Origin of the sequence: Candidatus Nebulibacter yamunensis, from assembly GCF_024208055.1 — a bacterium.
GTDB classification, from domain to species: Bacteria; Pseudomonadota; Gammaproteobacteria; order Francisellales; family Francisellaceae; genus Caedibacter; species Caedibacter lacustris.
On record NZ_JAMBMW010000007.1, the window covers coordinates 1 to 101323 of the forward strand.

General features: G+C 35.4%; 79 protein-coding genes and 4 pseudogenes. 20 read left to right on the forward strand and 63 right to left on the reverse strand.

What is annotated here, in order from left to right; translation table 11 throughout:
* Nucleotides 1–107: pseudogene (locus M1V25_RS04400) on the forward strand (IS5/IS1182 family transposase); the annotation flags it as partial.
* Nucleotides 108–224: 117 nt separating this feature from the next.
* The gene (locus tag M1V25_RS04405) at nt 225–614 is read left to right on the forward strand and encodes a ComF family protein (protein WP_498842541.1); all 390 of its coding nucleotides are present in this window, start codon (nt 225–227) and stop codon (nt 612–614) included.
* A 32-nt stretch (nt 615–646) separates the two neighbouring features.
* Here the strand turns inward: M1V25_RS04405 and udk are convergent, their stop codons facing one another.
* The 4 genes from udk to M1V25_RS04425 form a co-directional block, all read right to left on the reverse strand.
* Nucleotides 647–1300 (reverse strand): uridine kinase, encoded by a 654-nt coding sequence (gene udk, locus M1V25_RS04410; RefSeq protein ID WP_116963463.1) that lies wholly within the window; start codon nt 1298–1300, stop codon nt 647–649.
* 111 nt (nt 1301–1411) lie between these two features.
* Nucleotides 1412–2761 carry a S41 family peptidase gene (locus M1V25_RS04415; RefSeq protein ID WP_116963462.1) on the reverse strand — a complete coding sequence of 450 codons (1350 nt, stop codon included), beginning with the start codon at nt 2759–2761 and terminating at the stop codon, nt 1412–1414.
* Nucleotides 2762–2886: 125 nt separating this feature from the next.
* Nucleotides 2887–4164 carry a replication-associated recombination protein A gene (locus M1V25_RS04420; protein WP_498842542.1) on the reverse strand — a complete coding sequence of 426 codons (1278 nt, stop codon included), beginning with the start codon at nt 4162–4164 and terminating at the stop codon, nt 2887–2889.
* Nucleotides 4165–5094, reverse strand: coding sequence for a Ppx/GppA family phosphatase (locus tag M1V25_RS04425; RefSeq protein ID WP_116963460.1), 930 nt, complete (start codon nt 5092–5094; stop codon nt 4165–4167).
* Between the two features lie 247 nt (nt 5095–5341).
* Here M1V25_RS04425 and M1V25_RS04430 point away from each other — a divergent pair, with 247 nt between their 5' ends.
* Together M1V25_RS04430 and M1V25_RS04435 are read left to right on the forward strand one after the other, a co-directional pair.
* A complete protein-coding gene (locus M1V25_RS04430) occupies nt 5342–5776 on the forward strand; it encodes an Hsp20 family protein (protein ID WP_116963459.1) in 435 nt (144 codons plus the stop codon).
* 432 nt (nt 5777–6208) lie between these two features.
* Complete coding sequence (locus M1V25_RS04435; RefSeq protein WP_116963458.1) at nt 6209–6499, forward strand: hypothetical protein; 291 nt, start codon at nt 6209–6211, stop codon at nt 6497–6499.
* Nucleotides 6500–6580: 81 nt separating this feature from the next.
* Here M1V25_RS04435 and pyrB read toward each other — a convergent pair whose 3' ends face one another.
* A complete protein-coding gene (pyrB, locus tag M1V25_RS04440) occupies nt 6581–7543 on the reverse strand; it encodes an aspartate carbamoyltransferase (protein WP_498842543.1) in 963 nt (320 codons plus the stop codon).
* A gap of 86 nt (nt 7544–7629) precedes the next feature.
* Between pyrB and coaE the strand changes: the two genes are divergently transcribed.
* Entirely contained in the window at nt 7630–8229 is a 600-nt protein-coding gene (coaE, locus tag M1V25_RS04445; protein WP_498842544.1) for a dephospho-CoA kinase, read from the forward strand.
* Here the strand turns inward: coaE and M1V25_RS04450 are convergent.
* Nucleotides 8226–8912, reverse strand: coding sequence for a 5'-methylthioadenosine/adenosylhomocysteine nucleosidase (locus tag M1V25_RS04450; RefSeq protein ID WP_116963456.1), 687 nt, complete (start codon nt 8910–8912; stop codon nt 8226–8228). The two genes, coaE and M1V25_RS04450, sit on opposite strands and share 4 nt — an antisense overlap.
* A gap of 235 nt (nt 8913–9147) precedes the next feature.
* Here M1V25_RS04450 and M1V25_RS04455 point away from each other — a divergent pair, with 235 nt between their 5' ends.
* The 4 genes from M1V25_RS04455 to trxB all read left to right on the forward strand — a co-directional run bounded on the left by M1V25_RS04455 (nt 9148) and on the right by trxB (nt 12802).
* Nucleotides 9148–9390: a hypothetical protein gene (locus M1V25_RS04455; RefSeq protein WP_498842545.1), complete on the forward strand. Its 243-nt coding sequence runs from the start codon at nt 9148–9150 to the stop codon at nt 9388–9390.
* 136 nt (nt 9391–9526) lie between these two features.
* The gene (locus M1V25_RS04460; RefSeq protein WP_498842546.1) at nt 9527–10714 is read left to right on the forward strand and encodes an ATP-grasp domain-containing protein; all 1188 of its coding nucleotides are present in this window, start codon (nt 9527–9529) and stop codon (nt 10712–10714) included.
* Nucleotide 10715: 1 nt separating this feature from the next.
* Nucleotides 10716–11594 (forward strand): hypothetical protein, encoded by an 879-nt coding sequence (locus M1V25_RS04465; RefSeq protein WP_116963454.1) that lies wholly within the window; start codon nt 10716–10718, stop codon nt 11592–11594.
* Between the two features lie 254 nt (nt 11595–11848).
* A complete protein-coding gene (gene trxB, locus M1V25_RS04470) occupies nt 11849–12802 on the forward strand; it encodes a thioredoxin-disulfide reductase (protein WP_498842547.1) in 954 nt (317 codons plus the stop codon).
* Nucleotides 12803–12804: 2 nt separating this feature from the next.
* On the opposite strand, the gene M1V25_RS04475 is transcribed toward trxB, so the two are convergent.
* Entirely contained in the window at nt 12805–14253 is a 1449-nt protein-coding gene (locus M1V25_RS04475; protein WP_498842548.1) for an APC family permease, read from the reverse strand.
* Between the two features lie 284 nt (nt 14254–14537).
* Here M1V25_RS04475 and deoD point away from each other — a divergent pair, with 284 nt between their 5' ends.
* Entirely contained in the window at nt 14538–15284 is a 747-nt protein-coding gene (deoD, locus tag M1V25_RS04480) for a purine-nucleoside phosphorylase (RefSeq protein ID WP_498842549.1), read from the forward strand.
* Between the two features lie 18 nt (nt 15285–15302).
* On the opposite strand, the gene clpB is transcribed toward deoD, so the two are convergent.
* Nucleotides 15303–17903, reverse strand: coding sequence for an ATP-dependent chaperone ClpB (clpB, locus tag M1V25_RS04485; RefSeq protein ID WP_498842550.1), 2601 nt, complete (start codon nt 17901–17903; stop codon nt 15303–15305).
* A gap of 433 nt (nt 17904–18336) precedes the next feature.
* Here clpB and M1V25_RS04490 point away from each other — a divergent pair, with 433 nt between their 5' ends.
* Nucleotides 18337–19062, forward strand: coding sequence for a LuxR C-terminal-related transcriptional regulator (locus M1V25_RS04490; RefSeq protein WP_498842551.1), 726 nt, complete (start codon nt 18337–18339; stop codon nt 19060–19062).
* Between the two features lie 136 nt (nt 19063–19198).
* Here M1V25_RS04490 and M1V25_RS04495 read toward each other — a convergent pair whose 3' ends face one another.
* The 41 genes and pseudogenes from M1V25_RS04495 to M1V25_RS04695 all read right to left on the reverse strand — a co-directional run bounded on the left by M1V25_RS04495 (nt 19199) and on the right by M1V25_RS04695 (nt 68897).
* The gene (locus M1V25_RS04495) at nt 19199–20368 is read right to left on the reverse strand and encodes a D-alanyl-D-alanine carboxypeptidase family protein (RefSeq protein WP_498842552.1); all 1170 of its coding nucleotides are present in this window, start codon (nt 20366–20368) and stop codon (nt 19199–19201) included.
* Nucleotides 20369–20484: 116 nt separating this feature from the next.
* Nucleotides 20485–22014, reverse strand: a complete 1530-nt coding sequence (locus M1V25_RS04500) for a hypothetical protein (RefSeq protein WP_498842553.1) — start codon at nt 22012–22014, stop codon at nt 20485–20487.
* Nucleotides 21965–23428 carry a hypothetical protein gene (locus M1V25_RS04505; protein ID WP_498842554.1) on the reverse strand — a complete coding sequence of 488 codons (1464 nt, stop codon included), beginning with the start codon at nt 23426–23428 and terminating at the stop codon, nt 21965–21967. Before M1V25_RS04505 ends, M1V25_RS04500 begins: the two co-directional genes overlap by 50 nt.
* Before the next feature lie 6 nt (nt 23429–23434).
* Complete coding sequence (locus tag M1V25_RS04510; RefSeq protein ID WP_116963532.1) at nt 23435–24007, reverse strand: type II secretion system protein; 573 nt, start codon at nt 24005–24007, stop codon at nt 23435–23437.
* A 31-nt stretch (nt 24008–24038) separates the two neighbouring features.
* Nucleotides 24039–25181 (reverse strand): type II secretion system F family protein, encoded by a 1143-nt coding sequence (locus M1V25_RS04515; protein ID WP_157966562.1) that lies wholly within the window; start codon nt 25179–25181, stop codon nt 24039–24041.
* On the reverse strand, nt 25171–26181 hold the full coding sequence (locus M1V25_RS04520; RefSeq protein ID WP_498842555.1) for an ATPase, T2SS/T4P/T4SS family: 1011 nt from the start codon (nt 26179–26181) through the stop codon (nt 25171–25173). The genes M1V25_RS04515 and M1V25_RS04520 overlap by 11 nt, the downstream gene beginning before the upstream one ends.
* Nucleotides 26178–26843: a hypothetical protein gene (locus M1V25_RS04525; RefSeq protein WP_498842556.1), complete on the reverse strand. Its 666-nt coding sequence runs from the start codon at nt 26841–26843 to the stop codon at nt 26178–26180. The genes M1V25_RS04520 and M1V25_RS04525 overlap by 4 nt, the downstream gene beginning before the upstream one ends.
* Nucleotides 26840–27313, reverse strand: a complete 474-nt coding sequence (pilP, locus tag M1V25_RS04530; protein ID WP_116963443.1) for a type IV pilus biogenesis protein PilP — start codon at nt 27311–27313, stop codon at nt 26840–26842. The genes M1V25_RS04525 and pilP overlap by 4 nt, the downstream gene beginning before the upstream one ends.
* A complete protein-coding gene (locus M1V25_RS04535; protein ID WP_116963442.1) occupies nt 27306–28661 on the reverse strand; it encodes a hypothetical protein in 1356 nt (451 codons plus the stop codon). Before M1V25_RS04535 ends, pilP begins: the two co-directional genes overlap by 8 nt.
* Before the next feature lies 1 nt (nt 28662).
* Nucleotides 28663–30285 (reverse strand): secretin GspD/PilQ domain-containing protein, encoded by a 1623-nt coding sequence (locus tag M1V25_RS04540; protein WP_116963441.1) that lies wholly within the window; start codon nt 30283–30285, stop codon nt 28663–28665.
* 12 nt (nt 30286–30297) lie between these two features.
* A complete protein-coding gene (locus M1V25_RS04545; protein WP_157966561.1) occupies nt 30298–30801 on the reverse strand; it encodes a TcpQ domain-containing protein in 504 nt (167 codons plus the stop codon).
* The gene (locus M1V25_RS04550; RefSeq protein ID WP_498842557.1) at nt 30794–31531 is read right to left on the reverse strand and encodes a hypothetical protein; all 738 of its coding nucleotides are present in this window, start codon (nt 31529–31531) and stop codon (nt 30794–30796) included. The genes M1V25_RS04545 and M1V25_RS04550 overlap by 8 nt, the downstream gene beginning before the upstream one ends.
* A 729-nt stretch (nt 31532–32260) precedes the next feature.
* Nucleotides 32261–35407 carry a M66 family metalloprotease gene (locus M1V25_RS04555; protein ID WP_498842558.1) on the reverse strand — a complete coding sequence of 1049 codons (3147 nt, stop codon included), beginning with the start codon at nt 35405–35407 and terminating at the stop codon, nt 32261–32263.
* Between the two features lie 32 nt (nt 35408–35439).
* Complete coding sequence (locus tag M1V25_RS04560) at nt 35440–36129, reverse strand: NHL repeat-containing protein (protein ID WP_498842559.1); 690 nt, start codon at nt 36127–36129, stop codon at nt 35440–35442.
* Nucleotides 36054–37649, reverse strand: a complete 1596-nt coding sequence (locus M1V25_RS04565) for a hypothetical protein (protein WP_498842560.1) — start codon at nt 37647–37649, stop codon at nt 36054–36056. The genes M1V25_RS04560 and M1V25_RS04565 overlap by 76 nt, the downstream gene beginning before the upstream one ends.
* A gap of 390 nt (nt 37650–38039) precedes the next feature.
* Entirely contained in the window at nt 38040–38780 is a 741-nt protein-coding gene (locus M1V25_RS04570) for an RES family NAD+ phosphorylase (protein WP_498842561.1), read from the reverse strand.
* Nucleotides 38777–39136, reverse strand: coding sequence for an antitoxin Xre-like helix-turn-helix domain-containing protein (locus M1V25_RS04575; RefSeq protein WP_498842562.1), 360 nt, complete (start codon nt 39134–39136; stop codon nt 38777–38779). The genes M1V25_RS04570 and M1V25_RS04575 overlap by 4 nt, the downstream gene beginning before the upstream one ends.
* Nucleotides 39137–39235: 99 nt before the next feature.
* Nucleotides 39236–39352: pseudogene (locus tag M1V25_RS04580) on the reverse strand (DUF4160 domain-containing protein); the annotation flags it as partial.
* Between the two features lie 63 nt (nt 39353–39415).
* Nucleotides 39416–40024 carry a hypothetical protein gene (locus tag M1V25_RS04585; RefSeq protein ID WP_498842563.1) on the reverse strand — a complete coding sequence of 203 codons (609 nt, stop codon included), beginning with the start codon at nt 40022–40024 and terminating at the stop codon, nt 39416–39418.
* 191 nt (nt 40025–40215) lie between these two features.
* The gene (locus tag M1V25_RS04590) at nt 40216–41172 is read right to left on the reverse strand and encodes a hypothetical protein (protein WP_498842564.1); all 957 of its coding nucleotides are present in this window, start codon (nt 41170–41172) and stop codon (nt 40216–40218) included.
* A 273-nt stretch (nt 41173–41445) separates the two neighbouring features.
* A complete protein-coding gene (locus M1V25_RS04595) occupies nt 41446–44214 on the reverse strand; it encodes a valine--tRNA ligase (RefSeq protein ID WP_498842565.1) in 2769 nt (922 codons plus the stop codon).
* Between the two features lie 200 nt (nt 44215–44414).
* A complete protein-coding gene (locus M1V25_RS04600; protein WP_498842566.1) occupies nt 44415–44840 on the reverse strand; it encodes an MIP/aquaporin family protein in 426 nt (141 codons plus the stop codon).
* Nucleotides 44841–44848: 8 nt separating this feature from the next.
* Nucleotides 44849–45016, reverse strand: a complete 168-nt coding sequence (locus tag M1V25_RS04605; protein WP_498842567.1) for a hypothetical protein — start codon at nt 45014–45016, stop codon at nt 44849–44851.
* A 14-nt stretch (nt 45017–45030) separates the two neighbouring features.
* The gene (locus M1V25_RS04610; protein WP_498842568.1) at nt 45031–45948 is read right to left on the reverse strand and encodes an ABC transporter substrate-binding protein; all 918 of its coding nucleotides are present in this window, start codon (nt 45946–45948) and stop codon (nt 45031–45033) included.
* 32 nt (nt 45949–45980) lie between these two features.
* Entirely contained in the window at nt 45981–47633 is a 1653-nt protein-coding gene (gene cydC, locus M1V25_RS04615; RefSeq protein ID WP_498842569.1) for a thiol reductant ABC exporter subunit CydC, read from the reverse strand.
* Nucleotides 47621–49426: a thiol reductant ABC exporter subunit CydD gene (cydD, locus tag M1V25_RS04620; RefSeq protein WP_498842570.1), complete on the reverse strand. Its 1806-nt coding sequence runs from the start codon at nt 49424–49426 to the stop codon at nt 47621–47623. Before cydD ends, cydC begins: the two co-directional genes overlap by 13 nt.
* A gap of 160 nt (nt 49427–49586) precedes the next feature.
* A complete protein-coding gene (locus M1V25_RS04625; protein WP_116963430.1) occupies nt 49587–50081 on the reverse strand; it encodes a hypothetical protein in 495 nt (164 codons plus the stop codon).
* 3 nt (nt 50082–50084) lie between these two features.
* Nucleotides 50085–50777 carry a TSCPD domain-containing protein gene (locus M1V25_RS04630; RefSeq protein ID WP_116963429.1) on the reverse strand — a complete coding sequence of 231 codons (693 nt, stop codon included), beginning with the start codon at nt 50775–50777 and terminating at the stop codon, nt 50085–50087.
* 100 nt (nt 50778–50877) lie between these two features.
* Nucleotides 50878–52686, reverse strand: coding sequence for an AAA family ATPase (locus M1V25_RS04635; protein WP_498842571.1), 1809 nt, complete (start codon nt 52684–52686; stop codon nt 50878–50880).
* A 67-nt stretch (nt 52687–52753) separates the two neighbouring features.
* A complete protein-coding gene (locus M1V25_RS04640; protein ID WP_498842572.1) occupies nt 52754–54889 on the reverse strand; it encodes an adenosylcobalamin-dependent ribonucleoside-diphosphate reductase in 2136 nt (711 codons plus the stop codon).
* Nucleotides 54890–55192: 303 nt separating this feature from the next.
* Nucleotides 55193–56146, reverse strand: a complete 954-nt coding sequence (gene miaA, locus M1V25_RS04645; RefSeq protein ID WP_498842573.1) for a tRNA (adenosine(37)-N6)-dimethylallyltransferase MiaA — start codon at nt 56144–56146, stop codon at nt 55193–55195.
* 2 nt (nt 56147–56148) lie between these two features.
* Nucleotides 56149–57882 carry a SurA N-terminal domain-containing protein gene (locus tag M1V25_RS04650; RefSeq protein WP_498842574.1) on the reverse strand — a complete coding sequence of 578 codons (1734 nt, stop codon included), beginning with the start codon at nt 57880–57882 and terminating at the stop codon, nt 56149–56151.
* A gap of 173 nt (nt 57883–58055) precedes the next feature.
* Nucleotides 58056–58337, reverse strand: a pseudogene (locus tag M1V25_RS04655) (HU family DNA-binding protein); the annotation flags it as partial.
* Nucleotides 58338–58454: 117 nt separating this feature from the next.
* The gene (lon, locus tag M1V25_RS04660; protein WP_498842591.1) at nt 58455–60782 is read right to left on the reverse strand and encodes an endopeptidase La; all 2328 of its coding nucleotides are present in this window, start codon (nt 60780–60782) and stop codon (nt 58455–58457) included.
* A 38-nt stretch (nt 60783–60820) separates the two neighbouring features.
* Nucleotides 60821–62125 (reverse strand): ATP-dependent Clp protease ATP-binding subunit ClpX, encoded by a 1305-nt coding sequence (clpX, locus tag M1V25_RS04665; protein WP_498842575.1) that lies wholly within the window; start codon nt 62123–62125, stop codon nt 60821–60823.
* Between the two features lie 72 nt (nt 62126–62197).
* Entirely contained in the window at nt 62198–62809 is a 612-nt protein-coding gene (clpP, locus tag M1V25_RS04670) for an ATP-dependent Clp endopeptidase proteolytic subunit ClpP (protein WP_116963421.1), read from the reverse strand.
* A gap of 175 nt (nt 62810–62984) precedes the next feature.
* Nucleotides 62985–64301, reverse strand: coding sequence for a trigger factor (gene tig, locus M1V25_RS04675; RefSeq protein ID WP_498842576.1), 1317 nt, complete (start codon nt 64299–64301; stop codon nt 62985–62987).
* Between the two features lie 87 nt (nt 64302–64388).
* Nucleotides 64389–65801 (reverse strand): D-alanyl-D-alanine carboxypeptidase/D-alanyl-D-alanine endopeptidase, encoded by a 1413-nt coding sequence (gene dacB / locus M1V25_RS04680; protein WP_498842577.1) that lies wholly within the window; start codon nt 65799–65801, stop codon nt 64389–64391.
* A gap of 30 nt (nt 65802–65831) precedes the next feature.
* The gene (waaC, locus tag M1V25_RS04685) at nt 65832–66848 is read right to left on the reverse strand and encodes a lipopolysaccharide heptosyltransferase I (protein WP_116963418.1); all 1017 of its coding nucleotides are present in this window, start codon (nt 66846–66848) and stop codon (nt 65832–65834) included.
* Between the two features lie 74 nt (nt 66849–66922).
* A complete protein-coding gene (locus M1V25_RS04690) occupies nt 66923–68158 on the reverse strand; it encodes an MFS transporter (protein ID WP_192877926.1) in 1236 nt (411 codons plus the stop codon).
* Nucleotides 68159–68240: 82 nt separating this feature from the next.
* Entirely contained in the window at nt 68241–68897 is a 657-nt protein-coding gene (locus M1V25_RS04695; RefSeq protein WP_239986725.1) for a thymidine kinase, read from the reverse strand.
* A gap of 73 nt (nt 68898–68970) precedes the next feature.
* On the opposite strand from M1V25_RS04695, the gene M1V25_RS04700 reads away from it, so the two are divergent.
* The 4 genes from M1V25_RS04700 (at nt 68971) to M1V25_RS04715 (ending at nt 71648) form a co-directional block, all read left to right on the forward strand.
* The gene (locus M1V25_RS04700; protein WP_116963417.1) at nt 68971–69570 is read left to right on the forward strand and encodes a transglycosylase SLT domain-containing protein; all 600 of its coding nucleotides are present in this window, start codon (nt 68971–68973) and stop codon (nt 69568–69570) included.
* 56 nt (nt 69571–69626) lie between these two features.
* On the forward strand, nt 69627–70976 hold the full coding sequence (gene mnmE / locus M1V25_RS04705; protein WP_498842578.1) for a tRNA uridine-5-carboxymethylaminomethyl(34) synthesis GTPase MnmE: 1350 nt from the start codon (nt 69627–69629) through the stop codon (nt 70974–70976).
* A gap of 1 nt (nt 70977) precedes the next feature.
* Nucleotides 70978–71214, forward strand: a complete 237-nt coding sequence (locus tag M1V25_RS04710) for a hypothetical protein (RefSeq protein WP_116963415.1) — start codon at nt 70978–70980, stop codon at nt 71212–71214.
* A 167-nt stretch (nt 71215–71381) separates the two neighbouring features.
* Nucleotides 71382–71648 carry an oxidative damage protection protein gene (locus M1V25_RS04715; RefSeq protein WP_498842579.1) on the forward strand — a complete coding sequence of 89 codons (267 nt, stop codon included), beginning with the start codon at nt 71382–71384 and terminating at the stop codon, nt 71646–71648.
* A gap of 179 nt (nt 71649–71827) precedes the next feature.
* Here M1V25_RS04715 and M1V25_RS04720 read toward each other — a convergent pair whose 3' ends face one another.
* Entirely contained in the window at nt 71828–72709 is an 882-nt protein-coding gene (locus M1V25_RS04720; protein WP_498842580.1) for an FUSC family protein, read from the reverse strand.
* On the reverse strand, nt 72696–73763 hold the full coding sequence (locus M1V25_RS04725) for a hypothetical protein (protein ID WP_498842581.1): 1068 nt from the start codon (nt 73761–73763) through the stop codon (nt 72696–72698). The genes M1V25_RS04720 and M1V25_RS04725 overlap by 14 nt, the downstream gene beginning before the upstream one ends.
* A 166-nt stretch (nt 73764–73929) precedes the next feature.
* Here M1V25_RS04725 and M1V25_RS04730 point away from each other — a divergent pair, with 166 nt between their 5' ends.
* Nucleotides 73930–74799: a MurR/RpiR family transcriptional regulator gene (locus M1V25_RS04730; protein ID WP_116964519.1), complete on the forward strand. Its 870-nt coding sequence runs from the start codon at nt 73930–73932 to the stop codon at nt 74797–74799.
* A 1-nt stretch (nt 74800) separates the two neighbouring features.
* On the opposite strand, the gene uvrC is transcribed toward M1V25_RS04730, so the two are convergent.
* Entirely contained in the window at nt 74801–76624 is a 1824-nt protein-coding gene (uvrC, locus tag M1V25_RS04735) for an excinuclease ABC subunit UvrC (protein ID WP_498842582.1), read from the reverse strand.
* Between the two features lie 40 nt (nt 76625–76664).
* Entirely contained in the window at nt 76665–77315 is a 651-nt protein-coding gene (uvrY, locus tag M1V25_RS04740; protein ID WP_116964521.1) for a UvrY/SirA/GacA family response regulator transcription factor, read from the reverse strand.
* A 239-nt stretch (nt 77316–77554) separates the two neighbouring features.
* Between uvrY and M1V25_RS04745 the strand changes: the two genes are divergently transcribed.
* Nucleotides 77555–78685 (forward strand): ribonuclease D, encoded by a 1131-nt coding sequence (locus tag M1V25_RS04745; protein WP_498842583.1) that lies wholly within the window; start codon nt 77555–77557, stop codon nt 78683–78685.
* 128 nt (nt 78686–78813) lie between these two features.
* On the opposite strand, the gene M1V25_RS04750 is transcribed toward M1V25_RS04745, so the two are convergent.
* Both M1V25_RS04750 and cgtA read right to left on the reverse strand, forming a co-directional pair.
* Nucleotides 78814–80091: a LysM peptidoglycan-binding domain-containing protein gene (locus M1V25_RS04750; RefSeq protein ID WP_498842584.1), complete on the reverse strand. Its 1278-nt coding sequence runs from the start codon at nt 80089–80091 to the stop codon at nt 78814–78816.
* 28 nt (nt 80092–80119) lie between these two features.
* Nucleotides 80120–81136, reverse strand: a complete 1017-nt coding sequence (gene cgtA, locus M1V25_RS04755) for an Obg family GTPase CgtA (RefSeq protein WP_116964524.1) — start codon at nt 81134–81136, stop codon at nt 80120–80122.
* A gap of 162 nt (nt 81137–81298) precedes the next feature.
* Between cgtA and dnaX the strand changes: the two genes are divergently transcribed.
* Complete coding sequence (gene dnaX / locus M1V25_RS04760; protein ID WP_498842585.1) at nt 81299–83194, forward strand: DNA polymerase III subunit gamma/tau; 1896 nt, start codon at nt 81299–81301, stop codon at nt 83192–83194.
* 85 nt (nt 83195–83279) lie between these two features.
* Here dnaX and pheA read toward each other — a convergent pair whose 3' ends face one another.
* The 3 genes from pheA to M1V25_RS04775 are packed head-to-tail and all read right to left on the reverse strand — an operon-like array spanning nt 83280 to nt 85307.
* Nucleotides 83280–84125: a prephenate dehydratase gene (gene pheA / locus M1V25_RS04765; RefSeq protein ID WP_498842586.1), complete on the reverse strand. Its 846-nt coding sequence runs from the start codon at nt 84123–84125 to the stop codon at nt 83280–83282.
* Between the two features lie 32 nt (nt 84126–84157).
* A complete protein-coding gene (locus tag M1V25_RS04770) occupies nt 84158–84868 on the reverse strand; it encodes a glutathione S-transferase family protein (RefSeq protein ID WP_192877951.1) in 711 nt (236 codons plus the stop codon).
* Nucleotides 84861–85307: a DUF3301 domain-containing protein gene (locus M1V25_RS04775; RefSeq protein WP_498842587.1), complete on the reverse strand. Its 447-nt coding sequence runs from the start codon at nt 85305–85307 to the stop codon at nt 84861–84863. Before M1V25_RS04775 ends, M1V25_RS04770 begins: the two co-directional genes overlap by 8 nt.
* Nucleotides 85308–85385: 78 nt before the next feature.
* Here M1V25_RS04775 and M1V25_RS04780 point away from each other — a divergent pair, with 78 nt between their 5' ends.
* A complete protein-coding gene (locus M1V25_RS04780; protein ID WP_116964530.1) occupies nt 85386–85952 on the forward strand; it encodes a UbiX family flavin prenyltransferase in 567 nt (188 codons plus the stop codon).
* A 5-nt stretch (nt 85953–85957) separates the two neighbouring features.
* Nucleotides 85958–86983 carry a DUF475 domain-containing protein gene (locus M1V25_RS04785; protein ID WP_239986778.1) on the forward strand — a complete coding sequence of 342 codons (1026 nt, stop codon included), beginning with the start codon at nt 85958–85960 and terminating at the stop codon, nt 86981–86983.
* 72 nt (nt 86984–87055) lie between these two features.
* On the opposite strand, the gene M1V25_RS04790 is transcribed toward M1V25_RS04785, so the two are convergent.
* From M1V25_RS04790 to M1V25_RS04810, 5 genes and pseudogenes are all read right to left on the reverse strand, one after another.
* On the reverse strand, nt 87056–92788 hold the full coding sequence (locus M1V25_RS04790) for an RHS repeat-associated core domain-containing protein (RefSeq protein WP_498842588.1): 5733 nt from the start codon (nt 92786–92788) through the stop codon (nt 87056–87058).
* Between the two features lie 30 nt (nt 92789–92818).
* Nucleotides 92819–94807, reverse strand: a complete 1989-nt coding sequence (locus tag M1V25_RS04795) for a hypothetical protein (RefSeq protein ID WP_116964533.1) — start codon at nt 94805–94807, stop codon at nt 92819–92821.
* Between the two features lie 19 nt (nt 94808–94826).
* Nucleotides 94827–95459 carry a hypothetical protein gene (locus M1V25_RS04800; protein WP_498842589.1) on the reverse strand — a complete coding sequence of 211 codons (633 nt, stop codon included), beginning with the start codon at nt 95457–95459 and terminating at the stop codon, nt 94827–94829.
* 10 nt (nt 95460–95469) lie between these two features.
* The gene (locus M1V25_RS04805; RefSeq protein WP_498842590.1) at nt 95470–100704 is read right to left on the reverse strand and encodes an RHS repeat domain-containing protein; all 5235 of its coding nucleotides are present in this window, start codon (nt 100702–100704) and stop codon (nt 95470–95472) included.
* 380 nt (nt 100705–101084) lie between these two features.
* A pseudogene (locus tag M1V25_RS04810) lies at nt 101085–101189 on the reverse strand (IS481 family transposase); the annotation flags it as partial.
* Nucleotides 101190–101323 lie beyond the last annotated feature (134 nt).

Consider the following 101323-nt stretch of genomic DNA (forward strand, 5'->3'; position numbering starts at 1 on the left):
TAAAACGTTTTAAAATTATTGCCGACAAATATCGGAATAGACGAAAAAGGTTTGGACTTCGATTTAATTTAATAACGGGAATTTACAACTTTGAATTGACTAATTGAGGTTTGGAAAGAACTCTATTATATGCTTTTAATCATTTTGAGGGTTTAACACGTAAGCTTTTATTTCTATTCAAATATCAAAAAAATCACATTGCAGGAGTTTTTCTTGGTCAGTACATGAAAAAAGCATTTCAGCGTCAGCCTTTCTTAAATGATGTTGATTATATTTTACCAGTTCCCAGTCATCGTTTGCGCTTTTTAGTGCGTGGATTTAATCAAGCAGAAATTTTGGCTAAACATATTATAAAACAAAACCAAATATTGGATATACGTTCAATCAAACGCAGGAAATACACCAAACCTCAAGCAAAATCAAACTATCAACAAAGGCAAATACAAATGCATAATGTATTTATACAAACTAAATCTATATCAGCACAACACCTATTAATTGTGGATGACGTTTATACAACTGGGGCAACAATTACATCACTAGTCAACACATTACAAAATGAACCTACCAATCAAATCACAAAAATAAGTATACTCACTCTTTGTTTAGCTTAGAGTCTTCATTTTTCAAACTCTAAGGGCATGCCTCAAATTGTTCTGCTGAAACGTAATAACTCACGTACTTTTGAGCGAATGAGATCAATCGCAATCTTATTCTTACCTCCATGTGGAACAATAATGTCAGCATATCGCTTTGCAGGTTCAATAAATTGTAAAAACATCGGACGCACAGTTTCTAAATATTGCGTTACTACACTATCTACACTACGTCCACGTTCTTTTTGATCTCGAACCAAACGACGAATGAAAGAGACATCCATTGGAGTATCCATAAAAATCTTAATGTCCATTAAATTACGAAGCCCTGCATCAGTAAAAAGCATAATTCCTTCTAAAATTAAAATACTGGTTTGTCCACTAATTGGTAGCGTTTTGTTTTTAACACGACTATGGGTTGCATAATCATATATTGGCACATCAATATTTTGTCCTGCAATCAAGGTTTCTAGATGCGTTTTTAACAAAGTATGCTCAAACGCATCTGGGTGATCATAATTCAATTTGTCAAGTTGTTCTCTTAATAAATGACTATTGTCACGATAATAATGATCTTCTGATAACACAGTAACTCGCGCAGATTCAAGGTCTTCTAACTCTTCAACTATCGTATTAGATAACAGGCTTTTTCCCGAGCCTGATCCACCTACTACGCCAATGATTACAATATTTTTATCCAGCATCTGCAAAGGTCGAATAAATGATTTTGAGACATTCTAGCGATTTTTTTTAAAAAAGCAGTATAATTTTCTCTTGGTTTCTAGTTTTCTCATAATTTTAAGAAACCATTCTATTTATGACTCCATAATACTTAAAGCTTTTAAAATACTGATTGCTTCAGCTAATTGATTATCCTTAGTTTCTAAGGTTTGCGTTATCTTATAATCTTTTTTATAATCCTCTAATGCCTGCTTGGTTTGTTTATCTTTTATTTTATCATTATTCGATAAGATAGCATGATGAAAACTACTTTCATCAAATGTCAATGATTCAGTTTGATTATCCTTATTTTTACCATCACCCATAGTGGTAACCAACAAAGTTCCCTCGCCTTCAACGATCACATCAGGAATCACACCTTGTGATTGAATCGCTATACCATTTGGTGTGTAATAGCGAGCAGTTGTAAGTTTAACCGCATTGGTTTCAGAAATTGGAATAACAGTTTGTACAGAACCTTTACCAAAGGTTTTCACTCCAACAATAATTGCACGCTTATTATCTTGTAATGCCCCAGCAACAATCTCAGAAGCTGAAGCAGATCCCATATTTACTAATACCACCATCGGTAAACCATTAATATAATCATTGCTTACGGCATAGCTAGTACTTGACTCTAAGGGGTTACGTGATTTGATATAAACAATTTTTTTAGGATTAGCTGGATTAGCCTGTAAAAAAGTATCACTAATGGCAACGGCAGAATCCAATAAACCACCAGGATTATTGCGTAAATCCAAAACATAGCCTTTTATCTTTGGATTATCCTTTATAAGTTTATCAATATTTGATTTAAGCTCTTCTGCGGTACCACCTTGAAATTGGCTAATCCGAATATAGCCATAATCATCTGCAATTATTTCTGACTTCACGGATTGAAGTTTAATATTTTCGCGTATCAACGATAATATAATTGGTTTGGGTGTTTTATCTCTTACTAACGTGATATTGACTTGTGTACCAGGCTCTCCTCGCATTTTTTTAACTGCCTCATCAAGTGCCATACCAGTAACATTTATATCATCAATTTTAATGATATAATCACCAGCTTTCACACCCGCACGATGCGCTGGAGTATCATCTATAGGAGAAATCACTTTAATCTGCTCATCAACCGAAGTAACATGCATGCCAAGACCTGCAAACTCTCCATGAATCGATAGTTGTAAATCAGCAAAATCGTCATCGTCTAAAAAACGAGAATGTGGATCAAGAGATTTCAACATGCCATCAATCGCACTTTCTAAAATCTCTTCATCACTTAACTCATCTACATATGCTTGTTTAACAAGCTCTATACTGCGTGACAATTTATCTATATGCTCCTGTGTATTATTTTGACTTGGTTCTGCTGAAGCTGCAATTAAACTTACAGTAAGAATGTTTAACGCTATTGTTGTTAGGGTAAATACTTTTGGCTTCATGATGGTCTATACTCCACACTCATTTTTTGCACTACTTTAGCCATTTCCTCAGCTATCTCTGATGTAGCAGTTATATTCATCCAATCTGTAATTTAAGTGTAGGAAGGATTTAATGAATTTCAAACCTACTTTGATTTTAAGTAAGATAGTTTTTGGCTAATTTTCTGCTCAAGTCCTCTATCTGTTGGGTAATAATATTGACGATTCACATTATCTGGCAAATAACGCTGTTTAACATAACCTTCAGGAAAATTATGTGGATATTGATATTCTGCACTTATCTTTTCACCTATTGGTTTAATGTTTCTCAAGTGGATTGGAACACTAACCTCTGAATAATTTTTTAGATCATCAAATACACTTTTATATGCCATATAAGCAGCGTTACTCTTAGGTGCACATGCCAAATATACTGCTGCTTGAATAAGTGGTAAACGCCCTTCTGGTAAACCAAGCCTTTCATAAGCTTGCCAAGCATCTAAAGCTAAGCCAAGAGCTTTTGGATCAGCATTACCAATGTCTTCTGAAGCAATACATAACATTCGCCTCGCAATGACCAATGGATCTGCACCACTTTCAATCATATTAGCAAGCCAAAAAACAGCTGCATCAGGATCGGAGCCTCGAACCGATTTATGAAAAGCAGATAACTGATCATAAAAATAATCACCACCTTTATCCATCTTATGCGCATGCTCAGATAATGTAATTGCCAGTAACTCATCTCCTAGTTCAATCTCTTTTTTTATATTGATATCTGCTGTATTTGCCACTAAAAACATAGCTTCCAGAAGGTTCAAGGCGCACCGACAATCACCAGTTGAAGCATAAAAAATCTTCTCTATTGTACTGTCTTTTAAGGTCAATGGATAACTGGATAATATTTTATCACAACTCAAGGCATGCCTTAATAATGCATTCATATCTTGCAAAGTTAATGGCTTGAGTTTCAATACAGTCAAACGAGACAGCAAGGCATTGTTTATTGAGAAAAACGGATTTTCCGTTGTTGCTCCAATTAAAATCAAATCCCCATTTTCAACATGCGGTAGCAGTGTATCTTGTTGCGCCTTATTAAAGCGATGAATTTCATCCAAAAACAAAATGGTCTGTTGATGACTCTCTTCATAACGTGTTTGTGCACTTAATACAGCTGATTTAATGTCTTTTATACCAGCACTTACAGCAGAAAGTTCAATAAAGTAGTCGTTAAGTTCATTTGCTAACACCTTGGCTAAGGTGGTTTTACCAACACCTGGTTCACCGTATAAAATCATTGATACGATCTGCTTTTTAACCAACATTCGTGCCAAAATCTTTTCTTTTGCTAGTAAGTGCTGTTGACCAAAATAGTCTTGCAACGACTGTGGACGCATTCTAAAAGCTAACGGTATTTGTTTCATCTATTCCTTCTGCTTATAACTATTAACGATTTCATACAGCATCCCCTCGCGCAAGGCCCCCTCGGATTTCAGCATTTTTTTAATGCCTAGGCGATTAAACAAAGCATAAAGCACACAAAACCCACCTGCTAGTATATTCTCACGATCAGAACGTAAACCATTAAAATGAACATTTGCTACCACTCTTTTTTGTAAAAGCTCTGCTGCCAATATCTCCATAACATCCCATGTAATACTGCCATCTGACCAATTATGGGCAAGTGCTAAATCAGAAATGGAACGAATTGTGCCAGAAGAGCCTAAAGCAACATCCCAACCTTGTTGAATATATTCAGCTACAATAGGATCAAGCAAATTATAAGCATAATTAATTGCTTGTGAAAAATTAGCTAGCGTTAATAATCCATCGTTAAAAAACTGATTTTGGACACTCACACACCCCATTTCCAAACTCACTAATGATTTTAGATTTTGCCCTTTTCCGATTACAAGTTCAGTTGACCCACCTCCAATGTCAACGATAAGCGCCTTTTTCTTTTGTGCTTCGACCACAGCAGAGGCGCCAACATAAACAAGGCGAGCCTCTTCTTCTCCTGAAATTACTTCAACCTTAGCTTTTAAAATACGTTGTGCCTCATCTAAAAAGTCGTAGATATTTTCTTTTGCTTTACGCAAAGTATAGGTCCCAACAACCTTCACTTCATCAACTTGGTAATGCTGAATTGATAGTGCAAAATTTTGTAAACACTCTAAGGCACGTGCTTTTACTTCGTCTGTTAATCGCATATCTTCAGTTAAACCAGCTCGTAATTGCACCTTGCTTTTTCCACGATACAGCTCTTGAATCTGCCCTTCTATTGTGACCTCTGAAATCAACATGTGGAAACTATTTGAGCCTAAATCAATCGTAGCAACTTTTTTACTCGACATATATTCCTTATTTTCCTAATTATCAAATCTACGGCATCATATCACATGTCACTACAATGCCAAAGTCATTCATTTTAAGCTTTATTAAAGATAAAACATAAAAAATATTTTTACTTGAATTTGATTTGAACATCCTTATTTATTGCATCGGATATGCCATATGGGTATCTAAAAATCAGCTGGCTTGATGATAGTCAACTTGCTGCTTTTTTATGAATTACACTTGCTAAATATTAGGAGTAAAAATATGAATACATTAGACTCACTTGTTAGAAATGCTATCGGCTTTGATCGTTTATTTGCTTTAGCTGAAGCAGGTAAACCGATAAGCTATCCACCATACAATATTGAAGTACTTGGAAAACAAGATTATTTAATCAGCATGGCAATTGCTGGATTTAATGAATCTGAAATCGACATTACTGTTCACCAAGGGAAGCTTACGGTAACTGGCAGTAAAATAGATGATAATAAAGAGCGTAAATTTATCCATCGTGGAATTGCTGAGCGTTCATTTACTCACACTTTTGAGCTTGCTGATCATATTGAAGTTAAAGGAGCACAATTTGAAAATGGGATTTTAAATATCTCACTGATCAAAGAAGTTCCTGAAGCAATGCAACCTAAAAAAATAAAAATTAATAATCAACCCCACGCACAAACTATTGAACAAGTAAAATAATATTTATATATACTGTAACTACTCTCTAAGACTCATTGCGAACCATTTTGCAATATCTATAGACATTCTTAAGCGTTATGATTGACTTTGCATTTAGAGGCAGGGAATCCGGAATATAGGTTATTTTAAATTTTTACTACTTTTCACTAGTCATATGCTTAGCTTTGCGATAAAGTATTATCTCCAGATAAGAAGCTTAGAATAATAACCTTTGGTACTAGTTTAAAAGCATTTCATTGGCTTGCAAACTAACTTAAGCAAAAGGCTACCAAACGCTTAAACCATGTGTTCAAAGGAAAAATAAGCTGTCTACTGAATACGGACTTATATGATAACGAGTTATAAGGAAAAGCTATTTCGCCAAGCTGGCTTTTAAATCAAATCAAGCCAAAAAAAATATAAAGTAAGGATTTAAGAATAGGGAGTAAATTAATGAAAAAAATTACGGTTGAGACAAAAATCGCACTACATTACAATTGCTCAATTTTGGAATTTTTTCAACGCTGTATTGAGCAAAAGATGCAACCTCATCAAATTGCTAAAGTATTAGATTGCAGCGTTAGTAATTTAAGACGTATTGCTCGTAAATATAACTTTAACTTTTACCATACAGACCCCACACCTATGCTTGCACAAAGCAAAAGCTTTTTAAAGAAAAGCCTTACAATAGATAATTTTTTATCGCGCAGCTGGCAGGTGAGTCGTTTTGCATCCTATAGCTAGTAACGATATCAAAATTAGGTTGAATTACGCCTTATCCTACCTCTTGCAGAGGTCGAAGGAAAATAAGTTTTGTATTCATTACTAACAAGCTTTATGGTTTGCAATAAATGAATTAAAAAACAAATTGTATAAGATCGCTTGGCGCATATATACACCATTTTTGGCCTGCTGAAAATACCAGGCATATTTGGTTGCATCAACAGAAGTACAAACCTCGTGAATGCGTGGTAAAGGGTGCATGACGATCATCTCATTGCGTGCTTGTTTTTTTAGCATTTGAGTTGTTATCACGTACTCCAGCTTATGCTGTTCGTTTCCAGTAAAACGCTCTTTTTGTAGTCGAGTCATATATAATACATCTATCAAACCCAATACTTGTTCCAACTTCTCTATACAAGTAACAGTAACATTCTTTTGTTTAAGTTTTATCAAAATTTCATCTGGAATCTGTAAAGCCTTTGGCGCAACGTAGTAAATTGTAACATCTAGGTAATTCATTAACGCATAACTTAGTGAGTGTACAGTTCGACCATAGCGTAAATCCCCTACCATCGCTATTTTAATACCATCTATCTTGTTGAACTTCTGTTCAATTGTAAATAAATCGAGTAACGTTTGAGAAGGATGCTCATTTGCTCCATCTCCCGCATTAACAACAGGAATGGCAGAAACAGCTGCTGCACGTTCAGCACTTCCTACTTCAAAATGGCGCATGATAATTGCATCAGCATAACCATTTAACATATGAATCGTATCAGTTAATGACTCTCCTTTTTGTGCAAATGATGTGCTCTGCGCGTCAGAAAAACCTATGACACTTGCGCCTAAACGGTGAATTGCTGCTTCAAATGATAAGCGCGTGCGAGTCGAGGCTTCAAAAAAACAACTGGCAATAATCTTATCCTTTAAACTCCCTTGAAGCTTTCCATGATAGGCTTCTTTGGCTAAACACATTAAATGATCAAGTGCCTGTCGATCTAAATTTTTAATACTGATTAAATGCTTAGCTGAAGCGAGATTAGAACAAGGTAACATGTTTTGCATAGCAACTCCATTAACTGTTTAACTACAAATATTTGGCAAACGTCGTTATCCTATCAAGAAACAAACCCAAGGTACACCAAAAAAACATGTATCCTGTCGCATTTACCGGTGGAATTGGTAGTGGAAAAACTACTGTCGCTTCACTTTTTGCTCAACGTTACCATATTGAGGTAATTTGTGCTGACCAATATGCCAAGAAAACAATTGAACTACCTCATGTTATCGAAGCAATTTATCAGCATTTTGGCAAAAACGTCGTCCAAAATAACATGAAGGTAAATCGTTTAGCGTTAAGAAAAATCATAAGTCTTAATGCTAAAGATCGTTTATGGCTAAACAACCTCATGCACCCAATTATTCGAAAGCAAATTGAAGATGCGCTTAAACTAAGTCAATCAGCTTATACAATTGTTGACATCCCTTTATTAACTCAATCGACTTTAAGCAATTATTCTTACCTTAAAAAGGTCATTTGTGTTTGTGCTCCCTTTGAAATAAAGGTTCAAAGGATAATGGCAAGAGACAAGCAAACAAAGAAAAATACAATTTTAATGATTAATAGTCAAATAAGCGATGATGAACGGCGTAAGTTTAGTGATTTTATCATCGAAAACGATAATGAGATTAGCTTGCTTCTTCCTCAAATTGATAAAATCCATAACAGTATTATGGTAAATTTAAACTAAATGGACTCCACTAAAGACAAGATTAACTTCGCTGAACGCTCCGCAGCCATTGCAACGAATTTAGGAAAATCATCAACTGCCTGCCCATCTGCTGTATCCGAAATAGCACGCAAAATTAAACATGGTGTGCTAAGCTCACGACACACCAAATTTACACTCGCCCCCTCCATTTCAATCGCATGCGCACCAAAGTGCTTGGCGATATCGATCTTGTGCTGAGCATTATGGATAAATTGATCTCCTGTTACAATAATGCCTTGTTTTAGTTCAATACTTAGCATTTGCGCGACTTGTTCTAGCTTTGTTTTTAAATTATCACAAGTGGAAATAAAAACCTCATTTCCAGGAATCTCGCCTCTTTTTCTCCCAAAGGCAGAAATATCAATATCATGCTGTGCAGTTTGAGTGGCAACGACTAAATCTCCAACTTGAATATCTGTTGCAGCTCCACCTGCTACACCTGAAAACAATAGCATCTGAGCACCAAAGCGCTCAATCATAATAGTTGCACTTAATGCTGAAAACACTTTACCAATCTTACTATAAGCTAGAATAAGCTCATGTCCGGCATATTGACTAAAGTAATATTTATTATTGGCATATTCTGTTACTTCATACTTATCTACCGCTGTTAAAATAGGTGTGATTTCGGCTTCCATTGCACCTAAAATGGCTATTTTCATCGTTTAAAACTTATTGATTAAAGCTCATAATGACGCTCACTATACTGAAGGTTATTAACTTTGCAAACACTTTAAAACTTTGCATCACAGTAATGCAATGCTTTAATACCTTTATATATTTCTAATGAAATAAGCTTTGTTCTCCTTATGGAGTCAACTTAACTTCTTTTAGAGAGATTATTATAATCCATCCAAAATACACAAAAGGATACAATTTATTAATATCTAAATAAAATTGGTTGCAATAATCATCAAGCATATGTATGCTCCTGCTCCTGCTCCTGCTCCTGCTCCTGCTCCTGCTCCTGCTCCTGCTCCTGCTCCTATGGTCAGTATGCAGAATATAATGAATAAAAAAACAAAAAGGAGTTATCATTTTATGCAGCAAACAATACCTGCACAAACGGATCAACGATTTAATCTAGACAAACACCGTAGTGAGTTTTTCTATGATTACTCGCCATTTATTAGGGCGTAGCACCCAAGAGTTCTCATGTAACACTTGAAACAAAATTGTGATCGACTGAAATTTGACTTTTTGCTGTATCAAGAAATATCGGCACAAGGTGCACAAAAAGTTATCATAATTAAATGGATATATAGGATATAAAAATATGAAAACATTACTGATCATCGACCCTATTCATTCCGCAGGTTATTTATCCACAGCTTTAAAGGAACAAGGGATTTACTCCATCGCTTTATTTTCGGACATGAGTAATATAGCTGCATTCAATCGACCTGCTGCACATTTATTCGACCGTCAGATTCATTTGCATGGGGAACAGAATGTGGATACTGCAATAGAGGCACTTCAGAACTTTCGCATTGATTTCGTACTAAATGGATGTGACCAGCATTTACCTTTTGCCGAGGAATTAGCACGAAGGCTAACACCGAACACAGCCAATAAACTGGAATCTTTGCATTTACGGGAAAGCAAATTTTTACAGCAACAAGCAATGGCAGCATCAGGCATGCCAGCCATTCAACAAATGTTATTTGATTGCACCATACCCGAATATGAAGCGGTTATACCCTTTAATTATCCTGTATTTGCCAAACCTGCTAACGGTGGAGGATCTATTGGTATATTCATGGCAAAGACTTATGAAGAATTGATAGAAAAACTAAAATCAAGTCCTAAAATGGTCAACTTTGACCCTATCCACCATTATCTGATTCAAGAATATATAGAAGGAAAGGAGGTGGTTATAGACTCTTTCTCAGTGAAAGGAAGGCACTACATCAGTAATATATTCACCTACCGCAAGAACTACTATCTAGGCAGCCCTGTATATCGAACCATAGAGCCAATATATGATCATGGGCTTCGAAATCAAGTGATAAGTTTTGTGGAAAATGTCCTAAATGCTTGTGATTATCAAAATGGCTTTGCTCATACCGAACTATTTCATCTTGAAAACGGTGAGTTCAGATTAATTGAATTAAATCCAAGAATCAGTGGTGCTTCTGGCTTCTTAAATAAGATGACAAAAGCCCAGGGGCTAAATACACAAGATATGATGCTTGTGCATTACTTAAGAGGAGATGAACCCAAGACCAGTGACTTGAATCTGTCTTGTCATTATGTACGCACGCTATGCTTATATACTCACAAAACAATAGATTTTTCACAGTTTGCGAGTTACCACAGTCATGTAACGTTCACGCAAGAGCCTCTCGATCTCTCCAAGACTCCTGATTTAACCGACATTCGTTCACTGGTACTTCTGGCACATTCTTCTTTTGATGTGCTAGAACATGAAACTTCAATCTTACTGGATATGGATATCTTATAAAATGAAATATTTTTTTACCATCGCCTTTATTATCATAAACGGCGCCTCAGTAAGCCTGATACACAACGTAGGAAACGAAATTCCAGTGGGCTTAATGATCACTCTAAGCAGTCTATATGCACTTGTCTTTTTTCATTTAGTATCTTATAAAACGCTTGTTTCACTTTACAAAAAACTATGGCAACATAAAAATCTCTACCTGCAAGTAATCTTTATTTTTCTACTCATGTGGTTAATGAGCTTTATAATTCCCGTATATTACAGCCCTGCATTACTTATGTTTTTTGCCACGGCTTTCCCCTCTGTTATCGGTTCTTACATGCTTTGGCGGAAAAAGAAAGACAAAAGCGATTTACTCTTTACACTATTGCTATTTCTGATTATCACCGCGTTTTATGTGACGCTCACCAATGTTTATTCATGGAATGAATTTGCATTTCTTCTGATCGGTACACTTATTGTTGGTGTTACTATGTATCTATATTCACACCTATCTTACCAGATGAACTTATTGTCTTTTTCTGCCAGCGAAATTCTAGCTTCACGCTACATCTTACTGTTTTTAATCCCCTTTATTTGGAGTGCAACCCATGGTGAGCTGACATTGATTGATGACAAAGTTTTATGGTTAACATTAGCGCTTAGCTTAATTAGTTTAATTATTCCTATTTACTGTTCACAAATATCCATCGCCAAAGTTGGACCAAATATTCATTCTATTGCTATGGGCTTTACACCACTTATGGCATTTATTTTTGAGCTTGTTTTCGCTGGTGATATTAGGGCAATCATGGTCGATGGTATCTTTGCAACTCTATTTGCTCTCATTTTGACACTTTCGATTATCTTTAAGCTTTACCGAAAAAGCATAAATGTATAATCCACAGGGTAACATTCTCTTTCAGCATTTATAACTGTAGATTATAGTATTCTAAAAAATGGACTAGAGGGATCATTTGAACAAAATGGCTAAAATTGATGTTTGTTGCAAGGGATATCATTCGACTGTAAATGATTTGCAATGGCTCTCTGGATTCTCGCAAACTTTACGTTTACTATGTAACGCGTTTTAGGTATAAAAAAGAACACTGTTTCAATGCCTCATTATTAGGTTAATTTAGGAGTATGTAATACATGTCGAAAAATCATCATAAGCTTATTATTTTAGGTTCAGGTCCCGCAGGCTATACGGCTGCTATTTATGCAGCACGCGCTAATCTTAATCCTGTTATTATTACTGGTATGCAATTAGGTGGACAACTTACAACCACAACAGATGTCGATAACTGGCCAGGTGAAGAACATGGTATCCAAGGACCAGAACTTATGCAGAAATTGCAAACACAAGCAGAACGCTTTAATACACAAATAATTTATGACCACATTAAAGAAGTTGATTTACAAAGACGTCCGTTTACTTTGATCGGAGATAATGATCAATATCAATGTGACGCACTTATTATTGCAACAGGCGCCACTGCTAAATACCTCGGTTTACCCTCTGAGGAAAAATTTATGGGCAAGGGTGTTTCAGCTTGCGCTACCTGTGATGGTTTTTTCTATCGTGGTAAAGATGTCGCTGTAGTTGGTGGTGGAAATACGGCTGTTGAAGAAGCGCTTTACTTATCTAACATTGCTAAAAGTGTTACTTTGATTCATCGACGTGATGAGCTAAAAGCTGAAAAAATCCTAATCAATCAATTAATGAAAAAATCTCAAGACGGTAATATTTCTTTTGAATGGTTCCACACTCTTGAAGAAGTCCTGGGTGACGATATGGGTGTTACGGGCGTTAAGATTAAAGACGTTAAAACAAATAACACAAAGACACTTAAACTTGATGGTGTATTTATCGCGATTGGGCATACACCCAACACTAGCATCTTCAATGGTCAGCTACAGATGCACAATCGTTATATAAAAGTCAAATCTGGTTTAGATGGTAACGCTACAGAGACTTCTATCGAGGGGGTTTATGCGGCAGGAGATGTGATGGATCATGTTTATAAACAAGCTGTCACTTCTGCTGGCACAGGATGTATGGCTGCATTAGATGCAGAAAAATATCTAGATCAGCTGAAAAAATAAGATCAGACAACTTTATGTCCTAATCTATTGATAAATTGTGGGCTGGTAATAATAACAAAAAATATGATCGCCAAAATAATCGTTAATATTACAGAACTTGCTACTAGCATCAGTAACCATAAAAAGATCACAAATGTTAATCCATACCAGTTAAATCCACCTTGCTTAAATTGCAATATTGCGTAAATCACCATCATCACGGTAATGGCTAGATTACTTAACCAAAAATCTTTTATCGACAAGGTTGTCAACAGTAAAGACAAAACAATAAATACAAATAAAGTCATCAGCCTAGTTGACGTTTTTTTACTTCCCAGTACCGCCAAGGAAATAGGTGCACCCATATAACCTAAGACATTAAAGGCAGTTGTAATCACCATCAGCGATGCCCAACTTGCTGAATTTAATAAAATGATAATCCCAATTATAAAATTGAGTAATAGCGAACGCTTTGATAAATGGTGAACGGGACATAATTTTGCGATCCAGTGTGGCATTTGTCCTTTTTCTGCCATAGCATAAAGCATTCTTGAACAAGAACCTAAGTAAGTTAAACCTGTTATCGATGGACTTACGATTGAATCAGCGATTAACAATACCGTTAAAAAATTTAGCCCTAGCAAAATGGTTAAATTGACAAGAGGGCTTGAGAAATTCAGTGACGCCCAGCCCTTTGCTGCCACATCATGTGGTAACGCTGTCATAAATGTAAATTGTAATAATATATACAACACTAAAGTTGCAGCAACAGAAATAATAATTGCCAATGGAATGTTACGCGTTGGGTTTTTAATTTCACTGGCAAACGATGCTACCACCTGAAAACCGTTAAAAGCATAAACAAGACCAGCTCCGATCAAAGCTGTTTTAATCGAGCTTGCAGCATAATCATTTACTGCTAAGGTTAAATTAGTGCTATCAAAATGAGCAACAAGCAATACAATAATCGTCAACGTCGGAATGCTAATTTTAAAAATAGTTGATACGTTATTTACATATGCTAATAACTTAATCCCAAAATAATTAACAATGAAATATATCCCTAAAATGATTACGGCAAAAATCTTACCTGACCAGGTCAGACTCTCACCTTGATATAAAGTAGTAAACTTAACAAATGGACTTAAATATTGTACAGTGGCTTGTGCTTCGGTTGGAATCATCGCTAACAAACCAAACCAAATTGCAAATGCAAACACCATACCAAAGTCTTTACCATGACTCAATGAAACACACTTAGCATTTAGTCCTCTCTCTGGATAAAGTGCGCATAACTTAGCAAAGCAAAGTCCAACGATAATTGCAATAAAAGCTGCAATTACCCATGCAATAAAAGCATAATTCCCAGCAAGCTGGGCGTTTAATTGTGCGCTAAAGAGCCAACCTGAACCAACCATTGATGTAACAGGAATTGCAATAGCTGAAAATAACCCCACCTTGTGAACTTTCATACATCATCTCCCATTTATTTTATTACTTAACCAAGTAATACTATTACAACTCACTAGCAGATTTCACTAAAAAATTATATTTTCTACAAAAATACCTTATAATTTTAATTTTTCTCCTTCATGCTAAACAGTATTTATATATCCATTACGAACCACTTTATTGTTTTCATTCACTTTCATTTTTTAATAACGTTTCCAGTGCGATAAGCTATTATAATTTGTCTATTGCAGTTGAAAGGATTACAATGGCGTTCATTAATTTACTGTATAGCTAAGGACATAAAATGATTCCAACTCCCCATATTGAAGTCGCTGACAAAAACTTATTTGCTAAAACCGTTATCATGCCAGGTGATCCACTTCGAGCAAAACTTATTGCCGAAAACTATTTAGAAGATGCTAAGCTCATTAACACTGTACGCAATATGTTTGCCTATACAGGGACATACAAAGGCAAGAAAGTAAGTGTGATGGCACATGGCATGGGTATCCCTAGTGCCGGCATTTACACTGCTGAGCTGTTCAATCACTATGATGTTGATAATATTATTCGCATTGGTTCTTGCGGCTCATACGTTCCTGAAATTAATGTATATGATGTGGTTTTAGTAACAGAAGCGTATTGCGAATCTGATTATATTGAAATCGTGACAGGTCAAAAAACACGTAATATCAAACCTAATGAAATATTAACCAAACATATTTCAGAAACGGCTAAACAATTACAAATCCCTATCATCTCTGCTAAAGTACACTGTACTGATGTGTTTTATCGAAAAGAATTTAATGAGTATATAAAAATACACGCCGAACAAGGTTGTAAAGCAGTTGAAATGGAATCAGTCGCATTATTTGCTAATGCACAAGCTTATGGTAAAAAGGCTGCATGCTTACTCACGGTTTCAGATTCTTTTATTACAAAAGAAGTAACCACGAGCCAAGAACGTCAAATGGCATTAACCAAAATGATCGAAATTGCACTTGAAAGTAATACATCATTTGAGACTAATAAGTCCCTTGAGTTAATTTAATTTGCATTTTAGTACCATTTATCTTGCTGCACTATCAACAATTTTTTCAACCTTCTTAGAAAATACAAAACCATCGTTTTCGATATTGACCTGAATCGTATCACCTGTAACATATCTTCCTTCTAATAGATAAGTAGCAAGCGGATTCTCAATATAATGTTGAATTGCTCGCTTCAAAGGTCTTGCACCAAATACTGGATCAAAACCATGATCAGCCAACTCATCCATTGCATAAGGTGAAATATCAAGTTTAAGCTCGCGATCTTGCAAACGTTTACGCACACGGTTGATTTGAATTTCAGCAATTTCTTTAATCATTTCTTTATTCAATGGTTCAAACACAACTGTTTCATCAATACGATTGATAAATTCAGGTCTAAAGTGCTGTAAAACAATCTGTATGACTTGCTCTTTGACCTTATCATAACCTTCGATTTGTAGTTTTTCCTGAATCAAATGTGAACCTAAATTAGACGTCATAATAAGTACGGTATTTTTAAAATCAACTGTGCGCCCATGACTATCGGTTAAGCGTCCATCATCTAAAATTTGCAACAAAATATTAAATACATCTGGATGCGCTTTTTCAACCTCATCAAGTAAAATTACCGAATAAGGTTTACGACGAATATGCTCAGTTAAATAACCACCTTGCTCGTAACCCACATATCCTGGGGGTGCTCCAATTAGACGTGCAACCGAATGTTTCTCCATAAACTCTGACATATCGATTCGAAGCATAACATCTTCGCTGTCAAACATAAACTCAGAAAGCGCCTTAGTTAGCTCTGTTTTACCCACACCTGTTGGTCCTAAAAATAAAAATGATCCAGTTGGGCGATTAGGATCAGATAAACCAGAACGTGCACGTCTAATAGCATTAGACACTGCAACAATCGCTTCTTTTTGACCAATCACGCGTTTAGCTAAAAACTCCTCCATATGCAATAACTTTTCGCGCTCCCCTTCCATCATCTTACTCACAGGAATACCTGTTGATTTTGAAACCACTTCTGCAATTTCATTTTCAGTTACTTGAGTACGCACTAACTTCGTTTTAATTGGATCAGAACTGGCAAGGGACTTAATTTGTTCTTCTAACTGTGGAATAAGTCCATATTGCAACTCAGCCATTTTAGACAAATCACCAACACGTTTAGCTGCTTCCAATTCAATTTTAGACTGATCAAGCTGCTCTTTTAATTTTTGTGACCCTTGCATTTGTGCCTTTTCGGATTTCCAAATTTCTTCAAAGCCTGAATATTCTTTCTCTAATGCCTTGATTTCTTCCTCTAATACATCTAAGCGTTTTCTGGTTGCTTCGTCTTTTTCTTTCTTTAATTGCTCACGCTGCATTTTCAGTTGAATAATACGTCGATAGAGTTTTTCCATTTCCTCAGGTCGTGAATCAATCTCCATTCGAATTTGGCTGGCTGCTTCATCCATTAAATCAATTGCTTTATCTGGTAGTTGTCTATCACTAATATAACGATGTGATAAAGTGGCAGCTGCAACAATTGCAGGATCAGTGATATCCACACCATGATGGACTTCGTAACGTTCTTTCAAACCACGCAAAATAGCAATCGTGTCTTCTACCGTCGGTTCATCTACTAACACTTTTTGGAAACGACGCTCCAATGCAGGATCTTTCTCAACATGCTCACGATATTCATCAAGCGTTGTTGCACCCACACACTTTAATTCTCCACGAGCAAGTGCGGGTTTCAACATATTACCGGCATCCATTGAACCTTCTGCTTTACCTGCTCCAACCATAGTGTGTAGTTCATCAATAAACAAAATCACACTACCCTCTTGTTTGGCAAGTTCTTTAAGGACAGCCTTCAAACGCTCTTCAAAATCCCCTCTAAATTTAGCACCTGCTAACAAAGCACCTAAGTCCAAAGATAAAATGCGTTTATTGCGAATACCCTCAGGCACTTCATTGTTCACAATACGTTGCGCTAAGCCTTCTACAATTGCGGTTTTCCCCACACCAGGTCGCCCAATCAAAACCGGATTATTTTTAGTGCGTCGTTGTAATACTTGAATCGTACGCCGAATCTCATCATCTCGCCCAATCACAGGATCAATTTTCCCTTGACGCGCGCGTTCAGTTAAATCGATTGTATATTTTTTTAACGCACCTTGCATATCTTCGGCATTTTGACTTTCAACACGCGCACCACCTCTTACCTTATCAACAGCAGCCTCGATAGCCTCTTTTGTTAAATTAGCTGCCTTGAAAATTTTACTTAGTGTACTATCACTAAAACCTGCGATTAGAAATAAATCACTAGAAATAAATTCATCTTTCTTCTCAAGTGTCATTTTTTCCATTTGTTGTAATATTCTAATAAGGCTATTAGAGGCTCCGATTTGACTTGCGGCACCACTGCTGGCAAGGCTACCTAAGGCATTACGCAACTCACTATTAAGCGCACTTAAATTACCACCTGCTTGAGTAATAATAGAGGGAATCATTCCACCTTCCTGATCAAGCAATGCTTTTAAAACATGCACAGGTTCAAGCATAGTATGACTTTTACTAATCGCTAAACTTTGTGCTTCATTGAGCGCTTCTTGTAACTTATGGGTAAATTTTTCTGCTTTCATTTTTTACTCTCTTTTTTTATTACACTAATCATTTCAAAACATGGGAAGTCAACTTGAGCTATCCTTATTTTACTATAGATAGGCATCATGCTTATCACTTATAGACGTTATGAAATTTCAATGCCTAATCAAGTGTGGATTAGAAAATTTTTTTCAAGAAAATAGTGAATTTGTTTATACCTATTGTAAATTGATTTTTGCAATTTACTCCGAAAAAAGCCTCAATTATAGAAAGTAAATAATGATAAATTTGAATTACTTCTAACTTTATAAGATAAGACTATATTGTCTTATTTTCGAACAAAAATAATGCATAATAAGTTTTATATTTTCGACTCATTTGCTATACTTCGCCCGGATTGTAAATCCCCATAAAAATAGTGATTTTCAATCGTTTAAATATTAATAAATTGTAAACGCAAAGGATAAAACTATGCCTAATAGCAATGTTATTTGGGTTAACGATAAACCTCTTATTCTACCGAAAAATAAAGAGATTTATCTTAATAGTAGAGACCAAAATTCAAGGTATATAAGTTGTTCTGATAGTTTTTTTCAGCTCCTTGGGGTAGATGAATCCATTATTGGACAATCTGATGAGGTTTTACCAAATGGAATAAGCGAATACGGGGATCAATTTGCCTTTTTAGAACGCCTTATTGAAACAACCCAAAAACCGCTTGAAATGTTAGATGTACATTACTTCAACAATAGATTGACCGCAATATATAGCATTAATCTACCAAAATTAGATAATGGTAACGTTATTGGCACTAATTTTTACGGCTGGCAGCCAAACAATAGTCAACAGTTGATTGAACTCTCTATTAGATTATCTTTATTGCCACTTTGTTCACATAAAGGAAATTTGGGTCAAAACTCTCTAGCCATCGTCAACACATTCGATATACTCAGTGCACGTGAATTTGAAATAGTTTATTTATTATCACTTGGCTATACCTCTAAACAAGTCGGATTTTTTCTTCAACTTAGCTCCCGCACAATTGATGATGTTATTTATAATGTTAAAACGAAATACAACTTTCACGGTAAAAAAAATAGATTACTTGAATATTTAGTTGTCGAAAAGCATATGCACATCTATATACCTAAAGCCTTCTTCAGCTATCTGCAATCGCTATTACAGCTGCTAAAGTAATGCCTTAAGCAATACAAAACAAGAACTTAAGCTCTTAGCTTAATAGAAATAACTGCACTATTTTATTTAAATATACCCACGACCGTCTTAGAAAGTTTTTCTAAAACAAGTTCACACCATTAAACTAGGAAAAGCATCAACTAAATAATCTATTAAAAAAGTTCTTCTCAGCTAGATCATTGCTGGCATAAAGCGCTATATCGGTAATAACGTGATCACCAGCAGTAACGTGGAGACTACCCACTTTTTGATTTTTTTGAATAGGTGCTTTCAATCCAGGTAGCAGAATAATTTTTTTGTTAATATGAGGCACAAATGACTTAGGAATAGTTTTTGTAATGGTTTCTTGCGTTTGAAGCTTTAGAACTTGATTATTTTTGGCATTAATAATATTTTTTGCATCAATTTCCATCGTATCGCCTGAAATAGCAACCGTGTAATTGGTATATTTGCTGAAACCAAAATTTAAAAGTTTTTGTGCTTCAGCTTCACGAATCGATGCACTGGGGGCCCCCATCACTACACCGATAAGTCTTTGTTGATCACGTTTGGCCGATACAACGATATTATAAGCGGCTTTATTGGTATAACCTGTCTTAACTCCATCCGTGCCTTCATAGTTTTTTAACAAACGATTACGGTTTGGTTGAGTGATGTTATTATACGAAAAGGAGGTTTCTGAATACAACTTGTAAATCGCAGGGTAATTATAGATAAATGCTCGAGTCAACACTGCCATATCAAATGCACTACTATGCTCATTTTCAGCCGGCAAACCATCAGGATTAACAAAATTGGTATTTTTCAACCCTAGAGCTTTTGCCACTTTATTCATGATGAAAGCAAAGTTCTCACTCGACCCTGCTACAAACTCGGCTAATGCAACACTGGCATCATTCCCTGACTGAATCATCATTCCACGTAACAAGTTTTCAACCGTAATCTGCTCCCCATCTCTAATAAACATTTTAGAGCCGCCCTTTTGTGAAGCATGTTTGCTGATTATGATTTTTTGATCCAGCTTTAAAGCATCTTGTTGAATTTCACTTGCAATCACATAAGCCGTCATAATTTTAGTTAAGCTTGCTGGCGCACGTTGTTCATTCATATTAAATTCACTGATAATTTCACCTGTTTCAAAGTCCATTAACACCCAACTTTTTGCATTCAGCTGTATCGGTTGAGGTACAACAATAACGGTTGGAATAGCATTTAACGATGCCATGCTGGTATTGAAAGGTAAAATAAGAAAAATACAAAACATCATTTGCATGGTAGTTTTCATTTTTATTTTTAGTTTTGACACTTTTAAAATCTCCTTTCTCTGCTGTTATTATTTTTGTTTTAATCATTCACAAACTTAAATTTGTAGCACTTATAACACACTTTTCCTAAGAAGCCAAAACCTTCATTTTTATACCTTTAATGGGATGTGTAACAATATCTAAAACTTCCAGGGACAGGGATCATATTTAGCATTGGAAACATTACAGGAAGCCATAAGGCAACATTTATATTCTTAAAATAGTCAGCTACTAAATTGCTATTATTAATTAAGTTGTTATCAATCAATAGTTCTAAAGCCTCGAATGGTTTGGTTAGCTTATCCAATGTCATCATATGAAAAACAGTGATTGTATTTGGAAATAGCTCTAATCCAGGCACTGGTGGTACTGGACTTAATACTGCTGGTGATGAATAAGTATTGACAGGCTTTATACTTGTATTTTCTACCATCGATAACGTCGCAGATGCACTAAAAGCCGTAGATAAATGCCGAATCGTACCTGAAAAAACCACAAACACCTTACCATTTGGTCCTGTTGGCAGCAATACTGGTAAAGTAATCGGAAAAGTAGGCATTTCTCTACAAACCGGTGTTGTTCCTTTAAAAAGTGCATGAAGATTCTCTCCTCCCATACTGCCTAGGTTGAGATCATAAACGTGAATATTCGTCTTTTTTTGATTTAAACCACGATGCTGATTGCCTAAATAGATATTATTAGAGGCATTGATTCGCATCGAGTTTTCAAGCGATGTTTTAGTTTTATCCCCGGTATAACCTGAAAAATAGGGTCCAAATTTATCTAATGATTCCTGTATTTTTTTATCAACTTCATTAAAATTTTCTACCCTTGCCACATTAACAATACCTCTTTTACTAAAAGTATGTTCTATTAGAGGATTGGGTTTGTTATAACTGATATCTGCCACCATAGAATTAGAACCATCAATCTGTAACCAAATACCATCAGTATTGGTAACAAGTGCTTCAACGACGATTTTTGCAGTCTCTTTATTATATTTAAAATCTGCAATACCATGATGAGTGGCTACATTTGCCGCAGAACGAATGCTTGGACCTGGGAGATGTGTGTCATTAATATTCGTCATATGGGTGCCAAGTCCATAGCGTGCCTTTGCCGTATTAAACACTACCGCACCCAAATGCGCTGAAAGATCTATACGATTAGTTTCATATATCTGAGGAATACTAATCATAATTTGCCTGCGCGCCGTTGGATTATTATTCAAGTGATCAACAAAATCAGTCAGAGTCACTGTAAAATCTAATTCGCTTTGATCACCTAATAAACGCGAGTTGATCTTATAACCACACGGCAAATAGCCACCATGCGGGTTACCGCTGCCATCGCTATTGCATGTAGCTGCCTTAAGCCAGCCAAACCCTGAATATATGATATTGGTATCAAGATTTCTATCTTGAGAAACACGGGCTATCACGGCAGACACATAATCAGCAATCTGGTTTCCTAACGTATTCGCTTCGATGCCCTTTTGATCATCTTGCACTTTCCAGTAATAGCCAGACAAAAGAATGCCCATAATCAAAACAGTAATAAGAAGTGAAAAGATTGAAAAGCCTTGCTGGCTTAACAAGCTAGTACGGTATCGAACAGTAATAAATATTTCCAATCGCTTTAAGTCCACCAATATGACTTCCCCCAGGAGTAGTAAACGTAATTCGCTCCGTACCTGAGCTATTTGGTATTCTAGTAGTAAAAAGGTCTTTATGATTTATTGTTATTCCTCCTTTATGAAAACCAGTAGGATAATTGATAACTGCTGCAATCACGACAACTCCACCATGCCATTCTGTAGATTCATTTGTTTGGTATGCAGTATAGTTATTAGTTGTTCTAACTTCAAGAAATGCAATATTGTTATAATCACCATCATGTCTTGCAGAGCCAAAAACTTCCACATATGACTTTCCACTAGGTCCAAACTTAACTTCCATATCCATGTAATAACTCGATCCTCTTGTAGTTATCACCTGACCATCGTTTATAAGCGTTTTACAAGTAGGGGCTTGATTTTTAAACATATCCCCTAAAGTTTGATTTTCAGAAATAGCGCCTAAATACATATCATAAATATGCACATTCGTGGTTTTCTCATGAAGCCCCTTTACCTGATTACCAATATAGATTTCTTTAGAAGCATTGATTCGCATTGAATCTTCTAGCTCATCTTTAGTTCCGATATAACCTGATACTGATGGACCTTGCTTATCAAGTGCCTCCTGCTCATTCGCATCCTCCTTATTAAAGTTTTCAATACGTGAAATATTAACAATACCTCGTTTTCTGAAAGTTTGTTCTATGTTACTTGCCGGTTTGTTATAACTAATGTCTGCCACCATAGAGTTGGTACCATCAATTTGCAGCCAAATACCATCTGTATTGGTAACAAAACTTTCGACCTCTATTTGTGCGGTGGCTTTGTTATACTTAAACTCAGCGATACCATGATAAACAGGCATATTCCCAATCGAAGGCTTACTGGCTCCTGGGTGCCCTGTTTCTTCAATATTGGTCATACTTGTTCCCACACCATAACGAGCTCTTGCTGTATTAAAAACAACCGAACCAAGGTAGGGTGAAATGGAAATGCCTCCACCATTTGGCTCGCGTACTGTAGGCAATGTAATAGTAATCTTTCTGCGTGCAGTAGGATTGTTGTTAAGAGATTCAGTGACTGGATCTACTATAACTTGAAAATTATTTTCAGTTTGATTGCCAAGTAATCTTGAATGAATTGAGAAAGTACAGGTCAAGTAGCCAGGAACCGTTGAAGGATCTAAAGGATCATTACAATTTGTTGCCTTAAGCCAATCAAATCCTGTGTAAGTATCATCTGCTAAAGCTCGATCTCCTGAAACTTTACCAATAACAGCCGATATATATTCTGCTATCTGATTACCAAGCATTTGTGCTTCAAATTTTTTATGATCATCTTGTACCTTCCAGTAATACATAATGGAAAGAATACCAACGACAGCCACTGCAATTAAGAGTGGCACAATCACAAAACCACTTTGTTGAGATATACGCTTTTTCATAATATTTTAACTGAATACCAGCACTAAAGTTCCATTACCATTATCATTACCATTACACTTTGCAGTTAACTCTGATACCTTAGTAACTTTTTCAGTCCCAACTAATACCTCATCTGCATAACCACCCAGATAATCTGCACCTATATCACGACACGCTTTAGCAGGGATGTCTGTTAAAGTAATTCCAAATTGGATATTGCTATTATATGGAGCAACCGTTATTTCAGAAGTAGAAATAGTCGATGTCCATGGCGTAATAATCGCTCTATTAGTACCAGTACCCCTTATTAGATTGCTTGGAACAAGGTCAAACGCATCGGCAGTAGAGATACCATCATACCTTCCAGCTGATCCTGGGGTTGTTGCAGCATATATTCCAACTAATTTAGAGGACATGGTACTTACCGCATCCTTAGTTTGTTTAACTTTTACATCTGACCATAGACCTGATGCATAAGTTAAAATCAATACGGCAATAATAGCAATCACCGAGATACCGATTAACAATTCCACCATGGTGATTCCACGCTGCTTTTTAAGATTGATATGCTGAGTTTGTTGTTGATTAATATATTTCATTGTTATTTCCTCCGTGGGTTAATATTTTCGTTTATCTAAATAAGCTGGTAACTGATAACATTGCACTTAAGAACCAGACAATAAAACCGCCTGTCATAAGCAAAAACATAAAATTAATGATACTAAATGATCTTTCAATACTCCCTAGTTGTTGTTCAAAATACTCATTACCCATCATGTGTAGTCCCCGCTCTAACTGATTTGATTTTGCGTACATTTCAATCAAAGTTGCCAACTCACGGTGGAATATATTTGATTTCACCAATATATCCCCTGCACTTAATCCATCGGCAAGATATTGCTTCTGTCTTTCCAGGTAAATGTTGAGATACCTGTTGGCATTGCTTTGAATTTTGCGTAATGCTAAAGATAATGGCTTTGCTTGTGTCCCACCACTTGTACCCAGCAAGCGAGATAAGGAAATCATAAAACGAATGCTGCATATTTTTTTGTATAACGTAAATGGCGGAATATAGTCAAGCACCTTAAAACGTATTAAACCGATTAAATTGGGTAAACTAACAAAAATAGCAACAAACAAAGCCAATAAGGTTGCCACTATCCATAAGAAATAGTTGACAAACCATTCACTTATGATTAATAGTGCTTTTGTCGAGCTACTTATTTTGCTTGCATCCGCAGATTCGATAACCGGAACTAAACCAATCTGAACAATAAACATCATGCCAAATATTCCAAAGATATAAATAATTGGATAGATCATCTTGGACCAAATTTTTTGTGTTAATGTATTTAAACTCTTTGAGATTGCTATCACATTTTGCAATACTTCTGACGTAATCTGGTCACTTGAGCTTAATATAATTTGCTCACTCTTTGGAATATAAAGTGACAAAGCCTCTACCGCACTGAGTCCCAATGAAGCGTGGCGATATTGGACATCTTTTAAAACATCTATAATCACTTGCTTGGGTTCTAGAAATGCTCTGGCATGTTTGGTATAAGAGCTGATAATTTGCTCTAAGGCATTGTTAAAACTACCAACTTTAATCAACATTTCAAGTGTCTGATAAATCTCAATACGCTTAGTTGACGATAGCTGTATTTTTAAGAAATAAACTTTTGTTTTGGGATATAAAGAATCATTACTGACATCTATAGCTTGATATCCCGTTTGAAGCCGTTGAGTTAATTTAGTTATTTTAGACAACATTATATGACTCCTTAATATCAGCATCATATAAAATTGTTTTTATAAACTGACTATCTAATAAATCAAGCATTTGCGTATCATCTATAGCACCTAGTCTTTGTTCCAAAGAAGTCGGACACACAAGACCATTCAACACTTTTAGAATCGCATCTTCTTTCAATGTTCTTTCCCCTGAATGCCGCCAACATAAATAAGCATCAATGAATTTATTGTCGTTAAGAAGTGTCAGTAATTTACCCGTAGGCATAACCATCTCGGCAACAACGGTTAATCCAGCTACCCCTTTATGGCAGTGCTCACAACCGTTACCATTTCTAAATTTTAGGTTTTCAAGAGATGATTCATGTAATCCATATATTTCACACATCTTGTGTAGTCTACCAAGAATAGCTTGAAAATTATCAAGTTGTATTGCATCTTTATAACTCATAGCACAGTGTTTGCAGACTATAGCAACAAGTGATTGATGAATAAGTAACCTGATAAAACCGGGAGAGCATAAAATCTCGCGATCAAGATTCAAAGAAACCAACCTATTGATAATATGTAGTGCACTTTGGGCGTGTATGGTTGATATAAATAAGTGGCCACTTTGCACCGCACTTTGGGTAAAAATGGCTGTATCTTTGTTTCTAATCTCATTAATACAGAATATTTCAGCATCTGATCTCAAAAACTGTGCCATTGCACGGCTATACGCCAATGTCATCTCAGCCTCACTCATTTCAACCGTTGTGTGAATTGGGTGTTGTATAATACCTTCAATACTATACTCAATTGGTGAACCGACTTCGACAATGTTCTTGCTTGGAAAAAGTGCACGTATTTTTTTCAGCATCGCCGCTTGCATAGTCGATTTACCTGAGTTCACCTCACCAGCCGTTAAAATCAAACCAGAATCGGCTATCATTGCATGTTCAAGTCTTTCTATCTGCTTGTTACTATAGCCAAGTTCTTTTAAGCTTTTAATGCTCTGCTGTTCTGTTGGTAATATTCTCATCGCAATAAAGTAAGATGAGCGAACCTGATTATCACCGACAACTCCTTCAGATGATTCAATATTAAGCGAAGCGAAGCGAAACGAATACGATATCTTTTGTGATCAATATACCGCTCGATAACAGTCTGTTGTATCGCCTCAGGTTTAAATTCTGTATCCTTTGATCTCTCTTCTCCTTTAGCGTTATAAATTGCACTCACTAAAGAGTGCATATACTCTGGATCATAAGTGTGATATACATATAATTCACGAAATTGTCTGAATTTAACATATCCTTTTAACGGTGTAACGATGATGTGAATATCTGTCACGCCACGTTGAATCGCAGCTTGTAAAATATGATCAAAGTCACGAACAAGCTTCTGGCTTGAATAAACGCGTTCATCAATAGATTTTTTATTTGCCTCAGCAAGAATACTTTCTGTAACGGTGATCGTTATAGACTTATCCAAATTCTCACTCTTCATTGCCTTTAATCGCAATTCTGATATATGCTCTAACAGACTTTGATCATGCCTGTGATCTTTATTGATCAGAACTAATAATTTATTCTGGTTTGTTGTATATATGCCAAACTTACGTTTATTTGTCTCAGATATTATTTCTGAGAACAACATATGTTTGGGTTTTACAGCCAAGTCATTATACTCTTGAATAATCATAATTGATTACCTGGTTTAGACTGCCGTTCTAAATAAATTATTTTTTCCTCTTCCGCATTACCAACGCTCAGCACTACGTATCCCGGTTGTATTTTTTTAATTTTTACCGAGCCTATAATATCTCCTTCTTTAACAGGAACTATTCTGTCATGAAACTCCACTAATGCGACCATGTTACCATCTAGACCATAAATTTTTTGTACTGAATACAGATTTTTTTCTTCTTTCTTGAATGGATCTATGGTTGTTGATGCACTTTTTAACTGTGATGATACTTGCTCTTGTTTTAATTTTTGGCTAAAAAGCTCAGTTTTTGCTTTAGCAAGCTGAGTTTCAAGATTGTATCGCCCAATAGTTTGAATAACTTGATTTTGAATATCAAAATCTATATCTTCTTGCGTTGAACTTGCATTGCCTAAAATGACTGTAGATAGCAATAAGATACTAGCAACAGGTTTTTTCTTAAACATAAATAACTCCTTGGAAAGTAAATGAATTAATTACTGAAATTTCATTTGGATTGAACTCAATTTTAATACCATCAAACATAACGAAGTACTTCGATGACAATATTTGTCGTAGCTTTAATAAGTCAAGTTTGGAGTTGCCTGTAACATTAAATAGCAATGCTTCTTTATAATAACGGTTTTGTTCTTTTTGCTTAGTTGGTGAAATACTAAAGCTAAGTTTGGAAATTTGGATTTGTGTTATGAGATCATTTAAATGAATTTGTCGCTCAGTAACGTTTTCAAACATTTCTTTTGTTAGGTTGTAACTCTCTACTTTATTCTGCACAAGTATGTCCAATAGAATTTGACTATTATCTGGTGATTGTGTCCTATTTATTGCACCTAACGCCTCAGAAAGTTTGATACCATAATCTAATCCTGAATAATCTTCTCTATTATACAATAATGAATATGTTTTGAAATTTGGTTTCTTTAAAACAACACTACTTAAGTACCATCCTGCAGACAAGTATACAAATTTTGGTAAACTTTCTATCAGAGTCGAAAGATTATAATAAGCAATATCTTTATTCAGATGTTCTATAAAAAGATTGTATTGCCTTATCTGCTCTTTTGCTTCTTGCTCTTTTTTCAAAACTAAAAGTTTTTGTCTTTCAATCTCAGCTAAGCGCTCATTTTCATATTTTACATATAATGTATACACATAATATGAAACAGCTAAAAAAGTAATCGGTAATACGAACTTTACAAACTTAGACTTTTCTTGTTTTATAAGATGCGATGTGTATTTATTTTTACTTGAAGACTTCCACTGATTTATATCATTCAAGAGTTTACTCATAGATAAATTAGAAGTTAAATCATCATTACTCACACCCAGTTGTGCTAATTTTTGAGGATCTCGTATATCTATAACAGTTTTAAAATTAGATATTTCTAGGCTCTTTATATAATGTATAATGTGAGGTAAGAAATCAGATATGGAATCAGGTTCCATAAAGAAATCGCCAGAACATTCAATATCATCCGCATCAATACTCTTATTTGATGAGGGAATACTTGACCCTATTGACAATACTTTACCTGCGATGATAAGGCATATCCAAATTGATTCTTGATCATTCTCTATGTCAGGTACTTGGTCACTCACAATCAGTAAATGCTTATAATGTGAAGCCAATAAGGCCGTCATAATAATTTTTCCACCTTTAGGTGCAACAACAAACTGCTGTTGCTTTTTTAAATATAATCCTGATTGACCTTTATACTTGTTTTTAAGATAAGTTAATACTTTACGGTTATTGCAAGGATAATACTTACAACCAAATACATATTCATTCGTAATCATATTAATTACTTCCAATGATATAAGGCGTTACTATAATTACGGTCATAGTATGTGCTTTTTGAGTCCCTTTACTTCCACCTAATGCCCACACATCTTCGCCTGCAAGCGAATTTGTACGGTATTGATTCGCTTCATCTTTAAACCCAGCCAATATAAATGACTGACCTGAGACAAGTGGCAGTGCTTGCATAAATGTCTTTGATTCAACCGACGGCAGTTCAATTGAGCTGTCACCTGCAGATGCACGACGAATTTCTATCAAGGAAGACATGTCTACTGTAAAATCAAGCAGAACCTCATTACCTTTAATTATTTTAGGATTAAATGTAAGGTAAAAACCTGTATTAATTGTCCCTGGCGTTAGGGATACTTCAGTAGTACCTGTGTTTGAGGTTGATGTAACCTTTCTTTCTTTAACATATCCAACAGATTGACCTATATTAAGCGCTGTAGGATTACCATTGACTGTATAAGCAGTTTGTCCCTTGACATAAGTCGTTTTGCCAACTTGTTGTAAAGCTGACAGAATTGCTTTTGTCCCTTTAAAAGGACCTGAACCAATACTGCCTGTTACAGTGCCAAGCTTAATATCGCTATTTCCCAAAGCAATTGGAATCCCTGTTGTATCCCAATTTAACGAGCCCTTTGTTGTTTCATAGACCACATCCCAATTCAATCCATAATTGGAGTCTGCTTTTTGTTGCACATCATAAATATCTACTTTAATTGCAATTCTTTGACGCGCTTTACGGTTCAATTCTTCAATATATTCCTCAACGAATCTCATAAGCCTTGGAGTAGTTTTTACTGTGATGTAACCATTGGAAGAGGATAACTCAGCACTTCCATCTGAACCAATAATAACTTGAATCGCTTTAATAGCACTATCCCAACGATTTTCCTCCCCAGAATCGTAAGTTACCTCAACACTTTGTGGCATTAAATTATCAGTTTGACTCGTGTTTTTAATTGTCTTTTTTGTACGTCCATATCCAAGCAACATATCCATCGTGAAAGTCTTAGATTCATAACGATAAATATTGATTGTATTGTCCTTTGAATTATATACCCACCAAAGTCCAAAATATGAAGAAATTCTATTTAATAACTCTTTAAACTCCCCAGTGAAATAAAAGCTTGGCGTCTTCATGAGTTTATTTTTAGATACAACAGGTATTCCAGATCCATATGGCATGGACTGAAGATTAGTTTGATTACCTTCCAAATCTTTACCTCTTTCAGTCATATATTTGATAGCATCATCAGATATTCTGATCGTCAAATTTGTTTGTTCCATAATATCATTAACAATGACATCTAAGGTTAACGGAAGATTTGAGCTAAAAACGAAATTTTGATTAAAAATATCGGGTAAATTCATAGTTTCAGGGACTATTTTATAGCCCTGATCTGCAATAAAAATTTTATCGTTGTATTGGATAAAAGGATTGGTAGTTTGTAAATTGCTTGCATCTGATAACGTTTGTGTCTTTTTAAAGTTTTGATTAGCAATCTCAGTTGTTTCTTGCATATTTGCACAACCTGCTGCTAAAACACCAAATGATAAAAGAGTTAATTTTTTTCCACCATTTATCGATTTACTTAAAATATTCATAAACAACATTTAACTTTCCTTCTACGCGTGTGGTATTAATAAGCTAGGGGAATAATGTGATGACTTCACAACCAACACTTTGTTTGACATTACCTCTACTTGTAGAGGATGTGATGATTTACTTAAAGACTCAAGCACTTGCTCTAAAGCACCACCTTTTTCTAAAAAGTTGGCATAGATCTCGGTTGTTTGGCTAATTGTGAAATCAATATCTGTTTGATATACAACTGTGTAACCATTCATTTCTGCCCAACGATTCAAAGCCTGGCGCAAAGTTTCACCTTTATGTAAGACGTAAAGCTCTGCTTCTTTTGTTGCTAATTTTTGAATTTGTTCATCCTTACCATATACTATTAAGTTTTGCTCAGGATTCACTATCGTATAAACCTGAGTGACATCGTGCACATTTTTACGCTTTATCTCCTCACTTAAAGAAGGCGAAAATTGAACAGTCAATTCGCCCTGCGCAAAACTTATTTTTAAAGATGCTAATAAAAGCATAGAAACACTAATATGTTTAATCACCTTGATACTCCCGTATGCTAAAAACTTTATTAAATAAAAGACCAATTGAATTCAAAACGTTTACATCCACAATGCCACTACCATATACTTCATTTTCATGAACAGTTTGATTCAAGAATTTTTCAGGGATATCAACTAATTTAAGCTTAACCTTGGTTTGCTCACTCCATCTCCTCAGCACAGTGTTTATTTTTTCATTTTCTAATGTATACAAAACAATATATTCACTTGCAATTTTTTGAGCGAGATCTTTTGTTTCAGCTACCCCTAATTTCAGCGTATTGGAATTACGAGCAACTTCAAAGCCATGTTGGTTCATTTCATTTATAAATGCCAAACTTAAGCCACGTTGATCATATACAGTCCTTATCATGCTGTTTGACTCCCTAGAGGCAAAAGGTGAAATTACAAGTGTATAATTTACAATATTTACTACAGAGATATTAGTCGTTTCTCTTGTAATCTCTTGTGACTGGTCATTAAGCTTAGTATCAATGGCTTGCTCTGTGCTTATCTGATTAGAGAAAGAATAATCTTCCTGTAGCAACAAATCAGCTTGTGTTTCAATAACACAATTCGAATTGTCATTGCCAAAATCATTCAAGCATTTTGAAATTTGTTCGCTTTTATGTAGCTCACTATTATTTTTATTGACGTCTTTATTGTCAACTATTGCACAACCGCTAAGTATTAAACCTAGCAAGGAGACCGATGTGATTACCTTATACATATTCATTTACCCTTAAATTTGACCCTGATATTTGTATTAACAAATTAATATCCCCCTTCTACCCCATGTTATTCAGCTTTTCAAACCACATTTGAACTGTTTTATGCCTTTAGACAGACTAAATAAATAACAATCATAACAACACGTTACTTAATGTCATAGGTTGCCAATTATAAATACAATTTAATTTTTTTATAACCGTATAAATATCAAAAAAAGTACGGTCTTTTAATTAAAAACTTATTTTAACGATATTTTAAGGTTTATTTTTAAACAAAAAACAAAGCATAAACTAAGGTAAAAATTAGGTAGTTATTTAATGTTTAGACGTTCAAACCAAGAATCAGTCAAAATATTATTGATCACAAGCCCGCATAAGTTAAACTGAAATCGAAAGCTATCATTTTAATGGATGTCGTATTTCTGCTTATCATACGACCTGTTATAAATAAATGCTACTTGAATTAGCTACACTACTTATTGACCATATCAGACATAGCAGAAAACGACAAACATCCTCCCCCTACAAACCTTTATTTTGGACCAAAAGTTATCACTCTACTCACAGGAATAATTCTGCCTTTATAGATCTCAACGACTCTATTGTTATACGTTTACAGGTTGATCTGCTTGTATATTTTCAAACAATTTACCCATTCCACTTCTTACAAAATCATCCCAAATAAAGAAAATTTGTTTGACGTTTATAGGTTCAAAAGCGTTCAGTTTTTAATTGACTAAGAACTCGTCTTCAACTTTTAGTTTTCTTTGAAAGCTCCCATCATGCCAACCTTGAGCAACCATATAAAATTCAACTTTATAACTTCCTTTTGGTAACTCAATATTATCGTTTATATCAAAGTAAATTTTTGCAGCTCCATACCCTGACTGCAAACCTTCGTTTAATTTTTTATCAAACTTTCCATAATAGTGTTTTTTATTCCCACGCAATGTGACATGATAAAAATTGCCATCACTTTTATTAAATGCTTTAACAATAATTTTTGTATACCCATTACCAATATTCCATCCCCCATCCTCTTTCACTGCTGACTCTGAATACAAAACGTTTATGCGATCCACCGGAATGTAAAAATAGACGCTACTATTAGACGCTTCATGAGAAAAATTTTTAGTCTCCACCCCAAGCTTAACTACTATATCATCAACAATTATAAGTATAAGGCTATTATCACTTGTACCTAAATATCGCCAAGCATCAGACTGGGCGTTTGGATAAGGTAAAATACCAGATTTTAAAGATTGATAATAACGATTATTATGACCTTTATATAAACGACCAGCCTCAATATATTCTTCACCAACATAGGAATGTAACTGACCATAAATATTTTCTAATTTCCATTCAAACTCTTCTAGATCATAGAACTTATCATTTTTAAAATAATCATCAATATCTTTTAACTTTAATGCGGCTTTTGCATATCCTCCCATATCACTAATTACCACAGGATCTGGTAAATTTGGTTTAGACTCTGTGATTACTTTGCTAAGAACATATTCACTTACGCCATCCTTACATTCTAGATCAACCCTTTTATAGTCAATCTCACTTGATATATTTATATGAAATTTATTCATTTCTTTTACACTTCGCCTTTTATCATATAACGGGTAGGATATAACCTCACCTTTCTCAGTGGTCAGATTTAAAGAACAATTTGTTTTCTTAGCACTAGGCTTGAATACGTTTCCCCAATTACCATACATAGGTGGATAAATATAACCTTGTATTTTTCCCTCCGGATCATAATAACCAACAAGCGTCATAACAGCTACACCAATTTTTTCTGGTTTTACATAGATCGAATGTGGTGCTTGTTCCATCATCCTGGTTTCTTTGTTCCATAATAGGTAACCAGATGGACTATTTTCATCTAGAACATGTCTTTTTTGTAACTCGCCCTGGATAATCTTTGCCGAATAAGGCGTATATTGAGTAAATAAGGAAATACCACCAGAAATATCTCCACCTGCCATTGCGTCTGTATTAAATTGATACAATCCTTCAAAAGGTAATGTACATGGTTGATAATTTGGAATACAAGCTGATCCTTTGCTAGTCCAAATCAAATTTGTCAACATTTTCTTTCTGAAAGAATCATAACCCCAGCCTGCTTCAGTGCTTTGTATAGACTGAAGACCACCTGGATAATGGCCTAGTCCATAATCGTGCCCTAGCTCATGAGTAAATTGATTACCAACAGTAGAATCAAGGGTAAGCTGTCCTCCTCCACCTGATAACCCATGTACTACCACACCATTTTGATACTTGCCAACACTTGTATGAACAACTGTTTGTTTAAATTTAGGAGACGAATCTTGAGAGCTTCCAGCTGTATCATTAATCCCAATATTTGCCATTCGTATACCTGTTGAGATCAGTGATTTACCAATATTTTCTCTTAAATCTCCACTATACACACCACCAGTATCATTACTCTGCTCAGTATATATTTTCCCATCTGGCATGGTTATTTTTTTCCAAAAGACAGGTTCGTACTCGGAAATAGTCAGTTTTGATATCAGCGTTTTTTGAAAAAAATCAATTCCCATTCTGGCTGGATCTTGGATCCATGTATTTATTTTTTTAGGAGGCGTCAACATACCAATTTCAATATTGATTAATACCTGCTCCATTGGTGCAGAGATATCCAGAGTTTGTGTTTGCGCTTCCTTAGCATCACTTCTAACAATGCGTACTTTTGGAAAACCATGTATATATTCAGCAGGGATATAAATTGACCAAGTTGAATTGCTATAGATTAAATTTGGTCCATTCATATACAGAGGCTGATCCGTTGTATAAAATTCATCCGGTGTGTTTAACTTTGCTTCAAATCCATTAATAAAGACCTTATAAGTATAATTTCGATTTTGATCAACTGGTCGGAACATTAACAATGCTCCCCTATTTGCAATTAGAATAGGTCTATCAAATTTTGTTGCCTGTGGATAGACTAAATGTGATTGATTAAAACTTACCTCCCCTGCAAAATCACCTTCCAAATTTTGTATTGGCGCAATCGAATCATGAAAAATCATCTTCTTTTTTAATGTTGTATCAATAACATCAATACTAAGGCGATCACTACTGAGCTCAACAACAAAGTTATCTCCTATGTTTTCAAACGTAAAAAAATATTGACCAGACCTGATATCGGTACTGATATCTGCCCTAACTTCACACAACACATTTTGTTGATTCAAATTTAGGCTACATTGTCCTTGATCACCTAACACTATTTTATCTGTGCTTGCAAATACCTGATAAGTTTGAATAAAACTAACACTACTATCATTTAACCACTCAGCAAACGGATAAGAAAACTGAATACGTACAGAATCTCCTGGATTAACAGCTTTTACTTCGTTTCCAACTTCATTAATAAGTTTTACAATTACACGTTCTTTTGATGCAGGGCTTATTACTTTATATTTAAGCGTTTTTAATCCAGCCGCCTCAAACTGTAACTCATGCACACAATTTGTGTTAGAAGGAAAAATCTTAAATACTTTCTTCTGTTGAGAACCAACTACAAGATCCAAGACATTAGGATTAATCGTGAGTTTTTGTTCACAATTAGATACATCCCTTATTTCAACAGTTCGAGTATTGTTCTCATTACTACCAATTCTCAAACCACCAATACTACTTAGAGAAATTGCAAACTGTTTCGCCTCAGTTAACCAAATATATTCAGGGATATCTATATTTGCAGCAATATTATATATTGGCTCTGACCCTTCATTTGCGGCATTACCTGAGTTACCACCACAAGCAGTTAAAAAAAGTGAACCACAACTGAACAAACAAATTAATGGTAATACTTTTCTTTTATAATTTTGACGCATTGTCTTTCCTTTATTATAAATTAACACCAGTCTTAAAACCCTACTGCCACGCCATCTTTATCAGCAGTATCGCTGTCACATTTCCCTGCAATGGTGATCAATCTGTCTTTGTCTCCAGAAATCACTTTTCTGATAACCCCACTATTCATATCCGTTATAAACACTCTGCCATCGCCTGCACTCACTATACCAGTGGGTCGATTCAAAGTAGCAATTTGCTGACTTTCAGAATTATTTGAACCAAAACCGTCTATGCAACCTGGCTGAGATGATCCCTGACCTATAGCACTAGTCACCTCATTGACAGAATTAGCTTGATCAGCTTCTTTGTTCTGATTGATATTTGTTATTTTCCGCAATTTATGGTTACCACTATCTGTAACCCATAAATGATTAGTATCATCATCCCACGACAATTGAGTAGGATAACTAAATGCCGTTGCTGTTGATTCATCTCCATCACAATCGCCAGAGCCATTAAAATTACGCGTGCAATTATTATTTGCTCCTTTGCCTGCAATTGTTTTCACCATTACACTCTCGTCTTTTGTTGTGATTAAACGGATTGCATGATTATTGGTATCAGCAATAAAAATATTACCACTATAATCAACAGCAATACCTGATGGCTGGTTAAACCTTGCAGTCAGTGCATCACCGTCCACAAACCCTGAACGATGACCACTGTCCGCTCCCCCCCTGCAATTACAGACATCTGCCATATACCTTCATCATTTTGTGATAATTTCGCAATACGATTATTCATGGTGTCTGCTAGATATAAATGACCATCTTGATCAAAAGTGATCTGACCAAAAGCACGACTAAAGACGTATCTTAAAGCTTTCTCATCTTTACGTTTTATCATTGCGCTATGAATTCTAATATCCAAGTCACTTTTCCATGAATTCCCACTCGAGCCAATCCCAATATGAACACCTGTATTATTATAGGCTTGGATAGTAGGGTTATTTAAAGCAACCGTTGGGATAGTTGCAAATGGGGGACCACCAGCACCAGCTGCCAAATTTAAGATAGCCCTTGAACTCCACCAATTTTGAGTTAATACATTACTGATGGTTGCTGACCATGGAATAATGCGACCAATGAATGAATTTACGTTGTTATAAGGTTCATATACTAAATATGTGTAAGGACTCAATGTTTCAATTTTTAATCCCGGTCGATATTGAGTTGCATTGTTACCTGTTAAACTTGAACTTAACACATCATACGAATATGACGCATCTTCAAGGGTGCTAAGCACGGTAGCTGAAAATAAACTATTATCACCAGGTAATTGAAAATTCAGCCTGGCTTTTTGATCACCTTGTTCAGTAATAGACAAAGCCACACCATCGATCGTATAGCTTGTTTCTGCTGGATAATTATGTGGATTATATTCTACGCGCGCATTAGAGTGTTTGGGGTCCTCAAATATATTTTCTACTAATATTGTTTCATCTTGCTCTTGCCAAACCGTACGAACAATCCATTGGCTTGAGTCATTTTTATTCACTTTTGAAAGTTCCACAATATTACGGTTAGACTCAGCAATAAAAACATTGCCGGTTTTTGGGTGAACCGCAATGCCAGTCGGGCGAACAAGTTTATATTCTACCAACGATCCATCACGATTGACAGATTTCAGATCAGCTGTCGTAACAACTCCTTTGCCATCAATAATACGCAAATTACCTGATTTAATATCTGTTACGAATAATCTGTTATAAACAGAATCATACGCAATACCATAAGGCATTGAAAAACTAGAATCCACTTTAGGATTAAGTTTAATTTCAAAGGTATAAGCATCTGCTGACGCAATGTTACGCTGGTCTAAAAGCGCTACTTTATCAGTTGATTTTTTATGGAATACTGTCACTTTTGCAATTGTATCTGTATCTGAAACGCCAAATTCAGGTGGCGTATATCTAATCGCCATCCCATAATGCGTATTGTTGATGGCATTAGGGCTAAATCTATCAATCATAGCTAAGCTACCCGGACCTTCTAATGTCCACAAAAGATCATACGGTAAAATATGACTTGGATTTGTTCTTAATATTAGTGGCTGACCACCTGAAACCGTTGTTAATAATACACTTTTGCTTGGGTTAATTTCTGCCTTGATTGGTGCACTGCTTGTATCGCTTCTACCACCACAAGCAGTTAAAATTGCTGTACAAATAACTAAACGAATTCCTTTATGACCAGCTTTCAAATATGAATAATTTATCAATGTCCCCCACCTTATACAATTTAAGCTTTTTTAACTTGTATTTCGACCTGTTATATATCCTCAAACAGACTATAACAAGCGTTAACGCAAACTCCCCAATATCCTACGAGTTAAATTATAAATGAAACTTCCTTTTTATATAACCGTATTAAATTTTAAAAAAATACGGTGTTTATAGCCTTTTTAAAATTAAATGGTCAAATTAAAGATGCTTTTAGATATTTTTTTAAAAATATAAATTATAAAAAAGTACGGTAATTAAATTAAAAACTTGCTTTAACAAAAATTTTATTAATTAATTTAAACCCTACCTTTGCTGATATTTGCAGTATTACTCAAACTGAATGACTACACAGATTTTGACTTATGCGGTTCCAGTTTAGCTCTGACTCAGTCAGATGGCACTGGCAGTCTGCCGTTATCGTCAGCAAAGATACTGATATCATAATGATAACTGCGGTTATTCCGGATACTTTTGAACTGAACTCTTTCTCTGGTAACCTGAGAATACCATTCAGCTATTGATATTGGCTTTTTATCTTTTAGTGGTTCAGGGTTAAAAAGACCAACATTAATTCCAAGGTCTGGATCTCTGGCAGAAGGGTACAACAGGCAGTTAAAGCCGTTATCACGCAGAAAGCTGCCTAAATTCTGAGTAAATGTATAATCAGTTTTATTTGTAATCTGGCTATTGTATTTTGAAAAGGCTAGTGATGAAAGATCAATTACAGCGGATGACCTAAATCCTGCTGTAAACAGGGTATGCTGGGCTTTGATAACAGTAGGCGGCTGAACCATACTGTGGAAGAAGTTCAGTCTGTAAAAAGCACACTCTGCAATACAGGTTGACTCACTAATGGAGCCGTACAGTAAACTTGGCTCATGCACTGAGCCAAATCTACTGCCATAATTAAGTGGTGGATAACGAAAGGGCGTTGACAGGAGATAATGATATCCTCTCATATCATAAGGAATTTTTGGCTTGGATGATTCAATCAGCTGTTCAAGTATTTCGTGTTCATCTATGCTGTCCACAAGCTGATAAGTAGCATTTATTTCCTGTGCTTCAACTATGCGGTGAAATATGCTGTCTATATGAACTGACTGATAAGCTGCTAATTCATCTATCATGCCCTACCACGCATTGCGTCAAGAAACTGAACAAGGCATACCAAGCCATCAATAGTATATATCTGCTCATGTGGCACACCCTTGGTCACTCTATTCTTCGTTTGCATAAAGTGTTTTATATTGGCATCGTCACCACCCATCAGCGCATGCAGTGAACGATAGCAGCGGATCAGCAGCAGGCTCAGTTCACCTTCCTTGCTTTTGGGGTTGATACCAGATCGATTGATTGACGATCTGTTACGCCCGATAATACTTTCAAGCTGCTGCTGAGATATTCCAAGCTTTGCAGAAGCATTTAAAGTTGCTTTGCCAAGCACTTCGTTTTCATTAATCTCTGGTATTCGCTCTGCACTCATAGCCAATCCACCGTGTTTGTGTGTTGCATATTGTGATTATAGGTTATGTTTGTTGAATATGCAACAATGGTATTAGTGTGCAATACCGAATTAACTCCATTAAGCTACATTCCTAGATGTATTGCCAAACAATAAGCCTTGGATGCTAAGCACCAGATTAAGCCAAAACTTCGCTAGGCAATTATCTTTTTGTATGTGAATATGCGGAGGTTCGTTTCCTTCATTACTTCAATAAGCACAGGAAAACTTTAACCACTAACTTTCCTTTTTTAAGGTTTACTACTCAACCGTGACAGTTATATTAACATTATTAAAGCTTAAAGTTTGTCCAGACAAGTTTGTCAAATCACCCACTGGTCCACCTTGATCCTTAACTAGAGGGTAAATAGGTAAGTATAAACTTTTGTTTGTATCTAATAAGTTAGCATTATATGTTTTAGAGCCATCTACATTGTGGATATTATCCATTGCATTAGCAATATTTCCTTGTGCCAATATAGCATTAAACAGACTATCTTCGGTAAGATTCTGATCCAACGCTAATAAAGTAGACGGAACGCTGAACAAAAGTTTCATGAAACGATTATTTATATTTATAACGGTGATCGACGATAGATTATGCGAAATATTTACTTTCTTATTCACTAATTGCTTATTACTGCCAATTTTAATATAAGATGCTGTTTCATCTGGAGCACATTTCCATCCACTCTGCTTAGCGATATTTTTAGTACAGCCTTTATCCCCGTCTTTACGATACCCTATATAAGTATCGCTCCAGGCGTGATAGTTATATGGAAGATGCCAATACAAATGATTATTCGATGAAGCGACTCCAAATACTCTGCCCACCTCAATCGTTTTCACTCGTTTGACTCTCACTGGCATAAACACCTGGCTCAAATAGCACCACCAAGAAACACAAACAATATAAAGACTTTAATTTCATCTTATCCCCCAAATAAATCAAAATACAGCATAGCGTCCCGTCTAGCGCTTATATGGAATTGCAATAGCAAAATATGCATATTAACCCTTACCATCATCACGCTATCCCCTCCCCAAATGACCCAATTGATTTAAAAAATACTTTCTACTTTGATTGTTGCTTTCGCCGTATACTCACCAGCAGCTTTTTTCAACCCCAATTCAGGAGCAACTGCCTGCAAAGTGAAATATAACTGACCACTTTTGTCGTAAATGGTATGTGGCACACTTGGAACAAGCCTGGTATAGGCATCTTTAGTTTTTATGCAGTATCTATCGTTTTCACACCAAGCCAATAAAAATAACAAAGGGCTAATATCGTTTGTCTGTGTGTTTTTCATTTCACAGGCTGAAGTTGAGTTATATCTCACCACTGGCGTATCACAATCAATGCTTACTTTCACGCCTTCTATTGATTGATTGGTGCGATAATGTAATATCTGTTGCGCTTTAGCTTCTGAGGCATAAGCCCCCTCACCCCATGATTGATCAGGAATCAGCTGAAGATTTAACTGTCTTGCGTCATTTTCCAGAGCAAAGGTCGTTGTGAACGGAATATTAATCACAAGAAGATCCTGAGGCATCTGTAAATTAAAGCCAGATTGATCTGATTTTAACTTATTTTCTAGCTGTCTTAAGGCTGGCACATTTTCAGCATCTGTTGCCTCTACTGCTGCCACTTTAAATGTTAAACGCGATAGCATCCCGCCAGCCTGTAAGCGCCACTGCCCCCCACGAAGATCTTTAACCTGTTGCCTTTCAATACCAAAATACAAGCCTTTCAATAATGTTTTTAAACCGGCTCCAAGCTGAATTTTATATGAGAATCCACCACAATTAGCCTTAATGGCAAGCTGTGTCACCTGGGCTTCCGTATGTGTCCATAAAATACAGCTTTTATCTTCCAACTGTAGGTCAAGTTTCTCACGACTTTTATATGCGCTATATTCCAGGATGTAGCCTAGCAGATGGATATCTATCTGTTTTTTCTGAATACCATAACTTAATTGAACAGGCATAGTCACATTTTGTAGTGTTTCAGATCTCATCCACGCCGAACCTGCACGAGCATGTTGATCTAAAGTACTGACTTCAGTTAGAATCTGTGAAGAAAAAGCTTAATAAAACTATCCTCGCATAAAAATAGTCCTGAATCACCTCCTACATTACCACTTATCGTGACCGCAGATGGTAAAGATATATCTCAACTGGGCACTGAGCTTACCCAAAATACACTTCACACCATACAAATCAAGACTAAAAGTACTACTCAATCTCTTAAAGGCGTTTATCGCGCACGCATTAAAATGATACTGGAAGGGTTATGGTAATAAAGCTTCTAATTTTTCAAACTGTTTTACCAATTTAGCCTGAGTGCTTTGGTATTCAAAAAGCTTTGTTTTCTCTTTTTCAACAACATCAAGTGGAGCATTGGCAACAAATTTTTCATTGCTTAATTTAGCTCTCAAGCGAATAATTTCTTTTTCTAATTTTTCTTGCTCTTTTTTTAGGCGCATTTGCTCGGCTGTAACGTCTATCAAACCTGCCAATGGAATATGTAATTCCATATTATCAACCAAAGTTGTTGCCGACATCGGTACGTCGTTATTTACTATAATATCAGACACTTTAGCCATTGACTGAATGAGTGATTTCATTACCTGTAATTTGACCAGTTCATCTGTAGTTGCATTTTTGATATAAAGTAAAATGTTTAAGCTTGGCTTAACGTTCATTTCTGAACGAATAGTTCTTATTGCTACAATGATTCTTTTAACCCACTCTATCTCATTTGAAGCTTTTTCATTGACAAGGTTTTGATCAAATACAGGGAAGTTGCTAGTCATAATTGATGTTATGCTATCCTGGGTAAACACTTTCACTTGACTAAAAATTTCCTCAGTAATAAATGGTATGATCGGGTGAGCTAAGCGCAAAATTTTATCTAGTACGGTAATTAAGGTATATTGAACGCCTTGCTTTTGTTCTGGAGTAACGTTTTCATCGTTTAAGCTTGCTTTGGCAAATTCAACGTACCAATCACAATATTGATTCCAAACAAATTCATATATCGTTTGCGCCAATAGATCAAAACGATATTGAGCAATGTGTTTATGTACTTCAACAATTGTTTGATTAAGCTTATGCCAAATCCAATGCTCAGCAATCCCGATTTTATATTGATTATCGTTGGCATCGTAGTCTTCAAGGTTCATCATCACAAAGCGCGAAGCGTTCCATAGCTTGTTACAAAAATTACGATAACCTTCCATGCGCGCCACATCAAAACAAATATCACGCGAAGTTGAAGCAAGGGCAGTAAAAGTAAAGCGCAGCGCATCGGTGCCATATGCCTCAATTCCGTTAGGAAAATGTTTATGGGTTTGCTTTTCGACTTTTGTTTTCATTTGTGGCTGCATCAAAGCTTGAGTGCGTTTTGAAATTAAGTCTTCCAAGGAAATACCATCAATCAAATCAACTGGGTCCAATACATTTCCTTTTGATTTTGACATCTTTTGCCCTTCTGCATCGCGAATGAGTCCTGTGATGTAGATATCCCTAAATGGCACATCTTTCATAAAATAAAGACCAAACATCATCATTCTGGCCACCCAAAAAAAGATAATATCAAAACCCGTTACCAATACGCTTGTAGGGTAATACTTTTTAAGTTCAGGTGTATTTTCAGGCCAACCTAAAGTTGAAAATGGCCAAAGTGCTGCTGAAAACCAGGTATCAAATACATCTTCATCTTGCTGTAAGATTAACTCAAGTGATAAACCATATTTAGTCCGTACATCCTCTTCAGAACTACCAACATATACCTTGCCATTTAGATCGTACCAGGCGGGGATTCGATGCCCCCACCACAATTGACGTGAAATACACCAATCTTGCAAATCATTCATCCACGAATAATACGTATTTTTCCAATTATCTGGTACAAAGCGCACACTACCATTTTCAACTGCTTCAAGTGCTGGTTTTCCTAATTCACCTGCTTTAACAAACCACTGTTTAGTTAAATAGGGTTCAAGTATCGCACCTGTCCTATCACCTTTAGGCACTTTTAAAACATGTGGTTCAACTTTAACTAAAAAGCCTTGCGCTTCCATATCAATCACGATCTTTTTACGTGCTTCAAAACGGTCTAAACCCTGATAGACTTTGGGAACATTTGTGTTTAATTTGGCATCGTTTGCTAAGATGTTAATTATTGGTAAATGGTGGCGTTTACCAATTTCATAATCATTAAAGTCATGTGCAGGTGTAATTTTAACGCAACCTGTCCCAAACTCAACATCAACGTATTCATCCGCAATTATAGGAATTTCTCGCTCTGTTAAAGGTAGCTTAACTAGCTTACCAATTAAATGCTTATAACGTTCATCTTCTGGATTAACTGCTACTGCCACATCTCCTAACATCGTTTCAGGACGAGTTGTTGCAATTTCGATACTACCACTGTCATCTACTAATGGATAACGAAAATGCCAAAGTGAACCATTTTCTTCTTCTTGAACCACCTCTAAATCAGAAACAGCTGTTAATAGTACTGGATCCCAATTGACTAAGCGCTCACCACGATAAGCTAAACCATCTTCATACAATTTAATAAAGCATGTTTGTACGGCTTTAGATAAACCATCATCCATAGTAAAACGCTCACGAGACCAATCACAAGATGCCCCTAAGCGACGCATTTGCTTAGCAATTGTACCACCTGAATACTCCTTCCACTGCCAAATCCTCTCTATGAACTTTTCCCGTCCTAAATCATGGCGCGAAACCCCTTCTGCGTTTAAATTACGCTCAACTACCATTTGTGTTGCAATACCTGCATGATCAGTTCCAGGCTGCCATAAAGCATTATCGCCCATCATCCGATGATAACGTATTAATAAATCCATTAAGGTTTGCTGAAAACCATGCCCCATGTGTAAAGTTCCGGTCACATTAGGTGGAGGAAGCATGATAGTAAAAGGCACACCCTTAGTTTGACCACATCTAAATAAACCTTTTTTTTCCCACGTTTCATAACATTTTTGTTCTAGTAATTTTGGATCATAATTTTTTTGTATTTCTGACATCTTAATTGTCCTGTTTGTTAGCTTATATCCATCACAAACTACTTTGCAAAAACTTATGCAAAATAACTAATGATAGGAGTAGATCAAAAATTCAGGCTGGTATTCTATCACATAGACTTGGCAAAAAAAGCTTTAAAATATATCCATATTAATGTCATAACACATCTGACAGTACAGTTTATTTGAGTGGAAAATCAGCTTTAAAACATAAATACTCGAATTAATATTACACCTAAAACAGCCCCAGTTAGTGGTGCTAAAATAGGCACCCAGGCATAACCCCAGTCACTTGAGCCTTTGCCTTTGATAGGTAAGATCATATGTGCAATTCTAGGACCTAAGTCCCTAGCTGGATTAATTGCATAACCTGTGGGTCCGCCTAAAGATAGACCAATTCCCCACACCGCAAAGCCAAATACATAAGGTAAGCTGCCATTAGCAAAAGGGAGTTTATTGCCATAATTGATCAACGCACCAACAAAAATAATTAAAAGTGTTGTCGCAATAAGCTCAGTCAAAAAATTACTACCTTTATGGCGCATAGCAGGATGAGTAGAAAATATCATCAGCTTAAAATGAGAATTTTTAGTATATTGCCAATGGGGGTAATAGCTAAGCCATACCAAAACACCTCCTAAAAAACAGCCATCATTACCGCAAATCCCCAGCCAGCTGTAATCACCATCCAACCGCTATTTTCAGCTTTAGACTGCTTTAATAGCACCCCTGCAACAACACCTCCACCAAGTAAAATCAATACTATACAACCTAATAATTCCCCAAAAAAAGCACTATGTAACATATATCCCCCTACACTTAAGGATGTAGTTGTGAGTTTGCGCTAGAGAGTATATCACACATGCTTATTATTCCAGTTACAATTTGTGGGGAAAATTGGGAGATTTCATCGGATGATAGCTGATAAACGAAGTGATTTTTTACAGCTTTAAGATACGTCCATTGTTGCCACATACTATTTGGCTGTTTTTGCCATGCTGTCTTCATCGTACCAAGCATGATAATCAATTGTGGATTTTCTTTTAATATCGCACTGACATCGGTTTCAAAACTGACTTTCTTTATGCTTTTAAAAACGTTTTCTCCGCCACAACGCGTGATAATGTCATTTAAAATACCACTGCCACCAGCTACAAAAATGGGCTTTTCTGCTAATTGAAAAAGTAAAGTTATGCTACGTTTTGGTTTGTTTTTGTTTTGGGTGGCTTGATTGATTTTATGCATAAAATCAAGCTGCAACTTAGTTGCAGCTTGATTGAGATTAATAGCTGTTCCTATTTCAACAAATGTCTTACCTAGTTCTTCTAAATTATCTGCATTAAATATCTTAACTTTAATACCAAAACGCTCTAACAATGTGATGGTTTGAGGTTGTGTTTGCCCTTGCCAAGTAATTACAATATCTGGTTTAAGCATCAATATTTTTGTAACGTTTAATGCTTGGAATGAACCGATATTTTCATATTGCTGATAATATTCTGGCTGACCTGGATAGTAAATTGTGGCAATGAGTTTGGCATTATCCTCTTCTGAAGTTTTTTGAGCGAACATAATAACGTTACGAATAATTGCTGTGGTATTGGGTGATAACGAAATGACTTTGGTCGTATTGGCACCTGCAATATAAGGTAATATATGAAGTAAAAGCACAACCAACATAACTTTGCAGTTTAAATGCGTTTTTTTACTTTTTTTACTTTGTATTAAAGATTGCATGATATTTCTTCGTCATGTTTCTAAATCATCGTTTATAGATAAATTACTCTATCTACATAGGTTAACAATTTACGGCTATGCGTGATTAAAATAACCGTTTTATTGTCCATAACCGTTTTTAATGCTTTTATTACCCGATCTTCCGTCACTTTATCCAGACCTTCTGTTGGTTCATCTAAGACTAATATTGGATTGTGTGACAGTACTGCTTGTGCCAACGACAAGCGTCGTTTTTGCCCCTTTGATAAATGTTTACCATGCTCACCAACCCATGTGTCTAAGCAATTTGCAAGGGTTGCGACAAATATCTTTAAATCAACGACATCAAGCGCATCCCAAAGCATATCGTCTGTTGCACCTTCATTTGCTAACAACAAATTATTACGAATACTGCCATTGAAAATATGTGGCTGCTGCGTAATAATCGTCATTTGTTGACGTAACTGATTTTCACTTAATTTACTAATATCTACTCCACCGATCAAAATACAACCTTTTTGTGGTACAAAAAATCGAGCTAATAAATTCACCAAAGTTGATTTACCACAACCTGTTGTACCAAAAAGTACTACTTTCTCATTGGGTTTTAACGCAAGATTAAAACGATGGTAAATCTTTGTCCGATTTTGATAACAAAAATCAATATCCTCAAAATGAATGCTATTATCAACTGGTTTTTTATCACTACTTCCCTCTGGAAAACTAACTGTAGGCTTTTGATCAATAATTTGTAGTAAACGTTTAGCTGAGGTCAATGTACGTCCTAAATACTGATACGCCACAGGTAACGGCATTATCGCTTCAAAAAGTCCCATAATTGCCAATGCAATTAAGGCAATAAATGCACCATTTAGATGTCCACTATGCACAAGTCCCACAGCAATCCAAACGCCAAACCATAAAGTTAAACCTAAAAATAAAGTCATTAATGCTGCACTTAATCCAGTATAACAACTCATCTTTTGCTGACTTTGAATCAGTGACATATTTTGTATTTGGATTAACTTATTATGCTTATCTTCAGCTGCAAAAACTTTAAGCTCTGCTAAAGATTGAATATGTTCAGTAATAGCTGTTTTAAGTTCCGCACTCTCTTGTGCTAAATTTGCCGCATACTTTGCCGATAGTGTTCCAACACCAACTGGAATAAAAAAACCTGCAACACAAGCCAAGAGCATCGTAGTGATCGCAAGCCCTATGCTAAAGAAACTAAAGAAAATACCAATAACCAAAATTGATAAAAAAAGCACACAACTTGGTGAAATAATTCGAATGTATAAATTATCAAGCGCATTGACATCATTCACTAAGCGATTTAATAAGTCTCCACTTTTGTATTGTGTCAAATGTACAGGGGCTAATGGAGTAAGTTTTTGGTATACCCATACACGCACATCTGTCAAAATTTTAAACGTTGCTTCATGGGTAAATACCCGCTCACCATAACGTGTGACAATTCGAAATAAAGAAAAAGTGCGAACCCCCGCAGCTGGGTAAAAATAGTTAAACTCCTGCATAACAGCATAACTTGAAATTGCAACAAAACCAGTGGCTGAAATAAACCATCCTGACAAGGATAACAAACCGATACTAGCTAAAATCGCCAGAAATGCTAAACCCGTGCCAATAAACATCCATTTTGCTTGATTTTTAAAAAGGCTTAAAAAAGGAATTAACTCGCGCATGAATGCACCTCTCTATCAATATGATACGCATATAATGCATTAAAAAAACCTGACTTTTCTGCTAATAAGCTTTCTAAGCTGCCTTGCTGGACGATCTTACCTTCATTCATGACCACAATGTGATCCATTTTAGACAAAAAAGCCAAACGATGGGTGAGCATGATCACCGTTTTATCCGTCCAATTTCGAATTAGACTTTCCATGATAAGTGTTTCGTTTTTTTCATCTAAACTTGCTGTTGGCTCATCTAATAACAGTAATTCACATGGTTTAAGGTAAGCTCGTGCTAATGCTAAACGCTGGGCTTGACCACCTGATAAACCTAAATTTTGTTCACCTAGCTCCGTATCCAATCCATCAGCAAATGTTTTGACTTCCTTATCTAAAGCTGCCAACGTCAACGCATGCCATAATTCATCATCTGTTGCATGTTCTTTAGCAAGCAATAAGTTATACCTTATACTACCTTTAAATAAACCTGCATGTTGACCAAGCCAACTGATTTTCTTAAGCCAATCTTTTTCGTTTATGTCATTTAAAGGCGTATATCCATTAATAAGGAGTTTATTATTTTTTTCATGTATAAATTTCATCAATAAATTAAGCACAGTTGTTTTACCCGCACCACTTGCACCTATAACTGCTATCTTTTGTCCTTTTGTTATTGTTAATGAAATATTATTTAATGCCGATTGGCTTTTACCATGATAACTATAGCTTAATTGATTAAATGAAATGAATTGAATGTTTTCAGTAAAAGGAAGTTGAACGCCTCCTTTATCCTCCTGTAAATCAAATATTTTTTGCAACTCAAGAGCAGCACCTACTGCTTCGGCTTTAGCATGGTAATGTGTACTTAACTCACGCAATGGTAGGAAAAACTCAGGTGCTAATAGCAAAATAAACAGTCCACCTTGTAAAGTCATATTATCAAACACCCACCAAATGGTATGTGTATTTGCACTATTGATAAATCCCATGCCCAAATAAATCGCAACAAGTGCAATAGATGCAGCTGAGAAAACCTCTAGTACTGCCGAAGATAAAAAAGCCATTCTTAGTACTTTCATTGTTTTTATACGATATTCATCTGAGTAATTAAAGATGACTTTAGCATGCTGCTTACTCCGGTTAAACAACCTAATCGTTGCCAAGCCTTGTAATGTATCTAAAAAAACTGAGCTTATCCGTCCTAAAGTTTTAAAATGTTTCTGATTTTCGCTCTCAGCACCCAATCCCACCAACATCATAAACAAAGGAATAAGTGGCGCACAAATAAGTAAAATCAATCCACAAACAATGCTTTGTGGAAAGACGAATATTAAAATTGCAAAAGGCATAAGTCCAGCTAGTGTCACCTGTGGTAAAAAATGAGTTAAGAAATTATTCATTCCCTCTACTTGTTCCATTGCCGAGCTTACGAGCTCACCACTACTCACTGTAGATGCCTTTATGGGTCCCAAGCGATTAATATGCAAGATGATATCTTCTCTTAATTGCTGTTTAACACATGCTGCTGCCTGAAAGCTTACTATTTCTTTTAACCATGATAAGCCTGCCCGAATCAATACGATCATGGCAATTCCAATAAAATAAGTAATAAGTTGAGTTTGCGATAAGTGCTCGATAAAAGCGGCATAGCAAATGTGTGCTAATAAATACAACTGACCAATTAACAATAAACCACTTGTAAAACTCACAAAAACAGTCAATTGGATCCATCGCTTTGCTGGTTTTGCTTTTGATTTTAACCACAAGCGCGCACTTTTACGCTCAAGCGCAGTATTTGACATCTATTCAATCTATAAAGCGTACAATTCATGGCGGCATTATATCAACATGTAAAAACCATGTAAGCCCAAATAGTCAGGAACTCAAATTTTGTTTTCATGGTGTTTTATAGTACGATTTGATAACAATCGATAATAGGTCAATGTTTTTTAGTAGGAAATGCTAAATAACGCTTACTGGAATTTTTACATTAAACCTTGTCAAGCCAATCCAAAGGTATAGATAAGTAAAAAAGCTTAACCAGCCAGCGAATGAACCAAAGCGATACAACCAACCAATTTGGCTTAATAATCCGTTAATGTCTACATTTGCTTGTTGCATGAGAGTCTGTTGCATATAAGGAATCAAAATGCTACTAACAAAAACAGCTAAGCTAAACATTACCAGCAAAACAGCGGCTATAATTAAACTTTTTTGTATATTAGGTCTTGTAAGTTCAATAACCTTTTTTGGCAAAAAATAAAGTAAAACAGCTAACTCTGTGGCATATGACAAACTCATCAGCACAAAGCGATACCATAAATCAGCATTGATTTCAGGAATTCTGACAATAAACCAACTAAGTACTGAAACTGCTAAAAAAGTGATGGCAATTTTATTTTTGAGAAATAAGCCAAGATAAGTGCAAAAGGCAAGATAGAAAAAAGCGTAAAGCATTGTCTAACCACACTTAGAGTAGCCACAATTTAGACAAGTCAAACAGTTATCCATATTTATCATTGCCTTAGTATTGCACTTAGTACACAGTTGAGATTCAGGTGGAAAATTAGTTGTTGCATCATTACTTGGCTGCTGTCGCTTATCCAATTCCTCACGTTTAGCGGCAATAAAAAGCTTTTGACTTTCATCCAAATCACCCGCTGGTAACATGTTAATTTTCTTTAAATGTTTTTCAATGACATCGCCAATTTCTGATACTAGGGACGGAATATATTTACCACCACGCTTTAAATATCCACCATTTGGATCAAATACCGAGCGTAATTCCTCAACTAGGAAAGTAATGTCGCCCCCTTTTCGAAAGACAGCTGAAATAATCAGTGTCAACGCAATAGTCCATTGAAAATGCTCTATATTCTTAGAACTTAGGAAAATCTCAAAAGGTCTGCGTACTTCATGTTCAGTACCTTCATTCAATATAATATCATTGATTGTGACATATAAGGCATGTTCTGCATTAGGTGGTTTGATCTTATAAGTTTCCCCTATCAATGATTCAGGGCGTTTGATATTTTCACTCATCTGCTGATGTAATTTTTCTTTTTTTAATGACTTTACTGTAACATTTGTTAGTTTTTCCTCAGGTTTCACGATTTTAAATTCAATAATTTTCTTTTCTATTTTCATGACCATTTTATGCTCCAATTACTATTTTTACTTGAAAACAGAGTGCGTAGTTCTTCTTTAGTTTTTACGCAGTATATAGGTTTTGTCTATCAAACTATCTAAAATTTCATAAGTTTTGTGTTTTTTGATCCAAGATGTACTTTGACTCTATTTCTTTTAACATACCATATTGCCTATTCAGCCCTTCTACTCCATCCGTTTTTAATTCCTGATGCCTATAATACTTACTTTTGTATTCCCAGCTATCTTGATCCTTGGGTTTAAACATTGCTAAATAAACATTGTTCTTATGTGAAACAAAAGGGCTCTCCTTATTCTTAATTTTTAGCGCTAATTCATCATCTATTACTGTGTCAACTATGTTTTTAATGCCGTCTCTACCAGCAAGATCAAAGTCAAACAAACCTATGATTAATTTATCCTTTACAATATTTTTTAAAAAGGGAATTGCTTCCAAGCATACCAAAAAATTTTTTATGTTTCCTTTGCCGCCACATGCTATAAATGTGTAGTTATTATAATTAGTATGCGTTTTAAAATTTTTTTCATCAAACTTGCCCTCAACCAAAATAATGGTGTCAGCCCTAGTATTTAAAATATACTCCAGATTCCCAAACTCACTATAATACACAAACTTTGGGGCAAGCTTTTTTAAAATCTTTTTCTTGCCATCAGCATTTTCTGCACATGTTAGCTCATGCTGATCTTTATTAACTGATATTTCGTATAACTCTCCTGGCTCAACCTCTGCCACCGTTGACGGTGAATGGGTTGTTAAAATAGCTGTAACACCTTTGTCACAAAATTGTTTTCTGACTGTTTTTAAATAACTTTCTGCCAAAGCTGGGTTTAAATTAGCATCAAACTCATCAAGTATAACAAGTTCCAATCCTTTAATATTATCTGCCATAAAATAATAACAAACCAACTCGAAAATCACCTTTTCGCCGCTAGAAAGTGAGTCAAAATGGACTAATGTTTTTGCTTCTTTCTCCTCCATTTCAAAACTTATTTCATATCTAGAGGAAAATAAACTAGGCTTGACGATTCTATATTTAAACTCATCATAATTGCTAAGCTCTTCATTAATCTTTTCCCATAGCTTTCGTGTTTTTGTCCTATTGTTGTTTGCTCTAGCATCTTCATAAATTCTTTGTGATAGCTTAGTAATAATAGAATCCACCCTTATAACGGCTTTAGAAACTAAATCATATATATAATTCTCGAGACTCTGTTTATCTTTGATAGATGCCTTTCTTCTACACTCTTGCTTCAACTCATTTTCACATTGAGAACTTAGTTCATCAATTAACGTTTGTTGCTTTGGAGAAAGCAATTTTTTCAGATATTGTGTGTAAACCCTGCTTGGTTGCTTAAATGGGAAAGGATTTTTATCAGACTTAGTAATTTCAGAAATTTTTCTTTTAATAGACTCTTCTCGATCTGATTGAGTAACCAAACCAAGCTGCTTTCTTATCGCTTCTGAATCTTCAAAAGAAGAAAGTATCTCCACAATTTTGGGCAAAAAGTCATAACCTTCATCGTATAAATAGGAATTTTCATCAAATAACATTTGGTATAGCTCGTACTCATGAATATAATCTTGCTGCTTAAAAAACCTGAGAAACGCATCGTGAATATAATCCATGACATCGTCAAAGCTTAAATTATCGGCATTCCTTTGTACTAGTCTATTTTTTTGGAAAAGGGTAAGTCTATGGTGCTTTACACTACTTTGTGTTTTAAAAAACACCCTATTTCTATTTTCATGATTTTCACATAGAAATTTCAAAATAGTGGTTTTTCCTGCTCCATTTAAACCAGTTATGACAGCTAAATTACCATTAAACTTAAAATTAATTTCATTTCTTATCCCTTTATAGCCTTCAGGAACAGAAAGTGTTATAGATTTCATGATTAACTCTCACCCCTGACTAACTCTATACAAATTAATTGCTTCATCATGATCTTTTATGCCTACTTTAAAACTTCCCATAATATCCCTCTTTCAAGGCATCATAGAGATTTGCAGCGCTGTGCTGTTCGCCATCGTATTCAATCATTTCATTACCTTTTAACTCAAGCACAGAGCCATCCTCGAGGGTAAAGCGATACATAGTTTTTTCCAAATCCTCATCTTTAACCAGCACGCCTTGGAAAACTTCAGGGTTAAATCTGAACGTCGTACAGCCTTTAAGCCCTTGATGATAAGCATAAAGGTAGATATCTTTAAAATCAGCAAATGGAAAGTCTGTTGGCACATTTGCTGTTTTAGAAATACTCGAATCTACCCATTTTTGAGCTACCGCTTGAATATCAACATGTTGTTTAGGCGTCACATTATCCGCTGCAATAAAGTAATCTGGTAACTTATTGACCTCATCTTTAGCATGCGGTATTGCATTCTGATTGACAAAATGACGATAAGCTAATAGCTCATATGAAAATACATCCACTTTTTCTTTTGATTTTTTACCTGCTCTTATCACATTACGCGAATAGTGGTGCGCAAAACTTGGTTCAATGCCATTGCTGACATTATTGGCAAGTGATAACGAGATTGTACCTGTTGGAGCAATTGAGGTGTGGTGAGTAAATCGACAACCATGCTCACAAATTGCATCAATGATTGAAATATCTTCTTTAGCAATGCGCTGCATATAACGACTGTATCTTGCATGTAAAACTCGTCCTTTTACCAAATCACCCACTTTGATTCCATCAGCAGTTATTTCGGGACGTAAACGTAAAAATTCTTCCGTTATGATATAATCTTTCTCTAAAACAGGGGCACTCCCTTTTTCTTTAGCCAATGCTACACCTTCACGCCAACCTTCTAGCGCCATCTGCCTTGCAACTTCTTCTGTAAAGTCAATTGAAGCTTTTTCGCCATATTTCATCTTAAGCATACTCAACGTTGAGCCTAGACCTAAAAATCCCATGCCATGACGACGTTTTGATTCAATTTCATTACGCTGTTCTTGCAATGGTAAGCCATTAATCTCAACCACGTTATCAAGCATACGTGTGAAGATACGCACCACTTTACGATACCTTTCCCAACTAAAACTTGCTTGATTGGTAAATGGATGCTCGACAAATTTAGTCAAATTAATTGAACCTAAAAGGCATGAACCATAAGGTGGCAGTGGTTGTTCGCCACATGGATTAGTAGCACGAATCGTTTCACAGAACCAGTTATTATTTTCTTCGTTGACCTTATCAATCAAAATAAATCCAGGTTCAGCATAGTCATAGGTGGAAGACATAATCATATCCCATAATCTACGAGCCTTGACAGTATTATAAATTTTACATGCCACAAGCCCTGAATCATCGGTAATATAGTCATCCCTAATCGACCATTCACGCCACAACACTTTTGTTGAATCATTTAAGTCAATTTGATGTGCTTTTCGCTCAGCCTCAGTCATTGGAAATGCCAAATGCCACACCTGATCGTTTTCAACCGCATACATGAAATCTCTGGTAATCAGCAAAGATAAATTAAATTGACGCAAACGTCCGTTTTCACGCTTAGCACGTATAAAGTCAAATATATCTGGATGTCCCACATCAAATGTTCCCATTTGTGCACCACGCCTACCACCTGCTGAGGCTATGGTAAAACACATTTTGTCATAGATATCCATAAAAGATAACGGACCTGACGTATGAGCACCTGCTCCTGCAACAAACCCACCTTTAGGACGTAGTGTTGAAAACTCATAACCAATGCCACAGCCTGCTTTCAAGGTTAAGCCAGACTCATGTACTTTCTGTAAAATATCATCCATAGAATCATGAATAGTGCCTGATACTGTACAATTGATCGTTGAAGTTGCAGGTTTATGTTCAAGTGCACCTGCATTTGAGATGATTCTACCTGCTGGAATTGCTCCATTTCTTAGTGCCCAAAGAAATTCCTCATAATGCTTTTGTTGAAGCGTTGATGTTTTCTCAACTTCTGATAATGCCTTAGCTACACGCTGATAAGTATCATCAATGTCTTTGTCAACTGGTTGACCTAAACGTGTTTTAAGGCGATATTTACTATCCCAAATATCTAGTGACGCTACTTGTAATTCAATTTCTGGTACTGCTTCTGTCAAAGACACAACCATCTCCTTTATTATTAAAAACAATAAAATATTTGGTTATTTTACCCATTTTTTAAATTAAATGTGGTGCTTTTTTCTCCTATATTTTTGTACAAAGACTTGACTTAAACACAAGCCTTTTTTATTTGACATTACAGTTACTTAAAAAACTTTAGGTTATACTTAAAATTTCTATACACACCAAATCGCAAATCATTTTGCAGTTATAGCTTAATAGCCTTTTCAGTTATAAAACTTATATAACTGCCTATGCACCAGAATCAATAATAAACAAGCCAATGTACTCGAACCCATTCAAAGTCATGGATACGTTTTTGTCGGACATTTGGAGTATAGGTAACTTATTATCTGCTCAAGTTTTTCTTTATCCATTAAACTTGTATCGATTGCTTTAAGCTGATAAGGCCAATTGCGAATCCATGTAAGCTGACGTTTAGCAAGTTGTCTTGTTGCTGCAATGCCTTTATCAATAAAAGCTTGATAATCATACTGCCCTTCTAAATATTGCCATGCTTGCCTATAACCCACACTGCGCATAGCAGGCAAATTTTCGTTTATTTTTGGGTTTTCTTTTAACTGTTTTACTTCGTGCAAAAAACCCGCATCAAGCATTTTGTGGAAACGTTTATCAATATCATCATGTAGCTTTTTTCTATCTTGTGGAACTAAAGCGCATATGGTGAGTCTCTGTCCTAAGCCACCTTGTTTTTTGTTTTGCTGTATGACTATAGAATAAGGCTTATTTGTTAGCAAAATAATTTCTACTGCTCGTTCTATACGCTGGCGATCAGCTGGATTTAAACGTACCGCTGTTACAGGATCTGCATGTTGTAAAAAATCATACCAGTAGGTTAAGGTTTTTTCTTTTAGCTGTGCACGAGTTGCCTCATTTGCTTCTGGCAAAATAGAAATTCCTTCTTCTAAAGCTTTAAAATACATCATTGTCCCACCCACCAACAATACATTTTTATTTCGTGCCTGAATATTAATAATCAAAGATTGTACATCGATTAAAAAATCATTGACTGAATAACTTAACCAAGGATCAATAATATCAATCAAATGATGGTAAATACCTTGCATCTCTTTAATTGTCGGCTTTGCGGAACCTATATCTAATCCCTTATAAACAAGCGTTGAATCAACGCTAATGATCTCTGCATCAATTTCTTTTGCAAGTTTGATCGCAAGATTTGTTTTTCCAGAAGCAGTGGGACCAGCCAAAGCAAAGACTTGTTTTTGTAATAAAGACATATTTATTCAATCAGCTGATGATTAATCTCAACTGGATATTGATTTTTAAGTGCAGTAAGGTAGTCATTTAACTCAATGGTTACATAATTATTTTGTACCATTTGAATTGATAACTCATTATCACCTGGAATGACTTTGGTGACTTCATATACCCAATAGGCATCACCATTTTGGATAGTTTTATATTGATTTAACTCATCACTGAAGATTGCTGTTTTCAATGCCTGATCTAAACCAAAATCGTTACGTGAAATTTTCTCTATTTTTGCTTTTTCTTTACTGCTATCTATTTTCTCTTTATTAAGTATTTGTGAAAAAGCTTCCGCCTTTTGCTGTGCCAGCTTTAATGCTTGCTGATCAATATAGGCTTTTTTGACTTTGTCTTTGACTTCAGCAAAGCTCAAAATACGTTGAGGCGTGATTTTATCAACTTTATATAGTATTCCTTCGGTTTGACCTTGACTAATAAAACCTTGGGTTTTGTTATACCCTAGAACAGCTTCTTGTAATTTAGCATTCCCTTCCACTTGATTACCTGTTGTTTGCAGATTAAATGGCTTCGTTGTACTAACCTTTAAGTTATTTGTTTTAACCACTTGTTCAAAGCTGTTGTTATTGATACTCGTTAAAACCTCATTGAACTTTTGAAGTGCTGCTCGATTGGTTAAAATCCTTTTGATAATAGGTGTAGCTTGTTCTAAAGTCATTTCTTTAGGTATATCAATATTTGTAAGCTTGACAAACTCATTATCTGAAGTTTCTTTCACAGATGAACTCATCGTTAAATTAAATAATGCAAATTGCGCATAAGTGGAAGCTTGATCTTGAGACAATGGCTTAATAGCTTCAATTGTCACGTCTTTCTGCTGATCTGCCGTTAAAAGCATATTTGTTTTCAATGCTTGAGCAACGATTTCTTTATTTTTTGCATCTTTTTTAATGGTTATGATTTCACCTGATCTTAATTCCTGAGTAAAGAGTGCGTCTTTGTTTGCTTCATAATAAGATGCAATTTCCTCTGTAGTAATCGGTTCATTACTTATAAAGTCCTTTGATGTAAGCTCCACATATGACACGATGGCTTCTTTTGACTTTTGGTAAGCTGTACTATTCTCATGGTAATAAGCCTGTAATGCTTCATCACTTATTTGGACGTCTTTACTAAAATCTTTAGCTGCAAAACTATAATATTTTATTTCTCGCTTTTGTCCCATTAACGCACTCACTGCTTGAATTTCATCTTTCAGCACAAACTGGGTTTGCATAATTGGACTTACTATACTTGACGTCAAAAGGCTATTAGCAATCATTGATTTGATAGGCACAGCTCCACCATAAAGCTTAGCGATCTCATCAAACCGTTTAGCTGAGTATTGACCATTCTCAATAAATGCTGGGTTTTGAAAAATAGCAGCTGAAATAGCAGACTCGGTTACCATAATATGTGAAGCAGTTGCATCTTGTTGTAAAAGCGATTGATCCACTAGCTGTTGTAGCGTTTTTTGCTGCAATGCTTTCGAATTAGCTGAAGGTTCAGATTGCATGTTCTGTGTAAGCATTTGCTGGTAAGTATTTTGTGAAACCTGAATATCACCTACTTTAGCAACAGCTTGAGGAGATACTCCACTTGAGACAAAAAAATAACTAATCCCCGTTAATATAAAAACTGCACTAACGACAACAATAATAATCCATGTCACCCAACCTTTAAACTTATCGTTAATCAATTGCAACATATGAAAAAACTACCCTATTTTCATTTAGCTTAAATAACAATTGGCGACATCTTAACATGTTAAAACGAAAAAGGCATGCGCTTTAGCATGCCTTTATGATACTGAGAGGAAAGCTTTGTAAACAGTTTTTAAAGCTACCTTTACTAGCCATATATCCTAATATAAAACTGTAATTAATTTACTGCATCTTTTAATAATTTACCCGCTTTAAACGTAGGTGATTTAGAAGCTTTAATTTTCATTTTTTCACCTGTTTTAGGATTACGACCTTCACGCGCAGCTCTTTCACGTACTTGAAAAGAACCAAAACCAACCAAAGTTACTGTTTGACCTGATGTCAACGCCTCAGTCAACGCCTCAGTCGTTGCATCCAATGTGCGCTGCGCAACATCCTTGGTTACATCAGCTTTTTCTGCGATTGCTTTTACTAGTTCACTCTTATTCACGATATTTTCCTCTTTCGTTGTTGAATAACATTATGCTGGTAACTAGGCTTGCCTAGCCAACTCGACTAAGTTATAGCAAGCGTCACTTCACACGTCAACACGGTTTATTGCTATTTACACCTTTTTTTAAGTTTTTTGACCTTTTTTTAGCAAAAGTGCACGTTTTAACACTTCATCTATGGTTTTTACTGCGATAATCTCCAAACCTTCTTTGACATTCTGTGGAATCTCTTGTAAGTCCTTTTTGTTATTAAATGGAATTAAAACAGTCTTAATTCCACCACGAAGTGCGGCTAGTAGTTTCTCCTTTAAACCACCAATTGCAAGCACATCTCCACGTAAAGTGATCTCACCTGTCATTGCAATATCTTTTCTTACTGGAATACCTGTTAATGCAGATAACATTGCTGTGCACATTGCAATACCTGCACTGGGTCCATCTTTAGGTGTAGCACCTTCTGGTACATGAATATGAAAATCACGCTTCTCATAGAAAGCTTCTTCTACATCATACTCTTGAGCTTTGGTCCTAACTACAGTAAAAGCAGCATGAACTGACTCTTGCATCACGTCACCAAGCTTACCTGTTATTTTCAACTTACCTTTACCCACGGTCGATACAGCTTCAATTGTCAATAAATCTCCACCAACCTCTGTCCAAGCCAAACCTGTTACTTGTCCAACTTTATTCTCTTTCTGTGCCAAACCAAAATCATAGCGGCGTACTCCAAGGTACTCATGTAGATTCTTACTGGTAATCGATACCTTTTTACCATCTTTTGTTGACAAAATATGTTTGACCGCTTTGCGACACAGCTTACTGATTTCTTGCTGCAAACGCCGCACACCTGCCTCACGCGTATAATAGCGAATAATATCCTCAATAACCTGTGCCGATACACTAAGTTCATTCTGCTTTAAACCATTATCTTTTATTGCTTTTGGTAGAAGATAGCGTGTAGCAATGTTTAGCTTCTCATCTTCGGTATAACCTGACAGATAGATGATTTCCATCCGATCACGCAGCGCATTTGGAATGTTAAGACTATTAGCCGTCGCTACAAACATTACATCAGATAAATCATAATCAATTTCTAAATAATGATCATTAAAAGTGTTGTTTTGTTCTGGATCTAACACTTCTAACATGGCAGAAGCAGGATCACCTCGAAAATCTGACGACATTTTATCTATTTCATCTAATAGAAATAATGGATTATTAACTTGAGCCTTATTGATTTTCTGCATAATCTGACCAGGTAATGCACCAATATAGGTGCGTCTATGTCCACGAATTTCGGCTTCATCTTTAACACCACCTAATGCCATACGCACATATCGTCTACCCGTTGCTTTAGCAATCGACTGACCAAGCGAAGTTTTACCCACACCAGGAGGACCTACTAAACACAGAATCGGTCCTTTTAACTTACGCATCCTTTGTTGGACTGCTAAATACTCTAAGATTCGTTCTTTGACTTTTTCTAAACCATAGTGATCCCTATTTAGAATCTCTTGTGCATGATTAAGATCTTTCTTGATTTTAGTGCGCTTCGACCAAGGCAGACTAACAAGAGTTTCTATATAATTACGTGATACTGAAGATTCAGCAGAAGCTTGCGGCATTGTTTTTAACTTTTTAATCTCAGACAATGCTTTTTCTGTAGCCTCTTTTGACATTTTTGCCGCTTCAATCCTCTCTTTAAGCTGATCAAATTCCTGCGCTTCATCCACATCACCCATTTCCTTATAAATGGCTTTAATCTGCTCATTAAGGTAATATTCACGCTGATTACGCTCAATCTGAGACTTCACGCGATCTTTGATACTACGCTCAAGCTCCAATATTTCTGTTTCAGCAACTAAAAGCTTCAGCAACAAAGAAGCTCTTAATTGCAAATTTGGAGCTTCCAATACTTCTTGCTTTTTAGCCACTGATGCTTGCACTTGTGCAAGAATCGTATCAATCACTCTTGGTAACTGATTATCCGACAAAATAGAGGAAAGTATTTCTTTTGGTACCTGTCCACCCATATCAGCAAGGGACTTGAAACTAGAAAGTAACGCTCGGACAAAACCACTTTCATCAGCTTCACTTAAATCGTTTATGGTCTCTATTAATTGAATTTGTGCAGCAATAAAGGGTGTATCTTCGTAGTATTTTTCAACTTTAGCGCGTCTTATGCCTTCTACTAATACCTTATAAGTACCATCTGGTAACTTCATAAGCTGTAAAACCTTGGCATAAGTACCAAGCATATATAAATCTTTAACATGTACGCTATCTACATCATCTATTTTTTGGGTGACAAGCAATACCTTTTGGCGCGTAGCATGTGCTTCACTAATTGCGGCAATCGATTTTTCCCGTCCAACAAAAAGTGGAACAGCCATATATGGACATACCACAATGTCACGCAGTGGAATAACAGGGACAAGCTCTGTGATATCCATTTTTTCATTAGAATATAAATTCATGAGTTTATCCGACCTTATTGACCTGATGCTAATCTAAAATGTGCTTGATCCTTTAAGATAATAAGCGGTTCATCAAAACCATTTATTACAGAATCATCAATCACGACTTTTTCAACGTTATCGATTGAAGGTGCTTCAAACATGATATTTAAAAGTGCATTTTCTAATATAGATCGTAATCCACGTGCACCTGTTTTACGTTTCACTGCATTGTGCGCTGTAGCCCTGATCGCTTCTGGTGTAAATTCAACGTTAACCTCTTCCATATCGAACAGCTTAGTATATTGTTTAATAAGCGCATTTTTAGGTTTAGTTAAAATTTGAACGAGTGCTTCTTCATCTAACTCCTCAAGAATTGCCATAACTGGTAACCGACCAATCAATTCTGGAATAATCCCAAATTTAACCAAATCTCCAGGTTCAACCTGTTTTAATAACCGATTGTGAGATACTTGATCATTACGTCCAAATACTTCTGCACCAAAACCAATTCCTGATTTTTCGGTACGTTGCTGAATAATTGATTCAATTCCAGCAAATGCACCACCACAAATAAATAAAATATTTGTTGTGTCAACTTGTTCTAAATCTTGATTTGGATGCTTGCGCCCACCTTTTGGTGGCACAGATGCAATCGTGCCTTCAATGAGTTTTAACAAGGCTTGCTGCACACCTTCGCCAGAGACATCTCGTGTAATTGATGGGTTTTCAGATTTACGTGCAATTTTGTCGATCTCATCAATATAAATGATTCCACACTCTGCTTTTTTGGTGTCATAATCTGCATTCTGTAACAGCTTTTGTATGACATTCTCAACATCTTCACCCACGTAACCTGCCTCAGTTAAGGTGGTTGCATCTGCAATTGCAAAAGGTACATTAAGCATTTTCGCAAGCGTTTGTGCTAATAACGTTTTACCTGATCCTGTAGGTCCTAATAGCAAAATGTTGCTTTTTGCTAATGTTACGTCTTCATCTTGAGATTGTTTGTTATAGATACGTTTATAATGATTATAAACAGCAACGGATAATATTTTTTTAGGCACATCTTGACCAATAATATATTCGTCAAGATGCTTTTTAATCTCAGCTGGTTTTGGTAGTTTCTTTTTTCCTTCAGGTGTTGAAAAATCATGCTCTGGACTATAACTAACGTCTTTACCAATAATATCCTCACATAATACAACACATTCATTACAAATATACACAGAAGGACCTGCAATCAGTTTACGCACTTCCTGCTGAGATTTTCCACAAAATGAACAATAAAGTGTACGCATACTGCTACCATCCCCATCGCCACGTCTTTTTCTTGGCATAAAAACCTCTCTTTAACACTTTAAAACCTCAAAGAAATGGGTTTAAGTAATATAAATTCAAGCTAATAAAATTTATTTTGTTCCAGGAATACTTAATCGTGATTCAATCACTTGATCAATTAAACCATACTCTTTGGATTCTTCTGCCATCATGAAGTTATCACGATCTGTATCTTTTACCATCTGCTCATAATCTTTACCTGTATGGCGAGCTAGTACTTGATTTAAGCGTTCTTTAATTCTAAGCATATTGCGAGCATGAATCTCAACATCGGAAGCTTGACCTCTAAACCCACCTAATGGTTGATGGATCATAATTTGGGAGTGAGGTAAACTATAACGCTTTCCTTTTTCGCCAGCAGCTAGTAATACGGCTCCCATACTTGCAGCAAGCCCAATACAAATCGTACTTACATTTGGTTTAATAAATTGCATAGTATCATATATTCCCATTCCAGCCGTGACCGAACCACCTGGTGAATTAATATAAAAATAAATATCTTTGTCTGGGTTTTCAGACTCTAAGAATAATAATTGTGCAATTACCAAATTTGCAGATACATCGTGAACCTCGCCATTTAAAAAGACAATACGCTCCTTTAATAAACGTGAGTATATGTCATATGAGCGCTCTCCACGCGCAGTTTGCTCTACAACAATTGGTACTAAATTATTTGTAATCATATTTTTCACCTTACATCCATATTTTACGTATTTTATATATGGTACAAAGAAATTTGTACCACTCTAAAATACTAATAATAAAAAAGCCACAAACGTGGCCTTAGTTTAATTTTATTAAAACATTTTCACCAGTGTTTTACTGGCACAAAAATGAATGCTTGAAGCCACATCACCTTTAGAACGTGAGTCCTTGAGGTAAAGCATTTCGAATTAAATCAAAAAAATCTTCTTCTTTTTCGATTGATTTACCTTGCTCAACGACCCAATCCACCAACTTGTTCTCGATCACAACGTTCTTGATATTATCAAATTCTTGTTTGTTATTTTTAACGTGATCACGGACTTCTTGCGCATCTTCATAAATAGATGCCATTTCTTCAATTAGTTCATCAATGCTTGCTTGATCCGCTTCAAACCGCTGTTCATGTACGATTGCTTGGAAAATTAAACCAAGCTTTACAGTGTGTTCAGCCCGATCTCTAAATAAATCATCCGATAAATTTTCAGCTTTAACTTGCGCTTTTTTGCCATCTATGCGCTTAATTAAGTCCTGCTTAGCACGATCAATTTCACGTTGAATCAAGGCTTTTGGTACTTCAAACTCAATAAGTTTAACCAATTGTTCAAACACTTGCTGCTTGATTGTCTTATGGATTGCATTTTTAAGTTCTCGTGCCATATTTTGTTTAATTTCAGCGTAAAATTCTTCAACGCCACCTTTAATACCAAACTGCTCAACAAATTTATCATTGATTTCTGGTAAAACCGCTTCTTTTATACTTTTAACAACGATGTTAAATTGTGCTGCTTTACTTTTAAGTTCATCGTTTTGATAGTCCTCAGGGAAAGTAACGTGAATTGTTTTATCTTCATCTTTTTTCATGCCAATAATGCCATCTTCAAATCCAGGAATCATTTGACCTGAACCAATAACTATCTCATAAGCATTTACAGAACCTCCTTCAAAGACTTGCCCATCAACCCGACCAACAAAATCAATGATTACTCGATCGTCTTTTTTAACTTCACGATCAACTTCATTCCAAACTGCAAGTTGTTTACGTAAGTTTTCAATCATCTTGTCCGTCTGTACTTCAGATAATTCAACGACTGGTTTTTTCACTTCAATTTTATCTAAATCTTTAATTATCACTTCAGGGAAAAGCTCAATATTAACATTAAATTTAAGTGCCTTACCTTCTTCGTTTTGAAGGATTTCAATTTCAACTCCAGCTGCTTCAAGTTTTTCATCTTTTAATGCCTTTGAATACTTGATGGGTAATAAATCACCTAAAACTTCAAAACGGACTTGTTCACCATATTTTTTCTTAATCATCCCTGTTGGCACTTTACCTGGTCTAAAGCCATCAATTTTAGCTGTTCTTGCAATGCGCTGAATGCGCTTAGAGACTTCTTGTTCAATTTCACCAGCAGGCAACTCAATATTCAATACACAGTGAATGCCCTCTTTTCTCTCAACAGATACTTGCATTGTTTTTCCTTATTTAATTTATCATTTTCTTTCAAGGTTTTATTCAGCGTCAAAGTTTATAATTTGCACGCCTAATTGTCTAGCTGTTTAATGCTGAAACTTAAGCTCATATAGACTTTCCAAAAACTGTGACTGAAATACCAATGCCGTTTTTCTTTGATGATTTGTTAGATCTGAAATTAAAATAGAGAACACGTAACGCTTTCTATCTTTTGTACATAGGTAGCCAGATAATGCACTTACAGTTGTTCCTGTACCTGTTTTAGCAATAACCTTTCCTTTTAACCACTCATTTTTGCGATGAGCGGGAATTGCGTTTTTAGTATAAACAGGTAATGCTTGTTCAAAAACATCAAACACTTTTTGTGTTTGCATCTTATACAATAGATCACTTAGAAAATCAGTACTCAAAAGGTTATTTGCTGACATTCCTGCACCATCTTCCAGTTGAATACTACTCACATCTAAGTCAAGTTTATCTTTAAGTATTTCAAGCATTGCATTTTTACCTGCTACAATACTCCCTACACCATAGTGATAATAACCAATTGTTCTAACTAGCGTCTGTGCATATAAATTATCTGAAGTCTGTAACATATGTTTTGTCAAAACCGAAAGCTTAGGTGAAAAATGTGTTGCAATTTGCTTAGCTTTTTCAGGCAAGCTTGTCGTTATTCTCACCTCACCTACTAAGCCTATTTCAAGTGCTTTGATCTTCTGTTTAACAAAGGTTTGCATCATCAATGTAGGATCTTGAATAGCAAGGCGAAATGTATACGGTACTTTAGGTAAGCAACCTGCTAAAATAAGCACGTTATTTTGATCACTCTTGGCATTAAATTGACAAGTTTTAAGCATCTTATCATTAGCCGCAACCACTTCATTTTGGTAGATAATAGACTCACCTTCGACTTGCTTAACATCAAAGCCATGCACTTTCGGGGTAAACGATAAAGCCACTGCATTTTCATTTAAATTATAAATTGACGATGGTGCACCATACCCAAATATAGAATCACTTTGACTTTGGTTAATTGGATAATCACGCCCTTGAAAGAAGCGATTAACTAGAAAGACGTCACCTTTTATATTTTTTATGTTAGCTCTTACTAACGCTTGCAGTAAGTTTGTCATAGATTTAGTTGTCAGACTTGGATCACCTGAGAAATCGATATAGAGATTATGAATTTCAGTTGAACTAACTTTACTATCATAATAAAGTTTGGTCTGATACTGATAATCCTGCCCAAGAACTAACAAGGCAGATACTGCAGTTACAAGCTTTGTGTTACTTGCAGGCATATGATTTTTATATTCATTGAGTGAAAACACATTTTCTCCTGTGCTTGCATCCAACACCTTAATTGCAATCGATGCTGAATTAAGCCCATTACTCTTAATCAGTTGGTTAACGTTCTCTGTTAGAGAAGTATATTGCTTAGCATATGCGCAAATCGATAAGGTAAAAGCAATACCTATATATAAAAAATACTTTTTCACATTCTTTTCCTTCGCTTTAATTTATCCATTTTAGTGAACAATAGAAGCTTGAATTATACTCATTAATTTATCATATACCGATTGTGTTGCTATTGATACTTCACAAGGTGCAAAAAGGTCCTTGGTAATCGGACACACTTTTTTCAAACAAGGTGAACATGTCAACGTAGATGATAGATGAATCACTTGCTTACCAAGTGCACCTGTTAATTTTGCTGAAGTTGAGCCATAAATACCAATGACTGGTGCACCACAAGCTGCTGCTAAATGAGCAAGACCAGTATCCACTGCAACAACCGCCTGACTTTGAGAAAATAATTCGGCCAATTGTGATAACTGCATTTTCTCAAGCACAATCGTATTAGAATTGTTGTGAGCAATCAAGTTGGCTTGCTTTCGCTCTTGCTCATTTCCCCACGGTAGTAATACTTTTATATCAGCTTTTGCTAATAATTTTGCAAGACTTTGCCAATGCGATAGCGCCCAATGCTTACTGGACCAAGTCGTTGCATGTAAAAAAACCACTTGCTTTTTAGCTTGAGTCACTGACCATTCATATTTGATACCATAGCCAACGTTAGATGACGATTCATAACCAAAAACTTTAGCAAATAAATACTTCACGCGTATAATAGCGTGCATTGCTTTTTCTACTTTTAACTTTTTATTATAAAAGAAACTTGCTGCTGGCTCTCTTGCTGATTCCTTGTCTAAACCATATTTTATGCCTTTAGCAGTTTTTGTAATCCAAGCGCTTTTTAACAAACCTTGTGCATCAATTACATAATCATAATGCTTAGCTTTAAGCCTTTTTTTAAATGCTCGAATCTCTGAAAAGTATTTAAAGATATTCTTACGCCATTTGCGAATCTCAATTTCTATCACTTCATCAACTGCTTCATGCCAACGCGGAATTTCTGCAAATGACTTTTCTATTACCCAATCAAATTTAAGATTAGGTTCATGTTGCTTTGCTTCAGTTAACGCAGGCAATGTATGCAAAATATCGCCTAAGGAAGAAGTTTTTACAATCAAACAGGTTTTCATAATGCTTTTTTAAAATCATACTTGTTATATTTTGACACCATCATTTTAATGTGTTTTTTTTCAAATGGCATTAGTTAATTTTTTATTAGCTCTTTCAATACCTGCTTTTGTAGATATTGACCTTTGAACAATGGATACATGATCAATAAAGCCAACACAATAATGAAATAAAACCATCGATTACTTGGTAAATGCGTAACATTATTGATGATGAAAAAACTCATATAGACACACATTACCATCATACCCGACAAACCATAACTCATCCCTTGAGCCTTACCTTGTAAAGTAATATCCGTATTTTTCTGTGCCAAAGTTACAACAATTGCCCAACATGAAATACACATCCCAATAAAAAAGTAAAGTATAAATGCTAAGGTAACACTATGAATCAAAGCTAACGCTAAATATAAGCATGATGACACAGCCAAAGCAACTATAATCGTACTTACTTCACCCTTTTTATCAGCAATCCATGGTAAAAACAAAGAACCAATGATAAAACCGACTGAGAATCCTGTTTCGATCAAGCCAAACTCCCATGAGCTTGCTTGTAATATATTCTTGGCATAAGGTGCAATAAAAATTGGCACTACCATAAACAAACAAGTAAATCCAATTTGGGCAGTATAAAACCAGAAAACAAAACGTCTAGCACATAAAAACCTATAAACTAATCGCCAATTTTCAATAAATCCACCTTCATTTTTTTCTACTTCTCGAGCAGGTTTCACACCTACGCTTGCAATAAGGGCAATGCTCGTTCCAGCTAAAAGAAAATATAAAATCTCGTGCATGTCAAAAATGGCAACCATTAAACCACCTAAAGACATACCAGCTACCATCCCAATCTCAAATATGCCATCCATAGTGCTATTGGCATATAATAACCTACTATCATCAATCAAAATTTCACGTATCATAATAAGCATCGCTGGCATATAAAATGCCAGGATAACCCCCCATAAACTGGTGAAAATATAAACTTCCATTAAACTGTCCAAACTTCCAAATAACAAGAAAATAGAAATTAATAACACACGTGCACTATTTGTGACAACTATGATTTTCTGACGTGGAAACTTATCGGCAAAATATCCTGTAATTGGTGAAAGCACTGCACCAAATACCCACCAACTAAACATAAAAATAATAATAGCATTAACACTATTATAAAGACTTAATAAATGCCAACTAAAAGACACATAAGCCACGCCAATAGCAATAGCTGAGAAAAATCCCATCACACACGCACAGGTAAACGATATATTTTTAAATAAAGCTGCACGTGCAGCTAAATACGATTTCACTTGTTATATTCTCCAATTATAAGCTCTTAAGATATTTAAAGTGTAACAGAGTTTTATTGAAAATTGACAGCAGGTAAAGGCATTAATCAATCAAATTATCTTTAAAATGCTTACGACATACCGACACATAGTGATCATTGCCACCAATTTGTAATTGATCACCTTCTTTCACTACTTGTCCATTCTCACCTAAACGTAATACATGGGTTGCTTTCTTACCACAATGGCAAATGGTTTTTATTTCAATTAGCTGATCAGCCCAAGTAAGCAAATATTTACTACCTTCAAAAGGTTCTGCCTGAAAATCGTTTCTTAAACCATATGCAAGCACAGGGATATTAAGCACATCAACAACATCGCTTAATTGCAACACTTGTGCTTTTGTCAAGAACTGTGCTTCATCAATTAGCACACAATGGAGTGCATAATTTCTGACGTGTGCATATACATAAGCGTAAAGATCTGTATCTTTGTCATATAAAACCGCATCTGCTTGCAAACCTAAACGTGAAGTAATTTTACCCAAACCATAACGATCATCAAATTTTGGGGCAAACAATAAAGTATACATGCCTCGCTCACGGTAATTATAATCCGATTGCAACAAAGTTGTGCTTTTACCCGCATTCATTGTCGAATAATAAAAGTGAAGTTTTGCCATACTTAAAAATTGATCACTTATTTTAATATCGCCATAACTTAGCTCATCCTTGCCTAAGTTGAAATAAAAAAATCTCAAAAACTGTTCGCCTTCATCATAAAATCCGTTAGTCTGTAATATATTAAAGATTAAACTAAATAATTATTTTTTAATGAAAGTTAAGAAAAAACCCTTATTACTTATCCCTATTTTAGCTTTAGCTGGCTGTGTAACCGTTCCTCCTAAAAACATCAATAATGCTTGTACTATGGCACAACAATATCCTAATTGGTATTACGACTCGCTGAATTCATATAAAAAATGGGGTATCCCCATTAGTGTGCAATGGGCGATCATTCGTAATGAATCAAGCTTTATTGCCGATGCTAAAACACCTATGCAATATGCATTTGGTTTTATTCCAACCGGTCGCCAATCAACGGCTTACGGTTATGCTCAAGCCCTAAATGGGACATGGGATCATTACCAAAAATCTACTGGAAATAGTTGGGCAGATAGAACGAACTTTGCTGATGCTGTTGACTTTATAGGTTGGTATGGTAACTATGCACATAAAAAAGCGGGTATTTCTAAATCTAATGCCTATGAACTTTATCTTGCATATAATCAAGGCATTGGAGGTTATTTGCGTGGTAATTATCGTAATAATCAATTCCTACTCAACTATGCACGCAAAACACAAGATACCGCCTACAATTATGCTTATCAACTACGCCGTTGTAATATCCCTTCAAAAAGCTGGTTCTGGTAATTAAAATCCGCTATTCTAAGTTATATTTAAAAATAGAAACTTATAAAACATAATCCATGAGTGTAACTAATGACACCATTGCTGCCATCGCAACCGCCCCAGGTCGTGGAGGTGTTGGTATTATTCGCATCTCTGGCGAAAAAGCCTACGCTATTGCCTATAATGTGACAAAAACATGGCTTAAGCCACGTTATGCACATTTTCTTACATTTAAAAATCATCAAGATGAACTACTTGATCAAGGCATTGCGATCTATTTTAAAGCTCCCTACTCCTATACCGGTGAAGACGTGGTTGAATTACAGGCTCATGGCGGTCCTATACTCTTGAATCTTATTTTACAAACAACTCTGGAATATGGCGCGCGTCTTGCCAAACCTGGAGAGTTTACAGAGCGCGCCTATCTAAATGACAAAATTGATCTTGCTCAAGCAGAAGCAATTGCTGATATTATTGATGCTTCATCTGAGCAAGCTGCCAAGTCAGCCATGCGCTCCTTACAAGGTGAATTTTCTAAACACATTGACACATTAGTACACGCACTTATTCAACTGCGCGTACATGTTGAAGCAGCTATCGACTTTCCAGAAGAGGAAATTGATTTTTTAGCAGATCCATACATTGAGGCGCAACTTAATACCTTATATCAACAACTTAACTTCACTTTAGAAAACTCAAAACAAGGAGCACTTCTGCGTGAAGGTGTTGAAATTGTGATTGCAGGCAAACCCAATGCAGGTAAGTCAAGTTTGCTCAATGCTTTAGCAGGTAAAGAAACAGCGATTGTCACTGACATCGAAGGCACCACACGTGACACTTTACGTGAATATATCCAAATTAACGGTATACCTGTGCATATTATTGATACAGCAGGATTACGTATAAGTGACAATGTAGTTGAAAACGAAGGAATTAGACGTGCACTTGAAGCCATTAAGAAAGCCGATCATATTCTTCTTGTTGCTGATATTAGAGATACCATTGATAAAGAAATTACTGAGCTTGCGCCTGAATTTTTTAAACATATCCCTAACTACATTCCAATTACTTATGTTTATAACAAGATTGATTTAAGAGATAATGATCCACAAAATCATGATAATTACCTATATATTTCTGCTAAACATGGTATTGGTATCAATAAACTACGTGATTACCTTTTAAGGGCTATTGGTTATACACAAACAAATGAAGGTGTTTTTACCGCAAGGAAACGTCATATCAATGCTCTAAATGCAGCCAAAGAACACCTTGAAATTGCTCAACTGCATTTACAACATAAAGATGGAGAATTATTAGCCGAAGAGCTTAACCTTGCTCAAGGGCAGCTTTCAAGTATTACTGGTGAATTCAACGCTGATGACCTCCTAGGAGAAATATTTAGTAATTTTTGTATTGGGAAATAACATGACTGACAAAGAACAAGAAATTAAACGCCAATCAAAGATGACGCATATGGAACTGTTCAAACTCAATGGTGCCAAAGCGGCTGTACGTTCATTAATTTTTATTCTTATTTTTGCCATTTTCCTTTATGCCATTACTGGTGATATTCTCTCACCTGAACTTGCAGTCATTTTCTTTTTAATCGATGCCAGCGTGAACACCTTTCGCTATAAATGGTTTAAATCTTTACGCAAATAAATATCAGTTATTGGGCTTACTCACTTTATTATTCTGTTACTTTTCCAATTTAAAATAATATTGCTTTAGATACACTCACCCATCGTAGGTGTAACTCTAAACTTTGCTTTTGCTACTTAAAAAAATTCAGTAAAATATCATAAAATCACTACCTAAGGATCCCGCATATGACTACTATTTTTTGTACTAAACTACAACAACAAGGCACCGCGATGCTTTATGCCCCTTTGCCTGGTGAGCTAGGACAAAAGATTCTGCAATATATTTCACAAGAAGCATGGGCAAAATGGTTGGATCACCAAACCATTTTGATCAATGAATATCGTTTAAATTTACTAGAACCAGAAGCCAAAAAATTCCTAATCACTGAAATGGAAAAATTCCTATTTGGTGGTAGCGCTGAGAAACCTGCTGCATTTTCAGAACCTGAGTAATTGTCCTATTTTTATTTTTAAGGGCACCACTTGCCTATTATACTGATATTTATTGTAAATATTTCCTCTAATTGTGCGTCGCATGGGTTGTGTTACTTTTTAAATTCTCTTTTACGTCGTTTAATGGGTCGCAAGAAGCCCCCAACTATAACCGCTTGCGGTTTAGTGGTGGGAGCATGTCACTCCATGCTTTTCTCAAACGCCAAATATTCTTCTTGTAGTAATAAGAAAAACGCTTGTAGTTTTTGCTGACAAAACCGTCTAAGTTTAACATCATTCTCTGAAGTACCTAAGCTTAAACAAGACTGATAAATGACTACAAGTTCTTGCATAGTGGAAAAAAGTAACTTCATCAACTTTATTTGTTCATCACTTAGTTCAATCTTTGTATTGATAAAATGCTCAACTAATTTTTTTTCTTGCATAATCAAGTCATCAACTAATAATTTTATTGTTTTTTTATCCAACGTTTCTTTTGTTATTTCATCTTCAAGATTTACAGCGACTAAAATTTCTATAATTTGCTTATGTGTCAAGTAAATCTGATATGCTTTTGTTGATAATTTATGTTTTAAATTATTGGGTTTTATTATTAAACTCACAGCTAAGATGGCAACTGCGCCAATTGCAATATCAAATATACGCGCCCTAAAAAGTGATAGATCCCAATAAGATAATGCTCCTACAAACATCACGATAAACACACTACTAAAAAACACGCCAACTGAATAATGGACTACACTAAAATAAAGCGTAAAGAGCGATAGAGCCAAAATAACACAAATCAGCACATAAAATGGTAACTCTAAACTCAGGTAATAATAAGCCAGCGTTCCTATAAAACAGCCTAAAACGGTATGAATTACAATCGATTTAGATCTAAATAATATTTCTCTAGCATGGACACTAATACTAATTGAAATAATGGCTAATACACTCCAATAATTACGCTGCAAACCAATCATTTCAGTTACAATAATTGCAATAATACAAGCAATTAAAACTCGAATTGCTAATAATTTATATTGAGGAAGTTGATTGATATGTCTACGCCAACTCATCAACCGCTCCTTTTAGCTCAATGATGATATACTGCAGTGATTCCAATAAGAGGAGCAATTCAAATAACACAACATGACAACCTTTGATTGGTGGATGAGAAAGTACTTCACTTTTAAAGCCTTCAGTCAGTGACTTTAACTGTGATATTTGCAGCTCAAAGTCTTGTTCTTTCTTAAACATAAACGGCCATAGTGGTGCTTTGGTTGCCATAAAAATAATTTCTTGTAGCGCACTTTGTTTAACAAGTACTTTGACAGCTGGAGAATTTTTAATAAGCAAAGATTGATAAAAAAATAAAATGCGAAAAATTGTACGTATTATATTTTGATAGCGACCATAACATCTATGCCATGCAATCTTGCGTATTGGTGAAATAATCCAGGTAGCTCCACGTTCATGTAACGTATCTAGTGCCATATTTAGTTCTTTTTGACCATTTTTAAAATCTAGCTGGTATTTATTGGTACGCGTAATTTCTTCTAACCAAAAACGTGCTTCCTTTTGTAACATTATTGCATGTATTTGTAATACTCGAGATAACTGCTTTGGAGTATCCCACGGTCTTAGCCACAATATTAATATAACAAAAGCGATACTAACTACAACTAAGCTTATATAAAGTTCAATCAATTGATTAGGCAATACAGGCAATTGCATAGAAGAAATCGCTAATACAATGACTAAATATCCAGGAAATAACTTAAAGCGCCCACCAAACTTTCTAAGCCAAAAAGCAAAATAGGCTGAAATAATCACGATTAAAAAACTCAATATTTTATATGGATACAAGGACTCTGATAGACTTAAGCAAACAGCAAACCCAATAGCAAAGTAAAGAAATATCTGGCGTCTTGACTTAATATCGCCCACAGCACAAGCCATTGCCGCAAATGCCAAAAAGTAAAAACTCCACACCATCACCTCGTAGGCATAACCACAGCTCCATGCAAATAGAAAATAAGAAATCATTATACAGGCTACTTTGATCACCATTGCCAAAATATGCGCACCTGGATCATTTTTAGATAAATTATATATAAAACGCTCAATCATTTTTACTGTAATCTATGTTTATTATTTACATGCCCTGTTATAATACAGTCAGTTAACTTATTGCTATAAATAAAGCTTAATGGGCTTATTTTATAGTAATCAAATGCTAAAAGCATAATAAATATGGCACTTAAAATAAGTGGACTAATAATGAAGAGTTAGGGGAATGATAGTGAGACATGGCGACACCATTTTAGAAAAACTTCAAAACGGCGAATTTAAATTACGGAAATCAGAGCAAAAAGTTGCAAACTGGATCATGGATAATTCAGGGGATGCAACTGCCCTTAACATTACAACCATTGCACATAAAATTGGGGTAAGCGAACCGACGATTGTTCGGTTTTGTCGTGCTGTTGGCTGTAAAGGGTATCAAGAGTTTAAAATTCGCTTTGCAGAAGAACTTGCTCTGGGAAGAATCAATGAATCAATTGATATTAAATTAAACGACTCGACTGCTGTGGTAAAAGACAAAGTTGCACAGTTTGCACGTGCTGCTTTAGCCACTATAGATAGAGAAATTGACACCACAGAACTTGAGGTTGCCACTCAAATTTTACTTGAGTCAAACAAAGTTATCGTTTGTGGCTTTGGTGCATCCAATTGCACAGCTTTTGATAGTTTTCATAAACTTTTTCGTATGATGCCAAAAGTCGGCTATTATCCTGACATGCACATGTCTGCCATGGCTGTTGGTTCTTTAGAGCCGGGAGATGCAATTATTGCAATTTCCAATAGTGGTAAATCCGAAGCCTTAATTAGCTTATGTAAATTAGCTCGCAGCAATGGGGCCAAAGTGATCACGATTACTGATCCTGGCTCCCCTGTTGATCAAACTGCAAGTGTTCGCTTAAACATTAAAAAACAAGTAGATACTGGGCTTTTTGTACCAATGTCAAATCGCTTAAAACAGCTCATCATTATTGATTTTTTGGTTTATAACTATGCTCGTTTAAATGCAAAGCAAGCTGAACAGCGTTTAAAAAAAACCAAAACTGCATTAACAAATTTAAAACAACAGCACAGCATTATCTGACTTATCTAAATGCATGCCAGATTTCATCGGCAAGTTTATGACTAATGCCTTTGACTTTGGCAATTTCTTCAACGGATGCTCGCACAAGCTCCTGCCAACCACCAAAATGACGAAGCAAAGCTTGACAGCGCTTCCTACCAACACCAGGAATAGATTCTAACACCGATTCATTTTGTCTCTTTGCTATTTTTTTTCTTTGCCCTTTTATCGCAAAATCATGAGCAGCGTCACGAATTTGTCTGAGTAATAAAAATGATAAATCATGCTCCGGTAAATGGTGGGGCTGATCATCAAAACCAAGAAAAATATCTTCTTTACCACTTATTCTTTCAACACCCTTTCCTAAGCTAATAAGTTGAATGTTGTGTTCTTGTTTGTAAGCATGTAACACTTGTTGTGCTTTTTTTAACTGTCCTTTGCCACCATCAATAACTATAACGTCAGGTAAGTTTTGTGCTTCTATCCCTGACTCGATCCTTCTCTCCAATACTTGAGCAATAGCTGCATAATCATCCCCTGGGGTTATGTTTTGAATATTATAACGCCGATACGCTGACTTCATAGAACCACCTCTATCAAATACTACACATGAAGCAACTGTCGCTTCACCTTGATAATGACTGATATCAAAGCACTCGATACGATGAATATTGTCTTTATTAAGCCATTTTGCAAGTGCCAAAAAACGTGTTGTAAATTGTGACATAGATTGCAAATTGATTTGTAGTTTTTGTTTTGCATTAATCATCGCTAATTTTTGCCATTTCGCATTATCTGCTCCAGCATCAATAAGCCACCTTATCTTGCTATCCGCACGTTGCTCAACACTCTGTAATAAACTATTTGCCACTTTATGACCTTTGGGTAAAATTATCTCTTTAGGCCATATTGTCCGATGTTCATCCAAATAATAATGTGCTAAGAATGCCTCTAATAACTCTGATTCCGTATTGTTATTTACGTTAACAATCCAAGATTTATCGTCCGTAACCTTACCTTGTGTGACTTGTAACACAGTAATACATGCTTTTGTTTCCAAGCCTAACAAACCAATAACATGAAAACTGCGATCATTTATTTTATCTACAAACTGTTGTTGCTGTAATTTGGTTAGTAATATGAGTTGATCTCTTAACCTAGCTGCTTCTTCAAAATATTCATTTTCAGACGCTTGGTGCATTTTAGTTGAAACTTCCTGCAAAATCCCATTGAGCTTACCACTGACAAACCTTGCTAATAAATCAACCTGTAATTGATAAGCTTCTTCACTAATTTTACCGACACAGGGCGCACTACAACGTTTAATTTGATATTGTAGGCATGGTCGTGAACGATTGTTAAAGTAACTATCTTCACACTGACGCACCACAAATAACTTTTGCAACAAAGTAAGTGTTTCTTTCATGGATACCAACGATACATAAGGGCCAAAGTATTGACCATTTTTACGTGGTTTACCGCGAAATCCTGATAACCGTGGAAAAACATGATCACTTAAATACAAGTATGGGTAACTCTTATCGTCTTTAAATAAAATATTATACTTTGGCTTATGCTTCTTAATTAAAGCGCTTTCTAACAAGAAAGCTTCGTAATCGCTCGGTGTAACGGTAATATCAATAAAGTTAACTTGTGCAGCTAAGGTTTGTGTTTTTAAATCCTTAGCTCCACGATTAAAATAGCTATTGACTCGCTTATGAAGGTTTTTAGCTTTGCCAACATATAGTAAGTTGCCTTCACCATCATACATACGATAAACGCCAGGATAAGGAGTTAGATTTTTTAAAAAAGAAGATAGATCAAAATCTTGTTGGGTTTTAAACATTACAAATCACAAAAAAAATTATGAAAGAAAATCCAGCATATCAGTTGTTTTTATTCTCGACATCAATTAACTTGTGTCGAATTGCAAGATGTGTTAACTCAACGTCACTATCAATACCAAGTTTTTCAAATAAGCGGTAGCGATAGCTATTCACTGTTTTGGGGCTTAAACATAGCTGATCAGCCACTTCATTTACTTTCTGACCACTGGTAATCATTATCAATACCTGCATTTCACGCTCAGATAGCGAATCAAATGGAGTTTCGTCATCATGTGTTAAATGTTTTAACGCAAGCTGTTGTGCCACCTCTGGAGAAAGGTACCTGCGACCAGCATAAACAGTTCTAATTGCCTGAATCATTTCATCGACACTCACTCCTTTAGTCATATAACCAGAAGCACCTGCTTGTAGCACTTTTGTAGGGTAAGGCTCATCACCATAAACAGTTACCACCAATATTTTAATCTGAGGATAAGCTTTTGCAATACGCTTGGTAGCTTCCAAACCTCCGATGCCTGGCATTTTAACATCCATTAAAATCACATCAGGTAGCAATTTTGCAGTTAGAGAAATTGCTTCTTCACCACTTGCGGCTTCTCCAACGATTTCAATATTACTTACATCACTCAGTAATTTTTTTATTCCTAATCTCACTAAATCATGGTCGTCAACTAAAAGCACCCTTATCACGTCTTTACTCCCATTATATTGATCTATCTCACAACATCACCACATGAGGCTTGATCAAATATCGTCGATTGATCATTTATTTCAAATAAACTCATGCGCAAATTTCGAACTTATTTGTGAGAATTTGACCATAGTATAGCGTAAAAATGGGAAGTTGGCTTAGAGATTTTAGTTTATTTTGCTTGAATTTAACTACCGTGATTGTAATATGAGTGTACTTTTAAATAATAACTAACTGCATGGTCACGAACAATAATGAGTTGAACTGCCTAGTAAAACAGTTGTTCAATGAACCTTTTATTGCACTTGATACTGAATTTTATTGGCGTAATACTTATTATCCTCAGCTGTGCTTAATTCAAATTGCAACACCTAGCGATATCTATATTATCGATACCTTAGCAACTGAAATGTCACTTGACTTGCTTACTCCTGTTTTAGAAACTCACGAAGTTTGTAAAATCATGCATGCAGCGAATAACGATATTAAAATTCTACACCATTATTTAAACTGTCAGGTCAATAATATATTTGATACCCAAACAGCAATGGCGTTTTTAGGTCATAGCCATCAACTTTCTCTTGCCAACACATTAAATGAGCTTGGAATTGGCATACTCGACAAACAACAAAAAACGTCAGATTGGCGTACACGTCCTTTAAGTGATCTACAGCTAAATTATGCTAAAGAAGATATTGCTTATCTAATTCATACTCATCAACTTTTGCAACAAAGACTCCAAGCTTTAGGTTGGTTAGACGCTTTCTATGAAGAAATGAAAGTAATCGTTAATTCCCACTTTACGAATGCACATGCTGCACCTTTTAAATTTAAAAACCAGCTTATGCGTTTAAACGGTAAAGCTTACGACAACGTCATTACACTTTCCATTTGGCGAGAGCAATATGCCCAAAATAGAAATTGGGTTGTAAGATACATACTAAGTGATGATGAGCTTTTAAAAATTGCCAAACTAAATCCTGTAAACGAGCAAATGCTGATCAATAGCAAAATACTTTCAGCTAAAAAATTACACTACTTGGGAGCAAAGATTATAGATTTGCTTATCAATAACAACGTAGCTAGCCATAGTTTTAAATTAAAATCACATCCATATCCAATGGTTGCTAAAGACTTGTTAAATCAGTGCTTTGCTTATATTGAACAACTTGCTAAAGACCACCAGTTATCGCTAGCACTCATTTGCTCAAAGCAAGAACTAAAAGAGTTTTTGTGCGATTATTTACATGCCCCGCTTTACTTACGAGGAAAGCTTACTCAAAGTTGGCGCTATGAAAAATTTATTCAACCTGTTTGTAAACTAATAGATAAGCTTCGCCTGAAATCAGACTACAAGACATTAAATTAAAAGTTTGGCTGCACTTGTAAGACTCTCATCAAATCCAGCAAAGCTTTTATGGTAATTAACTACAAATTAATTCCTACTTTGCAGTTTGGCAAGGAATAGTCGAGGATAAATTATTTACATTTTTCTGGTTAGATTTGGTAAAACTGACCTAATTTTCGAACCTTTCCATTTTGACGAACTTCAAATCCAAGTATCGTTTGACCATTAAACTTACCTACCTCACCAATCATTTCACCCATCGTAACATCCTGTGACTCATGCACATTGATATCACTTAAATTGTTGTAAGCTGAAATATAACCATCTTCATGACTGATGATCACCATCTTGCCATAACCACCCATGCCAACTCCAGCATAAAGCACATTACCATTTGCAGCAGCATAGACCTTTGTATTAAGTGGGACATTGATTTCTTGTTGCTGATTAATACCATTTTTATCAAATGTACCTTTTATTTTTAATGGCCATTGCCAAACATTAGCGGCAACTGTTTTCCCCATTGGTATATTGTTTTGAGCATCTGACGTAATTTGTGGTTTTTTAATTGGTTCAGATTTTGGATTCGCTACAGCTAGAGGCTTCGACGTTGTTATATCTGGCAATTGAGCAGCAGGTTTTGGGTGAATAACATTTAGCATTTCACCTATTTTAGGAGTAGCACTTATCTGCTCTTTAATTTCATTTGGTGCACGAACCCGTATTTTCTGTCCAACATAAATCAAACTGGACTCTTTTATATCATTCCAAGTTTGTAAATCAGATAAGCTAACGTCATTTGCCAAAGCAATTTCTAACAACGAATCACCCGATTGAACAATGTAATACCCTGTTGTACTTTTTTTGATAGCATACTCGGTTTGGGTATTACCATCAAATTGAGTAAGACCATGAATATCAACCTCTTTATCATGAACATTAACCTGATTTAAATGAGTGGTTTTTGATTGCATTTCCTGTGTTTTTACACTTGACGTAACAGGTGCAGCACTTGCATCTACAGGAGGAAGGTTTGCTTGTTTTGTTGCATTTTGTTGAATGCGAGTTACCTGTGGTTGTAAGCTTTTATTGTGAGTTACAACGTTTGTTTGGGATGTATAAGTATAGGACTGATCTGCACGCCAAATTTTTTCTCCAGGCAAAGGACTAACACGTATGGTTTTACCGGGTGTTAAAACAAAAGGTGCTTTTAGCCCATTCCATAAAATCAAGGTTCGTTCAGTAACATTAAAACGCTTAGCAATATCGTACAAAGAATCACCTGTTTGTACCGTATAATAAGTCTGTTGCATTGGGATACTTGTAACAGGCGCTTGATCTTGTTCAGCATTAAAAAAGTGGTTTATTGAAGCACATCCTGATAACAATATAAGTGAAGCACCCATTGCACCTATTTTTTTAATCACTACAACTACTCCTTTTTAAGATCTTGCATTAATCCTTGGAACTTAACATTGTCATAATTTTTTGCAACATGTTTTGTGTATTTTGACCACTCATACCTGAAATAAAAAAATAAGGTTGTGCTTTATTCCAACCTATTCCACTTAGGATCTTATTGCATATTATTTCAACTTCATTTATTGGTAATTGATCAATTTTATTTAATACCAACCAACGCGGTTTTTTATACAATGATTCACTGTATTTTTTAAGCTCATTTTCAACCTTATCAAAGTTTTCAATCGGGTCAGAACCATCAATCGGTAACACATCTACTAGATGTAAAATATATTTTGTACGGGTTAAATGTTTTAAAAACTTTAACCCTAAACCTGCACCTTCTGACGCACCTTCAATTACACCTGGAATATCGGCAATAACAAAGCTATCATATTGACCAACACGAACCACGCCTAAATTAGGATACATAGTGGTAAAAGGATAATCTGCGACTTTAGGCGTTGCGGCTGAAACAGATCGAATTAAAGTGGATTTACCTGCATTAGGTAAACCTAAAAGTCCGACATCCGCTAGTAATTTCAGCTCTAATTTTATTTCAAATGATTCCCCTTCTTCACCATAGGTAAATTGTCTGGGGGCCTGATTGGTACTACTTTTGAAATGCGTATTGCCAATACCGCGGCGCCCACCTTGCGCAAGTTTTAACACATCCCCTTGTTTTAAAACCTCACCAACCTTCTGGTGTGTGGTTGCCTCATAAGCAACTGTTCCAACCGGAACGATCAAGTACAGATCTTCTCCTTTTTTACCCGCACATTTTTTACCTTCACCTGGCTTACCATTTTCAGCTTGGTAATTACGCTGATAGCGATAATCAATTAAAGTATTAACATTTTCCTCTGCTTTAATAAAGACACTACCACCGTTACCACCATCACCACCATCAGGACCACCCTTAGGTACATACTTTTCACGACGAAAACTTACACAACCATTACCGCCCTTTCCAGCATGCACTGTAATGACCGCTTCATCAACAAATTTCACTTTTAACCTTAAATTTTATCTTGAATGTCAACCATACCTATGATCTAAGAATTTCTGCAAAATGTACAGTATAAAAACTGTGAAATGGTTTACAACAGATATATAAATTAAGCCGATGAAACGTTATACTAAACTACTAGTTTAAGCAGTCAGTGATTCTATATGTCATATCAAGTTTTAGCAAGAAAGCATCGCCCTAAAAACTTTTCTGAAGTCGTTGGGCAGGAGCACGTTTTAAACAGTCTTATTCATGGCTTAGATCAAAACCGCTTGCATCATGCTTACCTTTTTACCGGTACACGCGGTGTTGGAAAAACCTCATTAGCACGCTTATTAGCAAAGTCTGTCAATTGCCTTAAAGGTGTGTCATCTAAGCCATGTGGAAATTGTGATCATTGCATTGCAATCGAGCAAGGTCGTTTCGTTGATTTAATTGAAATTGATGCTGCTTCACGCACTAAAGTTGAAGATACTAGAGATATCTTAGATAACGTTCAATATATGCCAAGCCAAGGTAAATATAAAATATACCTCATCGATGAGGTACATATGTTATCTCAACACAGCTTTAATGCACTTTTAAAAACATTAGAAGAACCACCCGAACATGTTAAATTTTTACTCGCCACAACAGATCCACATAAACTACCCATTACAATTCTATCGCGCTGTTTACAGTTCAATTTAAAGCATATTACCGAGCTTCAAATCAAACGTAAACTTGAGGATATTTTAAGCTATGAACAAATTCCTTTTGAAACAGATGCGCTTAGTGTTATTGCGCATGCAGCCGATGGCAGCATGAGGGATGCCTTAAGCCTAACCGATCAGTCTATCGCTTTTAGTAAAGGTCAAATCGTAACAGCGGATGTAAAAGCGATGCTGGGTATTGTTGATACACAAATGCTCGACACCTTACTTTTGCTTATTTTAGAAGAAAATACAACAGCATTAATCGAGTATAGTAATGATATTATTCAAGCAGGTAAATCCCCTGAGTCCGTGTTAAATGCGATTTCGGAATGCTTTTACTATGCAAGCTTGACTAATTTTAAAATGTTGAATTTAGAGAATTTACCTTGTACAACTGAAGTTTTAACAGCAATTACCCAAAACTACTCACTTGATCAACTTCAACTTTATTATCAGCTCTCCATTAAAGCTAAAGAAGATATTCATTTAGCTCCAACTGCTCAATGTGGTTTAGGTATGGCGTTACTTAGGCTTTGTGCTTTTTCTTTAGATTTAAATACCCCTTTCCAGGAAAATACAGCTTATTCTAGATCACAAGTACAGAAAAAAAATGAAGAATTAGATGAACTAAAAGCACCCCTAGCACACTCTAAAAAAGAGTCTTATTCGCCCATAACGTCAATACCGCAAGAAACAAGTCATATTGACAACTTAACCCAAACACAAGAGAAAACGCTTAACTATCCTACAGACACCCCTTCCCCTTTACAAGAGATAAAAGAAATAAATTTGGTAGATATACTTTCCCAACACTCCTCTCCACAAGTGACAGCGTATGAAAAACACTTAGAAAAGATCGACTGGTATCAAATCAGTCAAAGCTTAGGTTTAAAAGGCACGGTATTACAAGTTGTACTGAATTGTAGTCTTTTTAGCACTGACAATAATATTTATACTCTACAGGCTGCTGATTCTATCAAAGCGCTCATCACACCTAATTCAATTCAGAAAATTGAAGATGCATTATCAAAACGTCAAGGTCATAAAATCATACTTGAGTTTACCCATCTAAATATAAAAAATAAAACAACTCGCCCTATTTCTACCAGTCAACAAAAAATCAAGGAGTTAGAAACTAATAATTTTTCCGTACAACAAAATCAAGAAAACATAGCAGATTTAGCCAAAGTAACCTCTTTTGAAACTTCATCTCACAATACGCCTGCACAAATCAATCAGCAACAAAAAGAAAAAAGAATCGACCAGATCTATCAAAGTTTAAAGCAAAACGCTGATATCCAAAAATTAGAGTCAATTGGATTTGAGGTCTTAAAAGAGAATATAAAGCTCACAACTTTACCATAAGAGGTTATCAATTTTGAATTCATAGGACGCGCAGCATATAACATGTTAGAAATATTTCTACAATGGATGCTGCTCATATTCTTCTCTATAATTGAACAGACTGATAACAGCCTAAATTCTTTAAAAAAGATGTCTTTTTCAAAATAGCAAGTAATGCTGCTTGTACATTTCGCTCTTCTTCATGTCCTTCAAAGTCAACAAAAAAACTATAATCCCAGGCACGTGAGCGCGATGGTCGTGATTCAATTTTACTCATATTAATACCATGCTCAGCTAAACAAGTTAACACTTGAACCAGTGCATTGGGTTTATGTAGTGTTGTAAAAATAATTGAGGATTTATATGCTATCCCTTGTTGATATGACTCATTTGCTCCGTCACGCCCTAACAAGAAAAATCGAGTGTAATTAAATGGTTCATCCTCAAATTGCTCCTTTAAAATTTTAAGTGAATAAGTTTTTGCGGCAAGTTTACTGGCAATGGCTGCTTGATCGAGAATACCTTTTTCAGCAATATATTTGGCTGCTCCAGCAGTATCGACAAAGATTTTAGGACTTAGTTGCATCCTGGCAATATTGTTCTGGCACTGAGCCAATGCCTGAGGATGTGAACGCACAAGTATAATATCATCAAATTTAGCATCAGGGTGACTCATTAAACAATGTTCAACCTTTAAAATCACTTCGTGCTGAATGCGAAGGTTATATTTTAATAATTCGTCGTAAGCAGGAAGAACTGTCCCTGCAATTGAATTCTCAACTGGAATCATAGCAAAATTAGCTTTTTTTTCAGCTACTGCTTCTAAGGCTTCAGCAAATGACATACAAGGAAAGGTTGTAATATCTTGTATTTGCTTTTTTTGATAAAGCTTATGTATTGCTTGCTCGGAATAAGCACCTTTTTCACCTTGAAAAGATATGATCAAACTCAAATATTCCCCCTTTTACCTAAATACTTTACGGTCTACCTTATATTAAAAAACTGCGCTAACATTCGCTTACTATGTGCAATTAAATTTGGATATTTATTTAACTTTACTTTTAATTCACTCTGCCACGGTGTATAAAAAATATTGGCAACAAACGCATACACTATATGGTCCAGCAGTGTTGCATGCTCAACAAAAAAATAGTTTTTATCCGCAAGAAAATTTGCCAAGGCTTCCAGATCATGGTCTGCTTTTTCATAAATCTGTTGTGCATTTAATCTACCTAAGCCTTGTTCATAAAGTTGCTTAGTTGCATTTTTGGTCATAACTTTGAAAATGATATTGAACAAAAACTTTGGCATTTGTGTCGTGCTTGAGAGTATTTTTTGCCATGTATTCTCTGACGTTTTATCAATCCAACGGTTATAAACAAGCATCCAATATAAATGCTCTTCACACAAACGTTTATAAGCCAAAGTTTGTGATTTTTCCAATATACTTAAGTTTTTTTGCATAGGATAGGGACTTATTTCTTCAAGCATATCAATAATTAAACTACTATCAACGTAAATCTTACCATCTTTTTTAATGTACGGCATTTTTCCTGTTGGTGAGCCACGCATGTCCACGCTGTAATGATTTTTGTAATCGTATTTCTGTGCAATCAGATAGCTCTCTAGCTTCATACAAAAGGGGCTAGTATTAGGCAATCCACACATTTTAGGAAATTGATATAACTCAATCACAATGATCCTTATCTTGATTATTAGTTGATTTATATTGGTGAATTTTATAATCATTTAAATCAATAATATTATTGATATATGTTTTTTCTTTAACTGTACTATCGTGCTTTTGTATTTCTATGGGTGAAATTTTTTGGTCATCTGAAATAACCTGTAGAAAATGACCACCATTAAATTGTAAGAGACCTTTATAGCGATTAATACCATCATAACTATATTCAAACGCATATTCTCGAAATAAACACATGCTGCCAATATTATTTTGGCGTGACAGTTTCGTCTTGGTTAAACAAACTGTATCATCAAGTAATTGCACATCCCATTGCTTACATATTTTAATTGCAGTGACGATCGCCAATTCACGCGCTTTCATTGATGTTCGCCATAGCAAAGCGACAACGACTAACACAATGATTGCACTGGCAATTGTTATACTCATATTGATTTTGATCTTTGATCATCTTAATTTTTACATTATACTCCGAAGCCTATTTATGAAAAGTATTTTGTGCTCAATATGCTACAACACAATAAAATTATAATTGCCATTTCAGGTGCAACAGGCATCGAATACGCCTTCAAAATGCTTACTGTTTTAAAATCATATCATATTGAAACGCATTTGATCGTCTCAAAGCCCGCTGAGATGACACGGGAATATGAAACAAGCTACCGTTCACAAGACATTAAGTCACTTGCAACATACGTCTATTCGAATGCCGATATTGGTGCACCACTTGCAAGTGGCTCTTATCGTACAGATGGAATGCTTATTATTCCAGCTTCAACTAAAATTTTAGCCGAAGTTGCCAATGGAATGGGTGACTCATTAATAACGCGTGCAGCAGATGTAGTTTTAAAGGAAAGAAGAAAACTCATCCTTTGTTTACGCGAAACCCCGTTTAATCTGATCCATATTGAAAATATGAAAAAAGCTACTTTAGCAGGTGCAATTATCATGCCACCTGTCCCTGCCTTTTACAATCACCCACAAACATTAGATGACATTATTAGCGATTTTGTATATCGTACACTTGATGTTTTTGGACTTAAACTTCCAGAAATGAAACAATGGCAGGGATAAAGATCATGTACCAACACCTAAAATATTTTTATAGCGCTTTTTTTGTCACACTCATTGGTATTATTGCTGCGGTTCTATTGGAGCCAAATCATAAATTATATGCACTTTATCTTATTTTGATCTTAGCCTTATTAGAAATTTCGTTAAGCTTTGATAATGCTGTTGTCAATGCAAAAGTATTGGCTAAAATGCCAAAAAAATGGCAGAAAGCTTTCATATGGATTGGTTTACCAGTTGCTGTTTTTGGTATGCGCTTAATCTTCCCGATTTTACTGGTTAGCATAACAACATCACTGTCTTTTAGTGATGTATTTAAACTTGCAACGAATGATCCAAAATCTTATCAACATGCACTTGAACTTGGCTTTCCAACCATTTGTGCCTTTGGTGGAGGCTTCTTGATCATGGTTTTTCTGAAATTTTTTGTTGCTGAAAAACATGAATTGCACTGGATCAGCTGGCTTGAAGAAAATCGTTTTGTTAGCCTGATTCGTCACTATCCTGGTGGTTATATTATTTTTGCACTCATTATTGCCTATATTGTGATTTACAATGCTGCACTTGGGCAAGGTGGCACATTAGCACTTGCTTTTTTAATGGGGCTTATAGTTCATGAAGCACTGGGTATTTTAAATTATGCATTTGGTGGGAGCATGACAGGTAAAGTTGCTCAAAACGGGCTGATGGGATTTTTATACCTAGAGGTTTTAGATGCTTCTTTTAGCTTTGATGGCGTTATTGGCGCGTTTGCCATTTCAACCAATATTTTTATTATTATGATCGGTTTAGGTATTGGGGCGATGTATGTTCGCTCACTCACCCTCTTCTTTGTTGAGCATAAAACTTTGTCTAAATTCCGCTATCTCGAACATGGCGCGCATTATGCAATCGGCTTTCTAGCAGTTATTATGTTTATAAAAATATATACACATGTACCTGAGTGGTTAACAGGTACTGTGGGGATTGGATTAATTATTATTGCTTTTATTCATTCGAAAATTGCCAATTGTAGGGGGCTAAACTTGACTTAACCATTGTCCATTTATCAAAACAGGTAAATTCATGTAAGTAACCTTACGGCATTTCTATTTAGAGATGAAATTTCATTTACGATTGACCAAATGAGAGAAATCAATAACTCTAAATTTCCCTTCATTATCAATAATAACGTTCCCCTGATGAAAATCAGGAAGATAAAAACTCCGATCCTGGTTGTAATTTTTTTTGAAGTCTTGATAATCTTTTAATAACCGGTTGTATTTATCCTGTCCAGCTTCAAGTAACTGCAATTTTTTCTTCACCGTTTGACCTTCAAAATAAGGCATAATTAACGCTTTATCTTGTTTAACATATTTTGCTGTTGCTAATTCAGGCTCTCTTTTACTGTAGAAACGATTAAAATTATCTGCTTCCTCCTGCAAAGACTTTACACCCTTATTTTTATGTTTAAATTTAATGGCAACTTTTTCTTCATTTTTTAACGCTAAAAATACACTACCTTCTTCACCTTTACCAATGATTTTGTCAAGTCTATACCCCTCTATGGTTCGATTTTGTATCCAATCTTTTTTAATCTGTTTATTGCTAACAGCTTTAAAAAATGTCTGGGTATGGGCACCTTTTGGTGCATACCTTGCAACATAATAGAATCTAACAATGGTAGCCCCCAATGCTACGAACCCCAAACCCATTGCTACATTTATTAAGCCAGCAAGCGTAAACTGCTGCCAATTATTTGCTACTTCACCCCAGCCAAAAACAACACCTGTTAAAACAACATTCGTTATGACTTCAGCTACAAAACCAATTAGCACAGGTAAGTACAGTCCAACCCCAGGAATAAAGCTTACAACAAGACTTAACAAAAAAGCACCAACCCCAATCAATATTCCACCCTTATAGTTTTTGGCAAACACGTCCATAGCACTCATGATTTGTTTTTGATCCGCTTCTGTTGCGTGTCCTGTAGGATCAAAGAAATTTACAGGATTATTACTTGCATAGCTATAACCATTAATTCCACCGATACCAAAGGGTGAAGCACCATCATGCTTCATAAATATCCTTAACTCAGAATTATACGCTCGATAACCATCACCTAAAAATTGCCATCCTGTAGCTTGATCTTGTGCTGTCATACGATAACTGAGATTATTTTTTTGTACACTGAGCGCAAACTTTTCTGCCTGATTCAAGTCACTCATGTAACCATAGGGAGTATAAACATAGTTACCTTCTATCTTATTTGCAACAACATTACCTGTTACATTAAAACCATCATTAATTTGTGCTTGATATTCGCCATGATAAATACTTCCTCCACCGACATAATAACGCGCATCAGACTCAACTTTTTGCTCTATCAAACTATCTAAATAATAATTAACTTGACTGCTATTTTTCCCTGTTTTACTGTCTTTTAACTCCACCATCACTTGACGATCATTGGTATCATAGGTGTACCCAATTTCTTTATCCTGCATATTTAAGCGAATTAAATTTTGTGCAGCATCATACGTAAATTGATGAGTTACTAATTCGCTAGGAGTATTCTTTTCCGCCATCTGTACAATATTTCCATTCTCATCATAACTCAAAACAATACTGTTATCTTTTGTTTCAATTTTACTAACTTGAGTTGGGTCTTTATGATCATAAGAATAATGCATTACAGAAATAGCACCATCTTTTGTCACGCTCTGGACTTGTTTTAACTGATTTAATGCGTCATTGTAAAGATAATATTCTTCCTTTAATACCTTTCCATCAGGAGTAATTGGACATTCAAATCCTTTACAAATAAATGACTGTAGCTGCCCTAATGCTGTATAACTATATCTTTCTATACTTTCTCGCAAATTTGATTCTGCATTGTCTTCGGTTTGTATAATCTTTTCTGACTTCTGACCTAATTTATTATAACTATAATTATACGCCCTCATCATCGTTCCATTTAAATAATTCTCTACTTTGGATAATCGCCCTAACACATCATAGCGATAAGTTTGTCCTTTGATATTATTTTGCCATAGTTCGTTTACTGTTAAATTAGGATTATAGTTCACACCTAAACTTACGGGAGAAGCTCCTTGATACTCTGCTTTTTCTAACATCCCTAAATAGTTGCTTTGTGATTTTTGTGTTAACACAACCTTTCCATCTGCCTGGTAGCTTTTTTCTACCAATGTACCATATGAATTATAGCGCAAATCTAAACGTCTTTGGCTACCATCAGGATACAGCATATCCAACTGAGTTAAGCTCAAGGTAACAGGGTCATAATGATATTCTGTTTTGCTCACAAGCTTACCTGACGCTTCTTTTTTCTCTAAAACATGTACATTCCCATTTTGATCATATGTCCAATTTATTTCAAATTCCTTGTCTCCCAACGTATTATAAAAAAGAGCAGTCTTAGGACTCATCCATATTTCATCATATATGGTTACAACTTTATTCCCCTTTGCATCTTGAAATTCTATTGGTAAACCAGAATTAACGTCATATTTAATTTTAATATTTTCTTTATCATCATTTAATAATGTCGTTGACGATAATAAATACCCTAAACTGCTAAAGCTTTGCGTACCTACTTTGATCACTTTGTTGTTTATTTTGTCGATAAGTTCTGTTTTAATGACATTGCCATAATCGTCATACTGATACTTTAGCTCACTTAATCTATGCCAAACCTTTCCCACTTTATAGCTTGTTGTCTGACCAATCAATACTCCAATTTGTTCTTTATCATACTCATAGGTCTCCATTAAGCCCTCTACCATATTTTCGCTTTGCATGGGAATTCCTTCCTTCATTTGCGTTTTAATAAACGACATCGCCATACAATTTTGATTGGGAGAACTACAGGTTTTCTTTATCGAATCAGCTAAAGTAGTTAAGGCATACCTATCAAGCCATCTGCCTTTCTTAGCCTCTGCTACTAAAGCTTGAATCTGCTCTTTTACTGCTTGATCTTTACTATACAAAGCCATACGACCACCTGTTTCGTCCGTATACCGAAAATCAGGCTGCATAATGATGCCATAATGATATTGATCACCCTCTTGCCATAAAGGATGATTTTTATCACTCGAAATATTCTGAATTTCAGTTTCAGAAATCTCTACAGGTTTAACTGTACAGCTTGTATATTTTATGCCGCTTGTATCATAAGGATTATGACTGATATGAGAAATAAGAGGATTAAAACATAAAGACTTTTCCTCAATCACTTCAGTTGTTGGCTCAAGCGTATAACTTAATTTTCTTTTTCTGTAGTCATCATTGATCATGACTATTGTTTTTCCATCTTCTCTTTGAACCGCCGTAACATTCCCTTTTTCATCGTAAAAAAAGCGTCTGACATTAGGCGATTGATTGCCAATTTCATCATAATAATAACTAACAATTGACATGAGTAATCCAGCTTCATAATATTTTTCTTCTACCGGATAAAATCCATCTCTAGTCTGGTTTTGCACTTCCGTACGCGTTACCCTTCCTTCATTATCATAATAAGTTTTATTGATATAACCTTTAGACCCTGTTGTTGGCGTAATAAGCTTCATTTCAAGAAGATATCCTGCCTCATTTTTATCGCTTAACACTTTGTAGGTATAGATTATTGTTTGTTTTAAGTTCGCTCTGCCATTAGGTAGGTAACTTATTCTCTTTACCCTTCCCAAAGCATCATAATCTTCATAGATAATTTCATCTTTAGACACTGGATTAACTACTCTAACCAATCCACCATACGCATTGAAAAATTGATGCTCACTTTCATGCTTAATCGGCACTAAACCTATAGTTTTGTCAGCTTGTAAATCTCTTTGCTCTGTCCATAACTCATAGCCATCATTTCCATATTCAGACAACTTAATGCTGTTATCTATATAGGCATTTTGTCCTTTAATTAACTCTGTAGATTGATTGACTGCACCATATAAAGCGCTGCTAGGAATTGAGTTTACCTTGTATTCTGTAGAATTCATTTTTTTGCCATTAAAAAAACTTGTCATCCGGTTTACATAAGGTGCTTTTAGCACATATGAGGTTCCATCAACGTTCACTTGAGTTTCGAGTAAAGATAAATTGTCATTTGTAACTAATGCCGTTTTAGTTGAGTCATACATGTACATTTTCTGTTGCTTTAACATGGCTTGTTCAGCTTGAGATTCAGGATAATACTGGAACTCAACAACATTACCAAAAGCATCTACTGCATGCTTTAAAGCACCTCTATATTTACCTGCTTCCTTAGTTTCACTATTATAATAAGCATATACTCCTATAAAACGCTTAGCCTCTTCATTTCCTAAAAGGTCGAATACAGAATAAGTAACTTTTTCAGGAAACTGATAGCTATCTGATAGATTAGAAAATGCCTGCGTTTTACTACTATAGACACTTTGATCATACTCATTACTTTGCGAATCAATTTCCTTCCAGATTAACTTTTCCTTAGCTTTGCTTGTTTGATCTTTCATTTCAAGTGCTACACTTATGCCAACGGATTGATGTAAATAATTAAAGCTCTGTTTTACTTTCATCGTGCGAAGTTCATTATCCAATCCATTAAACACGGGAGTCTTACTGGTTATCCAGTTTGTATAGCCATACACCCCATCTAAATGCTCTAACCCACACTCCAACATCCAATCTAACAAAGGATTTTTTTCAATTTGATCAAACGTAGCTTTAGAACACCAAATATTATTACCTGCGAAATTTCGTCCATCTGCATCATGATAATAATCAAACGTTTGATCTTTGCTATAACGATTAGACAGATGTTTAGTAAATTGACTGACATGAACATTATTATATGGCACTGGAGTTGTTTTACCGTCAATCACATAGCTAACAGTCTTTATTCCATCGTAGTTAAATTGATACTTTACACCATTTGGAAATATAATCTCAGTGATATTGCTCAAATCTTGATAACTTAAACTTACTTTTTGTGCTAATGGATTGAGAAGATAAATATTCTTGCCATTTTGATCTTCATATATTCTAAAGGTCTGCTCACGACCCAACGGATCAAGATATATAATATCCGTTTGGGATGGCATTTTTAAAACATTTACTATAACGTCGCCACGCTTATTTTTAATTTTAATTCCATCTTGATCATATACAAATTGAATATAGTCCCCCTTATTATTTAAAATTAGCGCCAAAGGATATAAATAACTGCCATACGTCTCTACTCGTTTAAACACGTAGATTGTTCCATCCTCTTCAGTTATCTTAACTTCTCCTTCATCTATAAATTCAATCTTACTTCTTTGAAGTTTAGTGTAAAATAATTTGCCTATTTTTTTTCCATGAACTTCCTCTACCTCAAAAGATTCATTTTTCTGATCCAGGTTTAGCCTATAATATTGCTTGCCATTGACTCCATGCTGAATTTGTATATAAGGAATATTAAGTGATAAATCTTTGCTTACAAATAAGCGGTTTAAAGGGTTAAGGGCATTGTTATTATTAATGGTTAAATTAAAACTCAATGGCGATATTGGCGTACTTCTTATTTGCACAATTTGATTAGCAAAATTAAGTTTTAACGTTGCAGGATTAATTGACAAACTCACCGGCAAATTAACATTACCAGCCAATGACTGAAAGCTATTACCATTATTCACCTGTGCGAAATTTTGCAGTAAATTAAGCGTCTTGTTATTGTCTAAGGGTGTTGTCAAATTGCTCTTTGTATTTTTATCCTCCACACTTGAGTCTGTAACTAAAACCTTTCCATAGCTAGGTTCTATTACAAAAGCTAAGATATACGCTAGATTCGTCAACATCACACATGAGTTTTTAATTAACATCATATACTCCTAAAGCTTTCCGCTTATCTTAACTCACCATCTAACACTTGGAACTAATTGCAATTTTTCATTTTTTTCTATATTAAGGATACAAGGAACTTTGCGTGGAGTTTTATACTGCTCTGTCTCTGTTGCTTCACACGCATAAGGACCTATTTTAAAATAACTATCAAATACTGCATAAACTACAACAACTTGCCTATGTGTCCTATTGTCTTGTGAAGAGATGCCAATACTATTTGCACCCCATGGATTTAATGGTATAACTTCTGTTTTACCAAATGTCGAAAATATAATTTCATCAATTTTTGGATAAACATACATCGTTGTATTTAAACTATCTGTACCCTTAACAACGGTAAAAATCTCATCTTGATGCTCCATGCTGGCTGTTATGGCAATATGACCATCGGTATCAAAAGTCCCTTTATATTGTTTCTCACCAATATAGAAATCAAAACTCTTTCCATTTAAATCAATGTAGGATTCATCTGATAGCGCTTCCACACAAGGTTGATTTGCTATAGGTTCAAAGTCTTGAAAAATTGATTCTGCCATAACATTGTCTAATTTAATATAACCTGTTGGAGAACAAATCTTAAACATCACTTTATTAGGAGATAATAAAATCGTAGCACCCGATGATGTTTTGGTATAATCACATATCCATGAGCTAGGTGTCATATCACAATCTTCCCTTGTACCATCTTGCATAACTTTAACTTTATAAGGTGCTTCATTTTCCACAACTGAAAACTGTAAGTTAACCTGTTTAGGTAAGTAGTCGTCCAATGCTGTCAAAACTTGGAACGTTCTTGGATTTAATATACCTTTATCTAAAAGGGGTATAGGTTTAAAAGCATCTTTTTCTGGGCTTTGAAACGAATGTAACGTTAAATTTGAACGATTAACAATCGTTAATTGATTACGTATTTCAGGACCACATGCTGTAATACTAATGTCCGCTTTTTGGTTTTGTGCTTGACTCAAATCAAGCATATCAGCCACATTAATCCCTGAATACATATATAAATATGCAGAATTAGCAATAGTTGCTGTTGTCCCTACAATCGAATAATAATAAGTATTCCAATTCATACTATAAGGCTTAAAATCTAACCCACGAGCAAGCTTCTTATTTTCCCCTTCTGCACTATAACCAACAGTTTCTATTGTACATAATCCCTGTGTTGTATTATTTTTTAAAGTAATTTTAAAGCTAGGATAGAAAAATCCTTCCCCTACATAGCTCAATCCTTCTTTTTCAGGATAACCATTACGATAAGACTTCAAAATACTAGGCTCAAAAGTAAAAGTATAAGAATCATAAGGATTGATAACTTTACCAACTGGGTCTTGTGAATTTACCCATTTAATACAAGGCAGCCTATTTTTTTCTTCTGCTGCATTTTTTACTGGTGGACACACACTGGAAACAGAAACAATACTAAGTGAATAAGCAGACGCGTTATTAATTGTCAATTTTGGGGTTTTGTTTACGCTTTTATCTGTAATTGAATACCGATAATCTTGTGGATATGACATGCTTTTTGAAAAATTGCTTGAGTTATTACTTGCAATCTGAAACTCATCTTGTTGATTAATATAGATTGAATACCGACATTGATCAGAACAACCTTCTATCATCACATATTGCGATATATCCGTATTGTTACGCAAACTTCGATAAGGGGATGAATCAACATGTTTGACTCTATATGTGAACGCTTTATTGACCGTGCCATCCGTGCTTTTAATATTAAAATCAAAATATTTATTTCTACTTGTACAGCCCCCAAAAAAATTTTCACTTTCTTCAGTATAAAAGGTTTTGCTATTTTTTTTATTCACCATATTACTTGCTAGATCTTTTGGATACCAACAGTCATTTTTCCCTTGAGAAATTTGATAATCTTGATCTGAATCGTTATAAATGGTTAAGAAATGGCCTTGTCCTGCATAAACAAAAGTAGCACTACTTAATAAACCGATTAAATATAATATTTTATTGATATTGCTCATCGTTATTCTCCATTTATATTTATTGCTCTAAATAATCATCTATATGTCCTCTTATCTTAGAACATATCATAGCAGCGCACCTACCTTCACCTCCCAATTTTATTGGAAGATCATTTTGTATATTTTGAATAGTAGCGCCAGTAGAAAACTTATAATCTGAGTTTATATCCTTAAATTTTACTCTCCAAAACATACCAAATCTTTGATTTTTTGAGGATTCAGTTAATAAAATACTAATATTATCTTCATTTATATCAGCAAGCTGTTTTGAAAGAGCACTTTCCCCTTCTCCTAGGAAACCATGACCTTTTAACTTACTCATCTTGTCGCCCACATTACTTATTTTATGTAATGCATCTTCCATACTATCTTCAGGAAATATCCTTAGTTTTTCATACTCTTGGTTTGTCACTTTCTCATTCATAACCTCTCCTTCGTTAACTTTAAGAGATTGAGATTGCCTTACAGAGTTTTGCCTTATTATCGATTGCCTTCCTTGATTAACATTATCTATCATAGTCCCTTGAACAGTTGTTGGATCACGTTCAAGTAAAGAACCAATATCATTTTTGAGCTTACTTTCAACTTCTAGACCTTTTGCTTTAATAACTTTGTTACTAGGTAACTTCTTTATACTCCGAAAAGCTGCCATTCTATTTCCTTTAGGAATATATTTCACTACAAAATATAATCGTGATAGCAACAATGCCCCAGCAATAAAAGTAAATCCTATTGCTGCATTTAGGAATGCCGCGCCAATAAAAGCACCTACTTGATCTTTTGCTACTCCCCAGCCCATCAATCCCCAGGTGGCAAGAAAACACCGCTACTTCCGCAACAAAGCCAATAATTAGCCCTGCAATCAAATTCACCCCTGGAATAAACGCGATGATTGTGCCTATGACTAGTGATAGCCCTCCTACAATCGCTGCTGCTTGCCAAGTGGAGATAAATAAATCAATTGCAGTGGTGATCTTCTTCTGATCGCCTTCTGTGACATGCCCTGTTGGATCAAAAGCATTTATCGGATCATTCCCTGCATAACTATAACCATTAACTCCGCCTGATCTCCAAGGTGACCATGAGTCATGCTTCATAAATACTCTCAACTCAGGATTATATGCACGATAGCCTTCCCCTAAGAACTGCCAATTGGTTTCCCTATCGGTATTTATCATCCTATAACCCAAATTACTTTTTTGCACACTTAACGCTAATTGCTGCGCCTGATATAGGCTTGCAATCTGGCTATCCGTCTGTTCACCAAATGGGGTATAGACAAAATTGCCTTCTATAACATTATTTTTCACATTTCCAGTTATATTAAATCCATCTGTGATCACTCGCTCATACTCACCTTTATAGAGGCTACCATCACCAACGTAATATCGACTATCTACACCAATTTTTTGCTCCATTAAGCCTGATAGATAATAATTCACTTGCTTCTTATCAGTTTTTGCTTTTACATCCGTTACACTTTCTTCAATTTGGCGACCAAACATGTCATAAACATAACGAATAACTTTGCTGTCTGTTTTTAGTTCTATCAGATTTTGAGCTGCATCATAACGCAGAGTATGAGCTTCTTTTGTACCATCTTTCTTCTCTTTATCCATGGCAATAACGTTACCATTCTTATCATATTGCAACAATGTAGTGATGGTTTGTGACTCTACTTTACTGACTTGCGTAGGATCTGGATTAGCATAAAAGTAGCGTGTTATATCTGTATTGCTATCGCCAAACTCTCGTTTCACTTCTAATAATTTATTCAATACATCATCATAACTATATTGCTCTTTACTAATTATATTACCCTGAGCTTTAGGGCACTCTGCTCCTTCACAGCTAAATACCGATAATTGCCCTAATGGCGTATAGTCATAACGTTGCACCGTCTTAACTAAATTAGAAGACTCATCATCTTCTGTCCACGACGTTCTTTGCGCTTTTTGACCTAATCTATTGTAGTCATATGCATAGCTTCTCATTTTTATTGCATTTAACACATTATCTATGCCTATTAATCGCCCCAAACTGTCATAATTAAAGATTCGTCCCACCTTGTCATTATATGAAACAGCACGCTCTAATAAATCAGTCTGATAATCAACCATAATCGTACTATTTGCTTGACCACTATAGGTTACCTTTATCGGTAACCCTAAATGATTACTCTTGTAGCTTTGTTGCCAAATGAATCCATCTTCTTTGTTGTATGTTTTTTGAACTAATGTCTCATATCCATTATAGTTAAATGTAAGCTTTCTCATGCTTCCATCAGGATAACTCATCTTGATGTTTGTAAGCTCTAAGGTTACAGTATGGTAATCATAGGAAATCTCACTAATGAGATGACCCAAATGATCATCCTTGCGAATTTTGGCAATATCACCATTGGCATTATAGCTATAGTAAATTACAAAACCATCCTCGAAAATTTTACCTTCATAAACAACTTTACTTGGTCTTAATTTCCATATCTCATTTTCATAATATATCTTGATACCATTACCTTCAGCATCTTTCATCCATATCGGTAAACCTGTCAATTTATCATAACCAAATGTGCTATTTTGACCAATTTCATTGATTAAACTTGTACTGCTTAGTAAGTAACCCAATGATGTGTAAGTTCTTTCTCCTATGTGATAGACATCATTGCTCTGTCTGCCAGCAGCAATCTCTGAATTGTATCCCCCTTTCGCTACCTTTACTTTTATAACGTGACCATAGTTATCATAATCATAATAAGTGGTACTTAATGCTTGCTCCTCATGATTATTATTTTTATAAAGCTTCACTTCTGCGATTAATTTTGTCTGATCTTTAGTGTCATAGATATATTCAACTGCCCAGCCATTGACCAAATCCCGTTGTTTTTCTGGTAATTGTAAATCATTGAGTCTAGTCGTATTAAAACTCAGAGCTTGACAGTTTCCAGATAAACAATCTCTCCTTACCTGCTCAGATAATTCAATGAGATTTTTCCTATCCAACGCCACGCCATTTAATGCCTCATTACTTAATTTTTCCACCAAGGCATAAATCTCTTTATTCTTATATAATGGAACTCTTAAACCAGATTCATTGGTATACTTAAAATCTTTATTTAATACAATACTATATTCATCTTGTCTTTGATATTTCCAAATCGGTCTCTTTGTATCATTTGATATATTAGAAACTATGCTTTGTGAGATGCTAACAGTACGTACTTTACACCTTGTATACAATGGTTGCCATGCACTTATATCGGAGCCTATCTTAAATTCAGGAGATTTCAAAGGATCAAAACACAATGATAACTCTTGCACTCCATTTACTACAGGCATCAACTCCTCAGTCGGTTCTAGTATATAACTGATTTTCTGCTCACGATAACCATCGTTAAGATTTACCACACTCTTGCCATCTGCTTGTTGGATAACAACTAATTCTCCTTCTGCATTATAAAAATAGCGACTGACTTGTGGATGCGATTTGCCCTCTTCATCATAATAATATTGGACTTCTGTACTCAATTGCCCTGCGCTATTGTAGTGACTCTCTGCAGTAACATAGTAAAATGAACGATCTATTGCTTGAGTTTCCACTTTGACAACTCGGTTTTCCTGATCATAATACGTCCTTGTGCTATATCCTATATTACCTGTCGTTGGTGTAACCACCGTCGTTGTCAATACATAACCTGCTTCGTTTGGATTGTTATTAATCATGTATTTATAGCGATAAACTTGCTTATATTGTGCTTGATTACTGGGTAGATATGTAATTTGCGTAACCCGTCCTAATGCATCATAATTATCATAAATCAATACATCATTATTTAAGGGATTCACCACCTTAATCAAGCCACCATAACGATTGTAAATCCTATGTTCACTTTCCACTCTAGTTGGTGCTAAGTCTTTGGTATCATCTTCAGCAGATGTTTGTATAGTGTAAACCTCATAATTACCATCTTCAGTTTTATTCATTACAAACTCTTTCTTAATATAGGGATTGGAGCCTTGTATTAATTCTGTCGCTGCTTTTATCTTTCCATACAACACACTGTTTTTATCTATATCAAGAGATATACGATTACCATTTGTTTTTTGCCCGTTTAAACTCGAAATCGTCTCACTCATATAGGGCATTTTTACTCGATAAGCTTTATCCTTAACCTTTACACTACTCTCTAACCACGACAATCCTAGACTATCCATCTTAGCCTCATCTTGTGAGCCATAGCGATACATCCTTTGTGATTTTATAAGACTATATGTCCCTGTCTCTCTTTCAGGGTAGTACTCAAGCTCTATTTGATTGCCATAACCATCTATCGCTTCCTTCATTGCACCCAAATAAGCACCACTACCTTCATCTTCTTTTACATAATAGCGATACTGACCTATCATTTGTCTTGGCAATACGTCTTTACCTATCTCATCATAGGTTAAGTAATTCACCTCAATAGGCTTATTGTAAATATCCGATAAATCACTAAAACTCTTTGCCTTCTTAATACTCTCAGGATAAATTAATTTCTGTTCTGTTAGTCTTTTATCCCCGACATCCAGACTCATCCCAGTTGACAAATGCAGATAATTATAACTATTTTTCATCACCATCTGCTGCCAATCTATCCCCTTACCGCTAAATACAGGCACTTTGCTTTCTATCCACGTCGTGTAACCATATACCCCATTTTGATGCTCCAAACCACACTCTAACATCCAGTCTTGCAAAGGATTTAATGACTCAAATATCTGCTTTGAACACCATATTCCATTTCCTGCAAAATTATGCCCATCTTGGGATACACTATAGTGATATACTCCATCTTCACTGTATCGATTGCCCAACTTCTTCACAAACTGACTCACATAACTATTGTTATATAAAATAGGTGTTGTTAAGCCATCTATCACATACGACACTTGTGAGAGTTTTGCATAATCAAAATGGTAAATTGCTCCAGTTGGAAACAATACATCTACCAACGTTGTTTCATCTTGATAATTTAAACTTAGCGTTTGATTCAGCGGATTGATTAATTTAACACGTTCTCTATTTTCATTTACAATATGAAACTCCTGTAACTCTCCTAATGGATTAAGATAAGTGATCATTACTTCACTTGGCATTTTTAATACTTGAACCATGACCTCATTATCATGGTTTAATATCTCAACTCCACCATCTGGCGTATACTGAAAACTTATTCTATCTCCCGTATTATTAACAATAGCTGTTGCAGGATATAGGAAATTCCACTGATTGCTTTCCTCAAAAAAATAATGACTGCCATCCTCTTCAATCAATTGTATTCTTTTATCGTCTAAAAAGATCAGTTTTGCTTTCTCTAACTTAGTATAATAAAACCCTCCTACTTTATTGCCATTTTCATCTTGCTTAACCTCAAATGAATATTGGTTATGTCCCATATTTAAACGATAATATTTCTTACCATCTTCACCTGTTAAGACTTGGATATATGGAATATTTAAGGCTAAGTCCTTATCTACAAACAAGCGGTTTAAAGGATTATAGGCGTTATCATTTGTAAGCATCAGACCAAAATTTAGTGTCGAAACAGGTTTACTAAGTATTTTCACGATTTCATTTGAAAAAACTAACTTTAACGTTGTAGGATTAACAGATAAGGTCACTGGTAAATTTGCATTACCTGCTAATGACTGAAAACTATTCCCATTATTCGCCTGTGAGAAATTTTGTAATAAATTTAACACCTCTTTATTATCAGAAAAAGTAGTGGCATTGACCTTTGCATTTTTTTCACTTTCTCTTGCTTCTGCTCTTAAGACTTCCCCATATGCAGGCTCAAGTACATATGTCAACAGATATACCAGACTTATCATCGTACCTATTGTTTTTTTCATAATCATAATTTAAGTCCTCCTTTCATTCATAAATTAGATTTTTTAAACTCTAGAATTCTACTTCGAGTTACACTTAAGTTTTCTGAAACACAGCAATCTTATTTTCCTTATTATTTATAGTTGTTTGAGATAGTTTGTTCCTAATATCGTTGTCATAGTAAGTATAGATCATATAATTTCATAATTTCTGATATAGGTCATAGATATCCTCATCACTTCTTATAAATCATCTTTAATACTATAAAGTTATATTTTTTATACAAAAATAATAGATTATTTAGATTGAAATTTAATTATAATTAGGTTGTTTTGAGTATTAGATACTCTATTTGATATTTTAAGCTTGACTAAGAGTCTATTCAAAGTCTGTTCAAAGTTTTTTATAATGAGAAACCCATTACTTTGCATGCTTTGGAAATATTTCCTAGTTCCTCTGCTAAATTTAACAAACCGACTTTATTTTTGATGAATTTATTATTAGTATCCAACATGAGGTTGCTGTTAACACCAAGGGATTTTGTCGTGTTAATTACCAAGGGAAATTGTCGGATCCAACTAAATTAGTGATCTCCTAAAATCATATATTTATGGCTTAGGAGATTCTTAGGATGATAATGATGGATTC

Coding starts and splice junctions, on each gene's coding strand:
- M1V25_RS04520 (WP_498842555.1), bottom strand. CDS start 26,181: ATGAGAATATTACCAACAGAACAGCAGAGCATTAAAAGCTTAAAAGAA.
- M1V25_RS04650 (WP_498842574.1), bottom strand. CDS start 57,882: ATGTTGCAATTGATTAACGATAAGTTTAAAGGTTGGGTGACATGGATT.
- M1V25_RS04490 (WP_498842551.1), top strand. CDS start 18,337: ATGCCTAATAGCAATGTTATTTGGGTTAACGATAAACCTCTTATTCTA.
- uvrC (WP_498842582.1), bottom strand. CDS start 76,624: ATGTTTAAAACCCAACAAGATTTTGATCTATCTTCTTTTTTAAAAAAT.
- dnaX (WP_498842585.1), top strand. CDS start 81,299: ATGTCATATCAAGTTTTAGCAAGAAAGCATCGCCCTAAAAACTTTTCT.
- clpP (WP_116963421.1), bottom strand. CDS start 62,809: ATGATTACAAATAATTTAGTACCAATTGTTGTAGAGCAAACTGCGCGT.
- M1V25_RS04425 (WP_116963460.1), bottom strand. CDS start 5,094: ATGTCGAGTAAAAAAGTTGCTACGATTGATTTAGGCTCAAATAGTTTC.
- M1V25_RS04420 (WP_498842542.1), bottom strand. CDS start 4,164: ATGAAACAAATACCGTTAGCTTTTAGAATGCGTCCACAGTCGTTGCAA.
- M1V25_RS04710 (WP_116963415.1), top strand. CDS start 70,978: ATGACTGACAAAGAACAAGAAATTAAACGCCAATCAAAGATGACGCAT.
- M1V25_RS04590 (WP_498842564.1), bottom strand. CDS start 41,172: ATGAGATCTGAAACACTACAAAATGTGACTATGCCTGTTCAATTAAGT.
- pilP (WP_116963443.1), bottom strand. CDS start 27,313: ATGTTTAAGAAAAAACCTGTTGCTAGTATCTTATTGCTATCTACAGTC.
- M1V25_RS04715 (WP_498842579.1), top strand. CDS start 71,382: ATGACTACTATTTTTTGTACTAAACTACAACAACAAGGCACCGCGATG.
- deoD (WP_498842549.1), top strand. CDS start 14,538: ATGATTCCAACTCCCCATATTGAAGTCGCTGACAAAAACTTATTTGCT.
- M1V25_RS04465 (WP_116963454.1), top strand. CDS start 10,716: ATGAAATATTTTTTTACCATCGCCTTTATTATCATAAACGGCGCCTCA.
- clpX (WP_498842575.1), bottom strand. CDS start 62,125: ATGCCAAGAAAAAGACGTGGCGATGGGGATGGTAGCAGTATGCGTACA.
- M1V25_RS04435 (WP_116963458.1), top strand. CDS start 6,209: ATGAAAAAAATTACGGTTGAGACAAAAATCGCACTACATTACAATTGC.
- M1V25_RS04780 (WP_116964530.1), top strand. CDS start 85,386: ATGCTACAACACAATAAAATTATAATTGCCATTTCAGGTGCAACAGGC.
- M1V25_RS04785 (WP_239986778.1), top strand. CDS start 85,958: ATGTACCAACACCTAAAATATTTTTATAGCGCTTTTTTTGTCACACTC.
- M1V25_RS04630 (WP_116963429.1), bottom strand. CDS start 50,777: ATGGTCATGAAAATAGAAAAGAAAATTATTGAATTTAAAATCGTGAAA.
- M1V25_RS04430 (WP_116963459.1), top strand. CDS start 5,342: ATGAATACATTAGACTCACTTGTTAGAAATGCTATCGGCTTTGATCGT.
- M1V25_RS04525 (WP_498842556.1), bottom strand. CDS start 26,843: ATGATTATTCAAGAGTATAATGACTTGGCTGTAAAACCCAAACATATG.
- M1V25_RS04575 (WP_498842562.1), bottom strand. CDS start 39,136: ATGAGTGCAGAGCGAATACCAGAGATTAATGAAAACGAAGTGCTTGGC.
- lon (WP_498842591.1), bottom strand. CDS start 60,782: ATGGATATCACAGAGCTTGTCCCTGTTATTCCACTGCGTGACATTGTG.
- M1V25_RS04505 (WP_498842554.1), bottom strand. CDS start 23,428: ATGAAAAAGCGTATATCTCAACAAAGTGGTTTTGTGATTGTGCCACTC.
- M1V25_RS04555 (WP_498842558.1), bottom strand. CDS start 35,407: ATGCGTCAAAATTATAAAAGAAAAGTATTACCATTAATTTGTTTGTTC.
- udk (WP_116963463.1), bottom strand. CDS start 1,300: ATGCTGGATAAAAATATTGTAATCATTGGCGTAGTAGGTGGATCAGGC.
- M1V25_RS04805 (WP_498842590.1), bottom strand. CDS start 100,704: ATGATTATGAAAAAAACAATAGGTACGATGATAAGTCTGGTATATCTG.
- miaA (WP_498842573.1), bottom strand. CDS start 56,146: ATGTCTTTATTACAAAAACAAGTCTTTGCTTTGGCTGGTCCCACTGCT.
- M1V25_RS04800 (WP_498842589.1), bottom strand. CDS start 95,459: ATGGCAGCTTTTCGGAGTATAAAGAAGTTACCTAGTAACAAAGTTATT.
- waaC (WP_116963418.1), bottom strand. CDS start 66,848: ATGAAAACCTGTTTGATTGTAAAAACTTCTTCCTTAGGCGATATTTTG.
- M1V25_RS04450 (WP_116963456.1), bottom strand. CDS start 8,912: ATGAAAATAGCCATTTTAGGTGCAATGGAAGCCGAAATCACACCTATT.
- M1V25_RS04610 (WP_498842568.1), bottom strand. CDS start 45,948: ATGCAATCTTTAATACAAAGTAAAAAAAGTAAAAAAACGCATTTAAAC.
- M1V25_RS04795 (WP_116964533.1), bottom strand. CDS start 94,807: ATGAGCAATATCAATAAAATATTATATTTAATCGGTTTATTAAGTAGT.
- coaE (WP_498842544.1), top strand. CDS start 7,630: ATGTATCCTGTCGCATTTACCGGTGGAATTGGTAGTGGAAAAACTACT.
- M1V25_RS04585 (WP_498842563.1), bottom strand. CDS start 40,024: ATGCCAGTGAGAGTCAAACGAGTGAAAACGATTGAGGTGGGCAGAGTA.
- M1V25_RS04775 (WP_498842587.1), bottom strand. CDS start 85,307: ATGAGTATAACAATTGCCAGTGCAATCATTGTGTTAGTCGTTGTCGCT.
- clpB (WP_498842550.1), bottom strand. CDS start 17,903: ATGAAAGCAGAAAAATTTACCCATAAGTTACAAGAAGCGCTCAATGAA.
- M1V25_RS04510 (WP_116963532.1), bottom strand. CDS start 24,007: ATGAAATATATTAATCAACAACAAACTCAGCATATCAATCTTAAAAAG.
- M1V25_RS04635 (WP_498842571.1), bottom strand. CDS start 52,686: ATGAAATCTATAACACTTTCTGTTCCTGAAGGCTATAAAGGGATAAGA.
- M1V25_RS04550 (WP_498842557.1), bottom strand. CDS start 31,531: ATGTATAAGGTAATCACATCGGTCTCCTTGCTAGGTTTAATACTTAGC.
- tig (WP_498842576.1), bottom strand. CDS start 64,301: ATGCAAGTATCTGTTGAGAGAAAAGAGGGCATTCACTGTGTATTGAAT.
- cydC (WP_498842569.1), bottom strand. CDS start 47,633: ATGCGCGAGTTAATTCCTTTTTTAAGCCTTTTTAAAAATCAAGCAAAA.
- cydD (WP_498842570.1), bottom strand. CDS start 49,426: ATGTCAAATACTGCGCTTGAGCGTAAAAGTGCGCGCTTGTGGTTAAAA.
- M1V25_RS04720 (WP_498842580.1), bottom strand. CDS start 72,709: ATGAGTTGGCGTAGACATATCAATCAACTTCCTCAATATAAATTATTA.
- M1V25_RS04730 (WP_116964519.1), top strand. CDS start 73,930: ATGATAGTGAGACATGGCGACACCATTTTAGAAAAACTTCAAAACGGC.
- M1V25_RS04595 (WP_498842565.1), bottom strand. CDS start 44,214: ATGTCAGAAATACAAAAAAATTATGATCCAAAATTACTAGAACAAAAA.
- M1V25_RS04700 (WP_116963417.1), top strand. CDS start 68,971: ATGAAAGTTAAGAAAAAACCCTTATTACTTATCCCTATTTTAGCTTTA.
- M1V25_RS04625 (WP_116963430.1), bottom strand. CDS start 50,081: ATGCTTTACGCTTTTTTCTATCTTGCCTTTTGCACTTATCTTGGCTTA.
- M1V25_RS04475 (WP_498842548.1), bottom strand. CDS start 14,253: ATGAAAGTTCACAAGGTGGGGTTATTTTCAGCTATTGCAATTCCTGTT.
- M1V25_RS04405 (WP_498842541.1), top strand. CDS start 225: ATGAAAAAAGCATTTCAGCGTCAGCCTTTCTTAAATGATGTTGATTAT.
- M1V25_RS04535 (WP_116963442.1), bottom strand. CDS start 28,661: ATGATTACGAATGAATATGTATTTGGTTGTAAGTATTATCCTTGCAAT.
- M1V25_RS04605 (WP_498842567.1), bottom strand. CDS start 45,016: ATGTTACATAGTGCTTTTTTTGGGGAATTATTAGGTTGTATAGTATTG.
- M1V25_RS04725 (WP_498842581.1), bottom strand. CDS start 73,763: ATGATTGAGCGTTTTATATATAATTTATCTAAAAATGATCCAGGTGCG.
- M1V25_RS04415 (WP_116963462.1), bottom strand. CDS start 2,761: ATGAAGCCAAAAGTATTTACCCTAACAACAATAGCGTTAAACATTCTT.
- M1V25_RS04560 (WP_498842559.1), bottom strand. CDS start 36,129: ATGGCAGATGTCTGTAATTGCAGGGGGGGAGCGGACAGTGGTCATCGT.
- mnmE (WP_498842578.1), top strand. CDS start 69,627: ATGAGTGTAACTAATGACACCATTGCTGCCATCGCAACCGCCCCAGGT.
- pyrB (WP_498842543.1), bottom strand. CDS start 7,543: ATGCAAAACATGTTACCTTGTTCTAATCTCGCTTCAGCTAAGCATTTA.
- trxB (WP_498842547.1), top strand. CDS start 11,849: ATGTCGAAAAATCATCATAAGCTTATTATTTTAGGTTCAGGTCCCGCA.
- M1V25_RS04460 (WP_498842546.1), top strand. CDS start 9,527: ATGAAAACATTACTGATCATCGACCCTATTCATTCCGCAGGTTATTTA.
- M1V25_RS04745 (WP_498842583.1), top strand. CDS start 77,555: ATGGTCACGAACAATAATGAGTTGAACTGCCTAGTAAAACAGTTGTTC.
- M1V25_RS04790 (WP_498842588.1), bottom strand. CDS start 92,788: ATGATGTTAATTAAAAACTCATGTGTGATGTTGACGAATCTAGCGTAT.
- M1V25_RS04540 (WP_116963441.1), bottom strand. CDS start 30,285: ATGTTGTTTATGAATATTTTAAGTAAATCGATAAATGGTGGAAAAAAA.
- M1V25_RS04515 (WP_157966562.1), bottom strand. CDS start 25,181: ATGTTGTCTAAAATAACTAAATTAACTCAACGGCTTCAAACGGGATAT.
- M1V25_RS04570 (WP_498842561.1), bottom strand. CDS start 38,780: ATGATAGATGAATTAGCAGCTTATCAGTCAGTTCATATAGACAGCATA.